This window comes from Synechococcus sp. HIMB2401 (assembly GCF_042883245.1).
GTDB lineage: Bacteria > Cyanobacteriota > Cyanobacteriia > PCC-6307 > Cyanobiaceae > Parasynechococcus.
Genome location: NZ_JBDJKK010000002.1, coordinates 53,408 through 165,430 on the forward strand (window position 1 = coordinate 53,408; position 112,023 = coordinate 165,430).

The following is a 112,023-nucleotide window of genomic DNA, read 5'->3' on the forward strand; positions in this document are numbered from 1 at the left end:
GGCTGCTCCAACCAGTCCAAGCGAGAGTCATCGCGCAACCGCTGCATCCAGGCCTCAGCCGTGCTGCGATCCCAGCCGCCGTTGGCATCCAGACGCAGCCGGGCCGTAGACGGCAGCCGCTGGAGCAGCTGCTCGAGCAGCTGACGCTCCAGGCCATCCGGCGCCGTGGCCACCTTCCACTTGAAGGTGCAGCTCTCCAGGCCACCCATCGATGCCGCAGCAACCTCCAGGGCCAAAAGCATCGCCTCGCCAGCCGGCAGCAACAGCGCCGGGGCAGGAGCCTTCAGCCAGCCCTGGGGTGCAGCAGCGCCCACCACACCCTGTAGCTCCGCCAAGGCCGCCCCAAGGCCAAAACCCACCGGCCCCGGGGCCTCCCGCAACACAGCCTCCAGCTGAGCCTGAGGAAGCTCGTCCGGCAGCGCTACGAGGGCCTGCTCGCAGGCCATGAACTGCTGCGGCTGCAGCGGAGCCACTTCGCCCCAACCCACGGCCCCCTGATCGTCATCCAGCCGCAGCAACCAGCCACAACGCTCCCGCAGCTCGCCGGCTGCGGTGCGCAGCGGCTGCAGCAGGGCAAAGCGGAAGCGGCGACGCTGCAGCCGGAGCGTCATCCGCCCGTCCAGACGCGCGCCAGAGCCAGGCCCGCACTCAGCCCCAGACCATTCCAGCCCTGGAAGCGCAGGGCCAGAAACTTGCTGCCGCTGATCAGCTCCGGCCTGTCGTGGTGGCGCTGGAGCAGACGCATCAGCTGCACACCGGCAGGAAGGCCGAGACCGCTCAACAACACCGTCGGAGGCCAGTCCCCGTGCAGCACGGGCACCCACTCCAACGCCAGCGTCAAGGCCACAAACCAGGGCACCAAGGCTGCCGCCCGGGCCGTGCCCAGACGCACCACCGGCGAGCGTTTGCCATGGGCGGCGTCCTCCTCCACCTGATGGAAGTGGGAGCAGAACAACACCAGGGTGGTCGCCAGGGCAGGACCTGCCCCCAAAATCCAGGCCGTGCCCCAAGGGATCGATCCTGCCCCCCGGGGCTGCAGCACCACGAGGGCCGCTGCGGTGGCAAAGGGTCCAAAGGCCAGCCAGCACAGGGGCTCACCCAGGCCGCGGTAGCCCAGGCGGAACGGCGGGCCCTGATACACGTAACCCAGGCCGCAGCACACCAACACCAGGGCCAGCACGGACCCGCTGCTGTTCCAGGCCAAACCGGCCATCACCAGCAAGCCCAGCACCAGCGCAGCGGTCGCCCCCTGGGCGACACGGTCCCGGCGGCCGGTGAGGTTCACCACGGAATGGGGTTTACCGGTGGCATCCACACCCGTGGCCGCGTCAAAAACATCGTTGCTGAGGTTTTCCCAAAGCAACAGCAGGATGGCCGCCAGCACAAAGCCCCCCAACTGCAGCCAGCGCAGGGAGCCCGCCACCCCGAACTGCCATCCAGCCGCGAGCAGCACAGGCATCACGGCAACGGAATACATCGGCCACTTGATCGCTGCCTTCCACAAACGGCGCCGATCGGCGTAACGGGATGCGACAGCCTGCGGCTCAGACATGGACAGGACCCGTTCCCGCAGGGCGAAGACCCATACATTTGAGCAGTAACCCTGGCCGGAAACGCCGCGGATGTCGGCTGATTGTTGTTTCAGCACCCTCCTCTCCGCTGCCCAGCGGGGATGGTTGGCCTGTGACGGCGATGAAGCGCTGCTCAGCCTGGCCCTGCCGATCGAAGGGATCGACCCGCTTCTGGCCTTGCCGCAGCTGGCGGAGCAGGAAAGCCTGCAGGTGCTGTGGGACAGCGCCCCGGGCCTCTGCCTGGCTGCCGCAGGGCCCTGCCAGGAACTGGAGCTGGCCGGCAGCCGTCGCTTTGAGCAGGCCCAGCGCTTCGCCGACCTCTGCCTGAGCCGGCTGCACGACACGGCAGCGGACAGCCCAGCCCATGCGCGACCTCGGGTGCTGCTGCGCTTCCGCTTCTTTGATCAGGTGAGTGAGCGCCGCCGCAGTGAAGCGGTGGTGCCATCGGTGCAGGCCGTGCTGCCCCGCTGGCAACTCAGCCGTCAGGGACGCCGCGGCTGGCTGCGGCTGAATGGGGTTGTTAGCAGTGCAGCGGACTGCCGCGAGCTGGCGGAACAACTTTGGCTCCAGCACGAACAGCTGCTCAAGACGCCAGCCACGCCAACCCCCCTCAAGCCCCAGGCGCTGGTGGCGGCAACGGAACCGGAAACCTGGCGGCAGCGCTACGCCGCAGCCCTGACCCGCGGCATTGATCTGGTCAACAGCGGTGACCTTCACAAACTCGTGCTGGCGGTGCGGCACCGCATTGTTCTGGCAGACACCTTCGACCCCTTGCCGCTGTTGAAGCGGCTGCGGCGGCAACAGGCCGGCAGCTGCCGCTTCCTCTGGCAGCGTCACACCGGTGATGCCTTCTTCGGTGCATCGCCGGAACGGCTGCTCAGCCTGCGCGCCGGTTGGCTGCGCAGCGATGCCCTGGCCGGCACGGCGGGGCAAGGGGATTCCGGGGCGCAGCTGCTGCGCTCCGACAAGGACCGCCGCGAACATGAATTGGTGGTGGAAACCATCACCGACCAACTACGCCGCAACGGCTTGACACCCCGGCGTCGCCGTCAGCCCCAACTGGCCCGCCACGGCAACCTCACCCACCTGCACACCCCGATCACGGCCGAAACCCAGGGTCAGCCCGTGCTGGCGTTGGCTGAACAGCTGCACCCCACCCCCGCCGTTGCCGGGTTGCCGCGCCGCGACGCAATGGCCTGGTTGCGCACCCTGGAACCCTTTGAACGGGGCAGTTACGCAGCGCCAATCGGTTGGATCGACAGTGCTGGAGATGCGGAACTGCGGGTGGCGATCCGCTGCGGTCATGCCCGCGGCCGCGAGCTGGACCTCACCGCCGGAGCCGGCCTGGTGCGGGGGTCCGTTGCCGAGCGCGAACTGCAGGAAGTGGGGCTGAAGCTGGCCGTGCTGGCGGACCAGCTGGAACTTCAGACCAGCGCGCGCAACCGCTCGATCGTCTGATCCGCCAGGGGCTGGTTCATCAGTCGCTCCACTTCCCGCACTCCGGTGGGGCTGGTGACGTTGATTTCGCTGAGCATGCCGCCGATCACATCGATGCCCACGAAGAACAACCCCTCCGCCCGCAGCGCCGGGGCCAGGGCCGCACAGATCTGACGCTCCCGCTCGGTGAGTTCCGTGGCCTCCGCCTGACCACCCACGGCCAGATTGCTGCGGAATTCTCCGGCTGACGGGCGACGGTTGATCGCCCCCAGGGGATCGCCGTCCACCAGCAGGATGCGCTTGTCACCCTCGCTCACGGACGGCAGAAAGGCCTGGGCCATCACCGGCAGGCGTTCCTGCTCCGTCACCAGCTCCAGCAGGGCCTTCAAGCCCGGCGACTGGCCGTTGACCCGAATTACCCCCAGGCCGGCGCGGCCCCCCAGGGGTTTGAGCACGATCTCCTGCTGCTCCTCGGCGAACAACAGCAGTTCAGACACCCGCCCCGCCACCAGCGTGGGGGCCATCCAACGGCTGAAGCGCAAGGCCCCCAGCTTTTCGTTCCAGCTGCGCAGCGCACTGGGGCGATTGAGCACCCGCACCCCAGCCCGCTCGGCAACCTCCAACAGATGGGTGGCGTACAGATACGCCTCATCCACCGGCGGGTCCTTGCGCATCCAGATCACATCAAACCCAGCCAGAGCCTGACGTTCCGCCACCCCAACAGTGATCCAGGGCTCCGGCGTCACCGGCAGGGCAATCGCGAGGGGTTCATCGCCCCGCGCAATCAGATCGGCAGGCGTGCAGGCCCAAACCTCATCGCCGGCGCGATGGGCGGCCTGCATCAGCGCAGCAGAGGAATCCTTGGCTGGATTGATCTGCCCCAGCGGATCCAGAACGAACAGCTGGCGCATCGATCAGGCCTTCAGCAGCGCATCGAGCTCACCGGCGCGATCCAGGGCATGGAGATCGTCACAGCCACCGATGTGGCGATCGTCGATGTACACCTGCGGAACGCTGCGGCGACCATCACCCCGCGCCGCCATGGCATCCCGAGCCGGCTCATCCCCATCCACGCTGTGTTCGGTGTAGCTCACCCCTTTGCGGTCCAGAAGCCCCTTGGCGCGGACGCAGAACGGGCAGGTTTGCCAGGTGTAGATCTCAACCTTGGCCATTGCGTTGGTGATGCCGGTGGTCGGATCCTATGCAGCTACTGCGCTGATAGCGTCAGAGGCTGATCAGGACAGAGTCCTTGCTGGATCTCACCGACTTCAAACGCGATCTCTCCGAGCTCACTGACCGCCTGGGCAATGCCCAGGACTGTCTTTGACGTTCCTGCACTGAACGCCAGGCAACAGGATCTCGAACAACTCGCGGCCCAGCCCGATTTCTGGGATGACCAGCAGAACGCCCAGAAGCAGATGCGGCGTCTGGATGAGGTGAAGGCCCAGCTGTCTCAACTGGCCGGATGGCGCGGTGCGGTCGATGACGCCCAGGCCACCCTTGAGCTCTACGAACTGGAGCCCGATGAGGACCTGCTCCAGGAAGCTCAGAACGGGCTAAACCAGTTGCGCCAGGGGCTGGACCGCTGGGAACTGGAGCGCCTGCTCAGTGGCGAATACGACAAGGAGGGAGCGGTTCTCAGCATCAATGCAGGCGCCGGGGGTACCGACGCCCAGGACTGGGCCCAGATGCTGCTGCGCATGTACACCCGCTGGGCGGAAGACCGCGGCATGAAGGTGACTGTGGACGAACTCTCCGAAGGTGAGGAGGCGGGGATCAAGAGCGCCACCATCGAAGTAGAGGGCCGCTACGCCTACGGCTACCTGCGCAACGAAAAGGGCACCCACCGCCTGGTGCGCATCTCGCCGTTCAACGCCAACGACAAGCGCCAGACCAGCTTTGCCGGCATCGAAGTGATGCCGAAGCTGGAGGAGGAAGTCGACATCGACATCCCCGAAAAGGACCTCGAAGTCACCACCTCACGCTCCGGTGGCGCCGGCGGCCAGAACGTGAACAAGGTGGAAACCGCCGTGCGGATTCTCCACATCCCCACCGGCCTGGCGGTGCGTTGCACCCAGGAACGCTCCCAGCTTCAGAACAAGGAAAAAGCGATGGCCCTGCTCAAGGCCAAGCTGCTGGTGATTGCCCAGGAACAACGGGCCGCCGAAATCGCCGACATCCGCGGCGACATCGTTGAAGCGGCCTGGGGCAACCAGATCCGCAACTACGTGTTTCACCCGTACCAAATGGTGAAAGACCTGCGCACCAATGAAGAAACCAACGATGTGCAAGCGGTGATGGATGGGGCCCTCGACCCGTTTATCGATGCCTGTTTACGCCAGGGTGTCGACAGCCCCGGCGCCGACGCCGATTCCTGATCCCATGGCCAGCGAGAGCACCCCACCGCCGAGCTTCGTCAAACAGGCCATGCGCAACATGGTGCGCAAGGGCAGCAAGAGCCTGTTCCACTTCGGCCTCACCGCCCTGGGATTCCTCAGCTTCATCACCCTTGTGGCTTGGCTGGGGCGACCGACCCTGCCGGGTTAGGCATGGAGCTCGACCTTGCACTGGATCGGCAGGGGGTAACGCTGCAACCGTCCGACAGCACCGATCTGCTCGATGAAACGGCCTGGCTCCAGCAGCTGAAGCACTGGCTCAACGGCATCTGCGGGGATGCAAGCCTCGACTGCCCAACCCTGGTGCGTGCAGCGAAAGAGCTGAGCCTGGGGCTGCGTTTCACCGATGACGCCAATATCGCGGATTTGAACAGCGCCTGGCGCCAGAAAACAGGCCCCACTGATGTGTTGTCGTTTGCCGCCCTCGACGACGCTGGCGACTGGATGGAAGGCCCCAGCATCGAACTGGGTGACATCGTCGTCTCCCTGGAGACCGCCCGGCGGCAGGCCCAGGAGCAGGGGCACAGCCTGCAGCGGGAATTGCGCTGGCTGGTGAGCCATGGCCTGCTGCACCTGCTGGGCTGGGACCATCCCGATGACGACAGCCTTGCCGCAATGCTGGCCCTGCAGGAGAGGCTTCTTGGGGATGGGTGGCCTGGAGAACCCGGGTAATCTTCGAAAAGCGGGCGTGTGGCCTGCGGAGTCTGCGTTCCGTTCCGATGACCACTGAATCGCCCCGGACACCCTCCGCAGACGCAGCTTCAGAGGAGGTGGCCATGGTGCCCAACGCGATGCGACGACGGGGCAGCTGGCGCATCGCCGGTGATCTGCCCTCGAGTTTTCGCTACGCGGCCCAGGGCCTTGGCTACGCCTTCCTCACCCAGCGCAACTTCCGCATCCATGTGGTGACGGGGCTGGTGGTGTTTGGCCTGGCCACCTGGCTGCAACTGGATCTGATCCGCCTGGCCGTGTTGGTGCTTACGGTGGCTGCCGTTCTGGTGTTAGAGCTGCTGAACACAGCGATGGAAGCGGTGGTGGATCTGGCCATTGGCCGGCGCTATCACCCCTTGGCCCGCATCGCCAAAGACTGTGCCGCCGCCGCCGTGCTGACGGCCGCCATCAGCTCCTTGCTGATTGCTCTGTTTCTCCTGCTTCCGCCGCTCCTGCTCCGCCTGGGGCTCTGACTCCCGATTCGCAGATGCTGCTGGTCATCGACAACTACGACAGCTTCACCTTCAACCTGGTGCAGTACTTCGGTGAGCTCGCCGCTCAGCATCCGGTGGCAGCCGATCTGCAGGTGCATCGCAACGACGCCATCAGCCTCGAGCAGATCCGTGCCCTGAAGCCCGACGCGATCCTGCTCTCCCCAGGCCCTGGCGACCCGGATCAGTCGGGCGTCTGCCTCGACATCCTCAAAGAGCTTTCCGCAACGGTGCCCACCCTGGGGGTGTGCCTGGGCCATCAGGCCATCGCCCAGGTGTACGGCGGCCGGGTGGTGCGCGCCCAGCAGCAGATGCACGGGAAAACCTCCCCCGTGCTGCACAAGGGCGACGGCGTGTTCGCGGGACTGCCCCAACCGCTGACGGCCACCCGCTACCACTCCCTGATCGCCGAACGCGACAGTCTTCCGGACTGCCTCGAGGTGACCGCCTGGCTCGAGGACGGCACGATCATGGGCCTGCGGCACCGCGACCATCACCACCTGCAGGGGGTGCAGTTCCACCCCGAGAGCGTGCTCACCGATCAAGGCCACCAACTGCTGGCCAATTTCCTGCGGGAAGCAGAGGGATAACGCTGTTAGCGTCCGAAACACGTTCAGCCCTGCCCATGTCCGTCCTGCGTTCCGCCGTGACCGCCGCTGCAGGCCTGGCACTCAGCCTCACGTCTCCGGCCTGGGCAGGCGGTGGGGTGTCGATCAGCAGCTACGGGCAACGTGCCCTGCTGATCCAGGGGGGCGGCCAATCGGTGCTGCTCAACCCCTACAAGGCCGTGGGCTGTGCAGCAGGCCTGCCCGAGCCTCGGGTAACAACCGGCGTTGTTCTGGCCAACTCCGAACTCGCCGATGAAGGGGCCCGCGATGTGGCCGGCGGCCGTTTTCTGGCCCAACCGGGGTCGTACCGCATCAGCGGCCTGAGCCTGGAGGGTTTTGCCAATCCCCACGACCGCGTGGGCGGGCGCCGCTTTGGCAACGCCACCCTGTGGCGCTGGCAGCAGGGTGGCCTCAGCTTTGCCCATCTCGGTGCCACCGCTGGAGAGCTCACGGCTGCCGACCGCGTGCTGCTCGGCAACCCCGATGTGCTGATCATCGGCGTGGGTGGCGGCAGCAAGATCTACACCGCCGAAGAAGCTGCGGCGGTGGTGAATCAGTTGAATCCCAAGCGCGTCATTCCTGTGCAGTACGTCAACGGCGAGGCACCTGAAGGCTGCGATCAAGAGGGTGTGCAGCCCTTCCTCGATGCCATGGGCGGCACCGCCGTGCGCCGGGTGGGCCGGAGCCAAACCCTGCCGGGCCGCCTCGACGGCACCACCGTGATCACGGTGATGCAGTGATCAGCGCCTGCAGCTGATTTCTGTCCCAACCCGCCAGCACAGCCAACAACAACAACACCCGGGCTTTCTGGGGATTGAGGCTGCCTGCAGGCAGCAGCCCGAGCCGATCATCCTCTGAATGGTGGTGAACAGGCCCCGAACCGCAACGGTTGGCCCGCAGCATCAACGGCCGCTTCCCTGGCAAAGCCTCAAGCGCCGAACGCTCAGCCGCCGACAACTGGCCGGCGCCCGTGCCGGTGAACACCAGACCCTCAACGCCGGCGTTGAGGCAAGCGCTGAGCAGGAGCGGCTCGGGCTCCACACACCCGTAGACGATCGGCACCTGGGGCCATTGCTCCGGCAAATCGAGCCCAGCAAAGGGCACCTGCCGGGGTCCACTCGCCATGGGCAGATGAACGCCAACGTCATCCACCCAGCCCAAGGGCCCGCGACCGGGACTGGCGAACGCCCCCACCCCCTGGGTGGCCAACTTGGTGACCAACTGGGCGGCATGGATCTGGCCATCCATCACCACCAGCACGCCCTGACCGCGAGCTTCTGGGCTTGAGGCCACTTGCACCGCCTGCAACAAATTGAGGGGGCCATCGGCACTGAGGGCCGTGGCCGGCCGCATCGCACCCACCAGCACCACCGGCCGGGGATCATCGATCAACAGCTGCAGCAACCAGGCGGTTTCCTCCAGCGTGTTGGTGCCATGGGTGATCACCACTCCAGCCAGCTCGGGGTCTGCCGCAAAGGCAGCACGAATGCGCAGCACCAGCGCGCGCCAATGGGCAAACAACAGGTCGGCGCTATCGACATTGGCCACCTGCTCAACACTGATTACCGCCAGATCCTGCAGCTGCGGCACCGCCGCCAGCAGGACATCGCCCCCCAGCACGCCCGCGGTGTAGTTGTTCAGCGTTGCACTGTTCTCCGCACAGCCGGCAATGGTGCCGCCGGTGGCCAGCAGCAGCAGGCGGTTCATCGCTCCAGGGGGAGGAACGCCTCCATGAAGCGCTGCATCTGGCTGGTGGTGCCGATGCTCACCCGGAAGCAACCATCAATCAGGGGCTTGCCTGCCATCGAACGCACCAGGATTCCCGCCTCGCGCAACGACGCATCCACGGCATCAACGGGTCGCTGGGGCCAGATCAGCAGATAGTTGCCGCCATCGCAGTGATGCCGAACCCCCGCATCCTGCAGCGCCTGCAGGGTCCAGTCGCGAGCCCGCAGCACCTCGGCCACGTAGGCATCCACATAGGACTGATCCGCCAAGGCGGCAAAGGCCGCGGCCACGGCCACGCTGTTGACGTCATAGGGCCCCGTGACGCGACTCACCCGATCCACCACATCGGCATGGCCGATGGCAAAGCCAATCCGCAAACCCGCCAAACCAGCTGTTTTGGCCAGGGAGCGGAACACCAGCAGGTTCGGTGTGGCCGTGAAATCTGCGCTCGGCAGCACACTGTCTCCGGTGAAGGCTTCATAGAGCTCATCCACCACCACCAAGGTGCCCGGGGCTGAGGCCGCCAAGGCGATCACCTGATCGGCTGGCAAGCGCGTGCCAGTGGGGTTGTTGGGGTTGCAGATCAACAGCAACCGCGGTGCTCGAGCCGCCAACGCCTCCTGAATGGCCGCCAGCGGAAAATCGAACGTCTCCCCTTCGTAGGGAATCGCCTCGATCGTCATGCCCTGCATCCCAGCGCAGGGGCTGTAGTACCCGAAGGTGGGCGCTGTGGTCAGCAACGTCTCACCGGCATCGCCATAGGCCTGAAACACCGCATGGATGGCGGCATCCACGCCGTTGAACAGGCCCACCTGATCCGGCTTCAATCCCGGCCGGCAGCCGGTTTCCACCAGGTTCTGGAGCAACGCTTCCCGCAGGCCGTCGTACTCCGGATAAACGGCAATTTCTTCGGTGCTGAAATTGCGCAGCGCCTGGGCCACCAGGGGGCTGGGGCCAATCGTGTTCTCGTTGAAATCCAGCCGCAGCATCTGGCGGCGGCCCTCCAACGGCGCGCTGTAGGGCTTGAGCTGCTCAACGGCGGCGCGGGCCGCCGGAGCACCACCGGCTGTGAACGGTTGAGTGTTGTCGCTCACATGCGGTCCAGGGTGGCGATGCCCAGCAGTCCGAGCCCCAGTCTGAGGGTGTCTGCCGTCAAACGGCAGAGGGCGAGGCGGGATGCCAGCGCTTCAGGATCGGCCTTGAGCACCGGCACCTGGTCATAGAAGCGGTTGAACACCTGGCTGAGCTCGAACAGATAACTGCACAAGCGGTTGGGGAGCAGCTCCTCCTCCACTTCAGCGATCACGGCATCGAACTTGAGCAGCTCCCGCACCAGGGCCCACTCCTGGGGCTCGCTGAACTGCAGTTGGGCATTGGTGGCCGCAAGGTCGCCCCCCTTGCGGGCGATACCGGCGATGCGCACCACGGCATAGAGGAGATAGGGCGCCGTGTTGCCCTGCAGCGCCAGCATCCGATCAAAGGAGAACTGGTAATTGGTGATCCGGTTCTGGCTGAGGTCGGCGTATTTCACCGCCGCCAAACCCACGGTGCCCGCCACATGCTGGATGAACTCCTCCGACTCGCTGCGTTCCTCCTCCTTCAGGCGTGAACGCAGATCGGTTTCGGCGCGCTCGACGGCTTCATCGAGCAGATCCCGCAGACGCACGGTGTCGCCAGCGCGGGTCTTGAGCTTCTTGCCGTCCTCCCCCTGCACCAGGCCAAAGGGCACGTGCTCGAGACGCGCACCATCCGGGATCCAGCCGGCCCGTTCGGCCACCTGGAACACCCCGGCGAAATGGTTCGCCTGGCCGGCATCGGTGACGTACACCACCCGGCGGGCACCATCCCCCTCCGGCGCCGCACCGAAGCGGTAGCGGATCGCCGCCAGATCGGTGGTGGCGTAGTTGAAGCCGCCGTCGCTCTTCTGCACGATCACCGGCAGGGGCTTGCCGTCCTTGCCCTGCACCCCCTCAAGGAACACGCACTGGGCACCGTCATCGGTGACCAGCAGCTCAGCGGCCTTCAAGCCATCAATCACCGCCGGCAGGAAGGGGTTGTAGAACGATTCCCCGCGTTCGCTGAGGCGGATGTCGAGCCGGTCGTAGATCTTCTGGAACTCGCGCCGCGACTGGTCGCAGAGCAGGCCCCAGGCCTTGAGCGACACAGGATCGCCCCCCTGCAGCTTCACCACCTCATCGCGGGAGGTGGACTGGAAGGCTTCATCGTCATCGAAGCGCTTCTTGGCCTCGCGGTAGAAGGCCACCAGGTCTCCCAGATCCACCGCATCGGCGGTGTCCAGGGCTTCCGGCGCCACCTGCTTGAGGTGGGTGATGAGCATGCCGAACTGGGTGCCCCAGTCGCCCACGTGATTGAGGCGCAGCACCGGATGACCGCGGAACTCGAGCACCCGCGCCAGCGAGTCGCCAATGATCGTGGAGCGCAGATGCCCCACATGCATCTCCTTGGCGATGTTGGGGCTGGAAAAATCCACCACCACCGGCGCCGCGTTGCTGACCGCCGGCACGCCGAGACGCTCGTCCCCCAACCGTGCCGACACCTCCGCCGCCAGCCGCTCCGGGCGGATCGTGAGGTTGATGAAGCCCGGCCCGGCGATCTGCGGCTCCAGGCAGAGGTCGGTGAAGGCGGGATCGGCCTGCAGCTGCTCCACGATCGCCGTGGCGATCTGCCGAGGAGCCTGCTTCAAGGGCTTGGCCAGGGGCAGCGCGCCGTTGGCCTGGAAGTCGCCGAATTCCGGCTTGCTGGCAGGAGCCAGCTGGGGGTCCAGCCCCGCATCGGCCTCCGGGAAAGCCCGTTGCATCGCCGCCCGCAACTGGGCATCCAGGGACTGGGACAGGCTGAGCATGGGCAGTGCGTGGCCGGGGGAATCCGGCTCTGATCATCCCTCTTCAGGTGAAACGCATGCTCAAGTCGAGCCAGCGGCTGCGGGTGACCGGCGCGCTGGTGGAGATCAGATCAATGCCGGTGGCGGCGTAGGCCTGCAACTGCTCAGGCTGAATGCCGGAGGCCTCCAGCACCACCACACCGGTGCTGCAGTCCCGCAGGCGCGGCACCAGCTGGGTGAGCTGCTCAGGGCTGAATTCATCCAGCAGCACCCCATTGGCGCCCGCCTGCACCGCCTCCAATGCCTGGGCCTCCGTCTCCGCTTCCACAATCACGGCCGTGGGCCAAGGGGCCTGCTCACGCACGGCCGTGATAGCCGCTGTGATGCCCCCTGCCCAGGCGATGTGGTTCTCCTTGAGCATGGCCGCGTCATCCAGCCCCATGCGGTGGTTGATGCCGCCGCCGCAACGCACCGCGTATTTCTCCAGCAGACGAAGCCCAGGCGTGGTCTTGCGGGTATCAGCCAGCCGCACACCGGTGCCCTCAAGCTGGGCCACCAATGCAGCGGTGGCGGTGGCAATGCCCGAGAGGCGCATGGCCAAGTTCAAGGCGGTGCGTTCCCCAGCCACCAAAGCCTTGGCCGGCCCCTGCAGCTCCAGCAGGCAGTCCCCGACCTCAACGGCGTCGCCGTCCTGCCGCAGCAGGCGAACGCTCACCCCGGGATCCAGACGCTGGAATAGGCGCTGCACCAACGGACCACCACAGAACCGGCCCGGCTGTTTGGCGACCCAATGGGCCTGACCCTGCTGGCCCTGCAAGGCAGCCGCCGTCAGATCACCGCGGCCGATGTCTTCCGCCAGCCAGGCCTCCAATGCGGCGGTGAGTGCCGGGGATTGCCAGTCCAAACCGTTTCAGACGTCCGCTGAACCTATTTTCCGATGCAGAAGCGCGAAAACACCCGATCCAGCACCGCTTCGGTGAGCTCTTCCCCGGTGATCTCCCCCAGCGCGCGGATCGCCTCCCGCAGGTCGATGGTCCAGAAGTCCCACGGCAGCTGCTGGGCCGCCACCTCCTGGCTGCGGGCCAGGGCTTCGGCGGCTCGGGCGGCCAGATCGCGTTGGCGTTGGTTCAGCGCCACCAACATGCCGTCGGTTCCAGCAGCCCCGCAACGCTCCAGCAGGGCCTGCACCAGGTCGGCCTCCCCCGTGCCCTCCAAGGCCGACAACTGAACATCCACCGGCTGGGGGAAGGTCCCCGCGGGGAGATCCGCCTTGTTGGCCACCAGAATCCTGGGGATCTGCGCGGGGATGCGCGCCAGCAAGGCGGCGTCTTCAGCGGTCCAGCCCGCATGGCCGTCGAGCACCAACAGCACCACATCCGCCGTGGCCAGTGCTTCCTCGCTGCGGGCAATCCCCAGCTGCTCTACCGCGTCATCGGTGCTGCGGATGCCGGCGGTGTCGAGCAGGGTGATCGGCACCCCCTCCAGCACAATCTCGCTCTCCAGCAGATCTCTAGTGGTGCCCGGCAGATCGGTCACGATCGCCCGCTCGCGGCGGCTGAGTCGATTGAGCAGGGAACTTTTTCCCACGTTGGGGCGACCCACCAAGGCGACCCGCAGGCCCTGGCGCAGGGCATCGCCCCGCTCGCCATCGCGCACCAACTGCTGAAGCTCCAGACGCACGGCTTGCAGCTGCTGCAGCAGGGCATCGCCATCGAGGGGCGGCAGGTCCTCCTCGAAATCCACCCGGGCCTCCAGCTCCGTGAGCTGATCGAGCAGCCGTTCCCGCAGCCCCGTGATCTGGGCCTGAATGCCGCCATCAAGGCCCGCCATGGCCAACTCGGCCGCCCGGCGACTGCGGGCCGCCACCAGCTCACTCACCGCCTCGGCGCGGGTGAGATCGAGCCGGCCGTTGAGCACGGCCCGCTGGCTGAACTCGCCCGGCTGGGCCCGGCGCACTCCCGGCTGCCGCAGCACCTGTTCGAGCACCCGCTGCACGGCGATCACCCCGCCATGGCAGTGGATCTCCACCACGTCCTCACCGGTGAAGCTGCGGGGGCCGCGCATCAGCAGCAGCAGCACCTCATCGAGACGGCGGCCCTCGCCATCGATCACATGGCCATACACCACCCGGTGCGATCCCCACTCCTGTTGGCCCGGGCAGTGCACCACGCTGCGCCCCGTTGCTTCCGCAGCCGGCCCGGAGAGACGAATCACGGCGATCCCGCCCTGCCCTGGGGCCACGGCGGTGGCCACGGCCGCAATCGTGTCGGTGCTGGGCACAGCATTCGCCGCTGGTGATCCATACCTAGGATCCGGCCGATTTCTGCTGGGTTCATGCGCCGGTTGCTGCGCCTCAGTCGCATCCGGATGCGCCGCGGGGTCCTCTGGTTGTGGAGACAGGAAGGCACACCAGGCCAACGGGCCCGTGGCCTGGCCGCTGGCGTGTTCTGCGGCTGCTACCCCTTCTTCGGGCTGCAGATCTTCCTCAGCGTGGGTGTGGCCAGCGTGGTGCGTGGCAATCACCTGCTCGCCGCTGCAGGAACCCTGGTGAGCAATCCCCTCACCTATCTGCCCCTCTATTGGTTCAACTATCTGGTGGGCTGTCAGCTGCTGGGCCCTGGCCAAGGCGGGATCAACCTTTCGGAGCTGGATCGCAGCAGCCTGTGGGTCCAGGGATGGGAGTTCAGCCAGCGCATCCTGCTCGGCTCCACCGTTGTGGGAATGGTGCTGGCCCTGGTGAGCGGCTGGATGGCCTACCGCCTGTTTCTGCGGCGTGAAGCCCGTGCCGTCGTGAGCCGAGGCAGCTAGCTCGTGCCCACCCGGGCAATCCCGATCACATCCGCCATCGAGCGGATCTGGTCCATGGTGCGGCTGAGCTGATCGGCACCCTCCAGCTCAACCCGCAGATCAATGCGGGCAGGCTTGCCAGCGGCGGTGGTCACCCGCGCATCACTGACGTTGATGGCCCCATCGGAGAGACGCAGCAGGATGTCTTTGAGGATGCCGACGCGATCGATCACTTCGATCCGCAGCTGCACCGGGAAGCGCTGTTTCTCCTGTTCGGCGTGGGTGGTATTCCAGCGCACGGGAAGGCGACGTTCCCGGGGGATTGTCTCCACGTTGGAGCAGTCCTGCCGGTGAATGGTGATGCCGTGGTTGCCGAGGGCCACCGTGCCCACGATCAACTCACCCGGCAGCGGACTGCAACAGCCGCCAAGGCGGTAGTCCAAGCCCTCCAGCCCCAGGATCGCCCCTTCGCCTCCGGAACGGTCCGGCGCCTGATCCCGCGATGGCAGCAGCGCCGCGGCCACGTCTTCGTTACTGGGTGGGGCCTGCTGCTGTTCCGCCAGCAGACGCATCTCCTCCCGCAAACGGTTGAGCGCCTGCTGCAGCGTGACGTCTCCGAACCCCAGTGAAGCCAGCAGGTCTTCGGTGGTGGGCACATTGCAGCGCTGCGCCACCCGCTGCATCGCCTCACTGTTGAGCAGGGCATCGAAGCCATCACGGCCCAGCTCCCGCTCCAGCAGATCCTTGCCCCGTTCAATTGTTTCGTCACGGTGGCTGCGCTTGTACCACTGGCGAATGCGATTGCGGGCCGTCGGCGTGGCAACGAAGTTCAGCCAATCGAGGCTGGGATGGGCCGTCTTGCTGGTGAGCACCTGAACGAAATCACCGTTCTGCAACGGCGTCGCTAGCGGACACAGCCGATCGTTGATGCGAACGCCATGGCAGTGGTTGCCCACCTCGGAGTGGATGCGATAGGCGAAGTCGACGGCTGTTGCCCCCTTGCGCAGACCGAGCACATCACCCTTCGGAGTGAACACGAACACCTCTTCGTCGAAAAGGTCTTCCTTAATCGAAGAGAGGTAGTCGTTGTGATCGTCGTTGCCGCCTTCCTGCTGCCAATCCACCAGCTGACGCAGCCAGTTGAACCGCTCCGCATCACTGCCGCTGCTGGCCGGTGAGCCGCCTTCCTTGTATTTCCAGTGGGCCGCAATCCCGAATTCGGCCACATGGTGCATCTCAAGCGTGCGGATCTGCACTTCGATCGGGCGATGCCGACCGATCACCGCCGTGTGCAGGGATTGGTATCCGTTGGGCTTGGGCAACCCGATGTAGTCCTTGAAGCGTCCCGGAATCGGGCGGAAGGTGTCGTGAACCACAGCGAGGGCGCGGTAGCAGCTCTCGACATTGGGTGTGAGGATCCGCAACGCCGCCACGTCGTAGATCTCGTGGAACTCCTTCTGCTGGCGCTGCATCTTGCTCCAGATGCCAAACAGATGTTTGGGGCGACCACTCACCTCGCAGTGCTCTAGGCCGGCCCGTTCCAGCCGCTCGTTCAGCAGTCCCACCGTGACGCCGAGCCGCTGCTCGCGCTCGCTGCGCTTGGTGGCCACCTCCTCCTGAATCTCCCGGAAGGCCTCCGGTTCCAGCAATTTGAAGGCCAGATCCTCCAGCTCCCACTTGAAGCGGCCGATGCCAAGGCGATTGGCGAGGGGGGCATAGATCTCACGGGTTTCGCGGGCAATCCGCTGGCGCTTCTCCTCCTTCAATGCACCCAGGGTGCGCATGTTGTGCAAGCGATCCGCCAGCTTCACCAACACCACACGGATGTCGCTGGCCATCGCCAGGAACATCCTGCGCAGATTCTCCGCCTGAGCTTCCGTGCGGTCGTTGAAGTGGATGCCGCCGAGCTTGGTGACCCCCTCCACCAGTTCACGCACCTCGGAACCGAAGTGCAGCTCGATCTGATCGGGGGTGACGTCGGTGTCTTCGACCACGTCGTGGAGGAACCCCGCGGCGATCACCGGGGCGCTGGCGCCGATGTCCCGCAACAGATCAGCCACCGCCACCGGATGGACGATGTAGGGGTCCCCACTGGCGCGGAACTGGCCTTCGTGGAGCTGAAAGCCGAAATCGAAGGCCGACACCAGCAGCGCCTCGGGATCGGTGGGGCAGCTCTGGCCAATGCCGGGCGGCACATTGGCGATGCACTCCCTCAACCAGTCCGGCAGATCGATGCCGTAATCGTCCGGATGGCGGACGGGATGACGCCTCACTTCTGGCAACGCGCAGCCCGCAGTGGCCGAACCCGTGCTGGTTCGGGGCTCTTTGGGTGTGGAGGCAGCGTTGAGCATCCGACCCATCGGGTCAATCCATGGTATTCAGTGCAGGACCCCCTGTCGCTCGCGCAGCACTGTTCATGGGCCGGCCTGTTCTGGAACTCGAACAGCTGCGATTGCGCTATCCCGGCAGCAACTCCTGGACGCTGGATGGGCTGAATCTGAGCCTCGAGCCGGGAGAGACCCTGGCCTTGGTGGGATCTTCGGGCTGCGGCAAAAGCACGGTGGCGCGGGCCGTGATGCAGCTGCTGCCCCAGGGAACGGTCTGTGAAGGACGGCTGGCCTTGACCGGCCAGGATCCACGCCAACTCAGGCGACCGCAGTTGCGGCAGCTGCGGGGTGAAGCCGTGGGTCTGGTGTTCCAGGACCCGATGACGCGGATGAATCCGCTGATGAGCGTGGGCGGCCATCTGATCGACACCCTCAGGGCCCACCGACCTCAAACCAGTGCCACGGCCCACCAGGAACGGGCCCGAGAATTGCTGGAGCGGGTGGGCATTGGCGCCAACCGTTTCCGTGCCTACCCCCATGAGCTCAGTGGTGGGATGCGCCAGCGCCTGGCCATTGCCTTAGCGATTGCCCTGGAACCACCGCTGCTGATCGCCGATGAACCCACCACCAGCCTGGATGTGGCGGTAGCCGGGCAGGTGATGGCGGAACTCAGCGGCCTCTGCCAGGAACTGGGCAGTGCCCTGCTGCTGATCAGCCACAACCTGGCCATGGCCGCCCGCTGGTGCGAGCGCATGGCCATGCTCGACGGCGGACGCAAGGTGGAGGACGGCCCCAGCCATCAGCTGCTCACCCGGCCGCAGTCGCCGGTGGGGCAACGGCTGGTGGCCTCCGCCCAGGCCCGGGAAGGGGGACGCTCACCGGCACGTCCCGACAACGGCAGCGTGCTGCGGGTGGAGGAGATGCGCTGCTGGCATGCCCTGGGGGGCGCACCTTGGGCACCCCTCTGGCTGAAGGCGGTGGATGGGGTGAGTTTCGAGCTCAGGGCCGGGGAAAGCCTGGGGGTGGTGGGGGCCTCCGGCTGCGGGAAAAGCACCCTCTGCCGGGCCTTGATGGGGCTCAATCCCATCCGCGGCGGACGGGTGGACCTGCTGGGCCAGGACCTGCTGAGCCTGCGTGGTGAGGCGCTGCGAACGGCCCGCCGGGCCCTTCAGATGGTGTTTCAGGACCCTCTGGCCTGCCTGAATCCCGCCCTGCAGGTAGCCGATGCCATCGCCGATCCGTTGCTGATCCATTGTCTCTGCTCGAAAGCAGCAGCCCGGGAGGAAGCCCGTCGCCTGCTGGAGCGGGTCGGCCTCAGCCCGGCCGAGCAGTTTCAAGATCGCCTGCCAAAGCAGCTTTCCGGCGGCCAGCAGCAGCGGGTGGCGATCGCCCGAGCCCTGGCGCTAAAGCCCAAGGTGCTGATCTGCGATGAGAGCGTCAGCATGCTCGATGCCGAAGTGCAGGCGGATGTGCTGGCACTGCTGCGGGAGCTGCAGCAGGAACTGGGCCTGGCGATCGTGTTCATCACCCACGACCTCTCGGTGGCCAGTGGCTTCTGCCACCGGGTGATGGTGCTCGACAAGGGGAAAGTGGTGGAGGAAGGCCCAGGAGACCGGATCTTCAGCGCGCCTCAGGCGCCGATCAGCCAAATCCTCGTAGAGGCTTGCCCAAGGCTGCCGCGTTAAGCCCTCAGCCCGACGCGGCGCGGCGCCTCAGCACCCCCAGCAACTTCTCCATCACCGGAGGCAGGGGAGCTTCGAACAGCATCCGCTCGCGGGTGATCGGATGGTCGAGCCCCAGCTGCACGGCGTGCAGGGCCTGGCCGGGCAGCTCGATCGGCAACTTGCGGCAGCGACTGTAGGTGGGGTCACCCACCACGGGATGGTTCATGTGGGCGCAGTGGACGCGGATCTGATGGGTCCGCCCGGTGTCGAGCTTGAACCGCAACAGGGAGTAGTCGCCGAGACGCTCCACCAGGGTCCAGTGGGTGCAGGCGTAACGGCCGTTTTCGCTGCTCACCACCGCGTACTTCTTGCGATCCGCCGGATGACGGCCAATCGCCCCGACGATCGTGCCCGAGTCGCCGGCCGGCACGCCATGGACGACGGCGAAATACTCGCGGGAAGCGATCCGTTTCTGGATCTGCACCTGCAGCCGCACCAGGGCCTCCTGGCTCTTGGCGATCACGATGCAGCCGGTGGTGTCTTTATCAAGGCGGTGCACGATCCCGGGCCGCAACTTGCCGCTGATGCCGGGGAGGTCCGGGCAGTGATGCAGCAGGCCATTCACCAGGGTGCCGTCCTTGTTGCCCGGCGCCGGATGCACCGTCAGCCCGGCCGGCTTGTTGAGCACGATCAGATGGTCGTCCTCAAACAGCACATCCAGATCCATTGGCTCCGGCTTGAGGTAAGGCAGCGGTTCCGGTGGCGGCATCCACAGCTGCACCTCATCGCCCTGGCGCAGGGGGGTTTTGGCCTTGCCGGTCTTGCCGTTGACGCGCACGTAGCCCGCGTCGATGAACTTCTGGATCCGGGCCCGGCTCTGCTCCGTCCGCTGGCTCACCAACCAACGGTCGAGCCGCATCGGCAACGGCTTGGGATAGGCCAGCGTCAGCAGCTCTCCCTCCCCTTCACCAAAGCGATCGGTGAATGTTTCCTCCGGCAACGGAGGACGTTTCCACTGCGGACTCATGCCGGCAGCTCCAGGGCAATGCTGCCGAGGGCCGACTTGCGGAAATCATCCAGCAACCGCTGTGCCATGCGCGCTGTCTCACCGGAGGTGTGGCGGGCCGCTGCGGCATCCAGCCAGAGAGCCGGGTCGGCCGTTTCACCGCTCAAGGGAATGCCGTAGCGCTCCTGCAGCAGCGGAATCGTCACCCCAGCGGCAGGCTGCGATTCCACATCCAGCAGCAACTGAAGGAAGGCCTGGGCCACCAGTTCACCGTCGTAGGCGGCCTGGCCGATGTCGTCGCAAAGGGCCAGCCGCAGGGCCGCCTGCTGGTCGTCGAGCCGAGGCGGCAGGACGCCAGGGGCATCCAGGAGGTCAAGGTCTTGCCCCAGACGCACCCAGCGCAGGGTGCGCGTCACGCCGGCCCGCCGGGCGCTAGCCACCACCTTCTGCCGCACAAGACGGTTGATCAACGCCGACTTGCCCACGTTGGGAAAGCCCAGGGTGAGCGCCCGCACGGGCCTGGGCCGCATGCCCCGGTTGCGGCGGCGTTCGTTGAGCTGATCGCCGGCACGGATCGCGGCCTGCTGCACCTGCTTCACGCCGGTACCGGCCTTGGCATCACACCAAGCCGTCCGCTGGCCTTGGGCCTTGAACCAGGACTCCCAGGCCTCCTTCGCTGCCGCGGTGACCATGTCGCGCCGGTTGATCACCAACAGATGCTGCTTGCCCTTCAACCAGCGGTTCAGATGGGGGTGTCCCGTGGCCAGAGGAATACGGGCATCACGCACCTCAATCACCAGATCTACCTTGTCGAGATGGCGCTTGAGCTGCTGCTCCGCCTTGGCGATGTGGCCGGGATACCACTGGATCGTTGGGGTGGTCACGAACGCAAATGCACAGAACAGACGGCCAGCCGGAACAGATTCACTTTGAACGCGCTGGCGCCATTGCCATTCACACGGGTTAATCTCACCCCGTTTTCTTACCGCACGACACAACCCTATGGCGAAGCGTTCCCTGGCCAGCCTCAACGCCGGCGACCTGAGCGGCAAACGCGTTCTCGTGCGGGTTGACTTCAACGTGCCCCTGAACGATGCCGGTGCGATCACCGACGACACCCGCATCCGTGCCGCCCTGCCCACGATCAACGACCTGATCGGCAAGGGCGCCAAGGTGATCCTGTCCGCTCACTTCGGCCGCCCCAAGGGCCAGGTGAACGACGCCATGCGCCTCACCCCCGTGGCCGCTCGCCTGAGCGAACTGCTGGGCAAGCCCGTGGCCAAGACCGACAGCTGCATCGGCCCCGACGCCGAAGCCAAGGTGGGCGCCATGGCCAACGGCGATGTGGTGCTGCTGGAGAACGTGCGTTTCTTCTATGAGGAAGAGAAAAACGAAGCCGGTTTCGCTGAGAAGCTCGCAGGCCTGGCCGAGGTTTACGTGAACGACGCCTTCGGCGCCGCCCACCGCGCCCACGCCTCCACCGAAGGCGTGACCAAGTTCCTCAAGCCCTCCGTCGCCGGCTTCCTGATGGAGAAGGAACTTCAGTACTTACAGGGTGCTGTTGATGAGCCCAAGCGCCCCCTGGCTGCCATCGTCGGCGGCTCAAAGGTGAGCTCCAAGATCGGCGTGCTCGAAGCCCTGATCGACAAGTGCGACAAGGTGCTGATCGGCGGCGGCATGATTTTCACCTTCTACAAGGCCCGCGGCCTCTCGGTAGGCAAGAGCCTGGTGGAAGAAGACAAGCTGGAACTGGCCAAGGAGCTCGAGGCCAAGGCCAAGGCCAAGGGCGTGCAGCTGCTGCTGCCCACCGACGTGGTGCTGGCGGACAACTTCGCCCCCGATGCCAACAGCCAAACCGCTGATATCAACGCCATCCCCGACGGCTGGATGGGCCTCGACATCGGCCCCGATTCGATCAAGGTGTTCCAGGACGCCCTGGCCGACTGTCAGACCGTGATCTGGAACGGCCCCATGGGCGTGTTCGAGTTCGACAAGTTCGCTGCTGGCACCAACGCCATCGCCACCACCCTGGCCGACCTGAGCGGCAAGGGCTGCTGCACGATCATCGGTGGCGGTGACTCCGTGGCGGCTGTCGAGAAGGCAGGCCTGGCCGAGAAGATGTCGCACATCTCCACCGGCGGTGGTGCCAGCCTCGAACTGCTGGAAGGCAAGGTGCTGCCCGGCGTGGCTGCCCTCGACGCCGCCTGATCAGTGGCTCAGGCCTGGAGCTTCAGGTCTTGATCGATCTCGTCCCGGTCGTCCCTCAAAGCGGACGTCCGGGATTTTTTGTCCTGAAGGCACAACTGCAGCGCATCCGTCGACCAGGATCCAAATGCTTCGCCATGCGTCATGACAAAAGCTGACCTGAGCCTGGGCTTCGTGGGACTGGGGGCACTTGGCCTGCCCATGGCGATCAACCTGGACAAGGCTGGCTTTCCGCTGCGGGTGCACACCCGCAGCCGCAAAGCCGAAACCAATCCGGAGCTCGAGGGTGCAACGCCATGTTCCAGCCCAGCCGAAGCGAGCACCGGCGTTGATGTGCTGCTGCTGTGCGTCAGCGACGATGCAGCCGTTGAGGAGGTGCTGTTCGGAGCCAACGGGGCCGCATCACAACTGGGCATCGGCAGCGTGGTGCTTGATTGCTCCACCATTGCTCCCGCCACAGCCCAACACTGTGCGGAACGCCTGGCAGGTCAAAAGGTCCATTACATGGATGCCCCGGTCACTGGCGGCACGGAAGGGGCCAAACGCGGCAGCCTCACAGTGCTGGTGGGTGGAGCAAGCGAGCCATTGGAGCGGGTACGGCCCATCCTCGAGGTGATTGGAGGCTCCATTCATCACTTCGGTGACGTGGGGCGGGGGCAGCAGGTGAAAGCGGTGAACCAGGTTCTGGTGGCTGGCAGCTATGCCGCCGTGGCGGAGGCGGTGGCCCTAGGCCAGCGTTTGGAGCTGCCCATGCCCCAGGTGATCGATGCCCTCAAAAATGGTGCAGCCGGCTCATGGGCCCTCGACCATCGCAGCATCGCCATGCTGGAGGGCAGCTATCCCCTCGGCTTCCGGCTGAGCCTGCATCGCAAGGATCTCGGGATTGCCCTTGATGCAGCCAAGGTCGTCCAACTGCATCTGCCCGTCACAACGCTGGTGGAACAGCTGGAACTCGACCTGATCAACAACGGCCATGGTGATGAGGACGTGTCCGCCCTGCACCGCTGGAATCAAACAAGACAACGGAGCTAGTAGCTGCTGACCACGCGCACCCGTTTGGTGGCCGTCACCACGCCATCGGGATGCACCAGCATCACGGCCCAGGTCTGCGAACCGGGTTGCTGCGGAGCCTGAACGCTCTTGAACAAGCCACCCCCTCCTTGGGGAGCCAGCGGCAGGTTGGGACGGATCTGAGCCGACAGCTGCTCATCGGAAAGGTCGACCAAACCGCCCGCCACCAGGGCCTGGCCTAGCGGTTTTTCAACGATTAAGTCGACGTCATAACGGCTGCCGGTGAGCACCACGTCGGGGATGGCGACGTCAACCGCCAAGGGGCGCTCACCACTGCGCAGCAAGGACTGCTGGGCCAACAGTTCCTGCTCCACCAACTCGCCGCCTTCCAAACGAATCGCGATCTGTTCGCTGGCCTCAAGGGAATAACTGAGCCCCTGGGATTCAGCGGCACCCCGAACCTGCAGGCTGAGGGTTGGACGGCCATCTGGTGTAAGAGCTGCGGGCTCCACCTGCCAGGTGACCTCGGGAAAATCCTGCCGGAAACGCTCCAGGCGCTGGGCCAAAACAGGCTGAAGCTCAACGCTGGCCAGAGTGTCGAACGCCGAAGAGCTGCCGCTGTTCAATGCCGCTTGCAGGCGATCGCTGAAACGTTCAACCGCACTGCCCCCACGTCCGGGCGGCTCAAGGGCATGGACCGGTGACAAAAGCAACGCCATGGCCGACACGAGCGTGACTCCCAGAAAACGACGCACGGGCCAGACCACATCAACCCAATTAAATTAGGCCCGGTGTGCGGTGACGGCCGACGCGATGACCCGGCTTCTGATCGCCGCCAGCGGCACCGGCGGCCATCTCTTCCCCGCTCTTGCGGTTGCGGAAGCCGTTGAAAGTCAGTGGCCCGTGCGCTGGCTGGGGGTGCCCGATCGGCTCGAAACGCAGCTGGTGCCGCAGCGTTTTGGTTTGGTGTGCGTGAACGCCGGCGGACTGCAGGGGCGCGGACTCACCAAGCTGCTGCAGTTGCTGCGCCTGTTGCTGGCCAGCGTGAACGTGCGGCGGGTGATCCGCCGAAACGCGATCGATGTGGTGTTCACCACCGGCGGCTACATCGCCGCCCCCGCGATCCTGGCGGCGCGTTGGTGCGGCATTCCCGTGGTGCTGCATGAATCCAATGCCATCCCGGGGCGGGTCACCCGCTTGCTGGGTCGCTTCTGCAGCGCCGTGGCCATTGGCCTCCCCGCGGCCGCCAAGCGCATCCCCGGTAGCCAGCCGGTGCTGACGGGCACACCGGTGCGTTCCAGCTTTCTGACTCCACAACCCCAGCCGGGCTGGATCCCTTCCGGGGAGGGGCCGCTCCTAGTGGTGATGGGCGGCAGTCAAGGCGCCGTCGGCCTCAACCGCATGGTGCGTGCTGCGGTGCCGGCCCTGTTGGAGCGGGGCTGCCGCGTGGTTCACCTCACCGGCGACAACGACCCCGACCTTGGGCAGCTGCAGCACCCACAACTGGTGGAACGCCGCTTCAGCGATGAGATGCCAGGGTTGCTGCAACATGCCGACCTGGCCATCAGCCGCGCGGGGGCTGGCAGCATCAGTGAACTGGCGGTCTGCGGGACCCCGGCCGTACTGGTGCCATTCCCCCAGGCGGCGGACCAACACCAGGAGGCCAATGCATCCTGCGCCGCATCCCTCGGTGCGGCTGTGATCGTGCATCAGCACGAACCGGAGCAACCCGTGTTGCTGACCACCGTGCAAAGACTCCTGGCATCGCGGCTCGGACACGCCAGCACTAAAAACGATCCACTCACCCAGATGCGTGAAGGGATGGCTGCGTTGGCGGAACGGGATGCTGAACGGCAACTGGCCGGCGTGCTTCAAGACCTGGTGGCCTGAGTCAAGCCAGAGGGGTGCGCTTCAACTCCTCACGCATCGCCCACACGATGCGGCGGTTGTTGCGCCGCGATTGCAATCCGATCCGCAGCCAGGTCTCTCCCAAACCCTCAAAGGAACGGCAATCACGCAAAAGAATGCGATGCCGTTGCTCCAATGCCTCCCGCAAAGGCACGAGGGATCGGTTCGCTCGAATCAGCAGATAGTTAACCGCCGACGGCATCGGGGTGATGCCCGGCAACGCAGCCAATTGCCGCTGCATCCACGCCCCCTCCGTTGCCGTCCAACGCTGCACGCGCGCGCACCAAGATTGGTAACGCCGGGGCGATGACAACAACCGTTCGCCAACAGCCAGAGCGATGCCATTCACGGGCCAGGGATCGCGCCACTCGGCCCAACGCTGCAACCGCTGGGGCTGCCCAACGGCATAGCCCAAACGCAAGCCAGCAATGCCATAGAGCTTGGTGAGGCTGCGGATCACCACCAGATTTGAATGCCCAGCCACCAAGGGAATCAACGACTGCTGCTCGCCGTTGGGCACCAGAGGCAAAAACGCTTCATCACAGATCACCAGGGCGTACCGCTCCAGCAATGGCTGCAATGAGGCACGGCTCCAAAGCTGCCCGGTGGGGTTTTGAGGGTTGCAAATCCAGGCCACCGGCGCCTCCAACCGAGGATGCGCCATAGGGCCGGCGTTGTTCCAACTCAAAAGAGAGGGGGTGCCAATCCAGGAGGCACCCCAGCACTGCAAAGCCCGCCGATAGTCGGAAAACCCAGGCGCCAGCAGAGCACTGTCCCCCACCGCCGCAGCATCTCGGGCCGCCCAAGTGAACAACTCGGCTGCCCCGTTCCCGGGCAGGACAGCGTCAGGATCGAGCCCATGCAGGCATGCAATCGCCTGGCACAGGGAGGCCTGAGCCCGATCTGGATAGTCGCGGATGGCGTCCCGGGGGATACGGAGGGAACGCAGGCTCCAGGGGGCTAAAGAGGCACTGGCATCCAGCAGCTGCGACGGCCGACAATTCAATCTTGCAGCGGCAGCTTCGCGATTGCCGCCATGGCGCATGTCGACGCCCATCCCGACTCCCGACAAAACGCATAGACATCACCAGCGTGGCTCACAGCCAAGCTCAAGCCAAGCTGACCGCTATGAGTCGAGGCAGCTCACCAAAAGCGAGCAGTGGCGTGAGGCTTTGTCCACTAAGCCAACGCCGTCGACGATCACCCCTTCAATCACTTCGCAGAAGAGACATTCAAGAGCGAAATATCGAACAGATGAAGTGCCTCTAAAGCAACAATTTCAGTCCTGCCAGGGCAAACCGCTGCCGGATGCTTCCGCGATGTTTCGCAGACCGTGGCGGTCCAACTGCAGCAGAAGACCATCCAGAATCCGCGGCACCAGATCCGGCCCCTGAAAGATCCAGCCGGTGTAGAGCTGCACCAGAGAAGCCCCTGCGGTGATGCGCTCCCAGGCGACTTGCGCCGAGTCAATCCCACCCACACCGATCAACGGCAGCGCCGGGCCAGCACTGGCCCGCAAGCGACGGATCACCTCCTGGGCCCGCTGACGCAGGGGGGCACCGCTGAGACCACCCGCCTCCTCCGCCAAAGTGCGCCCGGTCTGCGGCAACCGCCGTTGCTCCAGGCCCAGCCGATTGAGACTGGTGTTGACCGCGATCACCCCAGCCAGACCCTCCTCAAAGGCCAATCGGGCCACCGCATCAATCGATTCATCGTCCAAATCCGGCGCGATCTTCACCAACAGAGGCGGGCAGGCCGGCAGCCGGCGCAGCCGCTCCACCAACCGCCGCAACTGGGCTGTGTCCTGGAGATCCCGCAATCCGGGGGTGTTGGGGGAGCTGACGTTGATCACCGCATAGTCCGCCAAGGGCGACAACAACTCCAGGGACGCCGCGTAGTCGTCCGGTGCCTGCTCCAAGGCCGTGATCTTGGATTTGCCCACATTGATCCCCAGCACCGCCGGCCGCCGGCCGGGCGGATCCAGACGTTGACGCTCCAGCGTTTTCAACAGCGCCTTGGCGCCATCGTTGTTGAATCCCATCCGGTTCAACGCGGCCTGCTCCTCCGCCAACCGGAACAGGCGTGGTTTGGGGTTGCCCGGCTGGCCATGCCAGGTGACCGTGCCCACTTCGGCGAAGCCAAAGCCAAAGCAATCCCAGATCCCAGCCGCGACTCCGTTCTTGTCAAACCCCGCCGCCAAACCCACCGGGTTGGGGAAGCGACAGCCAAACAGCACTTGTTCCAGGCGCAGATCACGCCGTTGCAGATCCGCCGCAACGCCATCCAGCACCGTGGACACCCCTGGCCAGCGGCGCCGCAGGCTGGCTTGACCAAGAGCCGTGAGGGCAGTGCGCGACAGCTGTTCAGCATCCAGACCGTCGTCCCGCGCCAAGACCGGGCCAAGCCAACGCTGATAAAAGGCACCGCTGCTGAGCGGTCCGGCCGAAGAGGACGGCGACATGCTCTGGCTCAGGACTGTTCTGATCCTGCCTCGCGACGTTGCAGGGTCCAACGCCCTTCCGCCTGGGGCTCGACCATCCAATCCCTCCAGATCCAGCTCTCGGCCTTGGTTTCCAGCTGTTTGAGCGGCTTTTCCACCAGCTGCGCCAGCTCCAGCAACGAGAGGCTGTAGCCACCCTGCGCCAGACGGTCCGCCAGCTCCAACCGGGACAACAGCTGCAGCAGAGGCTTGGGGGCAACCTCAGATGGTGCTTCTGGCGCGGCCTCGGCGGAAGACAGCTCCGATGATCCCTGCTTCAGAGCCAAGTTGGGCTGGGCGTTATGGGAGAACGCCACGGCGATGCGGTCCACCCGTTCGTTGTCTGGATCACCGCTGTGGCCTTTGACGAAGCGCAGGGGCACATCATCCAGACGAGCGGCATCCAAAGCCTTCCAGAGGTCCTGGTTGAGCACGGGCTTGCCCGCAGCCGTTTTCCAGCCTTTGCGCTTCCAGCCTTTGATCCAGGAGCCCAGGCCATCAATCAGATATTTACTGTCGGTGCGCAGGGTGAGATCCGGATGACGGGGCAGATGTTCAAGCCGTTGCAACACCTCCAACGCCGCCTGCAGTTCCATGCGGTTGTTGGTGGTGTCGGGTGCATGGCCACCGAATTCCTCAACGCTGCCGTCTTCAAAACGCAATAAGGCCCCCCAACCTCCCGGACCTGGGTTGCCGCTGCAGGCACCATCCGTCGCTGCAGCCACGACCCGTCCCCGTCCTTCCGCCATTGATCGGTCCCAACGCTGTTCGGTACAACACGGTTTCTGGCGTCACCGTGGATGAGCCGAACCTACCTGCAGGCGGCTGAGCTGACTGCCGTGGGGCTGTTGGCGGCCGGTCTGTCGCAGGAGGGCAGCGCACGGGCCTTGTTTGACAGCGCTGCGGTGCCGCAGGAGCACATCGCTGTGCTGGCACAACCCATTGGCAGAGCCCAGTGGAAACTGCTGGTGCTGGAACAGATCAAGGCCCAACCGCGCTGCTGGAGGGCACGCCAGGACGGACTGGTGGAGCCCAGCCTGAATCGCTTCAACTTCAGCGGCATCTGCAAGCGCTACCTGGACAGCAATGGCTATTCGCTGCGAAGCGGTGGCCAAGACCTTGTAACCCGCTTTCGCTTCCGGCTCAAGCCATCCGGCACCTCGCTGAGGCTCGAGGCCCTCGACCCCCAGCAACGTGCACCACTCCTGGTGGGTCAGGCTCCCTTACCAACTCGCCGCGATCCCAACGGGTTCGTGGCTCTGCAGCTGGAGCCGGGCTGGGCCTTGGAACGCCGGGTTTACCAGGGTCGCCCGTTGAACCACCTGTACTTCGCGCATCACGACCCGGTGAACCGGCTGCTCGCGCTGGCCAGCAGCCGCGGCCAGCGTTCAGGCTTTCAGCGGTTGGGAGCGCCGATGCCGCCGATCGCACCACCGCCGTTGCCCACGGCACGATCAACACGGCGACGCACCACACAACGACGAACCACACGCCTTGCCAGCAATGCCCCGACCCGGCTGCAGGTGATTCCCTATCGCCGCTGAGGACCAACCGTCACAGTGCCAGTTGAGAGGGCGACCAGACAGGGGCTGACAAAGGATTCCCCACCCTTAGTTTGAATTTGTGTGAGGAGTGCTGAGCGCCTCTTCAGGGTCGAAACAAGGACAGACTCCTGAATGTGTTCCTCTCTTAAAAAGCCCCGCCTTTGGCGGGGCTTTTTTATTGGCCAGAGAAAACCACAAAAAAACCGGCCCTCGAAAGGACCGGTGACTGAACGCAAACAGGGGGAGAGGGGCAAGCCCTCTCCCAAGGCGATCACTTGAGGGTGACCTTGCCGCCTGCTTCTTCGATGGCCTTCTTGGCAGCTTCGGCGTCTTCCTTGGAGACACCTTCCTTGACGGCCTTGGGAGCAGCCTCGACCAGAGCCTTGGCGTCGCCCAGACCCAGACCGGTGGCCTCACGGACGGCCTTGAGGACCTTGATCTTGGCGGAGGCGTCGAAGCCTTCCAGGATCACGTCGAATTCGGTCTTCTCTTCAGCGGCATCGCCACCGCCACCAGCAGCGCCAGGGGCAGCCATCACAACACCAGCAGATGCTGCGGCGGACACACCGAAGGCCTCTTCGATCTGCTTGACCAGCTCGGAAGCTTCAAGCAGGGAGAGGGATTTCAGCGATTCGAGAATTTCGTCGGTTTTTGCAGACATGGTTTTGAAAGGGGAAGCAACAGATCAATGAACAGTGGTCTCGGCAGGGCCGAATCAGCCTTCGCCGCCTTCGGCGTGCTGCTTGAGTGCCCTGGCCATACCAGAGGGAACCTCGTTGATGCCCACAGCGACCTTCGTGGCCACGGCGTTGATGGCACCGGCGATCTGAGCCATGAGCTGCTCCTTGGAGGGGAGATCGGCAATGGCTTTGATCTCGTCCTGAGACAGGAGCTTGCCTTCGAAAAGGCCGCCCTTGGTCTCGGACTTCTTGAGTTCCTTCTGGAAGGTCTGAACGGCCTTCACACCGGCACCAACATCGCCCTTCACCAGGACGAAGGCGTTGGTTCCGGTCAGCAGGGAATCGAGGCTGGCCCAGTTGCTGTCACCATCAATGGCACGGCGCATCAAGGTGTTTTTGGTCACCTTGCAAACGCTGTCGCTGGCCCGCAGACGATCCCGCAGGTCAGACATTTCCTTGATGGACAGGCCCTTGAAATCAAGGACAAGTGCCAGTTCGGCGTCGGCGAGGAGCTCTTTGAGCTCTCCGACGATCTGCTGCTTGTTCTCCAGCGTGCGGCCCATAGGGATTGGATCGGATCAAAGGAACAAGCTGGGCACACGGCCGATCGAGTCTTCGAAAGGAAGACGAGGCCGCGTGCCGATCCAATCCCGAATGGGACAAAACCGTGTCGCGTCTGCCTCGGCAGGGATTACATCAACGGGAATGACAGATGTCATGCCCAGGGACATCCTGCTGTCTCTGGCCGGGCGCGTGCCCGATTTGGCTTTCGCCAATCATTAAGTGTAGAGGAGAGCCGGATCAGCTCCCCTGCTCGATGTCCTGCAGTGCAGAGAAATCGACTTCAACGGAAGGACCCATGGTGGAGGTCACATACAGGGACTTCCAGTAACGGCCCTTAGCACCGCTGGGCTTGTTGCGGTCGATGGTTTCCTGCAGGGTCTTGAGGTTCTGCAGCAGCGCATCGGCACTGAAGCTGGCCTTGCCGAAACGGACGTGGACGATGCCGGTGCGGTCGGCACGGAATTCCAGTTTGCCGGCCTTGAATTCTTTGATCGCGGCCTCGAGGTCTGTGGTGACGGTGCCTGCCTTTGGGTTGGGCATCAAGCCACGGGGGCCGAGAACCCGACCCAACTTGGCCACCTTGGGCATCATGTCGGGGGTGGCAATCAAAAGGTCGAAATCCATTTCGCCCTTGCTGATGCTTTCCACCAGGTCTTCTTCGCCGGCGAGTTCGGCACCGGCGGCTTTGGCTTCAGCCACCTTCTCACCGCGGGTCACGACGGCGATGCGCACGGTCTGACCGGTGCCGTTGGGCAGAGCCACGGTGGTGCGCAGCTGCTGGTCGGTGTACTTCGGATCGATGCCGAGGCGCACATGGGCCTCCATCGTCTCGTCGAATTTCGCGTTGGCGTTGTCCTTGACCAGGGCAATCGCCTCGAGGGGTGCGTAGGCACGGTCCTCGATCTTGCCGGCCAGGCTGGCCAGGCGCTTGGAGATTTTGGGCATGTTCAGAGTTGGGGTTCAGACGACATCAGGGATGCCTCCCCCGTATGGGTTGGAGAAGCGATGCAGCGACGTCAGTCGCTGATGGAAACGCCCATGTTGCGGGCGGTGCCTTCGATGATCCGCATGGCGGACTCAACGCTGGTGCAGTTGAGGTCGGGGAGCTTGGTCTTGGCGATCTCCTCGAGCTGAGCTCGACTGATCGATCCAACACTGCCCTTGGCGGACTCACCGGATCCCTTTTGGATCTTTGCGGCCTTGGTGATCAGCACCGACGCCGGGGGCGTCTTGGTGATGAAGGTGAAGCTGCGGTCTTCGAAGACCGAGATCTCCACCGGAATCACATAACCGGCTTTGTCCTGCGTCCGAGCGTTGTACTCCTTGCAGAACATCATGATGTTCACACCGTGCTGACCGAGGGCAGGGCCCACCGGCGGCGCGGGGTTGGCTTTGCCGGCGTCTAGGGCCAGCTTGATCACAGCTACGACTTTCTTGGCCATCGGCTGGGGGGTTTGGACAGCTGCGGATCACCAGACCCTCGGGTCGGGTGCGGCGGAATGGTTGCCCACTCCCAAGGCCGCCCTCCGCAGGGAGACGGCCGCCGCCAGATCAGTTCTGTTTGCTGATCTGAGAGAACTCCAGTTCCACCGGGGTCTCGCGACCAAAGATGGAGAGCAGGGCCTTGAGCTTGTTGCGCTCGCCGGAGACCTCGATCACCTCTCCCTGGAAGTCCTTGAACGGACCAGCAGTCACCAGGATCTGATCGCCTTCGGTGAGATCCACCTTGACGACGGTCTTCTTCTCAGCAGCGCGCTTGAAGATGCGATCCACCTCAGAACGGCTGAGGGGACGAGGCTTGATGTGACCACGGGCCTTACCGGTGGCGCGCCGATCTTCAGCCCCGACGAAATTGATCACGTTCGGGGTGCTCCGCACCGCCATCATGGTGTCCTCATCCAGCACCATCCGCACCAGCACATAACCGGGGAACACCTTCTCCTCGGTGGACTGACGGGTGCCGTCCTTCTTCAGCTTGACGGCAGGGGTCTGGGGAATCTCGATTTCGAGAATTCGGTTGCTCACCCCGAGGGTGACGGCCCGCTGCTCCAGGGTGGCCTTGACCTTCTTCTCGCAGCTGGACGCCACTTGAACGGCGTACCAACGGGCGATGGCCGTGTTGGCGACAGCCGCCGCAGGCAAGGTGCCGTCTTCCCCCTCATTCGGGGCCGGCAGATCAAGCACCTCAGGGGCGTCCGGTGTGGTCAGGTCGTCGGGCACGGCGAGAAAGGTGATATCGAGTCAGCGGAACACCTGGGACGAAGCCCACCCAAAGAAGCGACTGACAGCCGCGATGGTGGCGGCCGAAAGGCTGACCATCAGGATCACAGCGATGGATTCGCTGAACAGTTGCTGGCGGCTGGGCCAGACCACGAGTTTCAGCTCATCAACCGTGTCCGCCAGAAAACCACCGGATTTGGTGGAATCGGCAGCGGCTTTTGAGCCGTCGGAAGTGGTGGTGTCCTCAGAGATGGGGCTGGTCACGGGGATGGGACCGGAAGTTGACAACGGTGCCGGTAGGCACTTCGCCAAACAGACACCTTACCGGATGCCCTCAAACCCCCACCGGATCAAACACCAGGGCATCCGTGCCGGCCTCCCCCAGCCGCACCGTCACGCCACTGGCTCCTGCAAAGCGCTCCTCAAGCAGCAGCGTGGAGAGCGGATTTTCCAATTGGCGCCGCAACACCCGACGCAGCGGCCGCGCCCCGTACTCCGGTTCATGGCCCTGACGGGCCATGGCTTCAGCGACAGCATCGTCCACCTGAAGGGCAAGACCCTGCTCGGCTAACAGAGCAGCGAGGCCTCTCAGCTGCAACTGAACAATCCGCACCAGATCGGAGACTTCCAACGGGCGGAAACGAATCACCTCATCAATGCGGTTGAGGAATTCAGGCCGGAACTGGCTGGAGAGCGCTGCATCCACCTGCTGTTGCAAGGCTGACTCATCCGTGGATCCCGAGCGGGCATGTTCAAGGATCGCCGGGCTGGCCAGATTGCTGGTCATCACGACCACGGTGTGGCGGAAATCAACGGTGCGGCCCTGGGAATCGGTGAGCCGGCCGTCATCCAGCACCTGCAGCAGCAGGTTGAACACATCGGGATGGGCCTTCTCCACTTCATCGAGAAGCAGCACCGCATAGGGCCGGCGACGCACGGCCTCCGTGAGTTGCCCCCCTTCCTCGTAACCGACGTAGCCCGGAGGAGCACCGATCAGCCGGGCAACGGCGTTCCGCTCCATGAACTCGCTCATATCGAGGCGAACCAGCGCCTCCTCTTCATCGAATAATGACCCCGCCAGCGCCTTCGCCAGCTCGGTCTTGCCGACGCCGGTTGGCCCCAGGAACAGGAAGGAACCCACCGGTCGACGGGGATCCTTCATGCCGGCCCTGGCCCGGCGGATGGCAGCAGCAACGGCGGACACTGCCTCGCCCTGACCAATCACCCGTTCAGCGAGATGGGCATCGAGATCCAGGAGTTTGCGCCGCTCGCCCGCCAACAGCCGCTGCACGGGAATCCCCGTCCAACGGGCCACCAGATCAGCGATGTCACCGTCCTCAACCTGCTCGCGCAGCAGAGCCGTTCCAGCGGACTGGGCCTCCGCCTGGGACGCCTCCAATTCATCCCGGCGCTGCTGCACCCGATGCAGCTGGTCGTACTGGAGGCGGGCCGCTTCCTCCAGATCACCATCCCGCTCGGCCTCAGCGATGGCGTGGCGCAGGTCTTCGTCCTGCTGGAGCAGCTGGCCGAGTTCCTCGAGCTGACCGCGCTCCTCCTGCCAGCGCCGCCGCAGATCGTCCAGTCGCGTGGACACTTCGAGCCGGTTGCGCTGGAGCTGAATCCGCTCCGCTTCAGGCGCCTGCTCGGCAGCGAGCAGGGCCAGTTCAACGCGGCGTAGATCCGCTTCGGCCTCCTCCACCACCTGCGGTTTGGAGGTGACCTCCATCTTCAGTTGTGCAGCCGCCTCATCGATTAGATCAATGGCTTTGTCCGGCAGGCAGCGATCGCTGATGTAGCGGTCGGCAAGACGGTTGGCGGTCTGAATGGCCTCATCGGTGATGGTGACGCCGTGGTGAAGCTCGTAGCGCTCCTTCAGGCCGCGCAGAATTTCGAGGCTCAATTCCAGATCCGGCTCGCGGATCACCACCTGCTGGAAGCGGCGGTTGAGGGCCGGATCCTTTTCCACCGTGAGCCGGTAATCCTCCGGCGTGGTGGCACCGATGCAGCGCAGGTCTCCCCGGGCCAGAGCTGGCTTCAACAGGCTGCCGGCATCGGTGCTGCTGCGATCACTGCCAACAACGGTGTGCAGTTCATCGATGAACAACACCACACCGGAATCGGAACCACTCACCTCCTCGAGCACCGAGCGCAGGCGTTCCTCGAACTGACCACGGAACTTGGCACCGGCGATCAAAGCCCCGAGATCCAGCGCCACCAGCCGCAGACCCTGCAGCGACTCCGGCACTTCACCCGCCACGATCCGCTGCGCCAGCAGCTCTGCAATCGCTGTTTTGCCAACACCGGGTTCACCGATGAGCACCGGATTGTTCTTGCTCCGGCGCGACAGCACCTTGATCAGGTTGCGAATTTCAGAATCACGACCGATCACCGGATCCAGGCTGCCTGCTTCCGCCTCTTCGGTGAGATCCCGCCCATAGGACTCCAAGGCCGTGGGGGGCTCCTGCAGAGGGGCCTCAGGGGCGGGCGACTGGGGGGTAACAGGGGCGGCGACAGGCTCCGGCCCGCGCACCGCGCGGGAGGAGGAGGGAACGCGCGCCACCCGTTCACGGCGTGGCGCTTCCTGCTGCACCTCCGGCTGAGCCCGCGGCATCGAGCGCTCCTGGGGGGGAACGGTCATGCCAGGAACCCGGTCTTCCATCCCCCGTTGGATCAGCTGCTCCAGGGCATCGGCCGACAAACCAAAGCCGGCAAACAGATCAGCGCCGATCCGCGGATCGGCACCAATGGCCATCAACACTTCCGGCAGATCGATGACGTCGCCATTCCAGCGCCGACGGATGGCATCAGCCGAATCGAGCAGCTGTTCCAGGTCATCACCGATGAAGAGCTCATCGCTTCGCCCAGAGGGCTGATCAGCCAGCACATCCTCCAAGCGATCCAAGAGCGCATCGATGGGGAGAGGCAAGCGCTCCACCAGGCGGCGGCAGGTGGGATCGGTGAACAGCACCTGAATCAGATGCTCCACATCCAACTGCCCATGGCGCCAGCGACGGGCAACGTCCTGACCACTGAGCAGCAGATCCCAGGCCGCGTCGCTGAAGCGATCCGGCTCATGGGTGAGGCTGCCGTTCAACGCTGGCGATGAAGTCATCCGGTTCTTCAGGCGTGGGCTTTGGAGGACATCTCGATCAATTCCACCTTGTAGCCATCCGGATCCTCAACAAAGGCGATGACGGTGGTGCCGTGCTTCATCGGACCAGGTTCCCGCACCACACGACCACCCTTGTCGGCAATGCCGGCACAGGTGCTGTGGATGTCCTCCACCCCCAGCGCGATGTGGCCGTAGGCATCACCCAGGGTGTAGCTGTCGGTGTCCCAGTTGTGGGTGAGTTCCAGGACCGTGTGGTCGCTCTCCGACCCATAGCCAACAAACGCCAAGGTGAAGCGGCCGCTGGGGTAATCCTTTCGACGCAGAAGCTGCATGCCCAGGACCTCGGTGTAGAAGCCCAGAGACCGCTCAAGATCAGCGACCCGGAGCATGGTGTGAAGCATCCGCATGGGTGAGCGTCGTGCAGCGTGAACCTGCCGTCATTCTGGCCAGGTATGACCCGTCACAACACGAGAGAGAGGGGCGACCCATAAGATCCCCGGGTTAAGCGTCCGTCCCAACGTGATCGATTCCCTCGACCTCGTCATCGACACCATCGTGGCCCGAGAGGTGCTCGATTCCCGCGGCAACCCCACGGTTGAAGCCGAGGTTCTGCTCGAAGGAGGTGCCATGGGACGGGCCATCGTTCCCAGTGGTGCCAGCACCGGTGCCCACGAAGCCCACGAACTGCGTGACGGCGGCGACCGCTACATGGGCAAGGGTGTGGGCCAGGCCGTCAACCACATCGAAGAGCGGATCGCACCGGCCCTCTGCGGCCTTTCCGCCTTGGATCAGGCGGCTGTGGATGCCGCGATGCTGGAGCTGGACGGAAGCGACAACAAATCCAACCTGGGAGCCAACGCAATCCTGGCGGTGAGCATGGCCACCGCCCGCGCTGCTGCCAATGGGCTGGGGATTCCCCTTTACCGCTACCTCGGCGGCCCGATGGCCAACCTGCTGCCGGTGCCGTTGATGAACGTGATCAACGGTGGCGCCCATGCCGCCAACAGCCTGGACTTCCAGGAATTCATGCTGGTGCCCCACGGCGCTCCGAGCTTCCGCGAAGCCCTGCGGATGGGCACCGAGGTGTTCCACACGCTCAAGAAACTGCTCAGCGACAAGGGCATGAGCACCGCCGTGGGCGACGAAGGCGGCTTCGCACCGGATCTGGGTAATGTGGAAGCCGGCGAAATCCTGGTGGAAGCGATCAGCAAGGCCGGCTACAAGCCCGGCGAACAGATCTCCCTTGCCCTAGACGTGGCCAGCACCGAATTCTTCGAGAACGGCCGTTATGCCTTCGATGGCGGTAGCTACACCAGCGCCGAGATGGTGGGCCAACTCGAGCAACTGGTGGAGAAATTCCCGATCGTTTCGATCGAAGACGGCCTGGCCGAAGACGACTGGGATGGCTGGAAGCTGCTGACCGAGCGCCTCGGCGGCAAGGTGCAGCTGGTGGGTGACGACTTGTTCGTGACCAACACCAAGCGGCTTCAACAGGGCATCGACAGCACCACGGCCAACTCAATCCTGATCAAGGTGAACCAGATCGGTTCGCTCACCGAAACCCTCCAGGCCATCGACCTGGCAGGCCGCTCCGGTTACACCAGCGTGATCAGCCACCGCAGTGGCGAAACCGAAGACACCACCATCGCAGACCTCTCCGTCGCCACCCGCGCCGGACAGATCAAGACCGGCTCCCTCAGCCGCAGCGAGCGGGTCGCCAAGTACAACCAGCTGCTTCGCATCGAAGACGAGCTGGGCAGCCAGGCCGTCTACGCCGGTGCTGTTGGCCAGGGCCCCCGCGGCAAGGCCTGATCCCAGGCCCCCGACGAACGTTCAACGGTTGGAACCGGGCAACTGTTCCAACCTTTGATCACGACGAATCTTGACCTGCATTCGGAACCAGCCCAAGCCCACAGGCAAAGCAGCAGCAGCCGGAAGAAGCGACCAGAGCGGGCGGGCACTGGCACCCACAATCGCGGTGGCCAAAGCCAGGCATCCAAGCAACACCGATTGGCCGATCGATTGCTGGGCCAGGGCCATCCGACGGAACTGACGATCCGATTCGCCCAGCCGCACCTGGAGCTGAAGATCCCCCTGCTCCAAGCGTTCCAGGCTTTCATCCAAGCGCCGCGGGAAGGCCGCAGCGCGGCTGCTGAGGGCCCCGACCTGACGGCCGAGTTCGTTGAACAGATCGTTGCTGCCGGAGCCGCTGGAGGTCATGAGTGGAAGTAGATAAGGCTTGGCGATCGCCACCAAGCTAAAAGCGGGATCAAGGCTGCGGCCAACACCCTCGAAGGTGGACAACGCCCGCATCACAAAGATCAGCTCAACCGGCAGACGAAAGGGCTGGCCATAGACCAGGTCGTAGAGATCGCCGGAGAGTTTGTCGATCACGTTGGCCGTGAAGGGTGGGGTGAGAGCCTCCTGCAGCATCAGCCGCACGAGACGGCGCACCGGTCCAACATCAATGCCACCGGAGATCACACCAGCCGCCTGCATCTCCTCCACCAAGGCCGCTGAATCCCTCGCAGCAGCAGCCCGGACCATGGCTCCGAGACGTCGACGCAAGCCGTCTGACAACAGCCCCATCATCCCGAAGTCGTAGTAGATGAGCGCTCCATCACTCGCCACGGCGAGGTTGCCGGGATGGGGGTCGGCATGGAAGAAACCAAACCTCACCAACTGCTTGAGATAACTGGCTGCACCCACCTCAGCCACCGCGGCCGGATCAACGCCGGCTTCGAGCAACGCCTCACGGTCGTTGACCTTGATACCGGGCAGGTAGTCGAGGCACAGCACACGGCGCGTGCTCAACTCCCAGACCACACCGGGGATCCTGATGCGTTCGTCATCCAGAAATTGCTGACGAAAACGAGCGGCGTACTGCGCCTCAACGCGGAAATCGAGCTCACGCAGCAGCACACGTCGACATTCCCGTGCCATCGCCGGCCAATCCCGACCACGCCCCCAACTGGGATTGCGTTGCAGCACAGCTGCCACCTGCTGCATCACCTCCAGATCAAGGCGAAACAGGCGATCGAGCCCAGGGCGCTGCACCTTGAGCACCACCTGCCGGCCACTGCGCAGGCTGGCGCGATGCACCTGGGCCAGCGAGGCTGCACCCAGGGGTTCGGGATCCAGATCGATCACCTCGGCACAGCGCGGCCCCAGCTCTCGCTCGAGCACGATCTGCACCTGATCAAAACTGAAGGCCGGAACGCTGTCTTGCAGCGCTGCCAGCTCGGCCACCCAGCCCGCGGGGAGGATGTCTGGGCGGGCGGAGAGCAGTTGCCCCAGCTTGATGAAGGCGGAGCCCAGAGACAGCAACTCAGACGTCAACCAACGGGCTCGCTGTTGCTGACGGCGGGCACGACGCTCGACGGTGACACCGCCGCGGTAGGTCCAGGACTGGCCATCCCACCAAAGCAGCAGCAGCAGCGTCAGGACAGCGCGCCAGATGCGGAGCGCTCGCAGCAGGCCGAGCATCAGGGGCGTGCCTCGATCGCTTGGCTCAGATCAGCCACCGTGGCCCGAAGACGATCGATCACCGCCTGTGGGTTGTCCGACGGTTCCGAGGCCGACGCCCCATCTGTGCTCACCGTGACGTGATCACCCCGTTCAATCCGTTCCGCTTCGGCACGGACCTCGTCTTGAAACAGATCCCATTCCTGGCGCAGCCGTTGCGGGGCGTCTTGCGCCAGCACCGCCAACTCCGCTGCAGCGTCTGCAAAGCCGTGACCAAGGCGCGCACTGATGCGGTTCACCGTGGCGCGAATCAAGGCCTCCGACGAGCCCATGGACCGATTGCAGACAACTTCAACTGTGGCAGATCCAACCGGAGATCAGGGCTGAGGCGGAGTCACGGGCTCAATGACTTCGAAAAAGGCTTCCGCGCCAGGAGGCAGCACAACAGGTTCCGGCTCAGCCACCAGCACCGGTGAATCACCGCCTGGAACAACCACAGCAGGCATCACCTCGATGGACTCCCCAGGAAGCGCCAGGGAATCGGCATTGCTGTCATCGAGCTCGAGCTCAGGCTCCTGGGCTGATGAGGAGGCGGGTCTGTCGTCTTCCTCAACCTCCGGGGAAATGGTTTGGGGGTCCGACCAGGCGGGGGCCGTCCAGACAGGGGGTTCGGGCGTCTGAAGGGCCACAGGGGGTTTGGGCGTCTCCTTGACCGCTGGCTTGGCCGGTCGGCTTGCAGCCTCGGCAGCTTCTAGGGCTGTGACATCCACTTGCAGGGATGAATCGTCGTCACTGAACCGAGCCCGAATCTCCTGCAGGGAATCCCCTGGAAACGCGAGCGGTGTGAAAGCCTCAGGAACAGGGTCCTCAGCATTGGTCTGCCGCGTCAGCACCCGCTCGGTGATGCCGTAACCAAGGGCGAAACAACAACCAGCCACCAGGGGCCCCACCCAGAAACGTGCCTTGGCCTCAACGTGAGCGTCAGGGGAACTGGGATGGTCCACGGATGGGTCTGACGGAGACTCGGATTGTGACAGGGATTCAGAACAGAAGCTTTAGGTGGTGTAGTCGGCGTTGATGCGCACGTACTGATCCGACAGGTCACATCCCCAGGCCTGACCAGAGCCGGAACCATGCCCCAGGCCGAGGCGAATCGGAACATGCTCCTGCCGCAGAACGTTGCTGGCTGCAGCGCGATCAAAGGCCACGGGTTGACCGGCCGCCATCAATTGATGGGGACCAATCCAAAGAGCAACCGCATCCGGATCGAAGGACACACCAGAGCGACCCGCGGCCGCCACGATCCGCCCCCAGTTCGGATCCCGGCCATGGACTGCGGTCTTCACCAGAGACGAACCACAGACCGTGCGCGCCACCTGCAACGCCGCGGCCTCGTCAACCGCACCCTCCACCTGCACTTCGATCAGACAGGTCGCCCCTTCGCCATCCCGGGCAATGGCCTGAGCCAGCTGTTGCATGGCCTGGGTGAGGCCCTGTTCCAGAACGGCATGGTGCTGTTGGGCCAGCGGTGGGCCTGCCGCGAAGGCCAGCACGGTGTCGTTGGTGCTGGTGTCTCCATCCACGGTGATGGCGTTGAAGGAACGCTGCACCGCACGTCGCACCATCTCCTGCCAAACGCCTGCATCGACGCCGGCATCACAACTGAAGAAGCCGAGCATCGTGGCCATGTCGGGATGAATCATTCCCGAGCCTTTGGCCATCCCTCCGATGCGCACCCGGCGCCCCTCCAGTTCCAGTTCAAGCGCCACCTGCTTGTCCACCAGATCGGTGGTGAGAATGGCGTTGGCCGCAGCATCACCCCCCGCGTCATCCAAGGCCTCCACCAAAGGAGCCAACCCGGCCAGAAGGGTGGGCATCGGAATCGGCACACCAATCACGCCGGTGGAGCAGATCAACACCGACTCCGCATCGACGCCAAGCTGATCGGCCAGCACCTGGGTGGCGCGCTGACTGTCGACCAGACCGCGATCGCCGGTGCAGGCATTGGCCTGACCGGAGTTGATCAACACGGCACGGGCCTGGCCGGCAGTACTGACGAGGCGATCACGGCAGAGGTCAACACAGGCCGCCCGCACCACGGAGGTGGTGAAGGTGCCCGCACAAACGGCCGTCTCCGGTGCCAACACCAGCGCCAGATCAGGCTTACCCGAGGGCTTGAGACCGGCAACGATGCCAGCGGCCTGGAACCCATTCGGTGCCGTCACACCACCCTGGATCGGTTGCCAAGAAGAAGCCATCGCCACCGCTGATCCGCCGCGAGACACTGGGTGCATCCTGCTCCGACACCATGGCGCCTGGCGAGCCGTTCTCGCAACGACGCATCGGACTCACGGGCGGGATTGCAAGCGGCAAGAGCAGCGTGGGCCATTGGTTGGCGCAGCAAGGTCTGCCGGTGTTGGATGCGGATCAATTCTCCCGAGAGGCCCTCGCACCCGGTCGCCCGGCCACGACCAGCGTGATCCAGCGGTACGGCACTGGCGTCCAGGCTGAAGGGGGCGCAGCCGTCGACCGCGCTGCCTTGGGTCGGATCGTGTTCCATGACCCCGCGGAACGGCGGTGGCTCGAGCAACTGGTTCACCCGATCGTGCGGGAGCGCTTCGACCAAGCACTCAGCCTCCATGCCAAGGCACCAGCCGTTGTGCTGATGATTCCGCTGTTGTTCGAAGCGGGGCTGGAGTCGATCTGCAGCGAAATCTGGCTGGTCGACTGCGATGCATCCCAGCAACTCGAACGCTTGATCGCGCGGGACGGGCTGAGCCCTGACGCTGCTCAAGCCCGCATTGCCGCCCAATGGCCCCTGAGCCGGAAACGTGGCTTGGCAGATCACGTTCTTGCCAATCGAGGCCAACCCGGCGCATGGCAGGCCCAAGCCTTGGGTCTACTCAACACAACGCTGCCAGCAGATCCCTGTTAACCATTCCTCCCGAAGTCGGCACGGAACCATTTGGTGATCACCCATTTGTGGCCCGCCTGCACCGGTAAGGCCTCATGCAGCGTGAAGGGGTTGGGAGTGCCATCGGCCTGGAGGTTGTTCCAGGCCAACGCCATTCCAGGCACGGGCGTGAACGAGCGCCCCAAGCGGCGGAACAACGTCTCTCCACCCCGCTTCACAGGGTTGAGATAAACCATCACCGTCCACGTGCGTTGCCCGCCACTGTCGGTGTGGGTGGCGTATTCCTCCGTCCCCGGCGTAAACCAATCCGTGTGCTCCTTGAAGTATTCGCCGGGGTCGTAGCGCTGCCCCTGAATCGGTTCCGAGAGCCGCGGATCCACGCCGAACAAGGCCGCAAAGCGCTGATCAAGGCTCGCCGCAAGCTGGGGATGGTTTTGGCGCAAATGACAGGTGCGACTGGTGCGGTAATCGCTGCTGCCGCGGGTCACCGTTGACGGCTGTAGTGACGCGTTGATGGCGTCGATCACCTGCTCACATTCCTCGTAGCTGAGCAACCCTGGCAGCTCATAGACCTGGGCCAGCGACGTATCCAACCGCCAGGCGCGAGGCCGGTGCTCTGGCCGGGTGAGGGGGGACTCGAACCAGGCGAGCCAATCGGGCGATGGTGGGTTCGTGGTTGTAAGCCCAAGGGACGACGAATCGAGAACTGCCGCAATCGCCTCTTGCGCAAACCCCTGGTCGAGAGCCCGCTGCATCAAGCCTTCAGGATCACAGCCGCGATCCAGGTTCTGCAGCAGCCACTCCTTCCAGGCGTCGGGAATGGCTGCCGCTCCGCTCATCAACCCTTGAGCTTCTTGCTCAGAATCTGGTTGGCGAGCTTGGGATCCGCCTTGCCACCGGTCTTCTTCATCAACTGTCCGACGAAGAAGCCCTGCAGCTTGGTCTTGCCGCCACGGAAGGCCTCCACCTCATCGGGGTGGGCCCCCAACAGCTCATCAACGATGGCTTCGATCGCCGCCGGATCGCTAATCATGCCTAGGCCGCGCTCGTCGACGATCGCCTTGGGTGAGCCGCCTTTCTCAAGCAGCTCCGGAAGGATCTCCTTGGCGATCTTGCCGCTGATCTTGCCGCCATCGATCAGTTGGACCATCTCGGCCAACTGCTCAGGCCGGAAGGTCAGTTCGGCATAGCTGAGCCGATTGCTGTTCACATGGGCGGCGATGTCGCCGGTGATCCAGTTCGCCGCAAGCTTGGCGTCAGCGCCGGCACCCACCACGGCCTCGAAATAGTCGGCCATCGGCCGCTCATCGGTGAGCACCCGCGCGTCGTACTGGGAGAGACCCAGATCATCGGCATAGCGATGCCGCTTGGCAGCCGGAAGCTCAGGCAATTCAGCGCGCCAGGACTCCCGCTGATCCGCGCTCACCTCAATCGGGCCGAGGTCGGGATCCGGGAAGTAGCGGTAATCGCTGGCGCCTTCCTTGCTGCGCATGCTCTTGGTGAGCTGCTTGCCCTCATCCCAGAGGCGGGTCTCCTGAACAATCGGCTCACCGGTTTCGTAGGCCTTGATCTGACGCTTGATCTCGTACTCGCAGGCCTTTTGGATGGCCGAGAACGAGTTCATGTTCTTGATCTCCACCTTCGTGCCGAAGGGCGCATCCGGCCCCCGTCGCACGGAGATGTTGACGTCGCAACGCAGGGATCCCTCCTGCATGTTGCCGTCACTCACCCCCAGATACCGCATGATCCGGCGGATCTCCGAGGCGTACTCCGCCGCTTCACGGCCGGTGCGCAGGTCCGGCTTACTGACGATTTCCGCCAAGGCCACACCGGCCCGGTTGTAGTCCACGAGCGAATGGGTGGAACCCGCCAGGCGGTCACTGCCGGCATGCACCAACTTGCCGGCGTCCTCCTCCATGTGCAGTCGTTCGATGCCGATTTTCTTGAGATAGGTGTCCTTTCCCTTCTCCGCCACTTCCACCTCGATCCAGCCCTCCTCGGCGATCGGCTGGTCGTACTGGGAGATCTGGTAGTTCTTCGGCAGATCTGGATAGAAGTACTGCTTGCGGTCGAACTTGCTGTGTTCGGCGATGTTGAGGTTCAGCGCCATCGCTGCCTTCACGGCGTACTCGAGCACCTTCTGGTTCAGCACCGGCAATGTGCCGGGCAGACCGCACACCACAGGGTCGATGTGGGTGTTGGGGTCATCACCAAAGGTGGTGGACGCTGCCGTGAAAATTTTGCTGTCCGTTCCCAGCTGCACGTGGGTCTCGAGACCGATCACGGCCTCCCAGGCCGGTTGGGTTGCTGCGTCGGCCATGCGCCCGTGATGTGAAGCAGATTCCGGGATCCTATGGAATCAGGATGAAGCCCTCTCCTGACACCATGACCAGCAAGGGCCTTTCTTGCGCATGACTGCCGCCTCTGCCTCAGCCGTCTGTGTTTTGGGCGGGGGACTGATGGGCTTAGCCGTTGCCCATCAGCTGGCCCGTCGCGATCAGAGCGTGACCGTGATCAGCCGCCGCCGCAGCGAAGCGGCAGGCTTTGTGGCTGCAGGGATGCTGGCGCCCCATGCCGAAGGCTTGAGCGGCAACCTGTTGGAGCTGGGTCAAGCCAGCCTCGCGCTGATCCCCCGCTGGGTGGCGCAGATCGAGGCGGACAGCGGCCTGAGCTGCGGCCTGCGCACCAGCGGCATCGTGGTGCCGTTCCGAACAGCGACCGAGCGGGACGCCTACCCCACCGCCAGCCTTGGGCAAACCCTGGACCGCACCGGCCTTGAGCGGGAAGTCGCAGGCTTGGGGCCGGAGTGGAGCACCGGGCTGCTGTTCGAGCAGGACGGCCAGATCGACAACCGCAGGCAGTTGATGCGGGCCCTGGAGCGGGCCTGCGTGTCCCTGGGCGTGCAGTTCATGGAAGGGGCCGAAGTGCTTGATCTGGCGCGGGAGTCCGCCGGACAGCTCTGCGGCATCCATCTGCGAAGCGCCGAAGGAGAACAGCAACAACTGCGCTGCCAGCAAGCGGTGCTCTGCAGTGGCGCCTGGAGCCAACAACTGGTGCCGCAACTGCCCGTGTTCCCGGTGAAAGGGCAGATGCTGTCGCTGCAGGGTCCGCGGGAGGCACTGAAGCGAGTGATCTTCGGCCCCGGCACCTATCTGGTTCCACGCGAAGACGGATTGATCGTGGTGGGGGCCACCAGCGAACGGGACGCCGGATTTGCCGAAGGGCTCACGCCCGATGGCCAGAAACAACTGCAAGCGGGCATCGCCAGCCTGCTGCCAACAGCGGCCACATGGCCCCCGATGGAGCGTTGGTGGGGGTTCCGGCCCTGCACGCCCGATGAAGGCCCCTTGCTCGGCCCTGGTCCGCTACCCGGTTTATGGCTGGCCTGTGGGCATCACCGCAATGGCGTTCTGCTTGCCGCCATCACGGCTGAGCTCACGGCCGGCGGCGTCATGAAAAAAGCCCCCAACGCCGCCGAAGAGGCGTTGTTAGGGGCATTCCGCTGGAACCGGTTCGAAAACTGAGCGATCAGGCTTCGACGCGCCACTCCTGATCGGAAGGAGACCAGTCGTTCAGCTCAGAGGCTTCAAACCAGAGGCCGATCTCGAAAGCAGCGGTTTCCGCAGCATCGGAACCGTGGATGACGTTGCGGCCGATGTTGACGGCCAGATCGCCACGAATGGTGCCGGGCTCAGCCTCGAGGGGCTTGGTGGCACCGATCAGCTTGCGGGCACTGGCGATCACACCATCGCCTTCCCAGACCATGGCCACCACGGGGCCGGAGGTGATGAAATCGACCAGACCAGCAAAGAAGGGACGCTCCTTGTGGACGCCGTAGTGCTGTTCAGCCAGGGCGCGGCTGGGAGTGATCTGCTTCAGACCCACCAGCTTGAAGCCCTTGCGCTCAAAGCGGCCGAGGATCTCGCCCACCAGGCCGCGCTGGACGCCGTCGGGCTTGATGGCGATGAACGTGCGTTCGGCCATGGATTGGTGTGAATAAAAAGCGCCGCCATCGTCAGTGCTGGCCACCCCGCTTGGCAAGCACAGGCCTTGGGCAGCGCAGGGAATGTCCCTAGATTCCGGCCATCCACTTCAAGCAGACGCAGGTGTCAGACAGCGATCACTGGTCGATTCAGGACAGTGCTGCGCTGTACGGCCTCGACCGCTGGGGCGATCCGTATTTCTCCATCAATGGGCGCGGCCACATCAGCGTTCAACCCCAAGGGGATCGCGGCGGCAGCCTGGATCTGGTGGATCTGGTGTCGGAGCTGAAAAGCCGCAACCTGGCGCTGCCGCTGCTGATTCGCTTCGACGACATCCTCGAAGACCGTTTGGAGCGGCTCCACGCCGCCTTTGAACGCGCCATCGCGCAGTACAGCTACCCCGGCCGGTACCAGGGTGTCTTCCCGGTGAAGTGCAACCAGCAAAGCCACGTGGTGGAAGAGTTGGTGAGCTGCGGCAAACGCTGGAACTTCGGGCTGGAAGCGGGCAGCAAAGCGGAACTGCTGATCGCCCTCTCGCTGCTGGACGACCCCGAGGCGTTGTTGATCTGCAACGGCTACAAGGATCGGCTCTACATCGAGACAGCGATCCTGGCGCGACGTCTTGGACGGCAACCGGTGGTGGTGATTGAACAGCCGGACGAAGTCGACCGGATTATCGAAGCCAGCAAAAGCCTGGGAGCAGCGCCCTACATCGGTGTGCGGGCCAAGCTCTCCAGCCGCAGCACGGGGCGTTGGGGCAGCTCCGTCGGCGACAAGGCCAAATTCGGCCTTTCGATTCCCGAGTTGCTGGCCACAGTGGAGCGGCTGCGGGAGAACAACCTGCTCCCCGATCTGCGCCTGCTGCACTTCCACATCGGCAGCCAGATCAACGACATCGCCGTGCTCAAAGACGCCCTCCAGGAGGCGGGGCAGATCTATGTGGAGCTCACCCGACTGGGGGCTCCGATGGGGTTCCTGGATGTGGGTGGTGGACTCGGCATCGACTACGACGGCAGCCGCACCGCATCAGCAGCATCCACGAACTACTCGCTGCAGAACTACGCCAACGACGTTGTGGCCACGGTGCGGGAATGCTGCGAACCCAATGGTGTGGCCGTACCCACGCTGGTGAGCGAAAGCGGCCGCGCCATTGCCAGTCATTTCTCCCTGCTGGTGTTCGACGTGCTGGGCAGCAGCGCACTGCCGGCATCGGTTCCCAAGGCCAGCGGAGATGAACCACTCACCGTTCGCAACCTGCGGGACACCCTCGCCACGATTCAGGAGTTGTCGGCGACAGCGGATGCACAATTGGTGCGTCTGCAGGAAGCCTGGAACGACGCCTTGAAGTTCAAGCAGGATGCGCTGGCCGCATTCCGGCTCGGGTACATGGGGCTGCCCGACCGCGCCACCGCTGAACAACTGACGTGGGCCTGTGCTGATGCGATTGCGCAGCGACTGCCCAAGGATCAAGCCATCCCAGAAGAGCTCGCAGCTCTGAACAAGGCTTTGGCGAGAACGTATTACGCCAACCTGTCGATCTTCCGCTCAGCACCCGACACCTGGGCCATCGACCAGCTGTTTCCAGTGGTGCCCATCCAGCAACTGGATCAACGGCCGACGCGACTGGCCAACCTCGCCGATCTCACCTGTGATTCCGATGGTCGTCTGGATCGCTTCATCGGAGATGGACAACCCAAACAGCTGCTTGAGCTGCACGAACTCGACGGCAACAACCCCTATCTGATCGGCCTGTTCCTAAGCGGTGCATATCAGGAAGTGATGGGCAATCTGCACAACCTGTTTGGCACCACCAACGCCGTTCACATCCGTCTGAGCCCAGGCGGTAGCTATCGCATTGACCACGTCGTGCGGGGTGACACCAATGCCGATGTGCTGGAGGCCATGGAGCACGACCCCCGTGCCTTGCTGGAGCGGTTGCGGGTGGCGGCGGAAGCGGCCATCAACAACGGCCAGCTGCGCATCGACGAGTCACGCCGGCTGCTGGATCACCTCGAAAGCAGCCTGCGACAGACCACCTACCTTCAGGACTAAGCCAACGCTGCCGCCAGCTCGGAGCGAGCGAACTCAAGAGCAGCAGGGAGGGCAGCACCATCGCGTCCCCCGGCCTGGGCCAGGTTCGGGCGTCCACCGCCGCCACCGCCGCACTGTTTGGCAATGCCGCCGATGAACTTGCCGGCCTGGAGCTTGGCTGCGATCACCTGCTTGCCGAAGGCCGCCACCAGGATCACCTTGCCCATGTCGCCAGGATCCGGCAGACCGCCGATCACCACGGCCGCACCATCCCCCAGCTGATCCGCCAGGCTCTGGGCTGCACCCTGCAAACCAGCGCCATCCACGCCGTCGAGGCGTTCCACCAGCAGTTGGAAGTCGCCCACGGCCTCGGCCTTAGCGGCCAGAGCGCCGGCTTTCGCCACCGCCAGTTCCGCCTGAGCCGCGGCCAGCGCCTTGCCGGTGGCCTTGAGCTCTTCCTGAAGGGCCGCCACACGATCCACGATCTCGGCCGGCTGCGCCTTGAAGCGATCCCCCAGCTGCTTCACCACTGCATCGCGCTCGTTCAGATACGCGAGCACAGCGGGACCAGCGACGGCTTCAATCCGGCGGATACCGGCGGCGACGCCACTTTCCGCCACGATCTTGAACAGGCCGATCTCAGCGGTGTTGGCCACGTGGGTGCCGCCGCAGAGCTCCATCGACACACCGGGGACGTCGACCACCCGCACCACATCGGCGTACTTCTCACCGAACATCGCCACGGCACCGGCCGCCTTAGCCTGATCGATCGCCATCTCCTGCACCTGCAGCGCATGGGCCTCGTTGATCCAACCGTTGATCAGGGTTTCAACTTGCTGCAACTGATCCGCCGTCACCGCCGTAGGGCAGTGGAAGTCGAAACGCAGGCGATCGAAATCCACCAGTGATCCGGCCTGGCCGATGCCTGGATCCACCACCTGCTTGAGCGCTGCCTGCAGCAGGTGGGTGGCGGTGTGATTCGCCTGGGCCCGACGCCGGCAAGCACGGTCCACCTGGGCCTTCACGGTGTCGCCCAAGGCGAGCTCGCCGCGTTCCACCCGCCCTGCATGGACGAAGACATCGCGGCTGCGGCTCACCGACTCAATCCGAACAATCAGATCGCTGCCCGCAAGCACGCCGCGATCACCCACCTGACCGCCGCCTTCTCCATAGAACGGCGTGGTGTCGAGCACCACCTGAACCGCATCGCCCGCCTTGGCGGTGCTGGCTGGTTCACCGTTCACCACCAACGCCTGCACACAGGAGGCGTGATCGAGGGCTTCATAGCCCTCGAAACAGGTAGCCGCCTGATCCGCCACCACCTGGTCGATCGCATCCTGCAGAGTGAGATCGATGCTCACCGCGGCCGCCTTGGCCCGCTGGCGCTGTTCCTCCATCGCCGCCTCGAAGCCATCGAGGTCAACGGCCAGGCCCTGCTCCTCGGCGATCTCCTGGGTGAGCTCCAGCGGGAAGCCATAGGTGTCGTACAGCTCAAAGGCCTGGGCACCGCTGATCTGGGTGGGCTTGGAGGCCAGCACCTCCGCCAGCAACTTCTCGCCGCGCTCAAGGGTCTCAAGGAAGCGGGCTTCCTCCCGCTGGAGCTCGGCCAGGATCACCTCCTGGCGCTCGATCACGCTGGGGTGGGCCCCCTTCAGCAGGGCAATCGCCGCCTCGCCCATGGTGACGAGGAAGGGTTTGCCGATGCCCAGCAGGCGGCCATGGCGCACCACCCGGCGCAGCAGACGCCGCAGGATGTAGCCGCGGCCCAGGTTACTGGCGGTGACGCCATCGCAGATCAGCTGTGTCACCGCACGGCTGTGGTCGCCGATCACCTTCAACGACGTCTTGCCCTTGTCGTTGAGCTGGTGGTAGTCGACCCCCGCCAGATCCGCGGCCGCTTGGATCAGCGGAAAGATCAGATCGGTTTCGTAGTTGTTGGGAACCTTCTGCAGGATCTGAGCCATCCGCTCAAGGCCCATGCCGGTGTCGATGTTGCGGTTGGCCAACGGCGTGAGGGTGCCCTCCGCGTCGCGGTTGTACTGCATGAACACCAAGTTGTAGAACTCGATGAAACGGTCGTCGTCCTCGAGATCGATGCCCTCATCCCCGAGCTCGGGTTTGAAGTCGTAATAGATCTCCGAGCAGGGGCCACAGGGGCCGGTGGGGCCGGAGGCCCAGAAGTTGTCGGCCTCATCCATGCGGATGATCCGCTTGGGGTTCACCCCCACCACATCGCGCCAGATCTGCTCGGCTTCGTCGTCTTCCCGGAAGACGCTCACCACCAGGTTCTTGGGGTCGATGCCGTAAACGCCGGTGCTGAGCTCCCAGGCCCACTCAATCGCCTGCTGCTTGAAGTAATCCCCAAACGAGAAGTTGCCGAGCATCTCGAAAAAGGTGTGATGCCGGGCCGTGCGCCCCACGTTCTCGATGTCGTTGGTGCGGATGCACTTCTGCGAACTGGTGGCCCGGGGCGCGGGTCGCTCCTGCTGGCCCAGAAAAACCGGCTTGAACGGCAGCATTCCCGCAATGGTGAGCAGCACCGTTGGGTCTTCGGGAATCAATGAGGCGCTGGCCATCCGCTTGTGGCCGCGCTCGGCATAGAAGTTGAGAAAGGCCTCACGGATCTCCTCCCCACTGCGCGGTGCAGACGCTGCAGAAGACGACGATGCGGCGGCAACCATGACAGGAAAGGGGGATCCTGCCGTCATGATCGCCTTTGAACCGCCGGCACCCGTGGCCGTTCCACCCAGTGATCCCGAGATTCGCCAGCGACTGCGGCTGCAGTCGATCGGTTGGGCGCTGGCTGCCGGGATCAGCGCCGGGCTGCTGAGCTTGCCCTGGGGTCTGGAAGCTGCGGTGCGTTCGGGCGGTTGTGGCCTCTTTTACGGCCTGCTGGCCTTCCACCTGCAACGGGTGGACCCTGATGACGGGCATTTGCAGGCGGGTCTGGTGGGGGCGGTCTGCGGGTTGCGCAGCCTCGGCATGCCCCTAGCCCTTGACAACTGGCAGGTCGATGGCCTGACATCATTACTACTGGAGCTACTTCAGGCCTGGCTGCCGTTGATCGGCAGTGCTCTCCTGCTCCACGGCACCCTCCGCTTCCTGCCCGCGTCGCGGCCATGAGCCTGCTGCACGCCACCTGGCTTCCCGCCATCCGCACCTCCAGCAGTTCCGGTCAACCGGCACTGCTCGTTTGGGCTGACACCTGGCGGGTGGCCACACCGGAAGGCCCCGGCCTCACCCCCGCGCTGCACCCCTTCACCCTCAGCCACGACGACCTCAGGGCCTGGCTGAGCGAACGCGATCTTTTGCCGGGCGGCTGCATTGATGCCACGGCCTGTCTCACCCTGCCGAGCCGCACGGTGAAGCCGCGCAAAAGCCGCAGCAAAAAAGAGGAGCCAACGCCGGAACCACCGGGCTGGACCGGGCTACCAATGCAGGCCGGCGAACCAATCCCCAAGCAAACCGAATGGTGGCCCTGGCAGGTGCAAGGGCTCGCGGTGGAACCATCAGCGGCCACGGAGTGGCTGTCCCGATTGCCCCTCTCCGGCACCAATCCAGACCTGGCTGACGAACTGCGCTGGTGGAGCCATCTGCAGCGCTGGGCCCTGAGCCTGGTGGCCCGGGGCCGCTGGATTCCCCAGATGGAGCTCAGCAAAGGTGAGGGCTATCCGCATCGGGCCCGCTGGGTGCCGCTGCTCAACCGGGAAGAAGACCGGCGCCGACTGGAGGATCTAGCGGCCAGCCTGCCCCTGGTGGCCACCTGCGCCTTGCCCTGGCGTGAACCCCTGGGGCGCCGCAGCAACCGCACCACCCGGTTGCGACCGGAGGCCATGCGTGCCGCCAACCCTGTGGCCAGCTGCCGGCCCCGCAGCGGACGCCTGCGGGTGGCGACGCTGCTGGAAGACCTGGTGGACGCGCAGCTGCGCAAGGACTTTGAACCATCCACTGATGGACTCGATCCCCTGCTGACCCTCTGGCAGGAGGCCCTGGGGTCGGAGACCGGGGTGATCGAGATCGGTGATGAAGAGGCTGAACGCCTGGCCACCGCCAGCCATCACTGGAGGGAAGGCATCGCCGGCGGTTTTGCTGCGGCCCGCACCTGCCTTGAACTGCACACCCCAACGGATGGGGAGGATCTCTGGGAGCTGCGCTTCGGGCTGCAGGCGGAAGCCGACCCCAGCCTGAAGCTCCCGGCCGCCGCAGCCTGGGCCTCCGGCGCCGAGATGCTGCAACTGGGGGAGATCCAGGTGGATCAACCGGGCGAAGTGCTGCTGGAAGGCCTCGGACGCGCCCTGACGGTGTTCCCACCGATCGAACGGGGGCTGGAGAGCGCGACGCCGGACACGATGCAGCTGACCCCGGCCGAAGCCTTCGTGCTGGTGCGCACGGCTGCCCGCCAGCTGCGGGATGCAGGTGTGGGGGTGGAGCTGCCGCCCAGCCTCTCCGGCGGCCTGGCCAGCCGGCTAGGCCTGTCGATCAAGGCCGAACTTCCAGAGCGGTCCCGCGGCTTCACCCTGGGCGAATGTCTTGACTGGGAGTGGGATCTGATGATCGGCGGGGTGACCCTCACCCTGCGGGAACTGGAGCGTCTGAGCGGCAAGCGCAGCCCCCTGGTGCGCCACAAGGGGGCCTGGATCGAACTGCGGCCCAACGACCTCAAGAACGCCGAACGCTTCTGTGGCGCGAAACCGGAACTGAGCCTCGACGACGCGCTGCGGCTGACGGGAACGGAAGGGGAACTGCTGATGCGGATGCCGGTGCACCGCTTCGACGCCGGCCCAAGGCTCCAATCGGTGCTGGAGCAATACCACCAGCAGAAGGCGCCCGACCCCCTGCCGGCTCCCGAGGGATTCAGCGGGCAGCTGCGGCCCTATCAGGAGCGGGGCCTCGGCTGGCTCGCCTTCCTGCACCGCTTCGACCAGGGGGCCTGCCTGGCTGACGACATGGGCCTGGGCAAAACCATTCAGCTGCTGGCGTTTCTGCAGCACCTCAAAGCGGAGCAGGAACTGAAGCGCCCAGTGCTGCTGGTGGCCCCCACCTCGGTGCTTACCAACTGGCGACGGGAGGCGGAATCGTTCACCCCGGAGTTGAAGGTCACCGAGCATTACGGCCCCCGCCGCCCCTCCACACCCGCAGAACTCAAAAAAGCGTTGAAGGAGGTGGATCTGGTGCTGACCAGCTACGGACTGCTGCAGCGGGACAGCGAACTGCTGGAAACCCAGGACTGGCAGGGGGTGGTGATTGACGAAGCCCAGGCGATCAAGAACCCCGGCGCCAAACAGAGCCAGGCCGCCCGGGATCTGGCCCGACCCGGCCGCAGCAAGAGCAACCGCTTCCGCATTGCCCTCACCGGCACCCCCGTGGAGAACCGGGTGAGCGAACTGTGGGCCTTGATGGACTTCCTCAACCCCAAGGTGCTGGGGGAAGAGGACTTCTTCCGCCAGCGCTACCGGATGCCGATCGAACGGTATGGGGACATGTCGTCCCTGCGAGACCTCAAAGGCCGCGTGGGTCCGTTCATCCTGCGCCGGCTGAAAACCGACAAAACGATCATTTCCGACCTGCCGGAGAAGGTGGAGCTGAGCGAATGGGTGGGGCTGAGCAAGGAGCAGAAATCCCTGTACAGCAAGACCGTGGAAGACACCCTCGATGCCATTGCACGGGCACCGCGCGGGCAGCGCCACGGGCAGGTGCTGGCCCTGCTCACCCGGCTGAAACAGATCTGCAACCATCCCGCCCTGGCCCTGAGCGAAGGGGCCGTGGACGATGGCTTCCTGGGCCGTTCGGCCAAACTGCAGCGGCTTGAGGAAATCCTCGATGAGGTGATCGAAGCGGGCGATCGGGCCCTGCTGTTCACGCAGTTCGCCGAATGGGGGCATCTGCTGCAGGCCTGGATGCAGCAGCGCTGGAAATCGGAAGTTCCCTTCCTGCACGGCGGCACCCGCAAGAGCGAGCGCCAGGCAATGGTGGATCGCTTCCAGGAGGATCCCCGCGGTCCGCAGCTGTTCCTGCTCTCGTTGAAAGCTGGTGGTGTAGGCCTCAACCTCACCCGGGCCAGCCACGTGTTCCACATCGACCGCTGGTGGAACCCGGCTGTGGAAAACCAGGCCACCGACCGGGCCTATCGGATCGGCCAGACCAACCGGGTGATGGTGCACAAATTCATCACCAGCGGCTCGGTGGAGGAAAAGATCGATCGCATGATCCGTGAGAAATCACGCCTGGCTGAGGATGTGATCGGCTCCGGCGAGGATTGGCTGGGAAGCCTCGGTGGCGATCAATTGCGCGATCTCGTCGCCTTGGAGGACACCTGACCATGACCCTCAGCAACGGCAGCAACAACGGCATCACCGCCATCGGCGACGACGGCCTGGGCCAACAGCCCTGGTGGGTCGAGCAGTGGATGGAGCTGATCAACGGCTACCGCTTCAAGAAACGGTTGGAGCGGGCCTGGGGCTACGCCCGCGAAGGCCATGTGACCTCGATCCGCTTCGAAGGCCGCCGCGTGCATGCCCGCGTCCAGGGCACCGATGAAGCGCCCTACAAGGTGAAGCTCTGGCTGGATGTGCTCAACGATGAGGACTGGGGCTATGTGCTGGAAGCGCTGACCCAGAAAGCCCGCTGGTCGGCCCAGCTGCTGGCGGGAATCATGCCCTCCGACATCGAACGGGCGTTTGCCGCCAGCGGCAAACGCCTGTTCCCGTTCAAGTTGCAGGAGGTGCGCAGCGAGTGCAGCTGCCCCGACAAAGCCAACCCCTGCAAACACATCAGCGCGGTGTATTTCCTGATGGGGGATCGCTTCAGTGAAGACCCCTTCGTGCTGTTCCAACTGCGGGGCCGCAACCGGGCTCGGCTGCTTGAGGACCTGGCGGAACACCGGCGCAAGGCCCTGGCCGAGCGGGCGGCGGCAGCCAAAGAGGAGAACAAAGCCAGCACATCTGAAGAAGCAACACCGCTGCCGCCCCATGCGGCGGTGCAGGACCCGGCCCTGTGGTGGCGCTACAACCGCAGCCTCGATGGCGACCTAGTGGTGATCACCCCAGCCATGGAGGGCGACACGGGCCTCGATGCCGCCGGAGAGCTGCCGCTGGCCGAAGACCCACGCTTCGCCGATGCGCGCAGCACCTTCCTGAACAACCTCAAGGCCCATGGCCAGGCCAGTGCCCAGAAGGCGATGCTGCAGGCCATGGCAGCCGGCAGCTGACGCGGAGCAGAGCCATGGCCCGTGAAGCCGCCTGGCTCACCGCCGACAAACAAAGGCTCGCCGCAGTGCTGCTGCAATCGCATCAACGGGCCTTCAGCAGGCCGCTGATCGCCTCCGCACAACCGGGCCAGCCGAAGCGGCTGCTTTGCCAGAACCTGTTTGCCTGCGGCTTTCCGGTGCTGGCTCACGGCACTGAGCAGGATCCCTCACTCAGTTACGCCAACGCTGCGGCCCTGCAGCTGTGGGACAGCCACTGGGATGGGCTGATTGGCATGCCCTCACGGCTCACCGCCCCGGACAGCGAACGGGCGGAACGCAGCAGCGCCCTGGGCCAGGCCAAACGCCTCGATGCCGTTCAGAACTATCGCGGCATTCGCATCAGCCGCAAAGGGCGGCGATTCATGATCAACAAGGCCCGGATCTGGACCCTCTGGGATGCAGAAGAGCGGATCTGCGGCCAGGCGGCCTGCTTCTGCGACTGGTGGTGGCTTTAAGGAGATTCGGTTTCAACACCATCCCTGTGGTGCCAGCCGAACCTGGTGGTACAGACCGAATCAAAAAGGACGGTTCTCACGCTTCTGGTTCTCATCCAAGCGGCGCAGATTGTGATGGCGGGCGATCAACCCAGTCCGCAGATGTTCATTCTTCGGAGCCACCATCATGCTGACCCTGCGCCAATCCCCCTTTGATCTGTTCGAGCGTCTCGAGCAGCAACTGGCCACCGCTGAGCGCGTTCCCAACGCCGAAATCCGCGAAACCGAGACCAGCTACACCGTGCAACTGGAACTGCCCGGGGTGGACCGCGACTCCATCGACGTCAAGGCCACCGATCGCAACCTGGTGATCAGCGCTGAACGCCCAGCCACAGGCAGCGACGACAGCAACGCACCGCTGCTGAGCGAATTCCGCAGCGGCACCTGGAGCCGCAGCTTCCGTTTCCCCCAGAGCCTCGATCGCGACCAGCTCAAGGCCAGCTATCGGGACGGCATTCTTGAAATCAACGCCGGCAAAGCGGTGGAACACACCAGCGTTTCGGTGAAGGTGGAGAGCTGATCAGGTCCTGAATCAGAACCTGAGCACTAAGCCTTGTGCTGGACAAGCCCAACACACCAAGACAAGAAGAACGGAAGCCCAGCCCCTGCCCACGGCAGGGGTTTTTTGTTGAAGCAAGGGCGAAATCAGCCACCGAGGCCAAGGAAGAAGCGACCGATGAACAGCAGGCTGAAGCCACTGAAAAACAGCAGACCGAACCAGCAGAAAGCCCGGGTCAAGCGGCCATAGCGGTGCTCAGCCGGCACCAGGCTGCTGTTGATCGTGTCCATCGCCATCCAGGCGAACAGAGGAGCGGTGAGGAAGCTGCCGGTCATCGCCCCGAAGACGAAATCCTTCACGCCGATTCCGCCGCTCTTGGCCACCACCAGCGCCAGCACAGCGGCCAGGAAATGCACGATCACCCAGATGTCGAAGCGACGCTGCATGGGCCCCGGCGCTGAATCCCCACTGTCGTGATGACGCAGCAACCCCTGGATCGCCGCAATGCTGCGGGGGTAGGCATCGAGGCAGGTGAGGGTGGTGCTGAACATGGCGGAAAAGGCCGCCGGGATGATCACCCAGGCCGCCCAACCACCCATGGCGGCGGTGTAGAGCTTGATCAGCTTCTGGGCGAAGGACACGCCACTGCCGGCGAGCATTCCGTCACCGCTGCCGTACATCGTGTAGGCGCCCAGGATCACGAAGAACATCGCCGTCACCACGGTGACGCCATAGCCGAGGTTGAAATCGAACTCGGCCTCCTTCGGCGTCGCGGTGTGCTCGGTGTCGCGCGCCCGGGAGAACATCCACAACGATGGCCACACGCACATCTCCACCGGTCCGGGCATCCAGCCCATCAGGGGAATCAGGAAGGCCAGGTTGGCCAGGGTCCAGGGGCTGGGATCCGTGCTGACCCAACTGGCTGCCACATCACCGACGGGGCCGCGGATCAGCAGTGATGCAGCCGCCACCCCCGTGAGCAGGGTGAGCAGCACCACCAACAGCTTGGAGAGACGGTCGAGCGCCCGGTAATGCCCCAGCAGCAGCACCAAGCCACTCACCACCAGCACGGCAATGGACAGTCCGTAGGGGTCGAGCCCCGCCAGCAGAGGGATATTGGTGAGCAGCAGCCCCGCCACAAAACTCACCGCCGCGATGGTAAAGGTGCCGGTGACCAGGCTCACCACCAGGTACAGCGGCAGGTAGAGGGGATTGCATTTCTGGAAACCCTCCAGCAGCGACAGTCCGGTGGCCGCTGTGAAGCGGGTGCCCACGCGCAGGAACGGGTACTTGATCAGATTGGTGAGCAAGATCAGGCCCACCAGCGCAAAGCCGAATCGGGCTCCCGCCGTGGTGGACGACATCAAGTGGGATCCACCAATGCAGGCACCGGCCAAGAGGATCCCGGGTCCAATGCTGCGTCGCAGCGTCGATGACGCCATCACAAGGTTGCAGTTGATACCAGTCTCCGCCGCTTTGCTCCGCTGAATCTCCGTAGAGTCGACTTCCGTCACGGTCGGTTTCATGGTCGTTGCTCCCGCTGCTCCGAAGCTGTCGCTGCAGTGCGAGGCCATCGCCGCCGACACCACCACGATCCGCTCCCTCGACTGGGACCGCAGCCGCTTCGACATTGAATTCGGCCTGCGCAACGGCACCACCTACAACGCCTTCCTGGTGCGGGGGGAACGCACCGCCCTGATCGACACCAGCCACGCCAAGTTCCGCGACACCTGGATCCCCCTGCTCAAGCAGCAGATCGATCCAACTGCGATCGATGTGTTGATCGTGAGCCACACCGAACCCGACCACTCCGGATTGATCGGTGACCTGATCGATCTCAATCCTGAGATCGAAATCGTGGGATCGAAGGTGGCCCTGCAGTTCCTCAAGGACCAGGTGCACAGGCCGTTCAAATCTCGTGCGGTGAAGTCGGGCGAGGAATTGGATCTCGGCACCAACCCCGAGAGCGGCATCCAGCACCGCTTCGAATTCCTCAGTGCTCCGAACCTGCACTGGCCGGACACGATCTTTTCCTTCGATCACGGCACCGGCATCCTCTACACCTGCGATGCCTTTGGTCTGCATTACTGCTCTGACGACGTCTTCGACGCCGACCCCGGCGCCATCGCCCCTGATTTCCGCTTCTATTACGACTGCCTGATGGGCCCGAATGCCCGCAGCGTGCTGCAGGCCCTCAAGCGCATGGATGGCCTGCCGGAGATCAACACCATCGCGGTGGGCCACGGACCGCTGTTGCGGCATCACCTCAGCCACTGGATCAGCGACTACCGCGAGTGGAGCGGCCAGCGCAGCAAAGGCGAGAGCTATGCCGCCGTTTGTTATCTGAGCCAGTACGGCTTCTCCGATCGGATCAGCCAGGCCATTGCCCACGGCATCGGCAAGGCGGATGCTCAAGTGCAGCTGGTGGACCTGCGGGCCACCGATCCCCAGGAACTCACCGCCCTGGTGGGCGATGCCAAGGCTGTTGTGGTGCCGACCTGGCCCGCGGAACCGGAACCGGATCTCCAGGCCTCGATCGGAACCCTGCTGGCGGCCCTGCACCCCAAACAACTGGTGGGGGTGTATGACGCCTTCAGCGGCAACGATGAACCGATCGACGCCGTCGCCGATCAACTACGCAGCCAGGGGCAGAAGCCAGCCTTCAGCCCGTTGCGGATCAAACAGCTGCCCCAGGGCAGCGACTACCAACGCTGTGAGGAGTCGGGCACCGACCTCGGCCAGCTGCTGACCAAAGAAAAGACGATCGCGGCGATGAAAAGCCTGGATGGCGACCTCGACAAGGCCCTGGGTCGCATCAGCGGTGGCCTTTATGTGGTGACCGCCAGCCAGGGAGAGGGCGAATCGCAACGCCGCAGCGCCATGGTGGCCAGCTGGGTGAGCCAGGCCAGCTTCACCCCACCGGGCCTCACCATCGCCGTCGCCAAAGACCGTGCGATCGAAGCCCTGATGCAGGTCGGCGACCGCTTCGTGCTGAACGTTCTACGGCAGGACAATCATCAACAGCTGATGCGCCATTTCCTCAAGCGCTTCCCCCCCGGTGCCGATCGTTTCGCTGGGGTGAACGTGCTGGAGGGAACCGCCGACGGCGGCCCGGTGCTCGCCGATGCCCTGGCCTTTCTGGGCTGCCGAGTGGAGCAACGGATGGAGGGCCCCGATCACTGGATCATCTATGCCGTGGTGGAGCAGGGCAATGTGGCCGATGCCGAGGCCAGCACGGCGGTGCACCACCGCAAAGTGGGGAACCACTACTGATGAGCGTGACCAGCACCGCAACCTCACGTCGCACGATCCAGCTGCCGATCGACGATGGGGTCGTTGGTCTGCGCGGTCTGAGCCCTCAACGGCACCGCTTTGAACTGGAATACGCCCTGGAGCGGGGCAGCACCGCCAACAGTGTTTTGTTTGAGGCCGGTGATGGTGCCCCTGCCGTGCTGGTCCACCCCCCGGGGGTGGCCTACAGCGCGGCTTTTCTGCCGGTGCTTGCCGAAGCCCTGCCCAGCAGCGACGCACCGCTGCTGGTGGTGGTGGGCCACGTCAACCCCAACCGCGTTGCCCTGCTGCGGGATCTGGCGGAGGCTTACGCCGGCCTGGAACTGATCGTCTCCAACCCCGGCGCCAAGCTGATCGAAGAGCTGTGGAGCCAGCGCAAGCCGGCCCCTCCCGGTGAGACGAGCGAGCAACCACCACTGCCCGATCTGCCGCCCCTACGGGTGATCCGCCAAGAGCAAACACTGCCGCTCAGCCATCAGCGCAGCTTGATGCTGCTGCCGGCCCCAACCCCCCGCTGGCCCGGCGGATTGCTGGCGTTCGAGGAAAGCCTGGGCCTGCTGATGAGCGACAAGTTCTTCAGTGCCCACCTCTGCACGGACAGCTGGGCCGAAAGCAACCGCAGCAGCACTGAAGAAGAACGCCGGCACTTCTACGACTGCCTGATGGCCCCCATGGCCCGTCAAGTGGATGCCCTGGTGGAACGGCTCGAAGAACTCGATATCCGCACCATCGCGCCGGGCCATGGCCCGGCCATCGAAGCCAGTTGGCGCAGCCTGCTGAATGACTACCGCCGCTGGGGAGAAGGCCAGCAGAACGCCAGCCTGACGGTGGCTTTGCTGTTTGCCAGCGCCTACGGCAACACCGCAGCCATTGCCGATGCCCTGGCCCGCGGGGTCAGCCGCACCGGCATCCGGGTGAACAGCTTGAACTGCGAATTCACCCCCGCCGATGAACTGGTGAGCACGATCCAGCAGGCCGACGCCGTGTTGATCGGCTCACCCACCCTGGGGGGCCATGCCCCCACACCGATCGTCTCGGCCCTGGGAACCCTTTTGGCGGAGGGGGATCGCAGCAAGCCCGTGGGGGTGTTCGGCAGCTTCGGGTGGAGCGGCGAGGCCGTGGACCTGCTGGAAACGAAGCTGCGGGATGGCGGCTTCAGCTTTGGTTTCGAGCCGATCCGGGTGAAGTTCAGTCCGGATGCCGCCCGGGTGAAAGAGCTGGAGGAAACCGGCACCCGTTTCGCCCGCCAGCTGCTGCAGAGCCAGAAACGGGCGCAACGGCGCAGTGCGGGGGGCTTGAGCGAAAGCCGCAGCGATCCAGCGGTGCTGGCCCTGGGCCGTGTGATCGGCTCCCTCTGCGTGCTCACCACCCGCAAAGCGGAGCTGAGCGGCGCCATGGTGGCCAGCTGGGTGAGCCAAGCCAGCTTCAGTCCCCCAGGCATCACCGTGGCCGTGGCCAAGGACCGCGCCGTGGAAGCGCTGCTGCACAAGGGCGATCGCTTCGCCTTGAACGTGCTGGCCGAAGGCCGCGAAACCGCCCTGATGAAGCAATTCCTGCAACCGTTCGAACCCGGTGCCGATCGCTTTGCAGGCCTTGAGCTGGACACCAGCCCCGCCGAACAGCCCTTGTTGCCGGATGCTCTGGCCTGGCTGGACGGCAAGGTGAGCCAGCGGATGGAATGCGGCGACCACTGGCTGATCTATGCCGAAGTGGATCACGGCGGGGTGCTGGATGCGGAGGGCAGCACCGCGGTGCACCAACGCCGCAGCGGCGCCAACTACTGAGCAGGCAGTCTGAGCCGGCCAACCGAACTTCCCGCTAACTCATACTCATTATGAGTTAGGGCTAGGCTGATGGAACGAGCCCTGGTGCCATCGATGGACCTTTCCAAGCCTTCCACCCACACCAATCTCGAGGCCGCTTTCGGTGGCGAGAGCATGGCCAACCGCAAATACCTGTTCTTTTCAGAGGTGGCCAAACAGCTGGGCCACAAGGACCTGGCCAAGTTGTTTCGCGACACCGCAGCGCAGGAAACGGAACACGCCTTCGCCCACTTCCGCCTGCTGCACCCTGAATTGGTGGTGAACGACCCCGAGCAGCTCAGCGACGAGGAGAAGCAGGCCATCCTGAGCCGCTGCCTGGAGGTGGCGATTGAAGGCGAAACCTACGAGTACACAACGATGTATCCGGAGTTCGCCGCCCAGGCCCGGCAGGGCCGGGACAGCGTAGCCGCAGCGGAATTCGCCGAGCAAAGCATCGAATCCAAGGAGCATGCGGGCCTGTTCCGCACCGCCGCCAAGAACTTCGGCCTGCTGACCCCGATCGAGCAGCATCACGCCGAAACCTATGGCGTTGCCCTCGAGGCCCTGCAAGGCAAGGGCACCGCAGGCCAGGCCGATCAACCGATCCCGGGCAAGTGGATCTGCAAGGTGTGCTCGATGATCTACGACCCCGCCGAAGGGGATCCTGATTCCGGCATCGCCCCAGGCACCCCGTTCGAGGCGATTCCCGACGATTGGCACTGCCCGATCTGCGGCTCCCGCAAAGCCAGCTTTGTTCCTTACCGCGAAGCCGAATTGAAAACGGCCTGACCCCCTTGCACGATTCGACCAAAAGCCTCCGTCTCCATGCCCTCTGATCTCATCGTTCTGACGGCGAGCAATGGCGAGAACCGCAAGCTGGCGGAACGCTTCGTGCAGGCCGCCGCAGCTCAGAACACCAGCGCCGAACTGATCGATCTCACGCAGCTCGATCTACCCCTGTTCACGCCACGGGTCCAGGCAGCAGGGGCGGGCCCTGACCTGGCGACCCTGCACGACCAGCTGCACGCAACCCCACGCTGGGTGATCTGCGCCCCTGAATACAACGGCTCCATTCCGCCGTCGCTCACCAATGCCATTGCCTGGCTCTCGGTGACCGACGACGACTTCCGATCCCTGTTCAATGGGCGGCCAATCGCCATGGCCACCTTCTCCGGCGGTGGCGGCATGGAACTGCTGGTATCCCTGCGCATCCAGCTCACTCACCTCGGGGCTCAGGTGGTGGGGCGTCAGCTGCTGAGCAACCACGCCAAACCCGCCCAGGACGACAGCATCAACGACCTGGTGCAGCGGCTTCTGCAGATGCAACCCCTCCAACTCTGAACACCTCGATGTCCCGGATGGCACCGCCAACAGGTCAACACGCCACCACGTCAACCGTGATCCTGCGACCCGCAGACCAGCGCTTCCACAGCCAGCTGGACTGGCTCGATTCCTGGCACAGCTTCAGCTTCGGCAGCCATCAGGATCCGAACTGGATGGGCTTCGGCCCCCTGCGGGTGATCAACGACGACACCATTGCTGCAGGCCAAGGGTTCGGCATGCACCCCCACCGGGACATGGAAATCATCACGGTGATGGTGGAGGGGGCCCTGACCCATGCCGACTCGATGGGCAACAGCGCGGTGCTGCGTGCCGGCGAGGTGCAACGGATGAGTGCCGGCCGGGGCATCGTGCACAGCGAAATCAATCAAACCGGCGCGCCCTGCAGGCTGCTGCAGATCTGGATTGAGCCAGCACAGCTGGGCATCCAGCCCGCCTACGAGCAGAAACCCTTCGCGATCGGCGAGGGCTGGACGCCCCTGATTGAGCCCAACGCCACCGGCGATGCGATGGCCATCGAACGTGCCGTGCGCCTCTGGCGTGCCCAACCGCTACGCCAACAGCAATTGCCCTTGCCCGACGCCAAGGAGCGATGGCTCTGGCTTCAGGTGATTGATGGGGAGCTGACGCTCAACGGTGAAGGCTCCCCCAAGCAGGCGCTGCGGCGGGGCGATGGGGTGGGCCTGATCCAGGATGCAGCAACACAAAGCGAGCTGATCGGCCTCGGTGAGCGCGCCGACGTGCTGCTGTTTGCCCTGGCGTGAAGCAATCCGGAAAAGATCTGGTGCAAGTGCACGACACCAGATCTTGTGCCCTGAAATGACGGGGTCACTTCCAAACAATCCCTAGAGCGATGGGATTCATGAACGGTCAGGAGGCCTCGGTTCGGTACCGCGGCTTTCTTTTGATGCCTCAAACCAACCGAAGCTGGCTGGTGAGGCCGGAACGCAGCCCGATGCGATTGCTGCCCTTCCGCACACCAACCTGCTCATTGGCCGACGTCAAAGCCCTGCTGGACTGGCGTCTGGCCCAGGAAGAATCAGAGATCGGCGTGGCCTGAACTCAGGCCGCTGCCGGCGGTGGAGTGGGATCGCCCACCGGTTGAAGAGGAATCACCAGGGTGGCCCAGTGATCGGGCCGCTCGGGGCGGCTACGACGGGAACGGCGCGTGCCAAAAGGAACCCGAATCACATTGGTTCCTTCAATTGACAAGGTATGACCACGATTGAAGGCCGATTCCAGACCCTCAGGAAGTTGAGGAAGGGCAGGCCCTTCAACGCTGCTGAGCGCAGATTTCTTGTTGTTGTCCCGATCCATGGTGTCCCCCGACAGACGAATCAGTTGTCGAACAGTTTGACCGAACTCGCAAGGGCGATGAACGGAATCAAACCAATTTTTCCACTTTCAGTGAAAATTTACACGCTCTGAACCCCTTGCACCAGGGCTTCAAGCCGCCACAGCCACCGCTTCCACCGACGGACAGGTGCACACCAGGTTGCGATCACCAAAGGCGTTATCAATCCGTGCCACAGCAGGCCAGATCTTGCTCTCCTGCTGCCCCTCCATCGGGAAGGCGGCCTGCTGACGGCTGTAGGGACGATCCCAGTCATCCGCTGTGACGGCCGCCAGGGTGTGGGGAGCACGCTTGAGCGGGTTGTTCTGAGGGTCGCTGCTGCCGGTTTCAATGGCGCGAATCTCCTCACGGATCGCCACCAGGGCATCGGCGAAACGATCCAACTCCGCCAGGCTTTCGCTTTCGGTGGGCTCCACCATCACCGTGCCGGCCACCGGCCAGCTGACGGTGGGCGCATGGAAGCCGTAGTCCATCAAACGCTTGGCGATGTCATCCACATCGATCCCCGCATCCCGTTTGAGCGGGCGCAGGTCAAGGATGCATTCATGGGCGACCCGGCCGGTGCTGCCGCGAAACAGCACGGGGTACGAGGCATCAAGCCGATGAGCGAGGTAATTGGCCGACAACAGCGCCACGGCACTGGCCTGCCGCAGGGCCTCCGCCCCCATCATCCGCAGGTACATCCAGCTGATCGGCAAGATGCTGGCGCTACCGAGCGCAGCTGCGGACACCGGACCGATGGCCGATGCGGCGCCGGCCTGCAAAGGGTGCCCCGGCAGGAAGGGCGCCAGATGCGCCGCCACACCAATGGGCCCCACGCCAGGGCCACCGCCCCCATGGGGGATGCAGAAGGTCTTGTGCAGGTTGAGGTGGCAGACATCGGCACCGAAGGCACCAGGACGGCACAGCCCCACCTGGGCATTGAGGTTGGCCCCATCGAGGTACACCTGGCCCCCGTACCGATGCACCACCGTGCAGATCTCACGGATGCCGGTTTCAAACACGCCGTGGGTGGAGGGGTAAGTGACCATCAGCGCCGCCAGCCGGTCGGCGTGCTCGGCCGCCTTCGCCGCCAGATCCTGCTGATCGATGTTGCCCTCGTCATCACAGGCGACAGCCACCACCTTGAGGCCGGCCATCACGGCACTGGCGGGGTTGGTGCCATGGGCGCTGGTGGGGATCAGACAGATGTCGCGATGGGCTTCACCGCGGGAGCGGTGCCAGGCGCGAATCACCAGCAGCCCGGCGTATTCCCCCTGGGAACCGGCATTGGGCTGCAACGACACGGCGGCAAAGCCCGTCAGGGCGGCCAGCCATTGCTCCAGATCGTCGGCCAGACGGCGATAGCCCTGGGCCTGATCGGCTGGGGCAAAGGGATGCAAGGCCGCAAACGCAGGCCAGCTCACCGGCTGCAGCTCAGCGGCGGCGTTGAGCTTCATGGTGCAACTGCCCAACGGAATCATCCCGTGGACCAGCGAGAGATCACGGCTCACCAACCGCTGGATGTAGCGCAACAGCTCTGATTCGCTGCGGTACTGATGAAAAACCGGCTGGCTCAGCCAGGGCTGGCTGCGCTGCGGCAGGGAAAGGGACGGGGGCTGCTCAACCTCGAGCTGCGGGGTGGCCTGACCGCAGGCCTCCGCCAGCAGAGCGAGCAGGGCTTGCAGCTCCTGTTGATCCGAGAGCTCATCGAGGCTGATACCGAATCCGGTGGCGTCCGCCGGCGCTGCACCATCAGGCAGCACCCGAAGATTGAAACCAGCAACGGCGGCAGCGCGGTGCACAGCCGGTGCCGACGCACAGTGCACGGTGACGGTGTCGAAGCGGTCGACCAGCTCCAGCGGATAACCAAGGGCCCGCAGGCCCTGCTCCAACTGGCTGCGCAGGCCAGCGATGCGCTGGGCGATGGCATGCAGACCATCAGGGCCATGGTGCACCGCATAAAACGAGGCCATCACGGCCAGCAGCACCTGGGCCGTGCAGATGTTGCTGGTGGCCTTGTCGCGGCGGATGTGCTGCTCACGGGTTTGCAGCGCCAAGCGCATGGCCGAACGGCCTTCCGCATCCTTGGACTGCCCCACAAGACGGCCCGGGATCTGGCGCTTGTAGGCCTCAACGGTGGCGAAGAAGGCGGCGTGAGGACCACCAAATCCCATTGGCACCCCCAGGCGTTGGGCGCTGCCCACGGCAATGTCAGCCCCGAGGGATCCCACGGGCGCCATCAGGGTCTGCGCCAGGGGGTCGATTGCCACGGTGACCAAGGCACCGGCGGCATGGGCCGCTTCGATCACGGCGGTTGGATCCCAGAGGCATCCATCGGCACCGGGCAACTGCAGCAGGACACCAAACACCGACGTATCGATCGGCGCCGTGGCCGGGTTGACCCGCTCAAGGCTGATGCCGAGGGGTTCAGCGCGGGTCTGCAGCACCGCCCAAGTCTGGGGCAGCACATTGGCGTCCACAAGGAACCGTGTCGCTTCAGGGCGACGGCACACCCCGAAGCTGAGACTCATCGCCTCCGCGGCGGCGGTGGCTTCATCGAGCAGCGACGCGTTGGCGATCGGCAAGCCCGTGAGCTCACTGATCAGGGTTTGAAAGTTGAGCAGGGCCTCGAGACGACCCTGGGCGATTTCCGCCTGGTAGGGGGTGTAGGCGGTGTACCAGGCCGGATTCTCAAAAACGTGGCGCTGGATCAGGGCCGGGGTTGCCGTGCCGTAGTAACCCAGCCCGATCAGGGAGCGACGCAGCGTGTTGGTTTCACTCAACTGCTTCAACTGCTGGAGGGCCTCCGCCTCCCCGCAACCCTCGGGCAAGGCCTCCACAGGCGGCTTGAAATCAAGGATGTCGGCGGGCACGACATCAGCGATGAACTCCTGCAGATCGCTGTAGCCCAGGGCATTGAGCATGCGGAGTTGTTCCGCCTCACTCGGGCCGATGTGCCGCTGCGCAAAAGGAGAAGTCAACGTCGAATGCACACCCCGCCGGACGATCGTAAGAGCGAAGCCCCGGCGCTGATGAAAGCCAACGTTGATGTCAGCCAGCCTTGATGTCAGCCAGCCTTGATGTCAGGCAGCCTTGATGTCAGCCGGCGTTGACCTTGGCGCCGTAGGCCTCGGCGGTCATCAGGCTGTCGAGCTCGGAGGGGTCCGACGGACGCAGCACCAGGAGCCAGCCCTCACCGTGGGGGTCGTTCTGCAGTTCCTCCGGACTGGCCAGCACCGCTTCATTGCGTTGCACCACCTCACCGGCAATCGGTGCGTACATGTCTTCCACGGCCTTCACCGACTCCACCGAGCCAAAGCTGGTGCCCTTCGCCAGGCTGGCGCCTACATCCGGAAGATCCACAAAAACAATGTCGCCCAGCTGATCAACGGCGAAGGCACTGATGCCCACCCGCACCAGCTCGCCATCGGCATTGGCGTACTCGTGGCTGTCGGCGAAGCGAAAAGAGTCGGGGAACGCGAACGCCATCGAGGCAGTTTCAGGTGGTCCCAGTCTGCGGGAGATTGATCAGTCCTGCCGCATTGAGGTCACACAACGCACGGGAGAGGGCCAGGCGGATGTGTGCGCGATGGGTGCCGCCCTGCACATAAAGGTTGAACGGTTCCCGCAGCGGCGCATCGGCCGAAAATTCACTGGTGGAACCGTCGATGAAGGTCCCCCCGGCCATCACCAGATCCGAGGCATAGCCCGGCATCGAGGCCGGAACTGGATCGAGGTAGGCCCCGATCGGCGACATCGCCTGGAAGGCACGGCACACCACCTTGAGGGCATCGGGACTGCCCAGCCGCACCGCCTGAATCAAATCGCTGCGCACGGCCCCGGGCGCTGGATTGACGGGGAAGCCCAGCCGCTCAAACACCCCCGCTACCAGATCGGCACCAATCAAGGCCTCCGACACCATCTGCGGTGCCAGGAACAGCCCCTGGAGCACCAGCCGCTGCAGATCAAATCCCGTGCCGCCCTCACTGCCGATGCCCGGCGCCGTGAGCCGGCAACAGGCCTGCTCCACCAGATCGGCCCGTCCAGCGATGTAGCCGCCGGTGGGGGCGATGGTGCCACCGAGGTTCTTGATCAACGATCCAGCGATCAGATCCGCCCCAACCGCCGTCGGTTCCTGCGCCTGCACCAACTCGCCGTAACAGTTGTCGACAAAGACAACGCAGTCGGGCTGGCGGGCATGGATGCGCTCACACAGCCCTGCGATCTGCTCAACCGTGACCGACGGACGCCAGCTGTAGCCGCAGCTGCGCTGGATCAGCACCATCCGGCAGGGCTGCTCCAAGGCCTGGTTCAAGGCCGCCTCATCCACCGCCCCCTCGGGCTGCAGATCGATTGCGTCGTAGGCAACCCCGAATTCCGCCAGGGAACCCTGGCCCTTGCCGCGCAGACCGATCACCTCCTCAAGGGTGTCGTAGGGACGACCCGTGATCGAAAGCAGACGATCCCCGGGCCGCAGCACGCCGAACAGTGCAGCGGCGATGGCATGGGTGCCGCTGACGAATTGCAGGCGCACCGCGGCGGCTTCGGCCCCCAGCACCCGGGCAAAGACCCGATCCACCACCTCACGGCCCTGATCCCCGTGGCCGTAACCGGTAAGCGACGCAAAGTGCTGGGTACCAACGCGCTCCGCCGCCAGGGCCTCCAACACGCGCTGCAGGCGTTGCTCCACCGCCGCCGTCCTCGCTGCAGCCAAGTCGGCCTGCTCCCGCGCCACCGCGTTGATCAGGTCCTCTGCAAACGCACTGATCACCACTTGCCTGACGGATGTCATGCCTTCCTAAACCCTGGCCAACGCCAGAATTCACAACGCGGGGAGCCGCTGCGATGCGGCAACTCCTTTAGATTTCTGTCACTAACGGCACCATCCGCTCCCTGGTTTTCCTGTCTGAGCGGCTTTGTCAATCCAAGGAGAATCCGCTTGGTTTCCTCGCAAACAGCTGACACCCGCGAGCTTCGGCAGCGGGCCGCGGTGATGGCACCGCGTGACCGACTGCCCGCGCGTCAGCGCAAATTCAAGATGGGAACCACCAGCTTCATGCTGGTGATGCACGTGCTCGCCACCGTGGCGCTGCTGCCGCGCTTCTGGAGCTGGCAGGGCGTTGTCGCCTTTGGCGTTCTCTATTGGATGACGGTGCTGGGCGTCACCCTGGGCCTGCACCGTCTGGTGGCGCACCGCAGCCTGGTGGTGCCGGTGTGGGTTGAGCGCATCCTGGTGCTGATGGGCACCCTGGCCTGCCAGAGCGGCCCGATCGAATGGGTGGGTCTGCACCGCCATCACCACCGTTTTTCGGATCAGCCCACGGATCACCACGACGCTGGCCGTGGCCTGTGGTGGGCCCACAGCGAATGGATGTTGCACGACATCCCGGCCCTGAAGGAACTCGACCGCTACGCCGGAGATCTGCAGTGTGACCCCTTCTACCGCTGGCTCGACCGCTGGTTCCTGCTGCTGCAGATCCCCCTGGGCCTTGGGCTCTACTGGTTCGGTGAATCCGCCCAGGTGCACGGCGGTGGCCTTGGCCTGGTGCTCTGGGCCATTCCTCTGCGCCTCGTGGTCGTGTACCACGTGACTTGGCTGGTGAACTCCGCCACCCACGCCTTCGGCTACCGCAATTTCGATTGCCCCGACCTCTCCCGCAACTGCTGGTGGGTGGCACTGCTCTCCTTCGGTGAGGGTTGGCACAACAACCACCACGCCCATCCGGCCAGTGCACGCCACGGTTTGCGCTGGTTCGAGTTCGATCTCACCTGGCAGCACGTGCGCTTGCTCAAGCGCCTCGGACTGGCCAGCCGGATCCGCACGGCCCGCTACGTCCCCGGAGCCTCCTGAGGCTCAAAGCAACCTTCAACAACCGGCCACGTCGTAACGTGGTCGATCGCACCCGTCTCCATCCTTCATACCGGTCCCATGCCTAAGCGTGTACAAGTCGTTCTGAATGAGGACGTCCTCAGCCTCGGCAAGGACGGAGACCTGGTGGAAGTGGCTCCTGGTTACGCCCGCAACTTCCTGCTGCCCTTCGGCAAAGCTGTGCCCCTCACCCCTGCGGTGATGAAGCAGGTGGAGCACCGCCGGGCCAAGGAAGCTGAGCGTCAGGCCGCTCTGAAGCAAGAAGCCATCGACTTCAAGACCGCCCTCTCCACCATTGGTCGCTTCACCGTGAAGAAGCAGACCGGTGAAGACAACGTGCTGTTCGGCACCGTCACCAACGGTGACGTGGCAGAAGCCATCGAAACCGCCACCAAGAAGGAGATCGACCGCCGCGACATCGTGGTGCCTGAGATCCACCGCACCGGCAAATACACCGTGACGGTGAAGCTGCACAGCGAAGTCACCGCTGAGATCAACCTGGAAGTGGTCGGCTACTGATCGCTGTCAATTGACACTCAAACGGCTCGTTCGAGCCAGAGTGTGATTCCTTCACTTCACGCCCTGCCGCCATGGTGAGCGTCCCCCTGCCAGAGAACAACGATGGGGGACGCCGTGGTTTTGGCAAGGGCCGCCGCGACGACGAGCCCAATTTCGAGGCTCTGCCTGATTCGCTTCCGCCCCAGAACCTGGAGGCGGAGGAAGCGGTGCTGGGCGGCATCCTGCTCGATCCCGATGCGATCGGGCGCGTGGCCGATGTGCTGCAGCCGGAAGCGTTTTATCTGAACGCCCACCGGGAGATCTTCCGCACCGCCCTGATGCTGCACGGCCAGGGCAAGCCGACGGATCTCACCGCCATGAGCGCCTGGCTGGCCGACACCGGCGCGCTCGAGAAGGTGGGGGGCAACAACCGACTGGTGGAGCTGGTGGAGCGGGTGCCGTCCACCGCCTCAATCGAGCAGGTGGCCCGGCTGGTGATGGACAAGTTCCTGCGCCGCCAGCTGATCCGCTCCGGCAATGAAGTGATCCAGCTGGGCTTTGATCAGAGCCTGCCGATGGAGCAGGTGCTGGACCAGGCGGAGCAGAAGATCTTTGCCATCAGCCAGGAAAAACCCTCCAAGGGACTCACCCCCACCGCCGAAATCCTCACCCAGACTTTTGAGGAGATCGAAAGCCGCTCGCTGGGCACCTCGGTGGCCGGCATCCCAGTGAATTTCTACGACCTGGATGCGATGACCCAGGGCCTGCAGCGCAGCGACCTGATCATCGTGGCGGGCCGGCCGGCCATGGGCAAAACCTCGATCGTGCTGAACCTGGCCAAGAACGTGGCCCAGCTGCACGACCTGCCGGTGTGCCTGTTCTCCCTGGAGATGAGCAAAGAGCAGCTCACCTACCGCCTGCTCTCGATGGAGGTGGGCATCGAAGCGGGCCGGCTGCGCACCGGCCGCCTGCAACAGGAGGAATGGCCGCTGCTGGGCCAGGGCATCAACAGCCTGGGGCAACTGCCGATCTTCATCGATGACAAACCCAACTCCGGCGTGCTGGAGATGCGCTCGCTCTGCCGGCGGCTGATGGCCGAACAGGGCAAGGAGCTGGGGCTGGTGATGATCGACTACCTGCAGCTGATGGAAGGCTCAGGCTCCGACAACCGGGTGCAGGAGCTCTCGCGCATCACCCGGGGCCTAAAGCAGATGGCCCGGGAACTGAACGTGCCGGTGATTGCCCTCTCCCAGCTGAGCCGGGGTGTGGAGGCACGCACCAACAAGCGACCGATGCTGAGCGACCTGCGGGAATCGGGCTCAATCGAGCAGGACGCCGATCTGGTGCTGATGATCTACCGCGACGAGTACTACAACCCGGAAACCCCCGACCGCGGCATCACCGAAGTGATCGTGACCAAGCACCGCAACGGTCCGGTGGGCACGGTGAAACTGCTGTTCGAACCGCAGTACACCCGCTTCCGCAACCTGGCGGCCTGAGCCAACTCAGATAATGGAGGCATGAGCTTCAGCGCCGCCCCCACCGAATCCTTCGACGTGATCGTGGTCGGTGGTGGCCATGCCGGTTGTGAAGCGGCGATCACCGCTGCCCGGCTGGGCCTGAACACCGCTCTGTTCAGCCTCAATCTCGATCGCATCGCTTGGCAGCCCTGCAATCCGGCCGTCGGCGGCCCGGCCAAAAGCCAGCTCGTCCATGAAGTGGATGCCCTCGGTGGCGTGATCGGGCGCCTGGCCGATGCCACCGCCATCCAGAAGCGGATCCTCAACGCCAGCCGCGGCCCGGCGGTGTGGGCCCTGCGCGCCCAAACCGACAAGCGCCTCTATTCACGCCAGATGCTGCAGCTGCTGCAGCACACCCCCAACCTCGCCCTGCGAGAAGCAATGGTGACCGGCCTGGAAACCACCGGTGAAGGCGACCAGCAACGCATCAGCGGCATCCGCACCTATTTCGGCAGCGTCTATGGCGCTGACGCGGTGATCCTCACCGCTGGCACCTTCCTGGGGGGCCGCATCTGGGTGGGGCATCAATCAATGGCCGCCGGCCGCGCTGGTGAACAGGCCGCTGAAGGGCTCACCGAAGCGCTGCAGCAACTCGGCTTCCAGACCGACCGGCTCAAAACCGGCACCCCCGCCCGCGTGGACCGGCGCAGCATCGCCCTCGATCAACTGGAGGAGCAGCCCAGCGATGCGGCCGATCGCTTTTTCTCATTTGACCCGGCCGCCTGGGTGAGCGGTGAGCAGATGAGCTGCCACATCACCCGCACCACTGCCGAAACCCATCAGCTGATCCGCGACAACCTGCACCTCACCGCCATCTACGGGGGCGTGATCGACAGCAAAGGCCCGCGTTACTGCCCCTCGATCGAAGACAAGATCGTTCGCTTCGCGGACAAGCCCAGCCACCAGATCTTCCTCGAGCCGGAGGGGCGCGACACCCCGGAGATCTATGTGCAGGGCTTCTCCACCGGCCTGCCGGAACCGATCCAGCTGCAACTGCTGCGCAGCCTGCCGGGCCTGGGGCAAGCCGTGATGCTGCGGCCGGCCTACTCGGTGGATTACGACTACCTGCCCGCCACCCAGCTCAAGCCTTCCCTGGAAACCAAGCGGGTGCGCGGCCTGTTCAGCGCCGGCCAGCTCAATGGCACCACGGGCTATGAGGAAGCCGCGGCCCAGGGCCTGGTGGCTGGCGTCAACGCCGCCCGACTGATCGGCGGCCAGGAGCCGGTGCACTTCCCCCGGGAGGGCAGCTACATCGGCACGATGATCGACGATCTGGTGAGCAAGGACCTGCGCGAGCCCTACCGGGTGCTCACCAGCCGCAGCGAATACCGCCTGATCCTGCGGGGCGACAACGCCGACCGCCGCCTCACACCGTTGGGCCGTGAGCTGGGCCTGATCGACGACCGGCGCTGGCAGCTGTTCGAAGACAAACTCCAGGCGATGGAGGGCGAAAAGCATCGGCTGGAAACCGTGCGGCTCAAGGTGAGCGATCCGGTGGCCCCAGCGGTGGAAGAGGAAACCGGTGCAGCGATCAAAGGCTCGATCACCCTGGCCGACCTGCTGCGCCGGCCAGGCATGCACGCCGCCGATCTGGTGCGCCATGGCCTGGCTGATGCCGATCTGCCCCTGCCCGTGCGCGAGGGCGCCGAGATCGACATCAAATACAGCGGCTACCTGCAACGGCAGCAGCAGCAGATCGATCAGGTGAAACGCCAAAGCCAGCGCAAGCTGCCGGCCGATCTCAACTACGCCGGCATCGGCACCCTCTCGAATGAAGCACGCGAAAAGCTCACGGCGATTCAACCCAGCACCCTGGGGCAGGCCAGCCGCATCCCTGGCGTCAGCAAAGCGGACATCACCGCCCTGCTGATGTGGCTGGAACTGCAGCAAAGGGAACGCCAACCCCTCGCCCCCACCGCAGAAGCTCGATAGCGTTGGACTCCTGAAATCTCTGCCTTGCCAGCCAGGGTTCCCACCTCACGTGCCTATTGGAACCTGCGGGCTGAGCAGGTGATGGACAACGTGTTCGACCGCGAGACGGTCACCGCCCCAAGCCAGCCGCACCTGGTGCCGATGGATATGGATGTGCACGAACCAACAACCAAACCAAGCGAACCCAGCGAACGCCGCTCCCCCTCCACCTGGCTGCTGCCGCTGATCAGTGGCATCGCCGTTGCCGGAGTGATCTGCAGCGCCTGGCTGGTGAGCAGCCTGCAACGCTCCCGCCTGGAGCTGGAACGGAAGCAAAACGCCGCCCTGATCGAGCAGCTGCGCGAGCAAATGGCGGCCCGAGAAAGCCAGGCAGAAGAGACAGCAACGTCCGAGGAGGCCTCCCTTGCCATCCAAAGCCTCGAACCGCTGACCATGCCGATCCAACAACCCTTGACGGTTGAGCCGCTGGGCAGCGATCAGGCATTGGCGCCGATGGGACCGATCCCGCAACTCACCGGTGTGGTGAAGGGCCCCGGTGACAGCAGTTCCGCCATTTTTCAGCTGGGGCAGGGATCGGTGTCCGCCGGCATCGGTGAAGCGATCGGCAGCAGCGGCTGGGTGCTCAGCGAGGTCACCGACAGCGGTGCCGTGATCAGCCGCAACGGCCAACGCCAAACCCTCTCGGTGGGAGGACTGTTCTGAACCCCACCCCCCGTCTTCATCCATCACCGCACCAGCTCTGGCAAGCCCCCACCGATGCGGTGCTCTCAGCGGAGGGGCCGCGTCAACTGCCCGGCCCCTGGCGGCTGATGCTGCTGGGCGATGGCAGCCCCACCCGCCACCTCCGCCTGCTCACCGGTTCGCCCGTTGCCGTGGATCTCATCGCCATGGAGGCCGACCAGACCGACCACCCCGGGGCACCGAAAGAGGTGAAGGAATTGATGGCACCACTGCTGCGCCGCCAGGTGTGGCTCACCTGCGGCGGCACCCCGCTGGCCTGGGCCGAAAGCTGGTGGAACCAGGCCGAAGCGGATTGGCACCTACGAGACCGCAACCAGCCGATCTGGAAAAGCCTCACCGAAGGGCGTTCCGAGCTGTTCCGTGAGGTGGATGGCTTGGCACTGGTGGAGGGGGACTGGCTCGACCAGACCTTTGGCCATCGCGGCCCCTACTGGAGCCGCCATTACCGCTTCTTCCGCCAGGGCAAAGCCCTCACCGTGATTCGCGAAGTGTTCAGCCCGCAACTCGAAACCTGGCTCGGACCCACGCTGCGCCAGGAGTTTCAACAAAATTCATGAACAAACCTGCGGGTTTGTTGGGATTTGCTCTTGACAACTTGCCATTCGTTGTGCTCACAGGAAGATGTGGCCAATTCGGTGCACCGTGTCATGGCTGCCACCACCTCCTGGCTCAGCCTCACCGACCTCGGTCGGATCTACGGCATTTCGGCGATTCACTGCGGCAAGACCCTCGAACATCAAGGCTGGCGTGACAGGCGGGGACGCCCCACCCAAAGCGCCCTCGACGCCAATGCCGCCATGCAGACCGGCCCCCATGGCCAGGGACGCACCGTGTTCTGGAACCGCACGGTCTGCAGCCAGCTGCTGGAACAGAAGGGCTATGAGCCGATGAGCCGCAGCCTGCAAGTGGAGCAGTGGACCCAACTGTTGGAAGCGCTGCAGGTGGGATCCCCATCGATCACCGCCACAGCGGACCAGATGGCGGAAGAGATGCCCGGCGAACTACTCGAGGATGTGAACCACCAGCTCGCTGCACGGGGCTGCCGCTACCGGGTCAGCCCACGCTCATTGCACGCGAGGCATTAGTCGATCCGGCGGCGGCTGGAGCGGGGCAAGGCCCGGCGGGAGCCCGCTGGATTGGGCGCGGCTTCGGGTTCCGGACGAGCTGCCGGCTGGGCAGAGCGCGACCAGCGCTGCACTCGGAAACTGTCGTCCTCCGGCCACTCGCCCTGGTCTGCTGCGTTGAACTCCTGAGCCACAGGTGGCGTTGATGGGGGCGCTGGAGCCTGCGCTGCTGCTCCCCGACGGCTCCGGCGGGAGATCGCCTCAAGGGGGCGACGGGCGGAACGCATCGAACGTGCAGGCTCTGGCCGACCACGGCCAGCCTCTTGCCAGGGCTCCTGCCAGTCATCGTCCTCTTCCAGCAGCCACTCAACCTTTTCGCCGACCCAGCGGCCCACCGAATCGAGATCCAAACCGGAGCGCCGCCCTCCAGGCCGTTGTCCTGGTCGCCGACCGGACACCCCATCCACGAGCTGACGGCCGGTTTCCAAGAACTGGTCGAGACGGCGATCCCGCTGATCACGGAACCGGTCCAACCGATCGAAACGCTCCTCCATCCCCTGACGTTACCGACGGCGGCGGCGCAACCACTGTTCCCGCTGCAATCCCAGCAACACAATCACCACACCGCCGCACTCCAGGGTGAGCCAGAACACCTCCATCTAACCCTCCGCCTCCACGTAGCTGAGCACGCAGCTGGCATCCCAGCGGCCATGGAAATGCTCGACGCAACAGGCCCGGCAAGCGGCATTGCGTGTGCGCCTTCGGCAGGGGGTGCGGCGGCCGCAACGGGGACAGACCGCCAGCCAGCGGGGCGGTCGGGGCGGCACCGGATAGCTGTGGCGGATGCTCACCTGAAACCGGCTCTGGGCCGCATTGATGGCGGCCATCCGGGCCCGGAACAGCGGCCCGTGGCTTTCGCGGCGACGCTGCACCAGATCAACCCAGGCGTGGATCATCTCGTGGCAGAGCGTGCTTTCCGTGGCGATCTGCGGCAAGGGCTCAAGCACCGGCCGCGACAGCACGATCTCGCTGCCGCGGCCCTCACCCACACCGGGGCCACGGCGGTAGAACCCCGCCGTGCGGCTCATCCGGCCATCGCTCCAGCGCACCGCCGTCAGCGGCTGGCCCCCATCCACCAAAGCACCGCCGAAATGCTCCCGGTTAAGGCGGTGAAACAGCGGCAGCAGGGGCTGCAAAGGCACAGAACGGGGGGGGAGGAGATCCGAATCAGCGCCATCCTGCCGTGGTCAGTCAGACTCGGCCCTGCTTTGACAGCTGGTGATGGAACTGGGACTGGTGCGGGAGATCGGCAGCAAAGCTCTGCTGGCCGGGGGTCTCACCCTGCTGGGGTACTGGATCTACAACGCCGTGAAGCTGGTGCTCGACGCCCGCGGCATCAATCCGCTGATCAAGCAGTTCTTTACCCAGGTGGCTGCCGGCCGCATCGATGCCGCCTACCTGCTCACCACCAAGGCCTACCGCCAGCACGTGAGCCGCCAGCAGTTCATCCGCTTCCTGGCGGGCCTGAAGCTGAACAAGTTCCGCAATCTCAAGTCCGGCCGCCCCCGCGTGCAGGAAGGCAACTTGATCCTCACCGTGAAGCTGAAGTCCGAAGGCGACGAAGAGCTCCCCCTCGACTTCACCTTCACCAAGGTGGACGACAACTGGCGCATTGCCCGCATCAACCAGGTCAATGGCTGATCCGCACGAGCGGGCCGCGGAACTGCGGCAGCTGCTCAACCGTGCCGGCCACGCCTATTACGTTCTTGATGCTCCGGTGATGGAGGACGCGGTCTACGACCGCCTCTATCGCGAGTTGCTCGAGCTGGAACAGAACCATCCGGACCTGCAACGGTCCGACAGCCCCACCCAGCGGGTGGGCGGAGCTCCGGCGGAGGGGTTCACCAGCGTTGAGCACCGCGTGGGCATGCTCAGCCTCGACAACGCCTTCAACCGCGACGACCTGCAGGCCTGGCACGAGCGGCTGCTGAAGGTGCTGGACCGTCCCAAAGACACCCGCCTGCCCCTGGTGGGGGAACTAAAAATTGACGGCAACGCCCTGGCCCTGAGCTACCGCAATGGGGTGCTGGAGCGGGCCGCCACCCGGGGCGATGGCAGCCGCGGTGAAGAGATCACCGCCAACGTGCGCACGATCAGTTCCATTCCGCTGCGGCTGCAGATCGAGAACCCACCGGAATGGGTGGAAGTGCGAGGAGAAGCCTTCATCCCTGATGCCACCTTCGCGGCGATCAATGCCGAACGGGAGCAACGGGGTGAAGCGCTGTTCGCCAATCCCCGCAACGCCTGCGCCGGAACCCTGCGCCAACTGGATCCGAAGGTGGTGGCCGCCCGCCGGCTCGACTTTTTCGCCTACACCCTGCACCTGCCGGGTGACGCCCAACCCCCCGGCCAATGGAAGGCTCTGGAGTGGATGAACAGGGCCGGTTTCCGCGTGAACCCGAACCGGGAGCGCTGCGAAGACCTGGCCGCCATCCAGCGCTTCTGCGACCACTGGGAGCAGGGGCGTCATGACCTCGCCTATGCCACCGACGGCGTGGTGGTGAAGCTGGACGACCTTCAGCTGCAGGACGAAGCCGGCTTCACCCAGAAGGCCCCGCGCTGGGCCATCGCCCTCAAATACCCCGCCGAAGAAGCCCCCACCCGTCTGATCCGCGTTAGTGCTCAGGTGGGCCGCACCGGGGCCATCACCCCCGTGGCTGAATTCGAAGCGGTCGCCCTGGCCGGCACGAGCGTCAGCCGCGCCACCCTCCACAACGCCGATCGGATCGCAGAACTGGATCTGCACCTGGGCGACACCATCGTGGTGCGCAAAGCCGGGGAGATCATTCCCGAAGTGGTGCGGGTGCTGCCGGAGCTCAGGCCCAGCGACGCCACCCCGGTGCAACTGCCGCAGCACTGCCCCGAATGTGGCTCCAACTTGGTGCGGGAGGGCGATGAAGCCGCCACCCGCTGCGTGAACAGCAGCTGCCCAGCGATCCTGCGGGGTGGGCTGCGGCACTGGGTGAGCAAGGGCGCCCTGGATGTGGATGGGCTCGGCAGCAAGTTGATCGAACAGCTGGTGGACCGCGGCCTGTTGGGCTCGCTGGCGGATCTCTACCGCCTGGATGCGGCCCTGCTCGCCAGCCTGGATCGGATGGGCGACAAGTCGGCCACCAAGCTGGTGGAGGCCCTAGAGGCCTCCAAACAGCAGCCGTGGCACCGTCAGCTTTATGGCCTCGGCATCCGCCACATCGGCGAGGTCAACGCCAAAGCGCTCGCAGCCGCTTTCTCCAGCATCGACAGCCTTGCGGCAGCAGCGCTGGAGGCCCCGGAGCAGATCGCCGAACTGCATGGCATCGGCCCGGAAATCAGCGACAGCCTGGGCCAATGGCTGCGCACCCCCGCCAACCAACAACTGCTGCAGGACTTGCGCAGCATTGGGCTCTCACTGGAGGCGAGTGCCTCCGAACAGCAGGCCGCCAGCCAAGCCGGGGCTGACGCCGACGGCGTGCTGCAGGGCAAGACCATGGTGCTCACGGGCACGCTCCCCAACCTCAGCCGCAGCGAGGCCAAAGCGCTGATCGAAGCGGCCGGCGGCAAAGTGAGCGGCAGCGTCAGCAAGAAGACCGACTACCTGGTGGCGGGCGAAGCCGCTGGCAGCAAACTGACCAAAGCCGAGAGCCTCGGGGTGACGGTGCTCAGCGAAGCCGACCTCACCGCCCTGCTGCAGCAATGAGCCCATCCCCCCCTGCCCTGCACCGCTGGATCAAGACCGACTGCGGACGGGCCAAGTTGGCTGAGCTGCAGCAGAACACCGGCCCAGCCAACCGCGCACGCCTGGCTTGGTTCATCCTGATCGCTGCCCTGCGGGACTGGCGTCTGCCCAATCCCGATCAGAGCGACGTCTCCACATCCTGAAGCGACCGCCGAGCCGCTCGGCTCACCAGCCAGACCACGGCCAAGGTGGCGAGCACCCCCACCACCCGCAGCGCCCAGGTGCCCGCATCGGCCTCACCCCCCAGCACCTCACCGAACCGGGCCACATCACCGGCCAAGGCACCCAAGCCGCAGAACAGCACCGTGCCGGGGAGGATGCCGATCAAGCCGATGCTGTAATCCCGCAGGCTCACCTCACTGAGGCCGTAGGCCAGGTTGAGCAGCGAGAAGGGAAAGGCGGGCGAGAGGCGCGTCAGCAACACCAACTTCAGGCCCTCCTTGCTCACGGCCCGCTCCACCGCCTGCAACTTGGGGAGCTGCTCCAACCGGCGGCGGGCCCAGTCGCGCAGCACCGAACGCCCCAGCAGAAACACCACTACCGCCCCGAGACAGGCCCCAACAAACACCAGGCCACTGCCAAGCCAGGTGCCGTAGAGCACCCCGGCCAGCATCGACGCCCAAACCCCCGGCAGCAGCAGCGTCACCCAGAGGGCATAGAGCGGCATGAACAGCAGCGCCCCAGCGGGGGAGCGCAGCAGCTCCAACACATCCGGCAGCCAGTGCTGAACCAAGGAGATCAAGCGGAATCACCCACGCATGGCGTGGAGCATTGCACTAACTCGATGCTGAGGTGTAAAAGCGCAGGGCAAAGAGCCAGAAGGCCCGCGCCGCCGCAAAGAACAGCACCGCCAGAGCCAAGCCCGCCAGCAGCATCGGTGCGGCGGCCTCACCCAGCAGCACCTGGGCGGGAACTGTGGTGAGGAAGGCCACCGGCAGCACCAGGGTGAACAACAGGCGCAGGGCAGGCGGATAGGCGTTGAGGGGATAACGGCCGGAGGCCAGCAGAGCCCTGAGCACCTCAGTGGCATTCCAGGTTTTGACGAACCAGATACTGGTGGCGGCGATCAGAAACCAGAGCGAATACAGGATCAAGCCACCGGCCAGCAGCATCACCAGCACGGTGAAGAGAGAAGACAGACTGAACACCACATCGGCCTGATGGCTGCCCCAGGCCAGAAGCCCAAGCCCCAAGCCGATCTCCGGCAGCCCCGCCGGCGAAAGCGTGCGCAGCGACAACCAGAACTGGCTGTCGATCGGTTTGAGCAGCACGAAATCCAGGGTGCCCTCGCGCACATGGGTGACGATCGCCCCAAGGTTCGGGCGCAACCACGTGGTGGCCATGCCATCGAACACCGTGTAAAGCCCCTGCACCATCAAGGCCTGGGCCCAGCTCCAGCCCCCCAACGTCTGATCGGGGCTATAGAACAGCGAGAGCAGGAACAGGCTGCCGCTGAGGCTCATCGCCACCGCCAGTAGCTCGATCAGCACGTTGGCCTGATACTCCAGCTGCACGGCCACGGCCGTGCCCCAGAAGCGACGCAGGGTTCGCCAATAGCGTCCCATCAGGCCCCCATGGCGCTGTAGCGCCGCACGCCGGCCCGCCAGAGCAGCAGCACCAGCGGCAATAGCAGAGCGATCCAGGCCAGTTGCGCCCCAAAGCCCGCCAACAGATCCACCGGTTGGCCCGCCAGCACCCGGGCCGGGAAGTCGATCAAATACGGGAAGGGCGTCCACTGGGCTAGGGCCCGCACCGCCGGCGGAAAGGCCGTGAGCGGTGCCAGCAGACCGGACAGGAACAGGAAGGGAATGAACTGGAGCCGCTCCAGGGCACTGGCCTTCTCACTCCAGAAGCAGAGGGCCGCAATCAGGCTCTGGAACAGAAAAGCGATGGCGAAGGCCATCCAGGTGGCCAGCCAGGCCAGTAGGAAGCCCCCCAACGACGGCAACCAGAAGGCCTGGGGCCGCACCGCAAAAAACACCGCTGCGATCAGGGCCGCGAAGGGCAGACGGGTGAGCTGCTCGCCGAGGTGAGCCGCCACATAACGCCAGAGCGGATGCAGCGGCTGCAGCAGGTAAGGAGAGAGCCGGCCCAGCAGGGCGTCTTCCTCGAAGGCATAGACCACCCACACCACCGAGAACTGACGCACCAGAAAGGCGCTGAGGAAATAGCGATCCAGGGCCACACCATCCAGCCCCAGCCCTGAGCGCGCGTCGCTGCCGCTCCAGACGCTGAGCATGATGAACGGCAGCACCCCGGACAAGGCCCAGAGGGCGATCTCGGCGCGGTACTCGAGCATGTGGGCGTACTGGGAGCCCAGCAGCACCCGGATGATCCGCCGGTTCAGCCCGAAGATCCGCATCAGACACGCCCCTGCCGGAACAACCCACCGATCAGCTCTTCGATCGGTGGATCGGTCACATCCAGATCACGCACGGGGAAGCGATCCAGCATTTGCGCCACCACGGCGGTGAGCTGATCGCGGGGCACCAGCAGCCGCACATCACAGCCCTCCAGCTGCTCCAGACGTCCCAACCCCGCCAAGGCATCGGCCGAAACGGGCGACTCCAACTCGAGCCTCACCTCCCGCTCCGGTGCCAATTGATCAGCCAGCGCTTCCAGAGGGCCGTCGTGGAACAAGCGCCCCTGGTGGATCAACAGCACCCGGGGACAGAGGGCCGTGATGTCAGCCATGTAGTGGCTGGTGAGCAGCACCGTTGCCCCCGTGCGGCGGTTGTACTCGGCCAGAAACTGCCGCACCCGGGCCTGGGCATTCACATCCAGCCCCAGGGTCGGTTCATCGAGGAACAACACCTCCGGCTCGTGCAGCAGCGCCGCCAACAGTTCGGCCTTCATCCGCTGGCCCAGGGAAAGCTTGCGCACCGGCCGGGTGAGTTCCTCCCCCAGCTCCAGCAGATCGGCAAGTTCGCTGATCCTCCTCCGGGCCACAGCATCGGGAATGCCGTAGACCGCCGCATTCACCCGCAGTGAATCCATCGGCGGCAGGTCCCAGAGCAGCTGCTGCTTCTGCCCCATCACCAGGGTGATCCGGCGCAGGAACTCCGCCTGACGGCGCTGGGGCCGGTGCCCCGCCACCTGCACCTCGCCGGCGCTGGGGTGGATCAAGCCGCAGAGCATCTTCAAGGTGGTGGTTTTGCCGGCACCGTTGGCACCGAGAAAGCCCACCATCTCCCCAGGCTCAATCCGGAAGGAAACGTCCTGCACCGCGGTGACGTCCCGGGTGCGGCGGCGGATGAAATGGCGCAGGGTGCCGGCCAAGCCGGGCTGCTTCTCGGCAACCCGGTAAACCTTACTCAGCCCCTCAACCTGAATCACCGACTCAGCTCAGATCCGCCAGGCGCTTGCGCGCCAGATCGGCCTGGGCCTGCTTCTCATCGAGGTTGGCCTGGCATTCCGCCACCACCTCCGGCGGGGCCTTGTCGGCGAAGTTGGGGTTGCCCAGTCGGCCCGCCAGGCCCTTGATCTCCTTCTCCGCCTTGGCGATGTCTTTCTCCAGGCGCCCTTTCAGCGCATCGAGATCGACCAGGCCTTCGATCGGCAGCAGCACCTGCAGCTCTCCACTCACCCCCGCCAGGGCCTTGGCCACCGGAGCCGCATCGGCCTCTGCCGGCGCCATCACCGCCACCGACTCCGCCCGCGTCAAGGCTGTGATGTCGGCCGTGCCCTGAGTGAGCACAGCCGCCAGCTCGCCGCGGCCGGTGACGAAGCGAACCGGCACCGATTGCGAGGGCTTGAGACCCGCCACCGCGCGCAGGTTGCGCACCATACGGATGGCACCGATCAGCTCAGCGAACGAGGCTTCAAGGTCATCGTTGAGGGCTGCTTCGTCCACAACCGGCCAGGGCTGCAGAGCCAGGAAGGTGGTCTCCGGCTCGCCGGTGACGCTGTGCCAGAGCTCCTCGGTGAGGTGGGGCATCAGCGGATGCAGCATCAGATGCATCTGGCTGATCACCTTGGCCAGCACCTGCTTGGCCACCTGCTGATCGGCGAGGGCCTCAGTCGAGGGGTTCTCACCGGGGTTGAGCCGGCGCTTGCTCAGCTCCAGATACCAATCGCAGACGTCGTTCCAGGCGAACTCGTAAAGCCCCTTGGCGGCTTCACCCAGGCCATAGCTGCTGTAGCGCTCGGCCGTCTCCCGGTTCACCCGGGCCAGGCGGGAGAGGATCCAGCGATCGGCCAGCTGCAGGGCCGCGGGGTCGGGCTCACCGAGTTGGGCCGGTGTTTCGCCGCCCAGGTTCATCAGGGCGAAGCGGGTGGCGTTCCAGAGCTTGTTGGCGAAGTTGCGCGAGGCCTCCACCGTGGCGGAGGTGTCCTTCTTGCGGTCATAGTCCAGACGGATGTCCTGACCGGCACCGGCCACCTCCCGCACCAGTGCGAAACGCAGGGCATCGGTGCCGTAACGGTCGATCAGCAGCAGCGGATCGATGCCGTTGCCGGCGCTCTTGCTCATCTTGCGGTTCTGCTCATCCCGCACCAGGCCATGGATGTAGACGTCCTGGAAGGGCATCTCACCGGTGAAGGCGCCGGCCATCATCGTCATCCGGGCCACCCAGAAAAAGATGATGTCGAAGCCCGTCACCAGGGTGCTGGTGGGGTACCAGCGCTGCAGGTCGGCGCTGTCTGCATCGGGCCAACCCAGGGTGGAGAAGGGCCAGAGGCCACTGGAGAACCAGGTATCGAGCACATCTTCGTCCTGCTCGATCTCCGCCGCCGCGCCGTACTCCGCCTTGGCCTTGTCCAGGGCTTCGGCTTCGTTGCGGGCCACCACGTAGGGCGTGGTGTCGGTGTACTTGCCGCTGGTCTCGCTGATCACGAACCAGGCGGGGATGCGATGGCCCCACCAGAGCTGGCGGCTGATGCACCAGTCGCGGATGTCGGTGAGCCAGTCGCGATACACCTTCTCCCAGCGCTCGGGGATGAAGCGGGGGTCCTGCTTCTCGAGGGCCTCACGACAGCGAGCCGCCAGGGGTTCGGTTTTGACAAACCACTGGGTGGAGAGCAGCGGCTCCACCGGCACCTTGCCGCGATCGGAGTAGGGAACGCTGTGGCGGTAGTCCTCCACCTTCACCAGCAGCCCCAGCTCCTCCAGGCCAGCCACCACAGCCTTGCGGGCCTCGAAGCGATCCAGCCCCTCGAACTGGCCGGCCTCCTTGTTCATGGTGCCGTTCTTGCGCATCACCGTGATCTGGGGCAGACCGTGGCGCTGGCCGATGGCGAAATCATTGGGGTCGTGGGCCGGCGTCACCTTGACGCAGCCGGTGCCGAACTCCTTCTCCACGTGGTCGTCGGCCACGATCGGAATCTCCCGTCCCACGAACGGCAGGGTGAGGGTCTGGCCCACCAGGTGGGCGTAGCGCTCATCGGTGGGGTTCACCGCCACCGCCGTGTCGCCCAGCATCGTTTCGGGCCGGGTGGTGGCCACCTCCAGGTGGCCGTCGCCGCTGCTGAGCGGATAGCGGAAATGCCAGAGGCTGCCGTCCACCTCCTTCATCTCCACTTCCAGATCGCTCACCGCCGAACCGGAGGCGGGGCACCAGTTCACCAGGTACTCACCGCGGTAAATCAGCCCCTGCTCGTGCAGCCGCACGAAGGCCTCCTTCACCGCCTCACTCAGGCCCTCATCAAGAGTGAAGCGCTGGCGCTTCCAATCCACGGAATACCCCAACCGCCGCAGCTGGCCCACGATGCGGCCACCACTTTCGGCCTTCCACTGCCAGGCCCGCTCCAGAAACGCCTCACGGCCGAGATCGTGGCGGGTCTTGCCCTCCTCTTTGAGCTGCTTCTCGAGGATCGTTTGCACCGCGATTGAGGCGTGATCGGTGCCGGGCAAGCAAAGAACGTTCTTTCCCGCCAGGCGCTGGTAGCGCACGATCGTGTCGATCAGGGCCGTGTTGAAGGCATGGCCCATGTGCAGGCTGCCGGTGACGTTCGGCGGCGGGATCACCACCGAGAACGGTTCACCGGGGGCCTTCGGGTCGGGATGGAACGCTCCCTGGTCCTCCCAGGCCTGCTGCCAGCGGGCCTCCGTGCCAGCCGGGTCGTAGGTCTTGGCCAGTTCGGGCACGGAAAGCTCAGCGGTTCAGCCGGCCATGCTCGCAAAGCCCTGCCCGCCATGGCCAACGTCCCTAGAATCGACCTATCGAAGCGATGGCATGGCCGCGATCGGGATCCAGCATCTGGCCCATCTGATCGTGCCGGCGGCGCTCCTTATCAGCGCCAGCGTGTTGACCCTGGCTGGCATCACAGCGAGCTTTCTGCAGTACCTGGCGCTGCTCTGGGTGCTGTAGCGCTGCGTGGAACCCACCAAGCAGCTGATCCACCAACGCTTCCCCAAAGTGCCCGTGGAAGAGATCGATAAATCGTTTTTCCGGCCTGTGCTGCTGGTGATGTCGATCCTCACCTTTGTCCAGATGCTGGGCAGCCGGGAATCGTTGTCGCTGATTTCCCTTGGTGACGTGTTCGGGGGCCTCTCGGTGGGCATCGGCTTCGGCATCAAGGAGATCATCTCCAACTTCAAACAGCAGCCTCTGGCTGCTGTTTGAAGGATCGGTGCGCCCCGGTGAAATCCTGATGATCAACGGCGACCCCTGCACCGTGCGCAAGCTGGGACTGCGGGCCACCCAGTTGCGCCGCGGCCGCGATGGAGCGGAACTGCTGATTCCGAACCAGAACTTCTTCACCCAGGAAGCGGAGTCGTACACCGCGGAGGAAACCTCACGCCGCGACGCGGTGGATTTCGCCGATTCATCGATCAACTACAAGCTGCTCTTCTGGGTGCGCAATCCCCTGGAAGCCTTCGCTGTGGGCAGCGATTTGCGGCAAGCCATCTGGACGGCGTTCGACAAGAACGGCATCGGCATTCCCTTCCCGCAGCGGCAGGTGTATCCAATGGAATGGCCCCCCTCCAAGGAGGAAACCCACCGGCTCGGAAGCCCCAGCAATCAGCTCCAGGCCGAAGCAGACAGCGATCGTGCCAACGACTCAGCTGGCAAGACGCCGTAGGTAGTCCTGCTGGCGTCCGGCGTTGATCCAACCGGTGGCGATCAACTTGTTGGCGCTCTCATTCACCCGTCCGCGGTGAATGTGGGACGGACCAGCCGGAAAGATCACCAACTTGCCCCGCTCCGCCGGTTCGTGGTGGTCCTGCCAGTGGAACTCGGTGCCAGCCTCATCCACGTCGTTGCAATAGAGAATCCAGGCCAGCACCCGGTGCACCGGTTCGGTGGCCTCATCGCTGATGGTCCAATCGCAGTGCCATCGCTTGAACCCTTCCCCCGGGGCGTAGTGCTGGAGGTTGAAGATCGGATTCACAAACAGGCTCTGCTGCGGGCAGCACTGCCGGAACAACGGCCGCTCCTGCAGATAGCGCTCCAAGCCGGCCGTCACCCCGCGAAGGATCAGTTGCGAGAGGGCAAAGGATTCGGGTTCCGAGCGATCAATCGCCACCAGGCTGATGTCGGTGCTCTGTTTCGCCGGTTCCCCCTCACCCTCGGGCCCGAAGGCCACGCCAGGCCGCTGTAAGTCCACCCGGCGCTCGAAGAACTCACGCACCGCATCGGCCACCGAGGCGTAACCGGGATTGCTGTAGCGCCCGATCAGGTTCATGCCGCGGCCTCCAAGCGAGGAATCGCCACCACAGCATCGAGCTGCTGCCAGCGCGACCGGTCAGCCACATGGCCCTGCAACTGCACCTGTTCGATCACCGTCGCAGCGCGCTCAAGATCCAGGGGAACACCCGGGCCCATCGGCAGCACCAGCACCTGCTGCTCAGCCGGATCGGCCATCACCTGAAGATCGAGGGCCTCCAGCTCCCGCTCAAAGAACACCCGCCGCATCCGGGTGGTGAGGCTTGGCCCAAGCGCCTCGACGAACCGGGCCATGCCGGCTTCATCCCCGGAGCTGCCGCAATTCAGCGACAACCAGATCAGCAGCTTCACCCAACTTTCCGCCGTCCACAGGGGTTGGAAGCTTTCCCGGTGCTGCCGCACCAGCTCAGCGATTGAAAAATCAAACAGTGTGGCCTGCAGGCCAGTGGCATCAGCGGAATCCATGCTCTTCATCCTCTCCTGCGAAAGGTCAGACTGGGGCGACTGGCTATTCGCACCATGGCCCTGGACCTGAACGATCCCGAACTCGAGTTCTCCGATCTGGTCTACGCCTACCAGAGCTGGGTGATGGCGGTGATCAATGACGAAAAGCTGGACAGCGATGACAAGCTGCTCACCGACGACATCGCCGAGGACGCCCTCAACTCAATGCGCTTCCTGCCGGGTGAGGTGACCAACGCCATCGAAACCAGCCTGGCCCGCGTCTACGACGTGGACGCCGACGAACTGGCCGAGCTGCTCTTCCCTGAGGACTGAGCCCAGGCTCAGATGACGCGATGGGTTGGTCCGCGACTGACATCCCGAACCAGCAGGGCCGTATCGCCCTGATCACTGGAGCCAACAGCGGCCTGGGCCTGGAAACAGCGCGCGCCTTGAAACGCTGCGGGGCCACCGTGGTGTTGGCGTGCCGCAGCCCCCGCAAAGCCGAGAGGGCCAAGCAGGAGTTGCTGCAGGAGCGCGATGGGGGAGCGGTGGATCTGGTGGACCTGAATCTGGCGGACCTGACCAGCGTGCAACAGGCGGTGGCCACCGTCGGGGAGCGCTACGGCTGCCTTGATCTGCTGATCAACAACGCTGGCGTGATGGCACCGCCGCGCCGCACTACCGCCCAGGGGCATGAATTGCAGTTCGGGGTGAATCACCTGGGGCACATGGCCCTGACCCAGGCCCTGCTGCCGCTGCTGCAGAACCGGCCCGATCCCCGCGTGGTAACGGTGACCTCAGGAGCGCAGTACTTCGGCAAGATCCGCTGGGACGATCCCAGCTGGAGCAAGAGCTACGACCGCTATGGGGCCTATGGCCAAAGCAAACTCGCCAACGTGATGTTTGCCCTTGAGCTGGATGCACGCCTGCGCGAGCAGGGCAGCCCCATCCGCTCCCTGGCTGCCCATCCCGGCATCGCGCGCACAGACCTGCAACCCACCGCAATCGCCAGCGTCGGCAACCGTTTCGAGGCTCTGGTCTACCGGCTGATGGATCCCTTGTTCCAAAGCGCCGGCATGGGTGCCCTGCCCCAACTGCATGCCGCCACCGCGGCGACGGCACAGGGTGGCGAGCACTACGGCCCTGAACAGTTCGGTGGATTGCGGGGTGCACCGGCGCTCTGCCGTGTGGCGCCCGCAGCGAGCCAACCCGCCGAACGGCAGCGGCTCTGGAGCTTGAGCGAGCAGCTGATCAGTGGCTGAATCCAACGCTGTGATGTTGAGTGGCCGCTGGTTGGTCGCCCTTTGAAACCATGGCCACTCGCCGCCCTGCCACCCAGATCAATGCCCGCCAGAAGGTCTTGCTGGCGAACCTGCAGGCCTGTGGTGATGAGATGAGCGGTCAGCAGCTACACCGCAGCCTGGAGCCCGAACAGGCCATGGGCCTCGCCACGGTGTACCGGAATCTGCGCCAGCTGCAGCAACGGGGCCTGGTGCGCTGCCGCCACCTGCCCAATGGCGAGGCGCTCTATGCGCCGCTGGAGCGGGATCGCCACCACCTCACCTGCGTCGATTGCGGCAAGACCCAGGCGCTCGACCACTGCCCGATTCACGACCTGGAGGTGCCCGAAGACGGTCGCAAAGGCTTCGATCTCCTGTTTCACACGCTTGAATTCTTTGGTCTCTGCAGCGACTGCCGCGAGCGGCAGCAAAGCCCGTCATGACCCTGGCCGCCACGTACTACGGAGCCAATGGCTGGTTGCTCGAATTCGATGATCTCCGCGTCCTGGTGGATCCCTGGTTGCGCGGCAGCCTGAGCTTCCCCCCCGGGGAATGGTTGCTCAAAGGGGAACTGCCCTGCGAGCGCAAGGCGCCCGAGAAGCTGAACCTGCTGTTGCTCACCCAGGGGCTCGCGGACCACGCCCATCCGGAAACCCTGGCGCTTCTCCCCAAGGACCTGACTGTCATTGGATCGGTAGCTGCAGCACGGGTGGTGGAAAGCCTGGGCTTCACCAGCGTGAAAACCCTCTCCCCCGGAGAGAGCACTAACCACCAGGGCCTGCAGGTGCGCGCCAGCGCCGGTGCACCGGTGCCGATGGTGGAAAACGGTTATCTGCTGGAGCATCCGGCCGGATCGCTCTATCTCGAACCCCACGGCTTTCTCGATCCAGCCCTGGAGCCACAGCTCCTGGATGCCGTGATCACGCCGATGGTGGATCTGGGGCTGCCGGCGCTTGGAGCGTTCGTTAAAGGCTGCTCCGTGGTGCCGCAACTGGTGGAACGCTTCCAACCCACCACGGTGCTCGCCAGCACCTCCGGCGGTGACGTGCGCTTTGGCGGCGCATTGAGTCGGGCCCTGCAAATGAAAGGATCCGTGGCCAGCACTGGTGCCCAGCTGCCAGCCAGCAGCTCCTGGACCGATCCAACACCAGGGGAACGACTGCTGCTGAAAAACTGATTTTTCGGATTAAGCTTTGTAACAACAGCTTGAGTTCGATGAAATCCGCGCAAGCCAGCGATTCCTGGTTCCAAGGCGTCGCTGCCCGCGACATCCACATGGAGCAGCTCAAAAAGGCCGAACGCTTCAACGGCCGTGCCGCCATGGTCGGCATCGTGATCGGAATCATTACCGAGGGTCTCACCGGTGCCGGCATCGTTCACCAGATCGGGCTGGGCCCCCTGGTGGATGGCTATGCCGCCTGCCGCACCCAATTCCTTCCCTTCTGCTTCTGATTCGGAAGGGAGACCACCCCCCGATGACGAGAATGGTGTGATTCACGTTCGAATCGAATGGCTGCTGACAAGGAACTGCTGAAGGAAGTGGCCCTGGAGCTGTGGAACACCACCAAAAAACTCCGTCCCGGTCTGCCCAAAGCTCCTCGCGCCCAGCTGGTCTTAAAAGCTCTGCTCACCATCGGTGACATGAGCGATCAGCTGGAAGCCGCCATGGTGCTTGGGGTGATTGAGGCGCAGGAACCCGACGATGAGCCCGGGCAGGGAGAAGCGGCCGGCGAAGACAAGACGGTGTCTGAAACCGATGCCAAGACCGAGCGGGAGACCCCCAGGGTTGTGCGCAAGCGCTCCAGCAGCCGCTGATCAAGACCTCTAGATGACACTGGACACGCAGCCCATTCCCCCTTCAGAGGGTGCTGGATGGGCTGTCTTCCAAAAAGGACGCGGCGCAGTCTGAGTAACTTTTAAAGCCCCGCACCACAGCCCGAACCTTGACTCTGTTGATCGTCACCGCTGGTTTCATGGGTCTGCTTTGGCTCACGCAAAGCCTGATCAGACGTGGCATGGATGACGGCAGTAACAGCTGAGGCGGCCTTCATCCCACTGCTGGAAAGAAGACAATCAGCGGTGACTGGGCTCCCTTGAGGACTGCTCTGCTTCGGCTTTCAGAAAACGGCGATGCTGAGATGAGGCATAGCCGCTGAGGTCAATTCTGCTGGCATTGCTGCCAGCCTTTCGCCACTCCCTCGGGGGAGTGCTGGATCTTCGGTTCATGGGATCGAGTTATCGGTTCTCGCGCAGTGGGCCTTCAATCAGGCTCTTTGGCGTCGCTCCACCTTTGCACACCTACCCATCCGACGCACCGAACGGATGAGTAATTGCAGCTACGGCGAGCCATTCGAATCGGACCGATACTCCGCCCAACAGCAAACGGCTTGTGACCCCTGAAGAGCAGTACGTGCAATGCATGGACGCTGCCTACGCCGCTGCTGACAAGGAGACCTGCCTGAAAATGATGCGAAGGGCAGAAGGCGTCCTGCGCGGTGAATTCAGCGCCCAGCCAACAGGCGATGGCCCTGGAGAGCGAGCGTTGGCGAGCTGAAGCAAAAAACCAACGAAACCCAGTGCAGCACTGCGTTTTGAGATGGGCGATACTGGGATCGAACCAGTGACAATCTCCTTGTAAGGGAGGTGCTCTACCGCTGAGCTAATCGCCCCACCGGGCAGATTCTGCCCTAACGCGTCAGCTTGGGGACGCACAGTAGCTCCGAAGGCTTGGCAACGGGTCAGCGCCACGACCAGAGCATCTGGGTTCTGAGCCTCCCGCTCGGGATCGCTGTGGGCTTGGTGCTGGGCATCAAGGCTGCACTGATCGCATCAGCAAGCTGTTGGGCCGGTGGCTTGTGGCTGTCCCCTGACCTGGACACCCGCTCCAATGCGCTGCAGCGGTGGGGAGCCCTCGGCTTTCTCTGGTGGCCCTACCGCCTGCTGGTTCCCCATCGCTCGCTCTGGTCCCATGGCCCGCTGCTGGGAACAACCGCGCGCCTGGCGGTGCTGCTCACCTGGTGCCTGATCGTGACCATGGCGGTTCCAGCACTCTCACCAGCGGTGCTGCTGACAACGCTCCAGCAACTGATGCGTCAGCACCCACGGGAGTTCATCGCCCTGCTTGTGGGCTTGGAGGGCAGTGCCTGGATCCACCTGATCCTCGATGGCGACCCCTGGCCCCATGAATGGTCGAAGAAACGACAGCGATGAGAAGGTGGGCGTTGCCCCAGTTGTTGCCACGGCATGGCCAACGCTCCTTCTGACGCCATCCAGCGACTGATCGATGTTGTGGCACAACTCAGGGATCCAGCAACGGGCTGTCCCTGGGATCTGGAGCAGACCCATGCCTCGCTGGTGCCCTACGTGCTGGAAGAGGCCCACGAAGTGGCCGATGCGATCCGCCAGGGCAGCGATGCCCATATGAAGGAGGAGCTGGGGGATCTGCTGCTGCAGGTGGTGCTGCATGCCCAGATCGCTCGGGAGCAGCAGCGCTTTGATTTGGATGCGATTGCCGACGGCATCAGCGACAAACTGATCCGCCGTCACCCCCATGTGTTCGGCGATGCCGTCGCCAGCACCAGTGACGAGGTGCGACGCAGCTGGGAGGCCATCAAGCTCCAAGAGCAGGCCGAGGCCCTGGCGGGCTCCTCCAGCCCCCTCAGCGACCGGCTCAGAACCAAGGTGCGGGGCCTGCCGGCCCTGGCTGGGGCCATGACCATCTCCAAGAAAGCGGCCAAAGCCGGCTTCGAGTGGGATGACATGGCCGGCGTCTGGGAGAAGGTCCATGAGGAGCTGGACGAACTCAAGGAGGCGGTGGCCAGCGGCGACACAGGCCATGCCCAGGAGGAACTCGGCGATCTGCTGTTCACCCTGGTGAATGTGGCCCGTTGGTGCAGCATCGAACCCGAGGAGGGTCTCGCCGGCACGAATCAACGCTTCCTCGACCGCTTCTCCCGCGTTGAAGCTGCCCTGGAAGGGGATCTGCAGGGCCGCAGCATCAACGAATTGCAAGCCCTCTGGAAACAGGCCAAAGCGGCGATCCGAGCAGAACACTCGCCCACCTCAGGATCCGATTAGTCGTCCAGGGAGGGACGACTGCGCCGTTGACGCTTGAGGTCACCACGCTTTTTCTTCGTGTCCAAGCGCCGCTTCACGGCACCACGACCCGGCCGGGTGGCCTTTCGGGCACGCGGTGCTGGCTGCAAGCCCTCCCGCAGCAGCTCCCCCATGCGATGCAGAGCCTTCTGTCGGTTCTGCCATTGGGAGCGTTCTTCTGCGACCACAACCCGTAGGCAGCCCTCCACCAAACGGGTCTGGAAGTGCTCCAGCAATCGGGCGCGGCGAAATGGACCCAGACAGGAACAGTTCGCTAGATCCAGAAGCAATTCCACACGGGAATCGGTGGTGTTGACCCCCTGCCCGCCGGGGCCGGATGAGCGGCTGAACCGCCAGCGCAGCTCCCTGGACGGAATGGTCAACCGCTCGTTCACCACCAGGTCTTGCACCAGCCATCTCCTGGCTCAAGAACAACAGGATGTTCCCACCAGGTTGATGCTTCGAAGAGGGAGCACCTGCACCAACCCTGACCCCTACCGATAAAACGAAAGCCTTGATCTGACGAAAAAGGCTTTGGAGCTGCCCTCTTCGACAGCAGCTCCCCTATCAAGCACATTTGACCTCCACATCTTGCGTTCGTCAATCCCAAGAGCACTACATCTGGTGTTTTGGAACAGCCCCACCGGGTCCTTAGCTGGAGAGATGCCCACCGCAGCCTATGAGCAGCTGGATTGACGAAGAACACCGCGGCGTCCGCTATGGATTGAAGGGAGAGGTGCTGGTCGAGGAGACCAGTCCGTTCCAGCGGATCAGCGTGATTCGCAGTGAGCGCTACGGGCGGGGGCTACTCCTGGATGGCTGTTGGATGACAGCGGAACAGCAGGAACGCCACTACCACGAGGCCTTGGTGCACCCAGCCCTATGCAGCGCCAGCTCGATCGAGCGGATTCTGGTGATCGGAGGCGGGGACGGCGGCACCGCGCGGGAATGCCTGCGCCACCCAGGCGTCCAGCGGCTGGACATGGTGGAGATTGACGGGCGTGTGGTGGAACTCAGCCGGGAACACCTTCCCGACATCGGCGGATCCGCCTGGTCTGATCCGCGGTTCCAGCTCACGGTGGGCGATGGCATCGCCTGGGCCGCTGAGGCTGAGGGCCAGAGCTATGACGTTGTCTTGGTGGATGGCTCTGATCCCGCCGGACCCGCCGAAGGCCTGTTCAACCGCGCCTTCTTTGAAAACTGCCGACGGCTGCTGAAGCCCGGGGGCGTGTTCGGCACGCAGAGCGAATCTCCGGAAGCCTTCCGCGATGTCCACATCGCCATGGTGCGCCTGTTACGCGAGGTGTTTGACCATGCCGACCCGCTCTATGGCTGGGTGCCGATGTACCCCAGCGGCTGGTGGAGCTGGACCTTCGCTGCGATGGCAACACCCCGTTACCGCACTCCAGACCCAGAGCGCAGCGAGGCCATCGCCGCAGGCTGCGAGATCTGGTCCCCGCGTTGGCAGAGAGGTGCCATGGACGCCATTCCGGCCTTCGTCGAACGGGAGCTGCAGCCATGACCGCACAACCGCCGAGTGGGCTTTTCGACAGTTTGTTTGACAGCGACGGAACCATTTTCATGGGATCCCGTCGCAACCCTGCCGACTGCCGCGTTGGTCTGTTTGGTGTGCCGTATGACGGCACCACCTCCTTTCGCCCTGGCACCCGCTTCGGCCCCGCCGCCATCCGAGAGGTGAGCGCTGGCCTGGAGACCTATTGCCCGCAACTCAACCTGGATCTGGAGGATCTCGACTTTGCGGATCTTGGTGCCGTTGAGATTCCCTTCGGCAACCCTGAGCCCGTTCTCACCAAGGTGAAGCAAGCAACCGAAGCCGTGCTCAGCCTGGGGCTCAGGCCCCTGATGCTGGGCGGGGAGCATTCGATCAGCTCAGGTGCCGTGGAGGCTGTGGCACAACGCCACCCCGACCTGGTGCTGGTGCAGCTGGATGCCCATGCCGACCTCAGGGACAGCTGGCTGGGGGCCCGCCACAGCCATGCCTGCGCCATGCGCCGCTGCTTGGAGGTTCTTCCCAGCCAGACGCTGTTTCAACTCGCGATCCGGAGTGGCACGCGGGAGGAATTCAGCGAACTGCACGAGAGCGGCCGGCTGATGCCCAGCGTCGACGCCCTTCAACAAGCCCTCGCTCCCTTGCAGGGGAAACCCATCTATCTCACCGTCGATCTGGACTGGTTTGACCCCGCCGTTCTGCCTGGAACCGGCACACCGGAACCCGGTGGTTACAACTGGTCTGACTTCGCCAGCCTGATCGGGGTGCTTCGAGAGCATCACCTGGTGGCGGCCGATGTAGTGGAACTGGCCCCACAACTCGACACCAGTGGCATCAGCTCCGTGCTGGCCGCCAAGGTGACCCGCAGCCTGCTGCTGCTCCTGGGTGGCAATCAATAGAAGTGACGGGCATCAGCCCGCTGCTGCCGCAAACGGCTGTGCTGCTTGCTGAGCAATTGCAGCACCAGCGTTGGGTGCCGATGGATGAGCGCCCAAAAATTTGAGCGGCTCAGGCGGAACAACGAAACAGGCGTCACCGCTGTGGCATCACGGCTGTGACACTCGGCGCCATCCACCAGATCCTCATAGAAAAACAATTCACCGGAACCAAAGCGAATGCGGTTCAACGGACCACTGCTCAGTTCCATCCATCCCCGTTCAATCACATGGATGAACTGCACAGGCTCACCGGCACTGAAAACAGTTGCGCCGGTGGGAAGGGTCAGGCGATCCACCTCAGGCTGTTCCTGGATCAGTTCCAGAGGAGTCAGCGGAGCTGAGGCGGACAAGGCAATAACGGGGGTTGGCTGCAGTATCCCGCGTTCATCCGGTGGAGGCCATCAGCAATGGCGGAGACGTGGATGGATCCAGGCTCACGTCAAGCTGCGATCCAGCTCCAGCTGACGCTCTCCAACACCGCTGCTCTGCAGAGCCGGAAGCTTGGGGGAACGGGGGGTCCAGTGGTGACAGACCATCAGATCTGCAATCTCGGCATGCACCTCCAACCGGCGCAGACGGCACCACCCCTTCGCACCTGCCGGCAGGGTGCAGTACTGACAACTGCGACAGCAGGAGCTGGCGGCCAAACAAGCGCTCCGAAAACGCGCTCAAGCTAGTGACGGTCTGCGAAACGGACCATGGACAGGGGCAAATTTCCGGGTTCCCTTCCGGATCGTGAAGCCCTCCATAAGAATGCGCTTCTCATCGGCCGCCCCCATGTCCCTGCAGCGCACTCCCCTGTTCGAGTCCTGCCGCAGCGCCGGGGGCCGCATGGTGCCGTTTGCAGGCTGGGAGATGCCGGTTCAGTTCAGCGGCCTGATCCAGGAGCACAAGGCCGTTCGCGAACGGGTCGGCATGTTCGATATTTCCCACATGGGAGTGCTGCGCCTCGAAGGTGCCAATCCCAAGGATGCGCTGCAACGGCTGATCCCCAGCGACCTGCACCGCATCGGTCCCGGCGAAGCCTGCTACTCGGTTCTGCTGAACGAGCGCGGCGGCATTCGCGACGACCTCATCGTTTACGACTGCGGTGCCATTGATGCCGAACGGGGTGCGCTGGTGCTGGTAATCAATGCCGCCTGCGCCGACAGCGACACCGCCTGGCTCCGTGAACAGATGGAGCCCGCTGGCCTGACGGTGACCGACATCAAAAAGGACGGAGTGCTGCTCGCTCTGCAGGGCCCTGAGGCCATGGGTTTGCTGCAGGAGCTGAGCGGCGAAGACCTCAGCGGCTTGCCCCGCTTCGGCCACCGGATGCTCAACCTCAAGGGCCTGAGCCAACCGGTCTTCAGTGCTCGCACGGGCTACACCGGCGAAGACGGTGCCGAGCTGCTGCTCAACGCCGACGACGGACAGAAGCTCTGGCAGCTTTTGCTCGATCGCAGTGTCACGCCCTGCGGCCTGGGGGCACGGGACACCTTGCGGCTGGAGGCCGCCATGCACCTCTACAGCCAAGACATGAACGACAAAACCAACCCCTTTGAGGCCGGGTTGGGTTGGCTCGTGCACCTGGAAATGCCCGTGGATTTTGTGGGCCGACAGGCGCTGGAGCAGGCGGCGGAATCCGGCCCGGCCAAACGCCTGGTGGGGCTCAAGCTGCAGGGTCGTGCCATCGCCCGCCACGACTACCCCGTGATGCACAACGGAGAGACCGTGGGCATCGTCACCAGCGGCACCTGGTCACCCACCTTGGAAGAAGCGATCGCCCTGGCCTACGTGCCGCCGTCCCTCGCCAAGCTCGGCACCGAACTGAGCGTTGAGATCCGCGGCAAGGCCCAGCCGGCAACGGTCGTTCGCAAGCCCTTCTACAAACGCGCCTGACGCTCACCGCTGCTGTGGGAAACTCGCTCTTCTCCAGTTGAGACATCCCATGCGCAGCAACGGTTGCGGCGACCTGCGCGAACAGAACATTGATCAGCAGGTGCAACTGTGCGGCTGGGTGGATCGACGCCGTGATCACGGCGGGGTGATTTTTATCGACCTGCGGGACCGCAGCGGCACGGTGCAGATCACGGTGGACCCAGATCTGGGCGCCGACGCCTTCGCCGTCGCCGAGCATCTGCGCAGCGAAACCGTGCTGCAGGTTGAAGGGAAAGTCCGGGCCCGGCCCGGCGACTCCCTGAACGACAAACTGGCGACGGGAGCCGTGGAAGTGCTCGCCAGCGGCATCACCGTGCTGAACAGCGTGAAAGGCAACCTGCCCTTCCCCGTGTCGGTGCACGACGAGGAGAACACCCGCGAAGAACTGCGGCTGCGCCACCGCTATCTGGATCTGCGCCGCAAGCGCATGAACGACAACCTGCGGCTGCGGGCCCAGACCATCCAGGCCGCCCGTCGCTTCCTGGAAGACGCCGGTTTCATCGAGGTGGAGACCCCGGTGCTGACCCGCTCCACGCCGGAAGGCGCCCGCGATTACGTGCTGCCCAGCCGGGTCTGCGGCGGCGAATGGTTCGCCCTGCCCCAGTCCCCCCAGTTGTTCAAGCAGCTGCTGATGGTGGGCGGCATCGAGCGGTACTACCAGGTGGCCCGCTGTTTCCGCGACGAAGACCTGCGGGCCGACCGCCAGCCGGAATTCACCCAGCTGGACATCGAGATGAGCTTCATGGATCAGGAGCAGATCCTGGAGCTGAACGAATCACTGATCTGCGCCATCTGGAAGGCCGTGAAGGGCATCGAACTGCCGCGGCCCTTCCCACGCATGACCTGGCATGACGCCATGGAGCGCTATGGCACCGACCGACCCGACACCCGCTACGGCATGGAGCTCACCAACGTGAGCGACATCGTGAAGGACATGGGCTTCAAGGTGTTCAGTGGCGCCGTGAAGTCCGGCGGCGCTGTGAAGTGCATCGCGGTGCCCGGCGGCAACGATGCGGTGAGCAACGTGCGGATCAAGCCGGGTGGTGATGTGTTCAGCGAGGCACAGAAAGCTGGTGCCGGTGGCTTGGCCTTCATCCGGGTGCGCGACGGCGGTGAGATCGACACGATCGGCGCCATCAAGGACAACCTCAGCGATGAGCAGAAGCAGGAGCTGCTCAGCCGCACCGGCGCGGAACCCGGCACCCTGCTGCTGTTCGGTGCAGGCGACACCGCCACGGTGAACAAGGCCCTCGACAGGGTGCGCCAGTACCTGGCCAAGGAGCTGGGCATGGTGAAGGCCGACCGGGACAACGACCAGTGGAACTTCCTCTGGGTGGTGGACTTCCCGATGTTCGAGTTCAACAGCGACGAGAACCGTTACGAGGCCCTGCACCACCCCTTCTGCGCGCCCAATGCGGAGGATCTCGGCAGCGATGCATCGAAGTGGGCCGAAACCCTGCCCGGAGCCCGGGCCCAGGCTTACGACCTTGTGCTCAATGGCCTTGAGCTCGGCGGCGGCTCCCTGCGCATCCATGACTCCGCCCTGCAGCGCCAGGTGTTGCAGACGGTTGGATTGCCTCTCGAGGAGGCCCAGGAGCAGTTCGGCTTCCTGATGGACGCTCTTGATGTGGGCGCACCGCCCCACGGCGGCCTGGCCTTCGGCGTGGACCGGATGGTGATGCTGCTGGCCGGCGAGGAGTCGATCCGCGACACCATTGCCTTCCCCAAGACCCAACAGGCCCGCTGCCTGATGACCAGTGCCCCAGGGGGCGTTGCCGACAAGCAGCTGGAGGAACTGCATGTGGCCAGCACTTGGGTTGAGCCCGACCAGGAAGACTGAAGGCGGCTACTTGGCCGAGCAGATCCCGAAGGGAATCAGCGCATTTGTCGCACCGCGGCCAACGGCGAGGAACCCTGAAGTTGGACTTCACAAGGCCAGCTTTTGCCCAGCAAGCCCCGACGGACTGGGGGGACCCGTGAGCGCCGCAGCAGCGGCACAACGGATCTGCTGCGGCTTTATCTCCAGGACATCGGCCGGGTCGACCTGCTCACCAATGAGGAGGAGGTCACCCTGGCCCGCCTGGTGCAGCGCCGCGAAGCACTGCTGCTCCAGCAACGGGAGCTGGCTAAGAGCGATGCCGCCATCGGTGAACTGCACCGTCTCGAAGAACTGCAACGCCGGGAAGCCAACCAGCACAGCCACTGGCCAACCAAGCAGGAATGGGCCCGGGCGGCAGGACTGCCCTTGCCCGAGTTGCAGCAGCGGATTGACCTGGGCTATCAGGCCTGGGCTGAGCAAGCCCAGCTGGAGGCAAAAGATCTGAAGCTGGCCCTCCGCAACGGGCGGCGAGCCAAAGACCACATGATTCAGGCCAACCTGCGCCTGGTGGTGGCGGTGGCCAAGAAGTACCAGCAGCGGGGCATGGAAATCCTGGATCTGGTCCAGGAGGGAACGCTCGGGCTGGAACGGGCCGTGGAAAAGTTTGATCCCACCCGCGGTTTCCGCTTCAGCACCTACGCCTACTGGTGGATCCGCCAGGGCATCACCCGGGCCATCGCCACCCAGAGCCGCACGATCCGGTTGCCCGTTCACGTCACCGAAAAACTGAACCGGATCAAACGGGTCCAGCAGGAGATTGCAAGCAACGAAGGACGCATTGCCTCGATCGCGGATCTGGCACGCGAATTGGGCATCAGTGAAGACACCGTGCGCCAGACCCTGGCCCGGGTGCCCCGCTCAGTGTCTCTGGACACCCGTGTCGGCCGCGAACAGGACACCCAGCTCGGAGATCTGATCGAGGATGGCCATGCCACCCCGGAGCAGACCCTCACCCACGACGAACTCCACAACGATCTGGAGGATCTCCTGGATGAACTCACCAGTCGGGAGGCCGCTGTCCTGCGCCGGCGCTTCGGATTGGAGGACGACACGCCCCAGACCCTGGCCCAGATCGGGGAAGAACTGAAACTCTCAAGGGAGCGCGTTCGTCAGATCGAAACCCGCGCCCTGCTCAAACTGCGGCAACCCCAACGACGCAGCAAAGTCCGGGATTACATCCAGGGCCTGGATTCCTAAAACGCCGGTTCCCCCTGGAGCCGATGACCGACGCCAGCTAATTTGAAGAGTCGCCCGGCAGGTCATGGCCAAATTCGTCTTCATCACCGGTGGTGTGGTGTCCAGCATTGGCAAGGGAATCGTGGCGGCGAGCCTCGGCCGGTTGCTGAAGTCGCGGGGCTACAACGTTTCGATTCTCAAGCTGGATCCCTACCTGAATGTGGATCCCGGGACGATGAGCCCGTTCCAGCATGGTGAGGTCTTCGTCACGGAAGACGGCGCCGAAACCGATCTTGACCTGGGCCATTACGAACGCTTCACCGACACGGCGATGTCACGCCTGAACAGCGTGACCACCGGCTCGATCTACCAATCGGTGATCAACAAGGAGCGCCGCGGCGACTACAACGGCGGCACCGTTCAGGTGATTCCCCACATCACCGGCGAAATCCGCGAGCGCATCCACCGGGTTGCCTCCAATAGCAATGCCGATGTGGTGATCACGGAAATCGGCGGCACCGTGGGTGATATCGAATCACTGCCCTTCCTCGAAGCCATCCGTGAATTCCGGGAGGACGTGGGTCGCAACGACCTGGCCTACATCCACGTCACCCTGCTGCCCTTCATCGGCACCTCCGGCGAACTCAAAACCAAGCCCACACAACACTCGGTCAAGGAACTGCGTTCGATCGGCATCCAGCCGGATGTGCTCGTCTGCCGCAGTGATCGCGACATCAGCGACGATCTCAAGCGGAAAATCGGCGGCTTCTGCGGGGTGCCCACCCGCGCCGTGATTCCCTCTCTGGATGCCGACAGCATCTATGCCGTGCCGCTGATCCTTGAGCAGGAGGGTCTGTGCCGTGAAGTGCTGGACGTGCTGAACCTGACCGACCATGACAGCGACATGGCGGCATGGGAACAACTGGTCAACAAGCTGCGCAATCCCGGCCCATCGGTGAAGGTTGCCCTGGTGGGCAAGTACGTGCAGCTGAACGACGCCTATCTCTCCGTCGTCGAAGCGCTGCAGCATGCCTGCATTGCCCAGGATGCCTCCCTCGACCTGCACTGGGTCTGCGCCGAACAGATTGAAGCGGACGGCGCCGATGCACTCCTGCGCGGAATGGACGCCGTCGTCGTGCCCGGTGGCTTCGGCAACCGTGGGGTGGATGGAAAGATTGCAGCGATTCGCTGGGCTCGGGAACAACGGGTGCCCTTCCTTGGGCTCTGTCTTGGGATGCAAACCGCTGTGATCGAGTGGGCTCGCAACCAGGCCGGCCTCACCGAGGCCACCAGTGCTGAATTAAACGAGAACACGCCCCATCCCGTGATTCACCTGCTGCCGGAACAGCAGGACGTGGTTGACCTCGGCGGCACGATGCGCCTGGGGGTCTACCCCTGCAGGATTGCGCCGGGAACCCTCGCCCAGAGGCTTTACGGGGACGAGGTGGTCTACGAACGCCACCGCCACCGCTACGAATTCAACAACTCCTATCGCAATCTTTTCCTGGAATCCGGATATGTGGTGAGCGGCACGTCCCCGGACGGACGCCTGGTGGAGTTGATCGAACTGAAAGGGCATCCGTTCTTCACCGCCTGCCAGTACCACCCCGAATTCCTCTCCCGGCCTGGACAACCCCATCCGTTGTTCCGGGGATTGATCGAAGCAGCCCAACAACGCCTTCCGGATTCACCGGCTCAGGCCCTGCGTCAACAGGGGGACATTGCGATCCCATGAACCGCGTCGATGGCTGACTCCCGGCGTCTCCCGGTGGTGGAAACATTCCATTCCCTGCAGGGAGAGGGCCACCATGCCGGACGCAGTGCATTTTTCATTCGGCTCGCCGGCTGCACCGTGGGCTGTCCGTGGTGCGACACCAAGCACTCATGGCCGGACCAAGGGCACCCTGAGCAACCCATCAATGCCTTGGCTGATGCCGCCCAGATGGCAGCTGAAGCCGGAGCCAGCTTCGTTGTGATCACCGGTGGAGAACCGCTGCATCACGATCTGCAGCCCCTCACCCAGGCCCTCGATGCGCGATGCGGTCTCCCCCTGCATCTGGAAACCAGCGGGGTGGATCCACTCAGCGGACGCTTCGATTGGATCACCCTCTCGCCAAAACGCCACCGCCCCCCACGGCAAGAGCTTTTGCAGGCCTGCCATGAGCTGAAGGTTGTGGTGCATGGCCCGGAAGACATCAGCTTCGCTGCAGCCATGGCGTGCAAGTGCGAGGACGACACAAAGCGGCTGCTGCAGCCGGGCTGGGAGAGCAGCATCGGAGAAGCCCTGGCTGTGGAGCATGTGCGTCAACACGCCCAATGGCGCCTCAGCCTGCAAAGCCACAAATGGCTTGGAATCCGCTGAAGGAGGCCGTTGAGTGCAGGGTCTGCTCCACTACGTTGAGGTTGAACAGAATTTGATCACCTGAGCCCATGACCTCAGTGGCCGTGCTGGGCACAGGCCTCCTTGGAACGGCGATCGCAACGCGATTGCTGGAGCAGGGTCTCAACGTCCACGTCTGGAATCGCGACCCCTCCCGCATCGTCTCCCTCGTGGAGAAGGGTGCAACAGCGATCGACGATCTGGGGCAAGCCGCGAAAAACAACAGCATCTTGATCACCGTTTTGCGTGACGGGGCAGCAACGGCATCCGTGATCGGCACGATTGGGGATCTGCAGAGCTCAACGGTGGTCCCGATGGGGACCATGGGAGTTGAGGAAAGTCGCAAGCTCGCCACACAGGTTGCGGACCAGGGAGGGCTGTATCTGGAAGCCCCGGTGCTCGGCAGCAAACCACAGGCGCTGAACGGATCGCTGCTGGTGATGGCCGGCGGCGAAGAGCAGGTCTTCGAAGCACAACGGCCACTCCTCTCTCATCTCTGCCAAGAGCCCCAGCTCGTGGGCCCCGTTGGCAGCGGCGCTGCCACCAAGCTGGCCCTCAATCAGTTGATCGCCAGCCTCACCCACAGCTTCTCCCTGTCCCTGCAACTGATTCAGCGGGCCGGCGTTCCTGTGGAAACGTTCATGGCCATCCTGCGGCCGTCTGCGCTCTACGCCCCCACCTTCGACAAGAAGCTGCAACGGATGCTGGATCACAGCTACGCCGATCCCAACTTCAGCACCGCCCTGCTGCGCAAAGACCTGCGCCTGTTCCTGGAGGAGGCGACAACAGCTGGGCTCCAGGATCAGGGGCTGAGCGGTTTGCTGTCCCTGCTTGAAAAAGCCAAGGGCACCGACCTAGATGAACAGGACTACTGCGCCCTGCACGAACTCACGGTTCTGAGATGAGTCAACGCACTGCCATCGCGCTTCTGTCGGGAGGTTTGGATTCCGCCACCGCTGCGGCCCTCGCCCTTGAGCAGGGCGACCGCGTCATCGGCCTGTCCTTTGACTATGGCCAGCGCCATCGCCGCGAATTGGACGCCGCCGCTGCCGTTGCTGAACAGCTTGGCTTGGCAGAGCATCACTGCATCAGCGTGAATCTGGCCAGCTGGGGGGGCTCAGCCCTCACCGACGCCAGCATCTCGATCCCCACCGATGGCGTGGAGGAAGGCCGCATTCCGCCCACCTACGTGCCTGGGCGTAACACCGTGTTCATCTCCATTGGCCTCAGCCTGGCGGAGGCTCGCGGAGCCGAGAGGTTGGTGCTGGGGGTGAATGCTGTCGATTACTCGGGGTATCCCGACTGCCGGCCCGACTACCTCAACGCTTTTCAGACCCTGGCCGACCTGGCCAGCAAAGCCGGTCGGGAGGGCCATGGCGCCCAACTCTGGGCACCGCTTGTGCAGTGGAGCAAGGTGCGCATCGTTGAGGAAGCCCTTCGCCTGGGTGTTCCGATTAATACAACCTGGAGTTGCTACAGCGGCGGCACGCACCCCTGCGGTGTCTGCGACAGCTGCCGCATCCGTGATGCAGCGCTCCGCGGGGCAGGCCGGCCTGACCTCTGCAGTTCAACAGCGGCATGATCCGCCCCCAACGGCTTGAACTGCCCTGGCAGGAGCCCCACGCGCTCGCGAACCAACTGGCCCATGCCTACGGCGAAGAAGGCCTGGTCTGGCTGGATGGCGACGGCAGCAACCTGGGCCGATGGGCCACCCTGGCGGTGGCACCCCAGGAGATCATCTGCTGCCGTGGCCTCCCTGGAGAGTCAGGAGCTGGCAATCCCTTCGAGGCACTGCGGGGGCTTGCCCCAGGGCATTGGTGCGGCTGGCTGAGCTATGAAGCCGCCGCCTGGGTGGAACCGGGAAACCCCTGGGCCAGCGATGGCATGGCCACGCTTTGGATCGCCCGCCACGATCCGGTGCTTCGCTTTGATCTGCAAAAGCGCAGGCTGTGGATCGAAGCCAGCAGCACGGCTGCTTTGGAACGCCTCACCCAACAGCTGGCCTCCAGCCCTGAGCCGCCCAAAGACGAGCCCCCATCGATTCCCCTTACGGCCTGGAGTCACCACACCACACCCGAGCAGTACGCCGCAGGAGTGCAGCGCATCCGTGAGCTGATCGCTGCAGGTGATCTCTTCCAAGCCAATCTCACGGCCTGTTGCAGCACAGCCTGGCCCCAGGGAGGCAGTGCCCTCGAGCTGTTTCTCACCCTGAGGCAGGCCTGTCCTGCCCCCTTTGCAGGGCTGATCATCAGCGACCAGAACGAGGCGTTGCTGTCATCGTCCCCAGAGCGTTTTCTGCAGGTGAGTGCTGATGGAGCCGTACAAACCCGGCCGATCAAAGGCACCAGGCCGCGCCATGGCGACCCCGAACAGGATGCAAATCTCGCCGCGGAACTCGTGTGCAGCGACAAGGACCGAGCCGAGAACGTGATGATCGTCGACCTGCTGCGTAACGACCTCGGTCGTGCCTGCCAGCCGGGTTCGATTCAGGTTCCCCAACTGGTGGGGCTCGAAAGTTATGCCTCCGTGCATCACCTCACCTCAGTCGTGGAGGGACAACTTCAGGCCGGATTGAGCTGGGTCGATCTTCTGGAAGCCAGTTGGCCTGGGGGGTCGATCAGCGGGGCGCCGAAACTGCGGGCCTGCCAACGTCTGCATGAGCTCGAGCCCACCAGCCGAGGGCCTTACTGCGGATCACTGCTGCGGGTCGACTGGGACGGCAGCTTCGACAGCAACATCTTGATCCGATCCTTACTTCGCCAAGGCGACACCCTGCGGGCCCATGCCGGCTGCGGAATCGTCGCCGACTCGGATCCCCTTGGCGAAGCAGAGGAGTTGATGTGGAAACTGCAGCCCTTGCTGGAGGCGCTGACATGACCACCGCTGGAATGAGCACCGCTATCGCCTGGATCGAGGGTCAGTGGGGAACAGCAGCAAGCCTGCAGCTTCCCCTCAACGACCGCGCCCTGCTCCTGGCCGATGGCCTCTTTGAAACGGTGCTGATCCGCAACGGTGTGCCGCAACTCCTGCAGGAGCACCTGCAGCGCTGGAGCGACAGTGCAGCTCTGCTGGGCATGGACCCGCCACCGCAGCGAAACGCGCTGAAGCCTCTGATTGAAGGCGCAATTCAACGCAGCCAGCTGAGCGAAGCCGATGGGGCCCTGCGCCTCAACTGGAGCCGGGGCAGCTCACCTCAGCGCGGAATCGGACTGCCGGCTCCAGGGCAGCACCGCTTTTGGCTCACGCTCCAGGCCTGCACACCAACATTTTCAGACGTCACCACCATCACCAGTCGCCATGAGCGCCGCAACGCCTCCAGCCGCCTGAGCCGTTGCAAGACCTTTGCCTACGGGCAATCGATCCAGGCCCGCAGGGAAGCCCAGGAGCAAGGGGCCGACGACGCTCTGCTCTTGAACACGGCTGGAAAGCTGTGCTGCGGAACGGCGGCCAATCTGCTGGTCCGGCGTCGCGGACTGTGGCTGACACCGCCCCTCAGCAGCGGCTGCCTCCCAGGGGTGATGCGGGGCCGTGCACTGGCCCAGGGCATCGCGGTGGAAACCGAGCTGGCGGACACGTTCGATGCCGACGATCAGGCCGTTCTGATCAACAGCCTCAGCTGTCGACCGATCGCATCCCACAACGGTCAGCCCATGGCGGCAACCACTGCTGCAATGGAGCTATGGCAATCCTTGCTGGATTGAGCCAGGGGCCAGCGATGGCCTAGATCCGAAGAATCCGGCGCACAGCCTCATCCCAGCCATGGGCATGTGGGGCTGCCGCCAGCTGGAAATGACCAGCATCGATCCCGGAACGCAAAGCTGGATGGGGGCCATCGGGGCCGGGCACCACAACAGCAATGTCGGCCACCTCGAGCAACGGCAGATCGTTGGGGGAATCCCCCAAGGCCAAGACCTGCACCTGCTCAGCACCCAGATGTCGCTTCAGAGTGGCCAACGCCTTGCCTTTGCTGATGCCTGGGCCCAGCAGGTGACCCATGCGGTTGCCCTGCACCACCGTCAGGCCCATCCGCTGAACCAGAGCCTCAAGCCGGCGACGCCCCTTGGCCGAGGGCGGCACAAAAGGCACGCTGCAGCAGCGCCGCTGCGCCTGGCGCAAGGCTTCACCGCCAAGCCCCAACAACCGCTGCCCTTCCGCCTCACTGAGTTCATCCAACGAACGCAAAGGCTCACCCAACTCGGCCTGAAGTCGCTGCAACTGAGGTTTCAGCGCCGTCCAATCCGGACCCAACGGCAGCTCCCAGGGCTCCCCTTCCGGAGTTTCCCCATGCACGGCGCCACCGTTTTCAACGATGTAGGGGTCATGCAGCCCCGCCCCGGCGCGAAAGCCGCGCACTTCCTCGGCCGTTTTGCTGGTGCAAGGAATCACCGGAATCCGGTGCTGTTGCAGCTGACGGATTAGATCCTTGGCCGGCGACCAGTCGTAGCTGTGATCCAGCAAGGTGCCGTCGAGATCGGTCACCACCCACCACGCCGGCTCGACACTCGCAGTCATGGCTGAACCAACCAACGCACCGCATAAGGCTCTAGCGAATGCGACTGATGTGGTTCGAACACATGACCGCTCAGGCAATCGGCCCAGGGCTGATTCAGATCACCACCTAGGCCACTAAGGCGAAAGCTGAGGCGCGCTGCCGTGATGTTGTGAACAGCCACCAGCGTTTCCCCCCCGCGGGAACGCCGCAGGATGACGCAATCGCTCCGGTCCCCGCTCAGCACCGTCATCGGGGCATCCGGGTGCAGGGCCGAGTGAACAGCCCGTTCGGCCAGAGCCCGCCGGAGCGCCGGCAGCAGCGCAGAGACATCTGAATCGGGATCCGCCAGGCGGCGCTCCAGGGCCTGGGCCGTGAACTGGGGCCGATTCAGATCCCGGCGATGGCCCGTGCGACGAAAGCGGGTCAGATCATTGGGAGCCGCCAACAACGCCGGCAGATAGAAAGCGGGGACCCCTGGCAAGGCCAGGATCAACAGTTGGGTGAGCAGGAAGCGCTCCCGTTGGAGATACGTGGGATCAATCCCCCCATCCGCCATGGCACTCCACCAACTGATGTTGATCTCGTAGGGAACCTCCTCACCGGAACTGAGCATCCTGTGGCTGACCAATCCACCCCGTTGCTCGCAGCCGATCAACAACTGCAGCAAGCGCTTCTGGGGCATCAGGCCCTCCAGGGGTCTTAAGCCGACTCCGTCATGACAGGCGGTGAAATTGAGCAGCCCTGTCTGCGGCGGCAAGGCGGGCCAACGACTCAGCCAGGCATTGAGCAAATCGGCCCGACCACTGACGCTGGCCTCCAGCAGCAAGGGCGGCAGGGGAAAGTTGTAAGCGAGATGCGCTTCATCACCGCTTCTCAGATACGAGAGATTTTCCTGCTCCGGAACGTTGGTCTCGGTGACCACAACGCCATCGGGTCCCACCTGATCGAGCAGCAGCCGCAGCACCCGCACCAGTTGATGGGCCTGCGGCAGGTGAATGCATGAGGTGTGGGGTTCCTTCCAGACAAAACCCACGGCATCCAGACGGATCCAACGCACCCCATGGCGAGCCATCCGCTGCATCAGACGGGCAAAGCCCAGCAACACCTCTGCGCTGCGCCAGTTGAGATCCACCTGATCGGGGCCAAAGGTGGTCCAGACCTGACGCGCACCAACGGGGCCCCTCAATTGCGTGAACAGATTGGAACTGCGCGGACGAACCACATCCGCCCAGCAGGGATCAGGGGCTGCCTCCAGCACACAGGAGCGGCCGGGCTGCTCATCGCGCATGAACTGCTGCACCCAGGGGTGAGAGGCCGACACGTGATTGAGAACCAGATCGGCCATCAGACGTCGACCCTGGGCCAGAGCGGCAAGATCACGCCAATGACCAAAACGCTGCTCAAGCGTCGTGTGGCTGGCCACCGCAAAGCCGCCATCACTGGTGGATTGCAGAAACGGCAGCACATGAATCACCGCTGCGAAGGGCTGCAGATGGCGATTCACAAACGTCTTCAACACCTGCAGCCCAGGAACTCCCTGCTCACCAACGGTGTCGGCATAAGTGATCAAGACCACATCGCCACCGTCCCAGCGATCGATGTGTTCTGCCATATCGCCATCTCCTGACGATTGGCTCAAGATCTGCAGCAATTGCGACGACAACTCCTTGCCATCCCCGGAAGAATCATTCGGGTACAGCCCGCCAAGCAGGGTCCGCAGCGTCTCGTCGCGCGGGGGCTGCATCACCTTCCTCCTCCAGACCTTTCAGGTATGGGGCAGGACTCTGACCTCTGTTGTTGCATCGAACACCACATGGATTTTCAGCAGGGCCTGATCAGCACCGTCCATGACTACAGCTTGGGCAATCTCGATGCAGTTGCCTTCAACCAGGAGCTAAGTCAGCGACCCACAACCCTGCTGATCCCCTGCCTGATGGAGGAATTCAGCCGCCCGGCCCTCGGCCTGATTCGAGACACACTTTCGGGTCTGAAGGGACTCAACGAACTGGTGGTGGCATTGGCGGCCACGAGCGCCGAAGACGTCAGAGCGGCGGAAAAATTTTTCGAAGGGATGCCCTTCCCCGTTCGGGTGCACTGGACCAACGGCCCCGCCGTACGCGAGTTGCTCGAATCAGTCGGTGAACTGGGGCTCGACGTGACCGGACCACCAGGCAAGGGCTGGGCCGTCTGGCAGGGGCTCGGAGTGGCGTGCCAGAACGCTGAAGTTGTTGGCCTGTTCGATGCCGACATCAGAACCTTTGGATCGGCGTATCCAGAGCGCATGCTCCGTCCCCTGCTGGATCGGTCCCACGGCATTGCCTACGTGAAGGCGTTCTACAGCCGTCTATCCCTCGAAACCCAGGCGCTTCAGGGCCGAGCCACCCGTCTGTTTGTTGGCCCACTGCTGGCCAGCCTAGAGCAAATTTTCGGGCCTCTGCCCTACCTGTCATACCTGCAATCCTTCCGCTACCCCCTGGCTGGTGAATTCGCCTTCACCGCCGATCTGGCGATGAATCTGCGCATTCCATCAGACTGGGGACTGGAGGTGGGCCTGCTGTCTGAGGTGTATCGCCATGTGGCCTCCAGTCGCATCGCTCAAGTGGATCTGGGATTGTTCGACCACAAACACAAGGAGCTGGGTCAGCAACCCAGCGAAGGCCTGCAGCGCATGGCGGGCGAAATTTTCGGCACGGTGTTGCGCGGCCTGATGGAACACGAAGGTTGTGTTATGTCGATGGATCAACTGCCGACCCTTGAGGTGCTGTATCGACGGGTTGGCGAGGATCGCGTGAGGCAGTTCGGCCTTGATTCAGCCATCAATCGGTTGCCTTACGACCGCCATGGCGAAGAACTGGCGGTTCAAAACTTCGCCGGCCTGCTGCGGCCTGGCCTGGCCAAACTGATGCAGGCGCCGATTGCCCATCAGCTGCCGAGCTGGTCGCGACTGCGCAGTTGCAATTCAGCCCTTCAAGCTGATCTGGCCGCAGCGGGACAGGCAGATCGCACATCCCTGAAACGCCCGAATCACAATCCGCAACGCATCACCTCTGAGCTCGCTGCTTGAACCCAACGCATTGAGCCTCAGCCCAGCTGCTCCCGCTGTCGCGTGATCCAAACGGTTGCAGCGCGCTGGGAATGCCACGCCTGAAGCAATTGCTTGGCCAACACCTGCAGCTGCTGTGGATCGATTGTTGATTCGATCGCGCGATTCATCCGCTCAACATCGAACCGTTGAGCAACACTCAAACCGATCGCTTTTTCCATCTCGCAATCCCCATAATCGACAAAGCAATCATGCAAAAGGCGGCAAAAGAGATTTGTTTCAGTTGAAACGAAAGTGCCGCCGTGTGTATTGACCAAAACCCGGAGCATCGCCCACCCCACCCAGACCTGACAAGAATCGTGATTGTCGATACAAAAGCGACCTGCTCTGTATCAACTCATCTGTACCAAATCTAAAGGCGTGCTGATTCGGTGGCCAATCAAACACTCCTCTTGCCTTGAGACCGCGAGATTGGCATCATTCCAGATACCAAGATGATTGAGTGTGTTTATCAGAACGACACCAGCCGGATGGTGATCGTGAAATGCATTGGTGCAGATCACTTCTACCGAGAAAAGGTGGTGATGCCCACAGAGGTCTTTTGGTTTGAAGCGCCCGAGGATGCGCGCTTAGAAATCTGGAAAATGTCGATGACAGGCCAGATGCTGCACGTGCGTGCCGACGTGAGCGATTACGCCATGGATGAAGAGCCTGCAACAGAATCCCTCTGGGCCAGCTGAACTGACCCAGGAGAAACCATCAAGAGCGAAGCTTTAAACGCTCAGGAACTGGTCAACAACCGTCTGGCTGAGTTCACTGGTTGAGCCACTGGCAACAATGCCGCCCCGCTGCATGGCGTAGTAGCGGTCAGCCTGGCGAACGAAGTGGAGATGTTGCTCCACCAGCAACACCCCGATCCCGGTGTCGGCGATGATCCGCCGAACAGCCGCTTCAATGTCTTGAACAATGTTGGGCTGAATGCCCTCAGTGGGCTCATCCAACAGCAGCAACTTTGGCTTGCCAAGCAATGCGCGAGCGATGGCCAGTTGTTGCTGCTGACCCCCACTCAAATCCCCACCCTTGCGCGGTAGAAACTCCTGAAGAATCGGAAACAACTCATACACAAATGGATCGATGTGGCGATGCCGGGCCAATCCACCCGGCAACGCCTCCATCCCCAAAAGCAAGTTTTCTTCCACCGTGAGCTGGGGGATGATCTCGCGACCTTGCGGCACGTAACCAATCCCGGCCCGAGCCCGCTGATGCGGTGCCTGACGATCCAGCTGAGAACCATCAAACGCCATGGTTCCGGAGCGAGGGCGCAACAGACCGATCAGCGATTTCAACAGGGTGGTTTTACCCACACCATTGCGGCCGATCAGACAAACCATCTCCCCCGATTTCACGCTGAGATCAACATCCCGAAGAATGTGACTTTCGCCGTAAAAGGTGTTGAGGCCTTGAATCTCCAGCAGGTTCGTCATTGGTTCTCCTCCTCAGTGGTGCCGAGATAAACCTCAATCACCCGGGGATCGGCCTGCACCTGATCCATCGTGCCCTCACAGAGGACATGGCCCTGGTGCAGCACCGTCACTGGACTTTCAAGTCGCCGAATGAATTCCATGTCGTGCTCAATCACCAGCACGGTGTGATCCCCGGCCAACGACTTGAGCAGATCCGCCGTCAGATCGGTCTCCTCATCCGTGAGCCCAGCCACCGGCTCATCCACCAGTAAGAGGTCGGGATCCTGACCCACAAGCATGGCGATCTCAAGCCACTGTTTCTGGCCGTGGGACAACGACCCAGCAGCCCAATCGGCACGGTTCTGCAGATTGACGATGCTCATCAGGTGATGAACACGATCGCGCTGCTCCCCATTCAGGCCCCCCACCAGCAATGACCAGGGCTGCTTCGGCTTGCTGACCGCTAAAGCCAAGTTCTCCTGAACGCTGAGCTTCTCGAAGACACGAGGGCTCTGAAACTTGCGGCCAATGCCAAAGCGCGCGATGCGGTGCTCGCGCGTTCCCACCAAAGAGCGTCCTTTGAACACCACATCCCCTTCCGTGGGAGCGGTCTTGCCAGTGATCACATCCAGGAACGTGGTCTTGCCGGCGCCATTCGGGCCGATCACGGCGCGCAGCTCCCCAGGCTGAAGGCTGAGGTTGAG

At 64.2% G+C, this 112,023-nt stretch carries 114 protein-coding genes, 1 tRNA gene and 1 pseudogene (2 of these 116 only partly in view); 61 read left to right on the forward strand and 55 right to left on the reverse strand.

All coding sequences use genetic code 11. From position 1 onward, the window contains the following. Positions 1-611, reverse strand: the 5' portion of a protein-coding gene (menC, locus tag AAXE93_RS05225; protein ID WP_390128807.1) for an o-succinylbenzoate synthase. 358 nt of this gene lie to the left of the window's left edge; only the first 611 of its 969 coding nucleotides appear in the window; the start codon lies at positions 609-611; its stop codon lies beyond the left edge, outside the window. Then, positions 608-1,552: a 2-carboxy-1,4-naphthoquinone phytyltransferase gene (gene menA / locus AAXE93_RS05230; RefSeq protein WP_390128809.1), complete on the reverse strand. Its 945-nt coding sequence runs from the start codon at positions 1,550-1,552 to the stop codon at positions 608-610. Before menA ends, menC begins: the two co-directional genes overlap by 4 nt. Before the next feature lie 70 nt (positions 1,553-1,622). Between menA and AAXE93_RS05235 the strand changes: the two genes are divergently transcribed. Beyond that, positions 1,623-3,029, forward strand: coding sequence for an isochorismate synthase MenF (locus AAXE93_RS05235; RefSeq protein WP_115131271.1), 1,407 nt, complete (start codon positions 1,623-1,625; stop codon positions 3,027-3,029). On the opposite strand, the gene gshB is transcribed toward AAXE93_RS05235, so the two are convergent. Further along, positions 2,996-3,919, reverse strand: a complete 924-nt coding sequence (gene gshB / locus AAXE93_RS05240) for a glutathione synthase (protein ID WP_115131272.1) — start codon at positions 3,917-3,919, stop codon at positions 2,996-2,998. The genes AAXE93_RS05235 and gshB overlap by 34 nt on opposite strands. A 3-nt stretch (positions 3,920-3,922) precedes the next feature. Continuing rightward, positions 3,923-4,180 (reverse strand): glutaredoxin 3, encoded by a 258-nt coding sequence (grxC, locus tag AAXE93_RS05245; RefSeq protein ID WP_115009898.1) that lies wholly within the window; start codon positions 4,178-4,180, stop codon positions 3,923-3,925. A gap of 77 nt (positions 4,181-4,257) precedes the next feature. Here grxC and prfB point away from each other — a divergent pair. The 6 genes from prfB (at position 4,258) to AAXE93_RS05275 (ending at position 7,954) form a co-directional block, all read left to right on the forward strand. After that, a protein-coding gene (gene prfB / locus AAXE93_RS05250) for a peptide chain release factor 2 (protein WP_115131273.1) occupies positions 4,258-5,386 on the forward strand; the annotation gives its coding sequence in 2 pieces (ribosomal slippage) (positions 4,258-4,332 and positions 4,334-5,386; 1,128 coding nt in all). A 4-nt stretch (positions 5,387-5,390) separates the two neighbouring features. After that, positions 5,391-5,555, forward strand: coding sequence for a DUF3285 domain-containing protein (locus AAXE93_RS05255; protein ID WP_115131274.1), 165 nt, complete (start codon positions 5,391-5,393; stop codon positions 5,553-5,555). Between the two features lie 2 nt (positions 5,556-5,557). Then, the gene (ybeY, locus tag AAXE93_RS05260) at positions 5,558-6,076 is read left to right on the forward strand and encodes an rRNA maturation RNase YbeY (protein WP_115131275.1); all 519 of its coding nucleotides are present in this window, start codon (positions 5,558-5,560) and stop codon (positions 6,074-6,076) included. 104 nt (positions 6,077-6,180) lie between these two features. Beyond that, positions 6,181-6,588 carry a diacylglycerol kinase family protein gene (locus AAXE93_RS05265; protein ID WP_244272960.1) on the forward strand — a complete coding sequence of 136 codons (408 nt, stop codon included), beginning with the start codon at positions 6,181-6,183 and terminating at the stop codon, positions 6,586-6,588. A gap of 14 nt (positions 6,589-6,602) precedes the next feature. Then, positions 6,603-7,196 (forward strand): aminodeoxychorismate/anthranilate synthase component II, encoded by a 594-nt coding sequence (locus AAXE93_RS05270; RefSeq protein ID WP_115131277.1) that lies wholly within the window; start codon positions 6,603-6,605, stop codon positions 7,194-7,196. A 35-nt stretch (positions 7,197-7,231) separates the two neighbouring features. Beyond that, complete coding sequence (locus tag AAXE93_RS05275) at positions 7,232-7,954, forward strand: MBL fold metallo-hydrolase (protein ID WP_115131278.1); 723 nt, start codon at positions 7,232-7,234, stop codon at positions 7,952-7,954. Here AAXE93_RS05275 and AAXE93_RS05280 read toward each other — a convergent pair. The 5 genes from AAXE93_RS05280 to mnmE are packed head-to-tail and all read right to left on the reverse strand — an operon-like array spanning position 7,938 to position 14,064. Then, the gene (locus AAXE93_RS05280) at positions 7,938-8,921 is read right to left on the reverse strand and encodes an asparaginase (protein WP_390128817.1); all 984 of its coding nucleotides are present in this window, start codon (positions 8,919-8,921) and stop codon (positions 7,938-7,940) included. The two genes, AAXE93_RS05275 and AAXE93_RS05280, sit on opposite strands and share 17 nt — an antisense overlap. Next, entirely contained in the window at positions 8,918-10,036 is a 1,119-nt protein-coding gene (locus tag AAXE93_RS05285) for a pyridoxal phosphate-dependent aminotransferase (RefSeq protein WP_390128819.1), read from the reverse strand. Before AAXE93_RS05285 ends, AAXE93_RS05280 begins: the two co-directional genes overlap by 4 nt. Then, a complete protein-coding gene (argS, locus tag AAXE93_RS05290) occupies positions 10,033-11,805 on the reverse strand; it encodes an arginine--tRNA ligase (protein WP_390128821.1) in 1,773 nt (590 codons plus the stop codon). Before argS ends, AAXE93_RS05285 begins: the two co-directional genes overlap by 4 nt. Positions 11,806-11,848: 43 nt before the next feature. Then, positions 11,849-12,688, reverse strand: coding sequence for a carboxylating nicotinate-nucleotide diphosphorylase (gene nadC / locus AAXE93_RS05295; RefSeq protein ID WP_390128823.1), 840 nt, complete (start codon positions 12,686-12,688; stop codon positions 11,849-11,851). A 23-nt stretch (positions 12,689-12,711) separates the two neighbouring features. Next, positions 12,712-14,064, reverse strand: coding sequence for a tRNA uridine-5-carboxymethylaminomethyl(34) synthesis GTPase MnmE (gene mnmE / locus AAXE93_RS05300; protein ID WP_115131283.1), 1,353 nt, complete (start codon positions 14,062-14,064; stop codon positions 12,712-12,714). A gap of 54 nt (positions 14,065-14,118) precedes the next feature. On the opposite strand from mnmE, the gene AAXE93_RS05305 reads away from it, so the two are divergent. Then, complete coding sequence (locus AAXE93_RS05305) at positions 14,119-14,592, forward strand: DUF2062 domain-containing protein (protein WP_390128826.1); 474 nt, start codon at positions 14,119-14,121, stop codon at positions 14,590-14,592. Here the strand turns inward: AAXE93_RS05305 and AAXE93_RS05310 are convergent. Then, a complete protein-coding gene (locus AAXE93_RS05310) occupies positions 14,589-16,922 on the reverse strand; it encodes a bifunctional (p)ppGpp synthetase/guanosine-3',5'-bis(diphosphate) 3'-pyrophosphohydrolase (protein ID WP_115131634.1) in 2,334 nt (777 codons plus the stop codon). The two genes, AAXE93_RS05305 and AAXE93_RS05310, sit on opposite strands and share 4 nt — an antisense overlap. Before the next feature lie 20 nt (positions 16,923-16,942). Between AAXE93_RS05310 and AAXE93_RS05315 the strand changes: the two genes are divergently transcribed. Next, positions 16,943-18,583, forward strand: a complete 1,641-nt coding sequence (locus AAXE93_RS05315; RefSeq protein WP_390128829.1) for a dipeptide ABC transporter ATP-binding protein — start codon at positions 16,943-16,945, stop codon at positions 18,581-18,583. Between the two features lie 4 nt (positions 18,584-18,587). Here AAXE93_RS05315 and AAXE93_RS05320 read toward each other — a convergent pair whose 3' ends face one another. Continuing rightward, positions 18,588-19,589: an RluA family pseudouridine synthase gene (locus tag AAXE93_RS05320; protein WP_115131286.1), complete on the reverse strand. Its 1,002-nt coding sequence runs from the start codon at positions 19,587-19,589 to the stop codon at positions 18,588-18,590. Then, entirely contained in the window at positions 19,586-20,452 is an 867-nt protein-coding gene (gene ylqF, locus AAXE93_RS05325) for a ribosome biogenesis GTPase YlqF (RefSeq protein WP_390128833.1), read from the reverse strand. The genes AAXE93_RS05320 and ylqF overlap by 4 nt, the downstream gene beginning before the upstream one ends. A gap of 118 nt (positions 20,453-20,570) precedes the next feature. On the opposite strand from ylqF, the gene AAXE93_RS05330 reads away from it, so the two are divergent. Next, complete coding sequence (locus AAXE93_RS05330; protein ID WP_390128835.1) at positions 20,571-21,776, forward strand: phosphoglycerate kinase; 1,206 nt, start codon at positions 20,571-20,573, stop codon at positions 21,774-21,776. 141 nt (positions 21,777-21,917) lie between these two features. Further along, positions 21,918-22,805, forward strand: a complete 888-nt coding sequence (locus AAXE93_RS05335) for an NAD(P)-dependent oxidoreductase (RefSeq protein WP_390128837.1) — start codon at positions 21,918-21,920, stop codon at positions 22,803-22,805. Here AAXE93_RS05335 and AAXE93_RS05340 read toward each other — a convergent pair. Beyond that, positions 22,802-23,539 (reverse strand): hypothetical protein, encoded by a 738-nt coding sequence (locus tag AAXE93_RS05340; protein ID WP_390128840.1) that lies wholly within the window; start codon positions 23,537-23,539, stop codon positions 22,802-22,804. The genes AAXE93_RS05335 and AAXE93_RS05340 overlap by 4 nt on opposite strands. Positions 23,540-23,597: 58 nt before the next feature. Here AAXE93_RS05340 and murG point away from each other — a divergent pair, with 58 nt between their 5' ends. After that, a complete protein-coding gene (murG, locus tag AAXE93_RS05345; protein ID WP_390128843.1) occupies positions 23,598-24,674 on the forward strand; it encodes an undecaprenyldiphospho-muramoylpentapeptide beta-N-acetylglucosaminyltransferase in 1,077 nt (358 codons plus the stop codon). 1 nt (position 24,675) lies between these two features. Here the strand turns inward: murG and AAXE93_RS05350 are convergent, their stop codons facing one another. From AAXE93_RS05350 to rnhA, 3 genes are all read right to left on the reverse strand, one after another. Further along, entirely contained in the window at positions 24,676-25,749 is a 1,074-nt protein-coding gene (locus AAXE93_RS05350) for a threonine-phosphate decarboxylase (protein WP_390128845.1), read from the reverse strand. 222 nt (positions 25,750-25,971) lie between these two features. Beyond that, positions 25,972-27,153 carry a quinone-dependent dihydroorotate dehydrogenase gene (locus tag AAXE93_RS05355; RefSeq protein WP_390128847.1) on the reverse strand — a complete coding sequence of 394 codons (1,182 nt, stop codon included), beginning with the start codon at positions 27,151-27,153 and terminating at the stop codon, positions 25,972-25,974. A gap of 8 nt (positions 27,154-27,161) precedes the next feature. Further along, positions 27,162-27,920 (reverse strand): ribonuclease HI, encoded by a 759-nt coding sequence (rnhA, locus tag AAXE93_RS05360; RefSeq protein WP_115131291.1) that lies wholly within the window; start codon positions 27,918-27,920, stop codon positions 27,162-27,164. A 51-nt stretch (positions 27,921-27,971) separates the two neighbouring features. On the opposite strand from rnhA, the gene AAXE93_RS05365 reads away from it, so the two are divergent. Next, complete coding sequence (locus tag AAXE93_RS05365; RefSeq protein ID WP_390128850.1) at positions 27,972-28,715, forward strand: DUF3747 domain-containing protein; 744 nt, start codon at positions 27,972-27,974, stop codon at positions 28,713-28,715. 271 nt (positions 28,716-28,986) lie between these two features. Here AAXE93_RS05365 and rplL read toward each other — a convergent pair whose 3' ends face one another. The 8 genes from rplL to gloA all read right to left on the reverse strand — a co-directional run bounded on the left by rplL (position 28,987) and on the right by gloA (position 35,698). Next, positions 28,987-29,376, reverse strand: coding sequence for a 50S ribosomal protein L7/L12 (gene rplL, locus AAXE93_RS05370; protein WP_114987674.1), 390 nt, complete (start codon positions 29,374-29,376; stop codon positions 28,987-28,989). A gap of 54 nt (positions 29,377-29,430) precedes the next feature. Beyond that, entirely contained in the window at positions 29,431-29,958 is a 528-nt protein-coding gene (gene rplJ / locus AAXE93_RS05375) for a 50S ribosomal protein L10 (protein ID WP_006851480.1), read from the reverse strand. 238 nt (positions 29,959-30,196) lie between these two features. Next, positions 30,197-30,904 (reverse strand): 50S ribosomal protein L1, encoded by a 708-nt coding sequence (gene rplA / locus AAXE93_RS05380; protein WP_038552494.1) that lies wholly within the window; start codon positions 30,902-30,904, stop codon positions 30,197-30,199. A 71-nt stretch (positions 30,905-30,975) separates the two neighbouring features. Continuing rightward, on the reverse strand, positions 30,976-31,401 hold the full coding sequence (gene rplK / locus AAXE93_RS05385) for a 50S ribosomal protein L11 (RefSeq protein WP_006851160.1): 426 nt from the start codon (positions 31,399-31,401) through the stop codon (positions 30,976-30,978). A gap of 109 nt (positions 31,402-31,510) precedes the next feature. Further along, the gene (gene nusG, locus AAXE93_RS05390) at positions 31,511-32,179 is read right to left on the reverse strand and encodes a transcription termination/antitermination protein NusG (RefSeq protein ID WP_114987676.1); all 669 of its coding nucleotides are present in this window, start codon (positions 32,177-32,179) and stop codon (positions 31,511-31,513) included. A 21-nt stretch (positions 32,180-32,200) separates the two neighbouring features. Beyond that, entirely contained in the window at positions 32,201-32,443 is a 243-nt protein-coding gene (secE, locus tag AAXE93_RS05395) for a preprotein translocase subunit SecE (RefSeq protein ID WP_006850159.1), read from the reverse strand. A gap of 70 nt (positions 32,444-32,513) precedes the next feature. Next, positions 32,514-35,291, reverse strand: coding sequence for an AAA family ATPase (locus AAXE93_RS05400; protein WP_390128856.1), 2,778 nt, complete (start codon positions 35,289-35,291; stop codon positions 32,514-32,516). Between the two features lie 8 nt (positions 35,292-35,299). Then, positions 35,300-35,698, reverse strand: a complete 399-nt coding sequence (gene gloA / locus AAXE93_RS05405; RefSeq protein WP_115081257.1) for a lactoylglutathione lyase — start codon at positions 35,696-35,698, stop codon at positions 35,300-35,302. 112 nt (positions 35,699-35,810) lie between these two features. Here gloA and eno point away from each other — a divergent pair, with 112 nt between their 5' ends. Beyond that, positions 35,811-37,103, forward strand: coding sequence for a phosphopyruvate hydratase (gene eno / locus AAXE93_RS05410; RefSeq protein ID WP_115131294.1), 1,293 nt, complete (start codon positions 35,811-35,813; stop codon positions 37,101-37,103). 21 nt (positions 37,104-37,124) lie between these two features. On the opposite strand, the gene AAXE93_RS05415 is transcribed toward eno, so the two are convergent. From AAXE93_RS05415 to argJ, 4 genes are read right to left on the reverse strand one after another with little or no spacing between them, the layout of a single operon-like run. Continuing rightward, a complete protein-coding gene (locus AAXE93_RS05415; protein WP_115131295.1) occupies positions 37,125-38,777 on the reverse strand; it encodes an AarF/ABC1/UbiB kinase family protein in 1,653 nt (550 codons plus the stop codon). After that, a complete protein-coding gene (locus AAXE93_RS05420) occupies positions 38,777-39,088 on the reverse strand; it encodes a hypothetical protein (RefSeq protein WP_114987688.1) in 312 nt (103 codons plus the stop codon). The genes AAXE93_RS05415 and AAXE93_RS05420 overlap by 1 nt, the downstream gene beginning before the upstream one ends. A 45-nt stretch (positions 39,089-39,133) precedes the next feature. Beyond that, positions 39,134-39,760: a hypothetical protein gene (locus AAXE93_RS05425; RefSeq protein ID WP_390128860.1), complete on the reverse strand. Its 627-nt coding sequence runs from the start codon at positions 39,758-39,760 to the stop codon at positions 39,134-39,136. Between the two features lie 51 nt (positions 39,761-39,811). Next, positions 39,812-41,014, reverse strand: a complete 1,203-nt coding sequence (argJ, locus tag AAXE93_RS05430) for a bifunctional glutamate N-acetyltransferase/amino-acid acetyltransferase ArgJ (RefSeq protein ID WP_390128862.1) — start codon at positions 41,012-41,014, stop codon at positions 39,812-39,814. Positions 41,015-41,064: 50 nt separating this feature from the next. Here argJ and coaE point away from each other — a divergent pair, with 50 nt between their 5' ends. Next, positions 41,065-41,691, forward strand: coding sequence for a dephospho-CoA kinase (coaE, locus tag AAXE93_RS05435; RefSeq protein ID WP_390128864.1), 627 nt, complete (start codon positions 41,065-41,067; stop codon positions 41,689-41,691). On the opposite strand, the gene AAXE93_RS05440 is transcribed toward coaE, so the two are convergent. Further along, positions 41,688-42,509, reverse strand: a complete 822-nt coding sequence (locus AAXE93_RS05440; RefSeq protein WP_115131309.1) for a 2OG-Fe(II) oxygenase — start codon at positions 42,507-42,509, stop codon at positions 41,688-41,690. The two genes, coaE and AAXE93_RS05440, sit on opposite strands and share 4 nt — an antisense overlap. Continuing rightward, positions 42,509-43,990: an Asp-tRNA(Asn)/Glu-tRNA(Gln) amidotransferase subunit GatB gene (gene gatB / locus AAXE93_RS05445; protein WP_390128866.1), complete on the reverse strand. Its 1,482-nt coding sequence runs from the start codon at positions 43,988-43,990 to the stop codon at positions 42,509-42,511. Before gatB ends, AAXE93_RS05440 begins: the two co-directional genes overlap by 1 nt. A 91-nt stretch (positions 43,991-44,081) precedes the next feature. On the opposite strand from gatB, the gene AAXE93_RS05450 reads away from it, so the two are divergent. Then, positions 44,082-45,194 carry an FAD-dependent oxidoreductase gene (locus AAXE93_RS05450; protein ID WP_390128868.1) on the forward strand — a complete coding sequence of 371 codons (1,113 nt, stop codon included), beginning with the start codon at positions 44,082-44,084 and terminating at the stop codon, positions 45,192-45,194. Between the two features lie 4 nt (positions 45,195-45,198). Here AAXE93_RS05450 and ndk read toward each other — a convergent pair whose 3' ends face one another. Further along, positions 45,199-45,654 carry a nucleoside-diphosphate kinase gene (ndk, locus tag AAXE93_RS05455; protein ID WP_390128870.1) on the reverse strand — a complete coding sequence of 152 codons (456 nt, stop codon included), beginning with the start codon at positions 45,652-45,654 and terminating at the stop codon, positions 45,199-45,201. A 122-nt stretch (positions 45,655-45,776) separates the two neighbouring features. Between ndk and speA the strand changes: the two genes are divergently transcribed. Further along, positions 45,777-47,705, forward strand: coding sequence for a biosynthetic arginine decarboxylase (gene speA / locus AAXE93_RS05460; protein ID WP_390128872.1), 1,929 nt, complete (start codon positions 45,777-45,779; stop codon positions 47,703-47,705). Here speA and alaS read toward each other — a convergent pair. Further along, complete coding sequence (gene alaS / locus AAXE93_RS05465) at positions 47,702-50,365, reverse strand: alanine--tRNA ligase (RefSeq protein ID WP_390128875.1); 2,664 nt, start codon at positions 50,363-50,365, stop codon at positions 47,702-47,704. The genes speA and alaS overlap by 4 nt on opposite strands. A 25-nt stretch (positions 50,366-50,390) precedes the next feature. Between alaS and AAXE93_RS05470 the strand changes: the two genes are divergently transcribed. From AAXE93_RS05470 to AAXE93_RS05490, 5 genes are all read left to right on the forward strand, one after another. Beyond that, positions 50,391-50,807 (forward strand): hypothetical protein, encoded by a 417-nt coding sequence (locus AAXE93_RS05470; RefSeq protein WP_390128876.1) that lies wholly within the window; start codon positions 50,391-50,393, stop codon positions 50,805-50,807. Next, positions 50,804-54,001, forward strand: coding sequence for a DEAD/DEAH box helicase (locus AAXE93_RS05475; protein ID WP_390128878.1), 3,198 nt, complete (start codon positions 50,804-50,806; stop codon positions 53,999-54,001). Before AAXE93_RS05470 ends, AAXE93_RS05475 begins: the two co-directional genes overlap by 4 nt. A gap of 2 nt (positions 54,002-54,003) precedes the next feature. Continuing rightward, on the forward strand, positions 54,004-54,891 hold the full coding sequence (locus AAXE93_RS05480; protein ID WP_115131316.1) for an SWIM zinc finger family protein: 888 nt from the start codon (positions 54,004-54,006) through the stop codon (positions 54,889-54,891). 14 nt (positions 54,892-54,905) lie between these two features. Next, positions 54,906-55,385: an MEKHLA domain-containing protein gene (locus tag AAXE93_RS05485; protein ID WP_390128881.1), complete on the forward strand. Its 480-nt coding sequence runs from the start codon at positions 54,906-54,908 to the stop codon at positions 55,383-55,385. 166 nt (positions 55,386-55,551) lie between these two features. Next, positions 55,552-55,944 (forward strand): Hsp20/alpha crystallin family protein, encoded by a 393-nt coding sequence (locus AAXE93_RS05490; RefSeq protein ID WP_006849794.1) that lies wholly within the window; start codon positions 55,552-55,554, stop codon positions 55,942-55,944. 125 nt (positions 55,945-56,069) lie between these two features. Here AAXE93_RS05490 and AAXE93_RS05495 read toward each other — a convergent pair whose 3' ends face one another. Next, positions 56,070-57,365, reverse strand: coding sequence for an NRAMP family divalent metal transporter (locus tag AAXE93_RS05495; RefSeq protein WP_115131637.1), 1,296 nt, complete (start codon positions 57,363-57,365; stop codon positions 56,070-56,072). Positions 57,366-57,447: 82 nt separating this feature from the next. On the opposite strand from AAXE93_RS05495, the gene AAXE93_RS05500 reads away from it, so the two are divergent. The 6 genes from AAXE93_RS05500 (at position 57,448) to AAXE93_RS05525 (ending at position 63,417) form a co-directional block, all read left to right on the forward strand. After that, positions 57,448-59,196: a diflavin flavoprotein gene (locus tag AAXE93_RS05500; RefSeq protein WP_390128884.1), complete on the forward strand. Its 1,749-nt coding sequence runs from the start codon at positions 57,448-57,450 to the stop codon at positions 59,194-59,196. Continuing rightward, positions 59,196-60,998: a flavin reductase gene (locus tag AAXE93_RS05505; protein WP_390128886.1), complete on the forward strand. Its 1,803-nt coding sequence runs from the start codon at positions 59,196-59,198 to the stop codon at positions 60,996-60,998. The genes AAXE93_RS05500 and AAXE93_RS05505 overlap by 1 nt, the downstream gene beginning before the upstream one ends. 93 nt (positions 60,999-61,091) lie before the next feature. Beyond that, positions 61,092-61,805, forward strand: a complete 714-nt coding sequence (locus tag AAXE93_RS05510) for a rubrerythrin family protein (protein WP_390129748.1) — start codon at positions 61,092-61,094, stop codon at positions 61,803-61,805. A 36-nt stretch (positions 61,806-61,841) separates the two neighbouring features. Next, positions 61,842-62,357 carry an NADPH-dependent FMN reductase gene (locus AAXE93_RS05515; RefSeq protein WP_390128888.1) on the forward strand — a complete coding sequence of 172 codons (516 nt, stop codon included), beginning with the start codon at positions 61,842-61,844 and terminating at the stop codon, positions 62,355-62,357. A gap of 8 nt (positions 62,358-62,365) precedes the next feature. After that, on the forward strand, positions 62,366-63,121 hold the full coding sequence (locus AAXE93_RS05520; protein ID WP_390128890.1) for a pirin family protein: 756 nt from the start codon (positions 62,366-62,368) through the stop codon (positions 63,119-63,121). Positions 63,122-63,210: 89 nt separating this feature from the next. Further along, positions 63,211-63,417: a hypothetical protein gene (locus AAXE93_RS05525; protein WP_011365459.1), complete on the forward strand. Its 207-nt coding sequence runs from the start codon at positions 63,211-63,213 to the stop codon at positions 63,415-63,417. A 2-nt stretch (positions 63,418-63,419) separates the two neighbouring features. On the opposite strand, the gene AAXE93_RS05530 is transcribed toward AAXE93_RS05525, so the two are convergent. From AAXE93_RS05530 to AAXE93_RS05545, 4 genes are all read right to left on the reverse strand, one after another. Next, positions 63,420-63,674, reverse strand: a complete 255-nt coding sequence (locus AAXE93_RS05530) for a hypothetical protein (protein WP_390128892.1) — start codon at positions 63,672-63,674, stop codon at positions 63,420-63,422. A gap of 129 nt (positions 63,675-63,803) precedes the next feature. Further along, positions 63,804-66,674: an aminomethyl-transferring glycine dehydrogenase gene (gene gcvP / locus AAXE93_RS05535; protein WP_390128893.1), complete on the reverse strand. Its 2,871-nt coding sequence runs from the start codon at positions 66,672-66,674 to the stop codon at positions 63,804-63,806. A gap of 118 nt (positions 66,675-66,792) precedes the next feature. Further along, positions 66,793-67,182: a glycine cleavage system protein GcvH gene (gene gcvH, locus AAXE93_RS05540; protein ID WP_115081278.1), complete on the reverse strand. Its 390-nt coding sequence runs from the start codon at positions 67,180-67,182 to the stop codon at positions 66,793-66,795. A gap of 10 nt (positions 67,183-67,192) precedes the next feature. Then, positions 67,193-68,485 (reverse strand): aminotransferase class I/II-fold pyridoxal phosphate-dependent enzyme, encoded by a 1,293-nt coding sequence (locus AAXE93_RS05545; RefSeq protein WP_390128895.1) that lies wholly within the window; start codon positions 68,483-68,485, stop codon positions 67,193-67,195. 201 nt (positions 68,486-68,686) lie between these two features. Between AAXE93_RS05545 and AAXE93_RS05550 the strand changes: the two genes are divergently transcribed. The 7 genes from AAXE93_RS05550 (at position 68,687) to AAXE93_RS05580 (ending at position 75,338) form a co-directional block, all read left to right on the forward strand. Next, positions 68,687-69,544, forward strand: coding sequence for an acyl-CoA desaturase (locus tag AAXE93_RS05550; protein ID WP_390129750.1), 858 nt, complete (start codon positions 68,687-68,689; stop codon positions 69,542-69,544). Between the two features lie 78 nt (positions 69,545-69,622). Further along, positions 69,623-70,081: a 50S ribosomal protein L9 gene (gene rplI, locus AAXE93_RS05555; RefSeq protein ID WP_115081280.1), complete on the forward strand. Its 459-nt coding sequence runs from the start codon at positions 69,623-69,625 to the stop codon at positions 70,079-70,081. 71 nt (positions 70,082-70,152) lie between these two features. Then, a complete protein-coding gene (dnaB, locus tag AAXE93_RS05560) occupies positions 70,153-71,559 on the forward strand; it encodes a replicative DNA helicase (RefSeq protein WP_390128898.1) in 1,407 nt (468 codons plus the stop codon). A 21-nt stretch (positions 71,560-71,580) separates the two neighbouring features. Beyond that, the gene (gene mnmG / locus AAXE93_RS05565; protein WP_390128900.1) at positions 71,581-73,512 is read left to right on the forward strand and encodes a tRNA uridine-5-carboxymethylaminomethyl(34) synthesis enzyme MnmG; all 1,932 of its coding nucleotides are present in this window, start codon (positions 71,581-71,583) and stop codon (positions 73,510-73,512) included. 24 nt (positions 73,513-73,536) lie between these two features. After that, positions 73,537-74,214 (forward strand): pilus assembly protein PilZ, encoded by a 678-nt coding sequence (locus AAXE93_RS05570; RefSeq protein WP_390128902.1) that lies wholly within the window; start codon positions 73,537-73,539, stop codon positions 74,212-74,214. Next, positions 74,211-74,810: a chorismate lyase gene (locus AAXE93_RS05575; protein WP_390129752.1), complete on the forward strand. Its 600-nt coding sequence runs from the start codon at positions 74,211-74,213 to the stop codon at positions 74,808-74,810. Before AAXE93_RS05570 ends, AAXE93_RS05575 begins: the two co-directional genes overlap by 4 nt. 90 nt (positions 74,811-74,900) lie before the next feature. Next, the gene (locus AAXE93_RS05580; RefSeq protein WP_390128905.1) at positions 74,901-75,338 is read left to right on the forward strand and encodes a hypothetical protein; all 438 of its coding nucleotides are present in this window, start codon (positions 74,901-74,903) and stop codon (positions 75,336-75,338) included. On the opposite strand, the gene AAXE93_RS05585 is transcribed toward AAXE93_RS05580, so the two are convergent. Next, a complete protein-coding gene (locus AAXE93_RS05585) occupies positions 75,335-75,871 on the reverse strand; it encodes a hypothetical protein (RefSeq protein ID WP_114987732.1) in 537 nt (178 codons plus the stop codon). The two genes, AAXE93_RS05580 and AAXE93_RS05585, sit on opposite strands and share 4 nt — an antisense overlap. A 105-nt stretch (positions 75,872-75,976) precedes the next feature. Beyond that, the gene (locus AAXE93_RS05590; RefSeq protein ID WP_115009846.1) at positions 75,977-76,519 is read right to left on the reverse strand and encodes a SprT family zinc-dependent metalloprotease; all 543 of its coding nucleotides are present in this window, start codon (positions 76,517-76,519) and stop codon (positions 75,977-75,979) included. Between the two features lie 79 nt (positions 76,520-76,598). Between AAXE93_RS05590 and AAXE93_RS05595 the strand changes: the two genes are divergently transcribed. The 3 genes from AAXE93_RS05595 to AAXE93_RS05605 are packed head-to-tail and all read left to right on the forward strand — an operon-like array spanning position 76,599 to position 79,235. Beyond that, on the forward strand, positions 76,599-77,018 hold the full coding sequence (locus AAXE93_RS05595; RefSeq protein WP_114987734.1) for a hypothetical protein: 420 nt from the start codon (positions 76,599-76,601) through the stop codon (positions 77,016-77,018). Next, a complete protein-coding gene (ligA, locus tag AAXE93_RS05600) occupies positions 77,011-79,053 on the forward strand; it encodes an NAD-dependent DNA ligase LigA (RefSeq protein ID WP_390128909.1) in 2,043 nt (680 codons plus the stop codon). The genes AAXE93_RS05595 and ligA overlap by 8 nt, the downstream gene beginning before the upstream one ends. After that, positions 79,050-79,235, forward strand: coding sequence for a hypothetical protein (locus tag AAXE93_RS05605; RefSeq protein ID WP_390128911.1), 186 nt, complete (start codon positions 79,050-79,052; stop codon positions 79,233-79,235). Before ligA ends, AAXE93_RS05605 begins: the two co-directional genes overlap by 4 nt. On the opposite strand, the gene AAXE93_RS05610 is transcribed toward AAXE93_RS05605, so the two are convergent. From AAXE93_RS05610 to AAXE93_RS05630, 5 genes are read right to left on the reverse strand one after another with little or no spacing between them, the layout of a single operon-like run. Further along, the gene (locus AAXE93_RS05610) at positions 79,211-79,834 is read right to left on the reverse strand and encodes a TVP38/TMEM64 family protein (protein WP_390128913.1); all 624 of its coding nucleotides are present in this window, start codon (positions 79,832-79,834) and stop codon (positions 79,211-79,213) included. The two genes, AAXE93_RS05605 and AAXE93_RS05610, sit on opposite strands and share 25 nt — an antisense overlap. A 34-nt stretch (positions 79,835-79,868) precedes the next feature. Beyond that, entirely contained in the window at positions 79,869-80,657 is a 789-nt protein-coding gene (locus AAXE93_RS05615; RefSeq protein WP_390128915.1) for an ABC transporter permease, read from the reverse strand. Then, positions 80,657-81,454: an ABC-2 family transporter protein gene (locus AAXE93_RS05620; protein WP_115131335.1), complete on the reverse strand. Its 798-nt coding sequence runs from the start codon at positions 81,452-81,454 to the stop codon at positions 80,657-80,659. Before AAXE93_RS05620 ends, AAXE93_RS05615 begins: the two co-directional genes overlap by 1 nt. After that, positions 81,454-82,428, reverse strand: a complete 975-nt coding sequence (locus tag AAXE93_RS05625) for an ATP-binding cassette domain-containing protein (protein ID WP_390128917.1) — start codon at positions 82,426-82,428, stop codon at positions 81,454-81,456. The genes AAXE93_RS05620 and AAXE93_RS05625 overlap by 1 nt, the downstream gene beginning before the upstream one ends. A 4-nt stretch (positions 82,429-82,432) precedes the next feature. Further along, positions 82,433-85,177 carry a valine--tRNA ligase gene (locus tag AAXE93_RS05630; RefSeq protein WP_390128919.1) on the reverse strand — a complete coding sequence of 915 codons (2,745 nt, stop codon included), beginning with the start codon at positions 85,175-85,177 and terminating at the stop codon, positions 82,433-82,435. Positions 85,178-85,280: 103 nt separating this feature from the next. On the opposite strand from AAXE93_RS05630, the pseudogene AAXE93_RS05635 reads away from it, so the two are divergent. Then, positions 85,281-86,115 (forward strand): annotated as a pseudogene (locus tag AAXE93_RS05635) (mechanosensitive ion channel family protein); the annotation flags it as partial. Here AAXE93_RS05635 and AAXE93_RS05640 read toward each other — a convergent pair. Beyond that, positions 86,095-86,718 (reverse strand): 2OG-Fe(II) oxygenase, encoded by a 624-nt coding sequence (locus AAXE93_RS05640; RefSeq protein WP_390128922.1) that lies wholly within the window; start codon positions 86,716-86,718, stop codon positions 86,095-86,097. The pseudogene AAXE93_RS05635 and the gene AAXE93_RS05640 sit on opposite strands and share 21 nt — an antisense overlap. Further along, positions 86,715-87,164 (reverse strand): protein phosphatase, encoded by a 450-nt coding sequence (locus tag AAXE93_RS05645; protein ID WP_390128925.1) that lies wholly within the window; start codon positions 87,162-87,164, stop codon positions 86,715-86,717. Before AAXE93_RS05645 ends, AAXE93_RS05640 begins: the two co-directional genes overlap by 4 nt. Before the next feature lie 54 nt (positions 87,165-87,218). Between AAXE93_RS05645 and AAXE93_RS05650 the strand changes: the two genes are divergently transcribed. From AAXE93_RS05650 to AAXE93_RS05680, 7 genes are all read left to right on the forward strand, one after another. Beyond that, the gene (locus AAXE93_RS05650; RefSeq protein ID WP_006852028.1) at positions 87,219-87,476 is read left to right on the forward strand and encodes a hypothetical protein; all 258 of its coding nucleotides are present in this window, start codon (positions 87,219-87,221) and stop codon (positions 87,474-87,476) included. A gap of 20 nt (positions 87,477-87,496) precedes the next feature. Then, a complete protein-coding gene (locus tag AAXE93_RS05655) occupies positions 87,497-88,405 on the forward strand; it encodes an oxidoreductase (protein WP_390128927.1) in 909 nt (302 codons plus the stop codon). Positions 88,406-88,455: 50 nt separating this feature from the next. Then, complete coding sequence (locus AAXE93_RS05660; protein WP_114987764.1) at positions 88,456-88,866, forward strand: transcriptional repressor; 411 nt, start codon at positions 88,456-88,458, stop codon at positions 88,864-88,866. Beyond that, positions 88,863-89,600 carry an MBL fold metallo-hydrolase gene (locus AAXE93_RS05665; RefSeq protein ID WP_390128930.1) on the forward strand — a complete coding sequence of 246 codons (738 nt, stop codon included), beginning with the start codon at positions 88,863-88,865 and terminating at the stop codon, positions 89,598-89,600. Before AAXE93_RS05660 ends, AAXE93_RS05665 begins: the two co-directional genes overlap by 4 nt. Positions 89,601-89,638: 38 nt before the next feature. Continuing rightward, on the forward strand, positions 89,639-89,875 hold the full coding sequence (locus AAXE93_RS05670; RefSeq protein ID WP_390128932.1) for a high light inducible protein: 237 nt from the start codon (positions 89,639-89,641) through the stop codon (positions 89,873-89,875). Between the two features lie 57 nt (positions 89,876-89,932). Then, positions 89,933-90,238, forward strand: coding sequence for a TIGR03894 family protein (locus AAXE93_RS05675; RefSeq protein WP_115009834.1), 306 nt, complete (start codon positions 89,933-89,935; stop codon positions 90,236-90,238). A 574-nt stretch (positions 90,239-90,812) separates the two neighbouring features. Beyond that, positions 90,813-90,977 carry a hypothetical protein gene (locus AAXE93_RS05680; RefSeq protein ID WP_390128935.1) on the forward strand — a complete coding sequence of 55 codons (165 nt, stop codon included), beginning with the start codon at positions 90,813-90,815 and terminating at the stop codon, positions 90,975-90,977. A 43-nt stretch (positions 90,978-91,020) separates the two neighbouring features. Here the strand turns inward: AAXE93_RS05680 and AAXE93_RS05685 are convergent. Next, positions 91,021-91,092, reverse strand: a tRNA-Val gene (locus AAXE93_RS05685). 58 nt (positions 91,093-91,150) lie between these two features. Here AAXE93_RS05685 and AAXE93_RS05690 point away from each other — a divergent pair. Beyond that, entirely contained in the window at positions 91,151-91,633 is a 483-nt protein-coding gene (locus AAXE93_RS05690; RefSeq protein ID WP_390128937.1) for a metal-binding protein, read from the forward strand. 33 nt (positions 91,634-91,666) lie between these two features. Continuing rightward, on the forward strand, positions 91,667-92,500 hold the full coding sequence (gene mazG / locus AAXE93_RS05695) for a nucleoside triphosphate pyrophosphohydrolase (RefSeq protein WP_390128940.1): 834 nt from the start codon (positions 91,667-91,669) through the stop codon (positions 92,498-92,500). Here mazG and arfB read toward each other — a convergent pair. Beyond that, a complete protein-coding gene (gene arfB / locus AAXE93_RS05700) occupies positions 92,497-92,928 on the reverse strand; it encodes an alternative ribosome rescue aminoacyl-tRNA hydrolase ArfB (RefSeq protein WP_115009815.1) in 432 nt (143 codons plus the stop codon). The genes mazG and arfB overlap by 4 nt on opposite strands. Before the next feature lie 269 nt (positions 92,929-93,197). Here arfB and speE point away from each other — a divergent pair, with 269 nt between their 5' ends. Together speE and speB are read left to right on the forward strand one after the other, a co-directional pair. Beyond that, a complete protein-coding gene (gene speE, locus AAXE93_RS05705; RefSeq protein ID WP_390128943.1) occupies positions 93,198-94,040 on the forward strand; it encodes a polyamine aminopropyltransferase in 843 nt (280 codons plus the stop codon). After that, positions 94,037-94,927: an agmatinase gene (gene speB / locus AAXE93_RS05710; protein WP_250397156.1), complete on the forward strand. Its 891-nt coding sequence runs from the start codon at positions 94,037-94,039 to the stop codon at positions 94,925-94,927. Before speE ends, speB begins: the two co-directional genes overlap by 4 nt. Here the strand turns inward: speB and AAXE93_RS05715 are convergent. After that, positions 94,921-95,316: a cyclic nucleotide-binding domain-containing protein gene (locus AAXE93_RS05715; RefSeq protein ID WP_390128946.1), complete on the reverse strand. Its 396-nt coding sequence runs from the start codon at positions 95,314-95,316 to the stop codon at positions 94,921-94,923. The genes speB and AAXE93_RS05715 overlap by 7 nt on opposite strands. A gap of 84 nt (positions 95,317-95,400) precedes the next feature. Then, the gene (locus tag AAXE93_RS05720; RefSeq protein WP_115009811.1) at positions 95,401-95,613 is read right to left on the reverse strand and encodes a hypothetical protein; all 213 of its coding nucleotides are present in this window, start codon (positions 95,611-95,613) and stop codon (positions 95,401-95,403) included. 130 nt (positions 95,614-95,743) lie between these two features. Between AAXE93_RS05720 and gcvT the strand changes: the two genes are divergently transcribed. The 9 genes from gcvT to AAXE93_RS05765 all read left to right on the forward strand — a co-directional run bounded on the left by gcvT (position 95,744) and on the right by AAXE93_RS05765 (position 106,022). Next, positions 95,744-96,847: a glycine cleavage system aminomethyltransferase GcvT gene (gene gcvT / locus AAXE93_RS05725; RefSeq protein ID WP_390128948.1), complete on the forward strand. Its 1,104-nt coding sequence runs from the start codon at positions 95,744-95,746 to the stop codon at positions 96,845-96,847. A gap of 49 nt (positions 96,848-96,896) precedes the next feature. After that, positions 96,897-98,726 carry an aspartate--tRNA ligase gene (gene aspS / locus AAXE93_RS05730; protein WP_390128950.1) on the forward strand — a complete coding sequence of 610 codons (1,830 nt, stop codon included), beginning with the start codon at positions 96,897-96,899 and terminating at the stop codon, positions 98,724-98,726. Positions 98,727-98,828: 102 nt separating this feature from the next. Further along, a complete protein-coding gene (locus tag AAXE93_RS05735) occupies positions 98,829-99,962 on the forward strand; it encodes an RpoD/SigA family RNA polymerase sigma factor (protein ID WP_390128952.1) in 1,134 nt (377 codons plus the stop codon). A 64-nt stretch (positions 99,963-100,026) separates the two neighbouring features. Then, positions 100,027-101,676: a CTP synthase gene (locus AAXE93_RS05740; protein WP_115081305.1), complete on the forward strand. Its 1,650-nt coding sequence runs from the start codon at positions 100,027-100,029 to the stop codon at positions 101,674-101,676. Positions 101,677-101,685: 9 nt separating this feature from the next. Beyond that, positions 101,686-102,303 carry a 7-carboxy-7-deazaguanine synthase QueE gene (locus AAXE93_RS05745; RefSeq protein WP_390128954.1) on the forward strand — a complete coding sequence of 206 codons (618 nt, stop codon included), beginning with the start codon at positions 101,686-101,688 and terminating at the stop codon, positions 102,301-102,303. A 68-nt stretch (positions 102,304-102,371) separates the two neighbouring features. Then, on the forward strand, positions 102,372-103,226 hold the full coding sequence (locus AAXE93_RS05750) for an NAD(P)-dependent oxidoreductase (protein WP_390128956.1): 855 nt from the start codon (positions 102,372-102,374) through the stop codon (positions 103,224-103,226). Beyond that, on the forward strand, positions 103,223-103,903 hold the full coding sequence (queC, locus tag AAXE93_RS05755; protein WP_390128958.1) for a 7-cyano-7-deazaguanine synthase QueC: 681 nt from the start codon (positions 103,223-103,225) through the stop codon (positions 103,901-103,903). The genes AAXE93_RS05750 and queC overlap by 4 nt, the downstream gene beginning before the upstream one ends. Beyond that, the gene (locus AAXE93_RS05760; RefSeq protein WP_390128960.1) at positions 103,900-105,198 is read left to right on the forward strand and encodes an anthranilate synthase component I family protein; all 1,299 of its coding nucleotides are present in this window, start codon (positions 103,900-103,902) and stop codon (positions 105,196-105,198) included. Before queC ends, AAXE93_RS05760 begins: the two co-directional genes overlap by 4 nt. Before the next feature lie 11 nt (positions 105,199-105,209). Next, positions 105,210-106,022: an aminotransferase class IV gene (locus AAXE93_RS05765; RefSeq protein WP_390129754.1), complete on the forward strand. Its 813-nt coding sequence runs from the start codon at positions 105,210-105,212 to the stop codon at positions 106,020-106,022. A 19-nt stretch (positions 106,023-106,041) separates the two neighbouring features. On the opposite strand, the gene AAXE93_RS05770 is transcribed toward AAXE93_RS05765, so the two are convergent. Next, on the reverse strand, positions 106,042-106,833 hold the full coding sequence (locus tag AAXE93_RS05770; RefSeq protein ID WP_390128962.1) for an HAD-IIB family hydrolase: 792 nt from the start codon (positions 106,831-106,833) through the stop codon (positions 106,042-106,044). Next, entirely contained in the window at positions 106,830-108,557 is a 1,728-nt protein-coding gene (locus tag AAXE93_RS05775) for an alpha-amylase family glycosyl hydrolase (RefSeq protein WP_390128964.1), read from the reverse strand. Before AAXE93_RS05775 ends, AAXE93_RS05770 begins: the two co-directional genes overlap by 4 nt. A gap of 69 nt (positions 108,558-108,626) precedes the next feature. Between AAXE93_RS05775 and AAXE93_RS05780 the strand changes: the two genes are divergently transcribed. Beyond that, positions 108,627-109,877 carry a glycosyl transferase gene (locus AAXE93_RS05780; protein ID WP_390129756.1) on the forward strand — a complete coding sequence of 417 codons (1,251 nt, stop codon included), beginning with the start codon at positions 108,627-108,629 and terminating at the stop codon, positions 109,875-109,877. Positions 109,878-109,894: 17 nt separating this feature from the next. Here the strand turns inward: AAXE93_RS05780 and AAXE93_RS05785 are convergent, their stop codons facing one another. Further along, positions 109,895-110,185: a hypothetical protein gene (locus AAXE93_RS05785; RefSeq protein ID WP_390128966.1), complete on the reverse strand. Its 291-nt coding sequence runs from the start codon at positions 110,183-110,185 to the stop codon at positions 109,895-109,897. 165 nt (positions 110,186-110,350) lie between these two features. On the opposite strand from AAXE93_RS05785, the gene AAXE93_RS05790 reads away from it, so the two are divergent. Continuing rightward, positions 110,351-110,596 (forward strand): DUF1830 domain-containing protein, encoded by a 246-nt coding sequence (locus AAXE93_RS05790; RefSeq protein WP_390128969.1) that lies wholly within the window; start codon positions 110,351-110,353, stop codon positions 110,594-110,596. A 33-nt stretch (positions 110,597-110,629) separates the two neighbouring features. Here the strand turns inward: AAXE93_RS05790 and urtE are convergent, their stop codons facing one another. Further along, positions 110,630-111,340, reverse strand: coding sequence for an urea ABC transporter ATP-binding subunit UrtE (gene urtE, locus AAXE93_RS05795; protein ID WP_390128972.1), 711 nt, complete (start codon positions 111,338-111,340; stop codon positions 110,630-110,632). After that, positions 111,337-112,023 carry the 3' portion of an urea ABC transporter ATP-binding protein UrtD gene (gene urtD / locus AAXE93_RS05800; protein WP_390128974.1) on the reverse strand. It continues 69 nt past the right edge of the window, so 687 of the gene's 756 nt are visible here — the last part of the coding sequence; the start codon falls outside the window, past its right edge; the stop codon is at positions 111,337-111,339. The genes urtE and urtD overlap by 4 nt, the downstream gene beginning before the upstream one ends.

Bases quoted from the DNA above. Each gene is read 5' to 3' on its own strand.
- AAXE93_RS05280 (WP_390128817.1), bottom strand. From the start codon at position 8,921: ATGAACCGCCTGCTGCTGCTGGCCACCGGCGGCACCATTGCCGGCTGT.
- AAXE93_RS05350 (WP_390128845.1), bottom strand. From the start codon at position 25,749: ATGGGCGTCGACATGCGCCATGGCGGCAATCGCGAAGCTGCCGCTGCA.
- speE (WP_390128943.1), top strand. From the start codon at position 93,198: ATGAGCAGCTGGATTGACGAAGAACACCGCGGCGTCCGCTATGGATTG.
- AAXE93_RS05645 (WP_390128925.1), bottom strand. From the start codon at position 87,164: ATGGATTCCGCTGATGCCACTGGCCTGCAGGCCACACTGTTTGATTTT.
- AAXE93_RS05450 (WP_390128868.1), top strand. From the start codon at position 44,082: ATGACTGCCGCCTCTGCCTCAGCCGTCTGTGTTTTGGGCGGGGGACTG.
- dnaB (WP_390128898.1), top strand. From the start codon at position 70,153: ATGGTGAGCGTCCCCCTGCCAGAGAACAACGATGGGGGACGCCGTGGT.
- rplL (WP_114987674.1), bottom strand. From the start codon at position 29,376: ATGTCTGCAAAAACCGACGAAATTCTCGAATCGCTGAAATCCCTCTCC.
- gloA (WP_115081257.1), bottom strand. From the start codon at position 35,698: ATGCGGATGCTTCACACCATGCTCCGGGTCGCTGATCTTGAGCGGTCT.
- AAXE93_RS05665 (WP_390128930.1), top strand. From the start codon at position 88,863: ATGACCCTGGCCGCCACGTACTACGGAGCCAATGGCTGGTTGCTCGAA.
- AAXE93_RS05785 (WP_390128966.1), bottom strand. From the start codon at position 110,185: ATGCTCCGGGTTTTGGTCAATACACACGGCGGCACTTTCGTTTCAACT.
- AAXE93_RS05655 (WP_390128927.1), top strand. From the start codon at position 87,497: ATGGGTTGGTCCGCGACTGACATCCCGAACCAGCAGGGCCGTATCGCC.
- AAXE93_RS05420 (WP_114987688.1), bottom strand. From the start codon at position 39,088: ATGGGCTCGTCGGAGGCCTTGATTCGCGCCACGGTGAACCGCATCAGT.
- AAXE93_RS05490 (WP_006849794.1), top strand. From the start codon at position 55,552: ATGCTGACCCTGCGCCAATCCCCCTTTGATCTGTTCGAGCGTCTCGAG.
- rplJ (WP_006851480.1), bottom strand. From the start codon at position 29,958: ATGGGCCGCACGCTGGAGAACAAGCAGCAGATCGTCGGAGAGCTCAAA.
- AAXE93_RS05320 (WP_115131286.1), bottom strand. From the start codon at position 19,589: ATGAGTCCGCAGTGGAAACGTCCTCCGTTGCCGGAGGAAACATTCACC.
- AAXE93_RS05675 (WP_115009834.1), top strand. From the start codon at position 89,933: ATGGCTGCTGACAAGGAACTGCTGAAGGAAGTGGCCCTGGAGCTGTGG.
- AAXE93_RS05765 (WP_390129754.1), top strand. From the start codon at position 105,210: ATGAGCACCGCTATCGCCTGGATCGAGGGTCAGTGGGGAACAGCAGCA.
- AAXE93_RS05520 (WP_390128890.1), top strand. From the start codon at position 62,366: ATGTCCCGGATGGCACCGCCAACAGGTCAACACGCCACCACGTCAACC.
- rplK (WP_006851160.1), bottom strand. From the start codon at position 31,401: ATGGCCAAGAAAGTCGTAGCTGTGATCAAGCTGGCCCTAGACGCCGGC.
- AAXE93_RS05485 (WP_390128881.1), top strand. From the start codon at position 54,906: ATGGCCCGTGAAGCCGCCTGGCTCACCGCCGACAAACAAAGGCTCGCC.
- AAXE93_RS05620 (WP_115131335.1), bottom strand. From the start codon at position 81,454: ATGCGGATCTTCGGGCTGAACCGGCGGATCATCCGGGTGCTGCTGGGC.
- AAXE93_RS05275 (WP_115131278.1), top strand. From the start codon at position 7,232: ATGTCCGTCCTGCGTTCCGCCGTGACCGCCGCTGCAGGCCTGGCACTC.
- AAXE93_RS05650 (WP_006852028.1), top strand. From the start codon at position 87,219: ATGGCCCTGGACCTGAACGATCCCGAACTCGAGTTCTCCGATCTGGTC.
- ndk (WP_390128870.1), bottom strand. From the start codon at position 45,654: ATGGCCGAACGCACGTTCATCGCCATCAAGCCCGACGGCGTCCAGCGC.
- AAXE93_RS05335 (WP_390128837.1), top strand. From the start codon at position 21,918: ATGACAAAAGCTGACCTGAGCCTGGGCTTCGTGGGACTGGGGGCACTT.
- gcvT (WP_390128948.1), top strand. From the start codon at position 95,744: ATGTCCCTGCAGCGCACTCCCCTGTTCGAGTCCTGCCGCAGCGCCGGG.
- AAXE93_RS05400 (WP_390128856.1), bottom strand. From the start codon at position 35,291: ATGACTTCATCGCCAGCGTTGAACGGCAGCCTCACCCATGAGCCGGAT.
- mnmG (WP_390128900.1), top strand. From the start codon at position 71,581: ATGAGCTTCAGCGCCGCCCCCACCGAATCCTTCGACGTGATCGTGGTC.
- gshB (WP_115131272.1), bottom strand. From the start codon at position 3,919: ATGCGCCAGCTGTTCGTTCTGGATCCGCTGGGGCAGATCAATCCAGCC.
- AAXE93_RS05670 (WP_390128932.1), top strand. From the start codon at position 89,639: ATGAAATCCGCGCAAGCCAGCGATTCCTGGTTCCAAGGCGTCGCTGCC.
- AAXE93_RS05745 (WP_390128954.1), top strand. From the start codon at position 101,686: ATGGCTGACTCCCGGCGTCTCCCGGTGGTGGAAACATTCCATTCCCTG.
- speB (WP_250397156.1), top strand. From the start codon at position 94,037: ATGACCGCACAACCGCCGAGTGGGCTTTTCGACAGTTTGTTTGACAGC.
- AAXE93_RS05330 (WP_390128835.1), top strand. From the start codon at position 20,571: ATGGCGAAGCGTTCCCTGGCCAGCCTCAACGCCGGCGACCTGAGCGGC.
- AAXE93_RS05660 (WP_114987764.1), top strand. From the start codon at position 88,456: ATGGCCACTCGCCGCCCTGCCACCCAGATCAATGCCCGCCAGAAGGTC.
- AAXE93_RS05440 (WP_115131309.1), bottom strand. From the start codon at position 42,509: ATGAGCGGAGCGGCAGCCATTCCCGACGCCTGGAAGGAGTGGCTGCTG.
- rnhA (WP_115131291.1), bottom strand. From the start codon at position 27,920: ATGGCGGAAGGACGGGGACGGGTCGTGGCTGCAGCGACGGATGGTGCC.
- argS (WP_390128821.1), bottom strand. From the start codon at position 11,805: ATGCTCAGCCTGTCCCAGTCCCTGGATGCCCAGTTGCGGGCGGCGATG.
- AAXE93_RS05365 (WP_390128850.1), top strand. From the start codon at position 27,972: ATGAGCCGAACCTACCTGCAGGCGGCTGAGCTGACTGCCGTGGGGCTG.
- AAXE93_RS05595 (WP_114987734.1), top strand. From the start codon at position 76,599: ATGGAACTGGGACTGGTGCGGGAGATCGGCAGCAAAGCTCTGCTGGCC.
- AAXE93_RS05545 (WP_390128895.1), bottom strand. From the start codon at position 68,485: ATGACATCCGTCAGGCAAGTGGTGATCAGTGCGTTTGCAGAGGACCTG.
- AAXE93_RS05505 (WP_390128886.1), top strand. From the start codon at position 59,196: ATGAGCGTGACCAGCACCGCAACCTCACGTCGCACGATCCAGCTGCCG.
- queC (WP_390128958.1), top strand. From the start codon at position 103,223: ATGAGTCAACGCACTGCCATCGCGCTTCTGTCGGGAGGTTTGGATTCC.
- AAXE93_RS05270 (WP_115131277.1), top strand. From the start codon at position 6,603: ATGCTGCTGGTCATCGACAACTACGACAGCTTCACCTTCAACCTGGTG.
- AAXE93_RS05775 (WP_390128964.1), bottom strand. From the start codon at position 108,557: ATGCAGCCCCCGCGCGACGAGACGCTGCGGACCCTGCTTGGCGGGCTG.
- ligA (WP_390128909.1), top strand. From the start codon at position 77,011: ATGGCTGATCCGCACGAGCGGGCCGCGGAACTGCGGCAGCTGCTCAAC.
- AAXE93_RS05480 (WP_115131316.1), top strand. From the start codon at position 54,004: ATGACCCTCAGCAACGGCAGCAACAACGGCATCACCGCCATCGGCGAC.
- AAXE93_RS05550 (WP_390129750.1), top strand. From the start codon at position 68,687: ATGGCACCGCGTGACCGACTGCCCGCGCGTCAGCGCAAATTCAAGATG.
- AAXE93_RS05470 (WP_390128876.1), top strand. From the start codon at position 50,391: ATGATCGCCTTTGAACCGCCGGCACCCGTGGCCGTTCCACCCAGTGAT.
- AAXE93_RS05415 (WP_115131295.1), bottom strand. From the start codon at position 38,777: ATGCTCGGCCTGCTGCGAGCGCTCCGCATCTGGCGCGCTGTCCTGACG.
- coaE (WP_390128864.1), top strand. From the start codon at position 41,065: ATGGCGCCTGGCGAGCCGTTCTCGCAACGACGCATCGGACTCACGGGC.
- AAXE93_RS05310 (WP_115131634.1), bottom strand. From the start codon at position 16,922: ATGCTCAACGCTGCCTCCACACCCAAAGAGCCCCGAACCAGCACGGGT.
- grxC (WP_115009898.1), bottom strand. From the start codon at position 4,180: ATGGCCAAGGTTGAGATCTACACCTGGCAAACCTGCCCGTTCTGCGTC.
- mazG (WP_390128940.1), top strand. From the start codon at position 91,667: ATGGCCAACGCTCCTTCTGACGCCATCCAGCGACTGATCGATGTTGTG.
- AAXE93_RS05525 (WP_011365459.1), top strand. From the start codon at position 63,211: ATGGGATTCATGAACGGTCAGGAGGCCTCGGTTCGGTACCGCGGCTTT.
- AAXE93_RS05605 (WP_390128911.1), top strand. From the start codon at position 79,050: ATGAGCCCATCCCCCCCTGCCCTGCACCGCTGGATCAAGACCGACTGC.
- AAXE93_RS05790 (WP_390128969.1), top strand. From the start codon at position 110,351: ATGATTGAGTGTGTTTATCAGAACGACACCAGCCGGATGGTGATCGTG.
- AAXE93_RS05770 (WP_390128962.1), bottom strand. From the start codon at position 106,833: ATGACTGCGAGTGTCGAGCCGGCGTGGTGGGTGGTGACCGATCTCGAC.
- AAXE93_RS05740 (WP_115081305.1), top strand. From the start codon at position 100,027: ATGGCCAAATTCGTCTTCATCACCGGTGGTGTGGTGTCCAGCATTGGC.
- ybeY (WP_115131275.1), top strand. From the start codon at position 5,558: ATGGAGCTCGACCTTGCACTGGATCGGCAGGGGGTAACGCTGCAACCG.
- gcvH (WP_115081278.1), bottom strand. From the start codon at position 67,182: ATGGCGTTCGCGTTCCCCGACTCTTTTCGCTTCGCCGACAGCCACGAG.
- AAXE93_RS05265 (WP_244272960.1), top strand. From the start codon at position 6,181: ATGGTGCCCAACGCGATGCGACGACGGGGCAGCTGGCGCATCGCCGGT.
- alaS (WP_390128875.1), bottom strand. From the start codon at position 50,365: ATGGTTGCCGCCGCATCGTCGTCTTCTGCAGCGTCTGCACCGCGCAGT.
- murG (WP_390128843.1), top strand. From the start codon at position 23,598: ATGACCCGGCTTCTGATCGCCGCCAGCGGCACCGGCGGCCATCTCTTC.
- AAXE93_RS05495 (WP_115131637.1), bottom strand. From the start codon at position 57,365: ATGGCGTCATCGACGCTGCGACGCAGCATTGGACCCGGGATCCTCTTG.
- AAXE93_RS05235 (WP_115131271.1), top strand. From the start codon at position 1,623: ATGTCGGCTGATTGTTGTTTCAGCACCCTCCTCTCCGCTGCCCAGCGG.
- AAXE93_RS05510 (WP_390129748.1), top strand. From the start codon at position 61,092: ATGGACCTTTCCAAGCCTTCCACCCACACCAATCTCGAGGCCGCTTTC.
- AAXE93_RS05305 (WP_390128826.1), top strand. From the start codon at position 14,119: ATGCGCCGGTTGCTGCGCCTCAGTCGCATCCGGATGCGCCGCGGGGTC.
- AAXE93_RS05255 (WP_115131274.1), top strand. From the start codon at position 5,391: ATGGCCAGCGAGAGCACCCCACCGCCGAGCTTCGTCAAACAGGCCATG.
- rplA (WP_038552494.1), bottom strand. From the start codon at position 30,904: ATGCCCAAAATCTCCAAGCGCCTGGCCAGCCTGGCCGGCAAGATCGAG.
- rplI (WP_115081280.1), top strand. From the start codon at position 69,623: ATGCCTAAGCGTGTACAAGTCGTTCTGAATGAGGACGTCCTCAGCCTC.
- AAXE93_RS05315 (WP_390128829.1), top strand. From the start codon at position 16,943: ATGGTATTCAGTGCAGGACCCCCTGTCGCTCGCGCAGCACTGTTCATG.
- AAXE93_RS05585 (WP_114987732.1), bottom strand. From the start codon at position 75,871: ATGGAGGAGCGTTTCGATCGGTTGGACCGGTTCCGTGATCAGCGGGAT.
- AAXE93_RS05355 (WP_390128847.1), bottom strand. From the start codon at position 27,153: ATGTCGCCGTCCTCTTCGGCCGGACCGCTCAGCAGCGGTGCCTTTTAT.
- AAXE93_RS05780 (WP_390129756.1), top strand. From the start codon at position 108,627: ATGGATTTTCAGCAGGGCCTGATCAGCACCGTCCATGACTACAGCTTG.
- AAXE93_RS05615 (WP_390128915.1), bottom strand. From the start codon at position 80,657: ATGGGACGCTATTGGCGAACCCTGCGTCGCTTCTGGGGCACGGCCGTG.
- AAXE93_RS05580 (WP_390128905.1), top strand. From the start codon at position 74,901: ATGGCTGCCACCACCTCCTGGCTCAGCCTCACCGACCTCGGTCGGATC.
- aspS (WP_390128950.1), top strand. From the start codon at position 96,897: ATGCGCAGCAACGGTTGCGGCGACCTGCGCGAACAGAACATTGATCAG.
- AAXE93_RS05750 (WP_390128956.1), top strand. From the start codon at position 102,372: ATGACCTCAGTGGCCGTGCTGGGCACAGGCCTCCTTGGAACGGCGATC.
- AAXE93_RS05515 (WP_390128888.1), top strand. From the start codon at position 61,842: ATGCCCTCTGATCTCATCGTTCTGACGGCGAGCAATGGCGAGAACCGC.
- argJ (WP_390128862.1), bottom strand. From the start codon at position 41,014: ATGGCTTCTTCTTGGCAACCGATCCAGGGTGGTGTGACGGCACCGAAT.
- urtE (WP_390128972.1), bottom strand. From the start codon at position 111,340: ATGACGAACCTGCTGGAGATTCAAGGCCTCAACACCTTTTACGGCGAA.
- gatB (WP_390128866.1), bottom strand. From the start codon at position 43,990: ATGGCCGACGCAGCAACCCAACCGGCCTGGGAGGCCGTGATCGGTCTC.
- AAXE93_RS05640 (WP_390128922.1), bottom strand. From the start codon at position 86,718: ATGAACCTGATCGGGCGCTACAGCAATCCCGGTTACGCCTCGGTGGCC.
- AAXE93_RS05760 (WP_390128960.1), top strand. From the start codon at position 103,900: ATGATCCGCCCCCAACGGCTTGAACTGCCCTGGCAGGAGCCCCACGCG.
- AAXE93_RS05475 (WP_390128878.1), top strand. From the start codon at position 50,804: ATGAGCCTGCTGCACGCCACCTGGCTTCCCGCCATCCGCACCTCCAGC.
- AAXE93_RS05500 (WP_390128884.1), top strand. From the start codon at position 57,448: ATGGTCGTTGCTCCCGCTGCTCCGAAGCTGTCGCTGCAGTGCGAGGCC.
- menA (WP_390128809.1), bottom strand. From the start codon at position 1,552: ATGTCTGAGCCGCAGGCTGTCGCATCCCGTTACGCCGATCGGCGCCGT.
- AAXE93_RS05530 (WP_390128892.1), bottom strand. From the start codon at position 63,674: ATGGATCGGGACAACAACAAGAAATCTGCGCTCAGCAGCGTTGAAGGG.